The organism is Streptomyces sp. NPDC089799, assembly GCF_040684755.1.
Lineage (GTDB): Bacteria > Actinomycetota > Actinomycetes > Streptomycetales > Streptomycetaceae > Streptomyces.
The window spans coordinates 56,410-171,325 of record NZ_JBFBGR010000007.1; the positions used below are offsets into that span (position 1 = coordinate 56,410).

Genomic DNA, 114,916 nt, shown 5'->3' on the forward strand with positions numbered 1-114,916 from the left:
GTTCCACTGCATCGCGATCTCGGCGGAGAGCAGACGCTCCTTGTCCTCGGCCTCGATGTCGATGACGGTCGGGTTGATCAGCTCGCCCTTGCGCGAGTTGAGGTACTTCACGAAGTCGACGATGCCGCCCTCGTAGTGGTACGTCACCGTGCGGGCGGCCGACTCGGCGGAGGCCTCGGCGTCCGGGTCGTCGGCGCCGACCGTGGCCTTGGCCGAGTCGCGCTCGTCGGTGAGCGTGATCGTCAGGCCCTTGTTGAGGAAGGCCATCTCCTGGAAGCGGCGCGAGAGCGTCTCGAAGGAGTACTCGGTCGTCTCGAAGATGTCCGGGTCGGACCAGAAGGTGACCGAGGTGCCGGTCTCCTCGGTCGCCTCGTGCTGCGCGAGGGGCGCGGTCGGCGCACCCATCTTGTAGTCCTGCGTCCAGCGGTGGCCATCGGTCTTGATCTCCACCGAGACCTTGGTGGAGAGGGCGTTGACGACGGAGACGCCGACGCCGTGCAGACCGCCGGAGACCGCGTAGCCGCCGCCGCCGAACTTGCCGCCCGCGTGCAGGACCGTCAGCACGACCTCGACGGCCGGCTTGCCCTCGGACTCGACGATGCCGACGGGGATGCCGCGCCCGTTGTCGACGACGCGCACGCCGCCGTCGGGGAGGATCGTCACGTCGATGGTGTCCGCGTGCCCGGCCAGGGCCTCGTCGACCGAGTTGTCGACGACCTCCTGCACCATGTGGTGCAGGCCGCGCTCACCGGTCGAGCCGATGTACATACCCGGGCGCTTGCGCACCGCATCCAGGCCCTCGAGGACCTGAATGTTGCTGGCGGTGTACTGGTTGTTCTCGTTGGAGTTGCCGGAATCGGCCACGAAGCGCCCTTTCTGGCACAGCACAGGCCGTTCTCCGGGCCAGCAGGCATGCAAGCAGGAGCGGCTGCGTTGATCTGCGTTGTCAGCGGTCAGTCGGCGGTCCCGCACGAACGGGATCGCCTACTTACCACCAGTCTACCGGTAGCGCTGACAACGATGGGGGTTTGCCGGTACCTGAGTCCGCATGTGCCGCCCTGAACCTCCCTCTCCCGACTCCCCATATTCAGGCCGGGGCTCAAAGTGGCTCACGCGGGCGTGCAGAGCTTCGGCCTGTCAACCTCCGGCCACCGTGAGGGACGCCACCCGCGTGGCCGGAACCCGACGGTGCCCGGGACCGTCGGCGGGAGCGGCCGGGACCCTGTGCGGCGAGGGCCCGGACGCGGGCCGGAAGGCGGGCCGGAGGGCACCGGAGCCCTTGTGGGACACGGGCCGCGGCCCGTCCTGGTTCAGTGCCGACGCGTCCGGTGGCGGTGCGGTCCGCTGCCGAAGCGGTCCCCGTGGGGCCTTGGGCCGTGGTCAGTACCGGTCGTCGCCGGTGCCCGTGCTGCCGGGCGCCCGCAGCGGCCCGTAGCGGCGCGGCCGGCCCCCCGGCCCCTGCACCTGGATCAGGCGTACGGTGCCCTGCCCGAGCTCCTTGTTCAGCGTGGCCACCAGCTGCGGGGCCAGCAGCTTCAGCTGCGCCGCCCAGGCCGAGGAGTCGCAGCGCACGCTCAGCTCGCGGTCCTCGTACTTCTCCGGCTCGCAGTGCGCGGCGATCTCCGGGCCGACGATCTCCGCCCAGCGCTCCATCACCCCGGCCACCGCGATGGGCATCTCCCACCCGCGCTCGGTCCGCAGCCGGTCCAGCGCCGCCATCAGCGGCATCGGGTCCCGCCCGTCCGCGCGGGCGCCGGACCGCAGCCGGGGCTGGCTCTGGCGCTTCTTTCCGCCCGGGCCCTGGCCGCGGGCGCGGGCCTGCTCGCGGGCGGCCGCCAGGGCCTGGCGGGCCAGGTCCACCCCGGAGGGTTCGGGGGTCCGCCGCGGGCCCTCCGGCCCGGGTGCCGGGCTCCGGCCGGTGCCGGCGCCGGTGCTCTCGCCCCGGCCACTGCCGGAGCCGCTGCCGTGGCCGCTGCCTTGGCCGGTGCCGTTCACAGCCGGGTCACCTCGCCGCCGGACACCGCGAACCGGGTGCCCGTCAGCACGTCCGGGACGTCGTCGTCCACCGCTGCGGTGACCAGCACCTGCTCGCCGCCGGCCACCAGCTCGGCCAGCCGCTCCCGCCGCCGGGCGTCCAGCTCGGCGAACACGTCGTCCAGGATCAGCACCGGCTCGGTCCCCTCCGACCGCAGCAGCTCGTAGGAGGCCAGCCGCAGCGCGAGGGCGTAGGACCAGGATTCGCCGTGGCTGGCGTACCCCTTCGCCGGCAGGTCGCCCAGCTTGAGCAGCAGCTCGTCCCGGTGCGGGCCGACCAGGGTGACGCCCCGCTCGATCTCCTGCTTCCGGGCCGCGCCGAGCGCCTCCAGCAGCACCGTGCACAGCTGCTCGCGGGTGCTGTGGACGGCCAGGTCCGACTCCTCGGCGGCCGAGCTCCGGTAGACCAGGCCCAGGGGGCCGCCGCCGGGCGCCAGCTGCTCGTAGGCCTTGTCCGCGAGCGGGCGCAGGGTGCCGATCAGGTCCAGCCGCTGCGCCAGCAGCTCCGCCCCGGCGCGGGCCAGGTGCTGGTCCCACACGTCGAGGGTGGACAGGTCCATGGACCGGCCGCCGTGCCGGCGGGCCATCGCCGCCGACTTCAGCAGGGTGTTCCGCTGCTTGAGCACCCGCTCGTAGTCGGACCGGACCGCCGCCATCCGGGGCGACCGGGCGGTGATCAGTTCGTCCAGGAACCGCCGACGCTCCCCCGGGTCGCCCTTCACCAGCGCCAGGTCCTCGGGGGCGAACAGCACCGTCCGTACGATGCCCAGCACGTCCCGCGGCCTGACCTGCGAGGACCGGTTGATCCGGGCCCGGTTCGCGCGGCCGGGGTTGAGCTCCAGCTCGACCAGCTGCTGGCGGTCGCCCTGCCGGACCGCCGCCCGGATCACGGCCCGGTCGGCGCCCATCCGGACGAGCGGGGCGTCGGAGGCGACCCGGTGGCTGCCGAGGGTGGCCAGATAGCCCACCGCCTCGACCAGGTTCGTCTTGCCCTGGCCGTTGGGGCCCACGAAAGCGGTGACGCCCGGGTCGAGGGGGACCTCGGCCCGGGCGTACGAGCGGAAGTCGGCCAGCGACAGGTGCGAGACATGCATGGCGACGCCGACCTCCCCCGGCTACCTCTGGTACTGCAGGTGTTGCAGATGGTGCAGGTACTTCTGGTGCTGCTGGTACTGCTGAGTCGTTACTTCTTCTCCACCGCGTGGCCGCCGAACTGGTTGCGCAGCGCGGCGATCATCTTCATCTGCGGGGAGTCGTCCTGGCGGGACGCGAACCGCGCGAAGAGCGAGGCGGTGATCGCGGGCAGCGGCACCGCGTTGTCGATCGCCGCCTCCACCGTCCAGCGGCCCTCGCCGGAGTCCTGCGCGAAGCCCTTGAGCCCGGCCAGGTGCTCGTCCTCGTCCAGCGCGTTGACCGCCAGGTCCAGCAGCCAGGAGCGGATCACCGTGCCCTGCTGCCAGGAACGGAACACCTCGCGGACGTCGGTGACCGAGTCCACCTTCTCCAGCAGCTCCCAGCCCTCGGCGTAGGCCTGCATCATGGCGTACTCGATGCCGTTGTGGACCATCTTCGCGAAGTGGCCGGCGCCGACCTTGCCGGCGTGCACCGCGCCGTACTCGCCCTCGGGCTTGAGGGCGTCGAAGACCGGCTGCACCGCGGCGACGTGCTCCTTCTCGCCGCCGTACATGAGCGCGTAGCCGTTCTCCAGGCCCCAGACGCCGCCGGAGACACCGCAGTCGACGAATCCGATGCCCTTGGCGGCCAGCTCCGCGGCGTGCTTCTCGTCGTCGGTCCAGCGGGAGTTGCCGCCGTCGACCACGATGTCACCGGGGGACAGCAGCTCCGACAGCTCGTCGACGGTGGACTGGGTGGCCGCTCCGGCGGGGACCATCACCCACACCACCCGCGGGCCCTTCAGCTTGCCCACGAGCTCTTCCAGGCTGTGGACATCGGCGAGGTCAGGGTTGCGGTCGTATCCGATGACGGTGTGGCCTGCGCGGCGGATGCGCTCGCGCATGTTGCCGCCCATCTTGCCGAGACCGACGAGACCGAGCTCCATCAGGTTGTTTCCTTAAGTGTGTGCGGTTCCGTACCCGCGTCCGAGCCTACGCCCGGACGCGGACGCACACCTGTGGGGTCAGCCGGACAGCCGCACCGGCATGATCAGGTACTTGTACGACTCGTCCGCTTCGGCGTCGACCGCCGGGCGGCCGCTCAGCAGGGCCGGCTTGGTCGAGGTCGTGAAGGACAGCTGGGCCGCGGGGGAGCCGATCGCGTTCAGGCCCTCCAGCAGGAAGGTCGGGTTGAAGGCGATCGAGATGTCGTCGCCGTCCAGCTGGGCGTCGACCCTTTCCACAGCCTGTGCGTCGTCGGACGAACCGGCCTCCAGGATCAGCACGCCCTGCTCGAAGCTGAGGCGGACCGGGGTGTTGCGCTCGGCCACCAGGGCGACGCGCTTGACGGCCTCGATGAACGGGGCGGTCTCGATCACCGCGACGGAGTTGAACTCGGTCGGGAAGAGCGTCCGGTACTTGGGGAGGTCGCCCTCCAGCAGCCGGGTGGTGGTGCGGCGGCCGGCGCCCTCGAAGCCGATCAGGCCCTCGCCCGCACCGGAGCCGGACAGCGCCAGGGTGACCGAGTCACCGCTGCCCAGCGAGTTGGCGATCTCGGCCAGGGTCTTGGCGGGCACCAGGGCCACGGCGGAGGCGTCCGGGTTCTCCGGCTTCCACAGGAACTCGCGGACGGCGAAGCGGTAGCGGTCGGTGGAGGCCAGCGTGACCCGGTCGCCCTCGATCTCGATGCGCACACCCGTGAGCACCGGCAGCGTGTCGTCGCGGCCGGCGGCGGTGACCACCTGCTTGGCGGCGGCGGCGAAGACCTCGCCGGGGACGGTGCCGGTGGCGGTGGGCATCTGCGGCAGCGACGGGTACTCCTCCACGGGCAGGGTGTGGAGGGTGAAGCGGGAGGAGCCGCAGACCACGGTCACCCGTACACCGTCTGTGGAAATCTCCACCGGCCGGTTGGGGAGGGCGCGGCAGATGTCGGCGAGGAGCCGGCCGGAGACCAGGACCGTGCCGTCCTCCTCGACGTCCGCCTCGATGGAGACGCGCGCCGAGACCTCGTAGTCGAATCCGGAGAGGCTGAGCGTGCCGTCCTCCGCCTTCAGCAGCAGGCCCGCGAGAACGGGCACCGGCGGCCGGGCCGGGAGGCTACGGGCCGCCCACGCCACCGCCTCCGCGAGTACATCGCGCTCCACCCGGATCTTCACCGGAAACCGCCTCCTGCTGTTGCTGGCCTTCGTCGTCGGCTCGATGCCGGAGACCAGTCTGACGCACGGCACCGACAGTCGGTGCTGCTGCCCGTCAAATCGGGAGCGCGGCGTCGGGAGAGCCGATCACCGAGTTGTGCACAGGACCTGCTTGAAAACCGAATCCGAGCTAACTGTCTATGGGAGTAGTAGTAGGGCCTGTGGAAACGGTGGATAACCCGATCTGCGCAGGTCAGCAACTGTTTTTTATCCACCGGGCCTGTGGGCGAAGCCGGTGGACAACTGGGGGTATCTGTGGAGAACAGAAAGTTCTGCACAGGCCGTCCACAGAGGAGGCCCACTGATCCACAGCTGTGTCCCCAGTTTTCCCCCAGTACTCCACAGCCCAAACGTCCTCATCGGTGTGACGCCTTTCACTCGACCCGGTGACAGGGGTCGTCCCGTTGCCGAACAGTGGACAAGGATGTGGACGGCAGCGGCGATCCTGTGCACAGAGGTCGTGAACCTGTGGATTGCCTGGGGATAGCGCTTGGGACCGTCCTGTGGACAACGAGTTCGTCCACAGCCTGTGGATTGTCGAAGCCCACAATTCCACAGGGCTCTGACCTCGCCTGATGGTCTTTCAACAGGGTGTCCTGTGGACAGAATGTGGGCAACCGGGAGAGTCCCCAGACTGTGGACGGCACAAAGTCCCTGAATCTGTGGATAAGTTGGCCCCAAGGGGGCGTATTCGAACAGGTGAGAGGCGCGCGGTCGGGCAAGTGCGCCCCCGGTGTGGACCGTTCACGCCCCTGCGGATGGCCGATGGCGCCTCCGGATACGCCGAAGGGGCGCCTCCGGAGGGATCCGGAGGCGCCCCTGGGGGACGGATGCACAGCCCTGTGGAGAGCTCGGTGCGTCAGCGCGGGAGGGTGGAAGAGCGGCTGCGTCAGCCGTTCTTGATGCGGTTGGTGAGCTCGGTGACCTGGTTGTAGATGGATCGCCGCTCGGCCATCAGGGCACGGATCTTGCGGTCGGCGTGCATGACCGTGGTGTGGTCGCGGCCGCCGAACTGGGCACCGATCTTGGGCAGCGACAGGTCGGTCAGCTCACGGCACAGGTACATGGCGATCTGCCGGGCCGTCACCAGCACCCGGCTGCGCGAGGAACCGCACAGGTCCTCCACGTTGAGACCGAAGTAGTCGGCGGTGGCGGCCATGATGTCGGTGGCGGTGATTTCCGGTGCGGTGTCCTCGCCGCCGCCCGGGATCAGGTTCTTCAGCACGTCCTCGGTCAGCCCCACGTCCACCGGCTGCCGGTTCAGGCTCGCGAAGGCGGTGACGCGGATCAGCGCGCCCTCCAGCTCGCGGATGTTCCGCGAGATCCGCGAGGCGATGAACTCCAGCACCTCCGGAGGGGCGTTGAGCTGTTCCTGGACCGCCTTCTTGCGGAGGATCGCGATCCGGGTCTCCAGCTCGGGCGGCTGGACGTCGGTGATCAGACCCCACTCGAAGCGGTTCCGCAGCCGGTCCTCCAGGGTCACCAGCTGCTTGGGCGGCCGGTCGGAGGACAGCACGATCTGCTTGTTGGCGTTGTGGAGCGTGTTGAAGGTGTGGAAGAACTCCTCCTGCGTCGACTCCTTGCTCGCCAGGAACTGGATGTCGTCGACCAGCAGGATGTCCATCTCGCGGTAGCGCTTGCGGAACGCGTCGCCCTTGCCGTCGCGGATGGAGTTGATGAACTCGTTGGTGAACTCCTCGGAGCTCACGTAGCGCACCCGGGTGCCCGGGTAGAGGCTCCGGGCGTAGTGCCCGATCGCGTGCAGCAGGTGCGTCTTGCCCAGGCCCGACTCGCCGTAGATGAACAGCGGGTTGTACGCCTTGGCCGGGGCCTCGGCGACGGCGACCGCGGCCGCGTGCGCGAAGCGGTTCGAGGCACCGATGACGAAGGTGTCGAACAGGTACTTCGGGTTCAGCCGGGCGGTCGGCTCCAGCGGGCCGGAGGAGGACCCGCCGGACGGGGCCGGCGGGGGCGCGGCCGGTCCGGTCCGGCCCGGAGCCGGCAGCTGCGGCTTCTGGTCGTACCCGCCCGGCTCGTACCCGCCCTTGTCGTACCCACCCTGGTCGTACGGAGGCGGCTCGTACGACGGCTCGTACCCGTTGTCCGGCTGCTGGAGGTAGCCGGGCTGCGGGGAGGCGTACGGGTCGCGCTCGGGGTACCCGCCGAGGCGGGGCTGCTGCCAGCCGGGCCAGGCGCCGGGCTCGGGCCGCGGCTGCTGGTAGTCCGGGTAGGCGGGCCGCGCGGTGGGATGCTGGTCGCCGTAGGGCTCGCGCTGGTCGCCGTACGGCTCGCGCTGCTGGTTCGCCTGCGGGGCCGGCGGCGCGGAGTCGCCGGCGGAGTCGTCGACGGTGATCGCGATCCGGATCGGGCGGCCGCACTCCCGGCTCAGTGCGTCACTGATGAGGGGGGCCAGCCGGCCCTCCAGGACGCGCTTGCCCCATTCGTTGGGCACGGCGAGGAGAGCGGTGTCGGCGACCAGCGCGAGCGGCTGGCAGCGCTCGACCCACTGCTTGTCCTTGGGCTCGATGCCGCTCTGACCTTCCCCGAGGAGCGTCTCCAGCACTCGTGGCCACACTGCGGCAAGATCGGCAGGTACGTCAGCCACAGAGCACGCTCTCTCACAGGTCCCACGAATGTGTGGTTCTTCGGGACGGTCGGGACAAAAAAAACCGGGATCAGGCAACGGTAGTCAGCGTGACGGGTAGGGTTCAAGTCGTTGTCCACAGGCTGTGCACAGCTGGGCCCTGCGGACGGCCTGCGCCGGCTCGGTTTGACCGGATGGCGCAGCCCCGCGTACCGTAACGAGGTCGAGTTGTCGATGGCTGCTGCCGCCTGCCTACCGATGGGCGCAGATCACTCCGTGTGATCGTTCAGCGGTGTCCACTCGGGCGATCACGCGAAGTTCCTCGTGGGCGCACGGTGACAGCCAACGGTGACAGCCAGGCGGTGTACCGCCAGCCCGATTCATTCTCTGGAGCCCCCGAGTGAGCAAGCGCACCTTCCAGCCGAACAACCGTCGTCGCGCCAAGACCCACGGCTTCCGCCTGCGGATGCGTACCCGTGCCGGCCGCGCCATCCTCGCGAACCGCCGCAGCAAGGGCCGCGCCGCCCTTTCCGCGTAACTGACGCGCAGGTCGTGACGTCGTGCTGTCTCCCGATCATCGGCTGAGGCGGCGCGAGGACTTCGCGAACGCGGTACGCCGGGGGCGCCGGGCAGGACGCCCGCTCCTCGTCGTTCACCTACGTACCAGCGGTGCAACGGACCCGCACGAGCCGGGGGAGAGTGCTTCCCCGACGCGTGCGGGTTTCGTCGTCAGCAAGGCCGTGGGCGGTGCAGTGGTGCGCAACAAGGTCAAGCGCAGACTGCGTCACCTGATGCGGGACCGGCTGTCCGCGCTGCCCACCGGTAGCCTGGTGGTGGTACGGGCGCTGCCCGGATCGGGTGACGCCGGCGCCGACGAACTGGCCCGGGACCTGGATGCTGCCCTGGCGCGGCTGCTGGGAGGCGTGGCTCGATGAAGTACCCGCTGCTCGCATTGATCAAGCTGTACCAGTGGACGATCAGTCCGCTGCTCGGGCCGGTGTGCCGCTACTACCCCTCGTGCTCGCACTACGGGTACACGGCCATCGACCGGCATGGTGCGGTGAAGGGAACGGCCCTGACCGCCTGGCGGATCCTGCGGTGCAATCCGTGGTCCCCCGGCGGCGTGGACCATGTCCCACCTCGTAAACGCCCGCGTTGGCACGAGCAGCTGCGCAGTGCGTTGCGTCGACCTCGCAATGCTCAAGGAGCCTGATTAGTGGACACGATCGCCGGTCTGTTCAGTTTCATCACCACACCCGTCTCGTGGGTCATCGTCCAGTTCCACTCGCTGTACGGTGCGCTCTTCGGGCCGGACAGTGGGTGGGCCTGGGGCCTGTCCATCGTGTCCCTGGTGATCCTCATCCGTATCTGCCTGATCCCGCTGTTCGTGAAGCAGATCAAGGCGACGCGTGGCATGCAGGCGCTCCAGCCGAAGATGAAGGCGATCCAGGAGCGCTACAAGAACGACAAGCAGCGTCAGTCCGAAGAGATGATGAAGCTGTACAAGGAGACGGGTACCAACCCGCTCTCCTCGTGCCTTCCCATCCTGGCGCAGTCGCCGTTCTTCTTCGCGCTGTACCACGTGCTGGCGAACATCGCCAACGGCAAGACCATCGGCGTTCTCGACCAGCAGCTGGTCGACAGCGCCCGCTCGGCACAGATCTTCGGCGCGCCGATCGCCGCCAAGTTCATGGACAGCCCGGCGAAGGTCGAGGCGCTGGGCGCCACGCTGACCGACGTCCGGATCGTGACCGCGGTCATGATCGTCATGATGTCGCTGTCGCAGTTCTACACCCAGCGTCAGCTGATGCAGAAGAACGTGGACCTCACGGTCAAGACGCCGTTCATGCAGCAGCAGAAGATGCTGATGTACATCTTCCCCGTGATCTTCGCGGTCATGGGCATCAACTTCCCCGTCGGTGTCCTCGTCTACTGGCTGACCACCAACGTCTGGACCATGGGCCAGCAGATGTACGTGATCAACCAGAACCCGACGCCGGGCAGCAAGGCCCAGGACCAGTTCCTGACGCGCCTGCTGAAGAGCGTCAGCTCGCACGGTGAGGTCAAGGGCCGGGGCAAGAAGAAGATCGTCGCCGCGATCGTGGCCAAGGGCCCGGACCGCAACGACAACGAGCGCAAGTTCATCGCGGCGCTCACCAAGCAGGGTCTGGCCGCGCAGGCGGACGGCTCCGTGATCAAGAGCGTAGAGGCGACGGTGGACGCGGACGCGGCGAGCGGTGGTGCGGCCAAGCGGCAGCAGCCCAAGCGCCAGTCGAAGTCCCAGCGCCAGACGCCCGGCAAGCCCTCGACCAAGAAGTAAGAAGGAGTCACCCCGTGACGGAAGGCACCACCGCCGCCGCTGCCGAGGCCGGCGACACCCTCACCCGCCTCGAGCAGGAGGGCGAGATCGCGGCCGACTACCTCGAGGGGCTGCTGGACATCGCCGACCTGGACGGCGACATCGACATGGACGTCGAGGCCGACCGCGCCTCGGTGTCGATCGTCAGCGACTCGTCCAGCCGCGACCTGCAGAAGCTCGTCGGCCGCGAGGGTGAGGTCCTGGAGGCGCTCCAGGAGCTGACCCGGCTCGCCGTGCACCGGGAGACCGGGGACCGCAGCCGCCTGATGCTGGACATCGCCGGCTTCCGGGCGAAGAAGCGCGAGGAGCTCGCGGCGCTCGGCGCCAAGACGGCCTCCGAGGTCAAGACCTCCGGTGAGCCGGTCAAGCTCGCGCCCATGACGCCCTTCGAGCGGAAGGTCGTCCACGACGCCGTGGCGGCCGCCGGTCTGCGCAGCGAGTCCGAGGGCGAGGAGCCGCAGCGCTACGTCGTCGTGCTCCCCGCCTGATCGATTGCATATCGTTGCTCGGCCCCGTCTGTGTCGCAGACGGGGCCGAACTTTGTCAGCCTGATAACTCAGAGTGCGGTACGGAAGGACGGTTCCCGTGACGGAGGCAGCAGCGGAGCTTCCCCCGGCGCCCGAACAGGCGCGAGCGGTGTTCGGCGAGCGTTTCCCGGAGGCTGTCCGGTACGCGGAGCTGCTGGCCGACGCCGGCGTGAAGCGCGGCCTGATCGGGCCCCGTGAGGTGCCCCGTCTGTGGGAGCGGCACCTGCTGAACTGTGCGGTGCTGGGCGAGGCGGTCCCCGAGGGAGTGACCGTCTGCGACGTGGGCTCGGGGGCCGGTCTGCCGGGCATCCCGCTGGCCCTGGTCCGCCCCGACCTGAAGATCACGCTCCTGGAGCCTCTGCTCCGGCGGACCACCTTCCTCCAGGAAGCGGTCGAGCTGCTGGGTCTGGACCATGTGACGGTGGTGCGCGGCCGGGCCGAGGAGATGCTGGGCAAGCTGCAGCCGGTGCACGTGGTCACCGCGCGGGCGGTGGCCCCGCTGGACCGGCTCGCCGGCTGGGGCGTTCCGCTGCTCCGCCCGTACGGGGAGATGCTGGCGCTCAAGGGCGACACCGCGGAGGAGGAGCTGGTGGCGGCCAAGGCGGCGCTGACCAAGCTCGGTGTGGTGAAGACCTCGGTGCTCCACGTCGGCGAGGGCGTGGTCGATCCGCTGTCCACCCTGGTCCGGGTGGAGGTCGGCGAGAGCCCCGGCGGTGTCCGCTTCGCGGCGAAGCGCGCCAAGGCGGCGCGGACCGGACGGGTCCGCCGCCGGCGCTGAATGTCCGGGTGGTCCCTGTTGGTCTGCCTTTCGGAGTGTCGTGGCGGGCGGGGGACCCCGTCCGTGCATCGTGTTTCACGTGAAACATCGCTCCCTGTTGCACGGAATCTTCAGCCGGATGTCCACAACGGTGGATTCATCCACAGGAGGACGGGCCCCGCTGGTTCGCGACCCCGGTGGCATGGCAGGCTCTGTTCAGCGCGAGCCTGATGCTGATGTCGAGGAGAGTGAATCCGTGCGGTCAGACGCCAACCTCGCGGGGCCGATGGCCGACCCGGTCCCCGGCCCCCGCACCGAGCCGGTGGGCGGCGATGTTTCTTCCCCGGCCCCGCCGGTCGTTGCCTCCGGTGAGGCGTCGCCTCCCCCGGTGGACAACGACACCCCGATCGGCCGGGCCGCCCAGCTGGCGGTGGAGGCCCTGGGCCGGGCCGGTGACGGGCTGCCCCGCCCGGAGCAGACCCGGGTCATCGTGGTCGCCAACCAGAAGGGCGGCGTGGGCAAGACCACGACGACCGTGAACCTGGCGGCCTCGCTGGCCCTGCACGGCGCCCGGGTCCTGGTCATCGACCTCGACCCCCAGGGGAACGCGTCCACTGCGCTGGGCATCGACCACCACGCCGAGGTGCCCTCCATCTACGACGTGCTGGTGGAGAGCCGGCCGCTGCTGGAGGTCGTCCAGCCGGTCGTGGACGTAGAGGGGCTCTTCTGCGCGCCCGCCACGATCGACCTGGCCGGTGCGGAGATCGAGCTGGTGTCCCTGGTGGCGCGGGAGAGCCGGCTGCAGCGGGCCATCCAGGCCTACGAGCAGCCGCTCGACTACATCCTCATCGACTGCCCGCCCTCGCTGGGTCTGCTCACCGTCAACGCCCTGGTGGCGGGTGCCGAGGTGCTGATCCCGATCCAGTGCGAGTACTACGCGCTGGAGGGCCTGGGACAGCTGCTGCGCAACGTCGACCTGGTGCGCTCACACCTGAACCCGGCCCTGCACGTGTCGACGATCCTGCTGACCATGTACGACGGGCGGACCCGGCTGGCCGCGCAGGTCGCGGAGGAGGTGCGCAGCCACTTCGGCAAGGAGGTGCTGCGCACGAGCATCCCGCGCTCGGTGCGCATCTCCGAGGCGCCGAGCTATGGCCAGACGGTTTTGACGTACGATCCGGGGTCCAGCGGTTCCCTCTCCTACCTGGAGGCGGCGCGAGAGATCGCGTACCGGGGCTCGAATCACATGCACAATGCGGCGGAGGGGATCCAGTGAGCGATCGACGTAGAGGTCTGGGGCGGGGGATCGCCGCACTGATCCCCGCGGCTTCGCCGGAACAGGACGGGCCGGTGGTCGGGGCGGGCTCGGTCTCCCCGACCGCGGTGCCGGTACTGCCGGCGGAGCGCGGTGTGGCGGCGGCCAAGCTGGCCGCGCTCCCGCAGGGCGAGGGTGCCGGTGTGCCCGGTGCCCTCGATGTTTCACGTGAAACGGGGCCGGCGGGCGCGGAGCCGCAGTTGAACACGGTGGCCGGTGCATCGTTCGCGGAGCTTCCGCTGGACTCCATCACGCCCAACCCGCGGCAGCCGCGTGAGGTGTTCGACGACGACGCGCTGGCCGAGCTGGTCACCTCGATCCAGGAGGTCGGTCTGCTGCAGCCCGTGGTGGTGCGGCAGGCCGGTCCGGAGCGCTACGAGCTCATCATGGGCGAGCGCCGCTGGCGGGCCTGCCGGGAGGCGGGCCTGGAGCGCATCCCGGCGGTCATCCGGGCGACGGAGGACGAGAAGCTCCTGCTGGACGCGCTGCTCGAAAACCTCCACCGGGCCCAGCTGAACCCGCTGGAGGAAGCGGCGGCCTACGACCAGCTCCTCCGGGACTTCGGCTGCACGCAGGAGCAGCTGGCGGACCGCATCGGGCGCTCGCGCCCGCAGGTGACGAACACCCTGCGGCTGCTGAACCTGGCGCCCAGGGTGCAGAACCGGGTTGCGGCGGGCGTCCTGCTGGCCGGGCACGCGCGGGCGCTGCTGCCGGTGAAGGACCTGGAGGAGCAGGAGCGGCTGGCCTCGCGGATCGTGGCGGAGGGCCTCTCGGTGCGGTCGGTCGAGGAGATCGTCTCCCTGATGGGTGCCGAGACGGCGGCGAGGTCGAAGTCGAAGGGTCCGCGGGCCGGTGCCCGGGTCGCTCCGGCGCTGAACGAGCTGGCGTCGCGGCTGTCGGACCGCTTCGAGACCCGGGTGAAGGTGGACCTGGGCCAGAAGAAGGGGAAGATCACCGTCGAGTTCGCATCGATGGAGGATCTGGAGCGGATCCTGGGGACGCTGGCACCGGGCGAGGGCCGGGTGCTGGAACAGGGGACCGCGGGGGAGTAGCCCCGGGCCGCCTGACGGGACATGAGGAAGGGCGGGCCGCACCGGTCGGGGACCGGTGCGGCCCGCCCTTCGTCCTTATACGATGCGTTCATGGGTCGTCGGCTCGTACCGCTCACGCTGGACAACCTCCGGGACCTGCCCGGGCGTTGCCGGTCCTGCGTGTTCTGGGAGCTGGACCCCGTCAGCGGTGAGGCCGCGGTGAAGGCGGGCACTCCGGAGTCGGAGAAGGAAGGCTGGATCTCGGCGGTGCTCCTGGAATGGGGCTCCTGCGGCCGTGTGGTCTATGTGGACGACGTCCCGGTCGGGTTCGTCCTCTACGCGCCGCCCGCCTATGTGCCCAGGTCCACGGCCTTCCCGACCAGCCCGGTGTCCCCCGACGCGGTCCAGCTGATCACCGGCGCGATCATCCCGGAGTACCAGGGGCAGGGGCTGGGCCGGGTGATGGTGCAGACGGTCGCCAAGGACCTGCTGCGGAGGGGCTTCCGGGCCATCGAGGCCTTCGGGGACGCGCGCTGGGAAGGGCCGGGGTGCCTGCTCCCGGCGGAGCACCTGCTGGCGGTGGGCTTCAAGACGGTGCGCCCGCACCCGGTGCATCCGCGGCTCCGGCTGGAACTGCGTTCCACGCTGTCCTGGAAGGAAGACGTGGAGCTCGCCCTGGACCGGCTGCTGGGCGGCGCCCGCAAGGAGCCGGTGCTGCGTCCGCTCTGAGCCCCGGCTCCGGGCCCGCCTTCGGACGCGTGTGCGCGAACGCGGGACGGGGCCGCACCTCGCCGGTGCGGCCCCGTCCCCTCGCCCGTGGGCGTCAGCCCTGCTTGACCTCGATGAACTCGTCCAGGTCGCGGAGGATGGCGGCCTTCGGCTTGGCGCCGACGATGGTCTTGGCGACCTCGCCGCCCTTGTAGACGTTCAGCGTCGGGATCGACATGACGCCGTACTTGGCGGCCGTGCCCGGGTTCTCGTCGATGTTGAGCTTGACGATCTCGATCTGGTCGCCGTGCTCGGCGGCGATGGCCTCCAGCGACGGGGCGATCTGACGGCACGGGCCGCACCAGGCCGCCCAGAAGTCCACGAGGACGGGCTTGTCGCTGCGCAGGACGACCTCGTCGAAGTCTGCGTCGGTCACGTTCTTCAGGGTGCCGGCCACAGCGGCCTCCTTCTTCTTTACTGCGGGGTGTGGGGTGGGGTGGTTCAGGGTCAGACAGCGGCCGCGGACTTCTCGGCGTCCGAGAGGGCGGCGAGGAAGCGCTCGGCGTCGAGAGCGGCGGAGCAGCCGGTACCGGCGGCGGTGATGGCCTGGCGGTAGGTGTGGTCCACCACGTCGCCGGCGCCGAAGACACCGGTGAGGTTGGTGCGGGTGGAGGGGGCGTCGACCTTCAGGTAGCCGTCCTCGTCGAGGTCCAGCTGGCCCTTGAAGAGCTCCGTGCGCGGGTCGTGGCCGACGGCGATGAACAGGCCGGTGACGGCCAGCTCGGAGGTCTCGCCGGTCTTGGTGTTGCGCAGGGTCAGACCGGAGAGCTTGGTGTCGCCGTGGATCTCGGCGACCTCGCTGTCCCAGGCGAACTTGATCTTCGGGTCGGCGAAGGCGCGGTCCTGCATCGCCTTGGAGGCGCGGAGGCTGTCGCGGCGGTGCACGATGGTCACGGACTTGGCGAAGCGCGAGAGGAAGGTGGCCTCCTCCATCGCGGTGTCGCCACCGCCGACCACGGCGATGTCCTGGTCCTTGAAGAAGAACCCGTCGCAGGTGGCGCACCAGGAGACACCGCGGCCGGAGAGGGCGTCCTCGCGCGGCAGGCCGAGCTTGCGGTGCTGGGAGCCGGTGGTCACGATGACGGCCTTGGCGCGGTGGACCGTGCCGGCGGTGTCGGTGACCGTCTTGATCTCGCCCGTGAGGTCGACGGAGACGATGTCGTCGGGGACCAGCTCGGCACCGAAGCGCTCCGCCTGCGCCCGCATGTTGTCCATGAGGTCCGGGCCCATGATGCCGTCGCGGAATCCGGGGAAGTTCTCCACCTCGGTGGTGTTCATCAGGGCGCCACCGGCGGTGACGGCGCCTTCGAAGACCAGGGGCTTGAGCGAAGCGCGTGCGGTGTACAGGGCGGCCGTGTAGCCGGCCGGCCCGGAGCCGATGATGATCACGTTACGGACGTCGCTCACGGGTACTTTCCTCGTCTCTGCGGACTTCGCTGATGCCTACCGGGGGCCGGTGCGGACTCTCACCCCACCCAACGGATCCTACGGCGCGTGCATTCCCGGGTTGTCCCCGTGACCGGACCGCGGGATTCAGGAGCGCGGGTAGGTGCCCTTCAGCAGCGGTGCACCCGTGGCCGTACCGGGGTTGTTCTCGCAGGTGGAGTCGAGGACATAGGCATCGACCCGGGCGGGGTCGCCGGGGTGCGGGAGGACCAGCAGATAGACCTCGGTCCCCTGGAAGGTCCCTCGTTCGGCCGCCAGCGGCGGCTCGGCGCGGCCGGTGCCCGCCCGGACGCACTGCGGCACCCCGGGCCCCCGGGACTGGGCCGAGCGGTCCTCCGGAGCGGTCAGCCCGGGGGTGGTGCCCTCCAGACCGAAGGTGGTCGCCTCCCCCGGTTCCTCGGCCTTCGGCTCCGGGGCCTTCGGCTGCTCGGCCTTCGGTGCTGCGGTGCCCAGGAGCTGCCGCACGCTCTCCGGCAGGCCCTGCTCGGTGAAGGTGCCCAAGGGGGCCGCGGCCTGGGCGGATCCCGCGGAGCGCGCGGTCTCCTTGGTCGCGGTGTCGTGGATGCTGTCCGAAGCGGGGAATCCGCCGGACAGGTAGATGCCGAGGACACAGACGGCCGCGGCGGCCAGCGTACCGAGGGCGGCCATCCGGCGACGGGCCCGCACCCGGGCCCGTCCGGGGCCGGTGCTGCCGCCGGCGTGCCCGGCGGGCGCGGTGCGCGGCACACGGGGGCCCGGGGTGGCGGCCGGCGTTTCACGTGAAACATCGGGCGCGGCGGCGTCGGCCGCCTCCGTGCCGCCGGCACCCGTGGTGTCCCCTCCGGCCCGCGTCTCCCGTGCTCCGGGCGCGGTCCGGTCCAGGAGGGCCTCGGCGGCGAGCGCGGCGTCGATGCGTCCTGCGATGTCGGCGGGCATCCGGGCCGGCCCCGGGAGGGTGCCGAGCAGGCCGCGGATCTCCTCCAGGGAGGCGCGTACGTCCTCGCAGAGGGGGCAGTCGGTCAGATGGCGGCGGACTTCCGCACTGCGGGACGGAGAGAGCAGACCTTCGGTGAGGTCGGAGATCTCCGAGACGTCAGGGTGCCGGATCGTGCCGGGCGCGCCCGTTGTGGGGCTCACGTTCGTCCACCTCCGCCCTTCACGGCATTCGGGTCCCTGGGTTCTGCTGCCGGTGGGACGGGAGTCCCCTGCGACCGGTTCCTTCCCCGCTCGGAGGCGGTGTTATCCACGGGACCGCTGCGCAGATGAGTGAGCATCGGGACGAGTTTCGCCCGGCCACGGGCACATCGGCTCTTCACGGTCCCGGTGGGTACGTCGAGGACCTGGGCCGCCTCGGCCACCGAGTAGCCCTGCATGTCGACGAGGACCAGGGCGGCCCGCTGCTCGGCGGGAAGGGTGGTCAGGGCGGCCAGCAGCTGCCGGTGGAGGTCCTGCCGCTCGGCGGGGGCCTCGGCGGACTCGTGGGGCTCCAGGAGCCGTTCCAGGCGGTCGGTGTCGTCCAGCGGCGCGGTCCGCCGGACGGCGGCCTTGCGGGCCCGGTCGAGGCAGGCGTTCACGGTGATCCGGTGCAGCCAGGTGGTGACGGCGGAGTCCCCGCGGAAGGTGTGGGCGGCCCGGTAGGCCGAGACCAGGGCGTCCTGGACGGCGTCGGCGGCCTCCTCGCGGTCACCGAGGGTGCGCAGCGCCACCGCCCACAGCCGGTCGCGGTGGCGGCGTACGAGTTCGCCGAAGGCGTCGGGGTCACCGGCGACGTGCCGGGCGAGCAGCTCCTTGTCGCCGGTCTCGCCGGTTGCCCCGTGGTCGCCGGGCTTCGCGTCGGTCATCACACCTCCCCTCCCGGGAGGGAGCGTACGGGGCGGGCGGGGCAAAGACGAGGGTCCGCCGTGCCGGTGGCGCGGCGGACCCGTGCAGAGCGTCCGTTCGGGTTGTCGGCCGGGCGTCAGAGGTCGGCGCCGAGGACCTTGATGTTGTTGATGCCGCCGCGGAATCCGCCCCCCGAGGGCGGCAGTTCGGTGATGTGGACCAAGAGGTACCTGGTCTTCACCGGGGTGTCGAGCGAGGTTTCGAGCGTCCCGTCAGCCTTGCCCAGCTTTCGGATCTCCTGCCGGAATCCGGCTGCCGACCTGGGCTGCGTACCGGTGTCGGCGTTGGCGGCGAGGACTTCCACCTTGTGGCCGGAGCCGTGGAAGTCGACCTCGACTCCGGTCACGTTCTTGACGCTGCCCAGGTCGACGATGATGCCGCTGCCGTCGTCGTAGGCGTCGAGGTTCCCGAAGTTCGGGTGGCTGAAGAAGATCTTGGTGATCCAGGCCGAGGACTGGTCACCATCGGCGGCCTTGAACGCGTCCTCGGGTTTGATCGGATCCCGACCGAACACGGTGGCGTCCTTGATGGCCAGCGGCTTCGACTCGATCTTCTCGGGGGCCTGGTTGCCGTTGTTCGCCGGCGGCTGCTCCTGGCTGGTGGTGGTGCCCTTGTCCAGGCGGTCCAGCAGGGTGTCGGCGAGCTGCCAGCTGCCGAGGCCGAGCGCGGCGATGAGCAGGGCGGCGACGCCCCACTTCAGGACCCGGCCGGTGCGGCTCTGCAGCGGCGGCGGAGGCGGCGGGGGCGCCTGCATGGCCGTCGTGGCCGTGCCGGGCCGGGGCGCGCCGTAGCTGCCCTGCTGGTAGGTGGTGTGCTGGTACTCGGGCGGAGCGGTGAACGCCGGCTCCGGGGGCCGGATGCGGGGCATCGCGGCGACCGCCTTGGCGAGCTCCTCGGGGGTGGTGCAGGCGGGCTCCTGCCGGGAGGCGGTGGCGCCGTCGTTGGCGAGGGCGCGCATGGCGAGCTCGCCCAGGCCGCGGTGCACTCCGGCGCGGACCTGGTCCGGCGGGATCAGGCCGACGCCCTTGGGCAGACCGGTCAGGCCGTACGCGTCGGTCTCGTAGGGCCAGCGCCGGGTCAGGGCGGCGTACAGCAGTGCGCCGATGGCCTCGGTGTCGGTGCGCTGCGGGGTGTCGCTGGTGATGCCGCGCAGGGCGGCGTTCACGGCGAGGCCGCGGATCCGGTACTGGCCGGTGGAGGTGCGCAGTATCGCGCCGGGGGTCAGGCGCAGATGGGACAGGCCCTCGCGGTGCGCGGCGGCCATGGCCTGGGAGACCTGGCTGACGAGCTGGTACGCGTCGTGGGGTTCCAGTGGGGCGACGGCGAGCAGGGCGGTCAGCTCGGTGGCGTCGGGCAGCCACTCGTGGACCACGTAGACGAGGTCGTTCTCCTCGACGGCGTCGAGGACCTGGACGAACCGGGGGTCGCCGAGCAGGGCCGAGGACCGGGCCGCGGCCAGGACCGAGCGCGCCCGGGGGTGGTCCGCGGGCAGCAGGTGGACGCCCACGGCGCGGCGCAGCTTCTCGTCCATCGCACGCCAGCTGCTGAATCCGTCCAGACGGGTGACGCACTCTTCGAGCCGGTACCGCCTGGCCAGCTTGTGGCCGCTGTGGAGTTCGGGCGCGGGAGTGGCCGCCGTTGTCTTGGGCTGCTTGGGTGACCCGTCCGAGCCGGTCACGGGCTCGTCCGCGGCGTGTCGGGCGCTCTGGGTTTCCGCCCCGTCGGCCGTGGCCTTGGCCGCCTGAGCGGCCGGCGGTTCGTCGCCGCCGTTGTCGGCCACGTCGACGGCAGCCGTGCTACGTTCCGCCACCGTCGTTCCTGCCTCCCCATCCGTTGCACGCTGTCGGCCAGTCTGCGAAGCCATGCCAATTGTGCCCACAGTCCGCCGCTATGCACGACACGCGTCGGGCGCCGATGGTTGCGCTCATCAGCGGCCCAGGCGTCCGCGCACCATCCCGACCATGGCGTTCAGCTCCTGGATCCGCATGCGCTTGGCGGCGGTGAGGAATACCGCCGCAAGGAGGATTCCGCCGACGGCCAGCGCGGTGAGGGAACCGAGCGCTCCGTTGCCCAGGAAATAGGTGATGCCCCAGGCCGCGGCACCGGCCACCAGGGCGGCCGGTACGCAGGCGCCGGCGAGCCGGGTGTAGGTGCGGATGACCTGGGCGCCGTCGAGGTCGCCGCCCAGCCGGTTCTTGAGGCGGCGCCAGGCGATGCCCACGCCGACGGTGTAGCCCAGGCCGTAGGCGGCCGCCATGCCGACGACGGCCCACCGGGCGGGCAGGACGAAGAAGGCGGCGGTGGAGACGGCGGCGTTGACGCCGGCCACGATCACCGTGTTGTAGAAGGGCGTCCTGGTGTCCTCGTAGGCGTAGAAGCCGCGGAGTACGACGTACTGGATGGAGTACGGGATGAGGCCGAGGCCGAAGGCCATCAGGACGTAGCCGATGTTCTGGGCGCCGGCGCCGGATCCGGCGTACAGCAGGGTGGCCATCGGCACGCCGAGCGCGAGGAAGGCGAAGGCGCAGGGGACGATCGCCACGGCCGAGGTGCGCAGGCCGTAGGAGATGTCGTCGCGGACCGCGGCGGCGTCACCGTCGTGCGCGGAGCGGGAGATCCGGGGCAGGACGGCGGTCATCACCGAGACGGTGATGATGGCCTGCGGCATCTGCCAGAGCAGCAGGGCGTAGTTGTACGCGGTGATGCCGGTGCCGGCGTGGCCCTGCTTCTCGGCCACCGAACCCGCCCAGGTGGCGAGCTGGGTGACGACGACCAGGCCGACCTGGTTGGCGAGGACGAAGAAGAAGGTCCACTTGGCCAGGCGGGCGGCCTTGCCCAGACCGTGGCCGCGCCAGTCGAACCGCAGCTTCGGGGTGAAACCGGCGTCCCGCAGGTAGGGGAGCATCGCGAGCGCCTGGACGGTGAGGCCCAGCAGGGTGCCCAGGCCCAGCAGGCGGACCCCGTCGGCGGTGACCGTGCCGGCGGTGACGTGCGAGCTGGTGAAGCCGCCGAAGGCCCAGATGAACGCGCCGAAGGTGGCGATGACCACGATGTTGTTGAGGACCGGGGTCCACATCATGGCGCCGAACCGGCCGCGGGCGTTGAGGATCTGACCGAGGACCACGTGCACGCCCATGAAGAACATGGTGGGCAGGCAGTACCGGGCGAAGGCGACCGCGACCTCCATCTGCTTCGGGTCGGAGGCGATCTTCGGGGACATCATGGTGATGAAGAGCGGCGCCGCCAGCACGCAGACCGTGGTCACGCCGGCGAGCAGGACCACCACCAGGGTCAGCAGCCGGTTGGCGTAGGCCTCTCCGCCGTCGTCGTCGTTCTTCATGGCCCGCACCAGCTGCGGGATGAAGACCGCGTTGAGGGCGCCGCCGCCGACCAGCACGTAGATCATCGTCGGCAGGGTGTTGGCGACCTGGTAGGTGTCGTTGAAGGTGCCGACGCCGATCGCGGCGGCGATCACCAGGGTGCGCAGGAAGCCGGTGATGCGGGACACGATCGTGCCGGCGGCCATCAGGGCGCTGGACTTCAGCAGGCTCGCGGCCTTGCCGGCCGGCTTGGCGGGGGCCGGGGCGGCCACCGGGGCCTCCTCGGCCGGCGGCCGGGGTGCCCCCTGCTGGTCCCGGTACAGGTGCGCGAAGGCGTCCGGCTCCCGCTGCTCGTCCACGGTGGCGCCGGAGACCAGGGAGTCCACGCCGACGAACTCGGTGGTGGCCGGCTGGTCGCCGTACGGCAGGTGCCGGGACGGACCGTCCGGCTCGGGCGGCGGGGTCTGGGCCCACACCCGCGGGTCGGGCGAGTACGGGGAGGCCGCCGGAGCCGCGTACAGCGGTCCCGGCTCCTGATAGGTGCCCGGTGGTGGTGGCGGGTGCGAGGCCCGGTCGTACAGGGCCTCGGTGACCGGGTCCTGGGCGGACAGGTCCTGTGCCCGGTACGGGTCGTAGGCGTACGCGTCCGTGACGTACGGGTCGCGGTCCGGTGCGGGGGCAGGCGGCGGCACCTGTCCCGGCGGGGTGCCCGGGGCAGTGCCCTGGGCGGGTGCGGGCCCGCCTGCGCCCTGCGCGCGGTCACCTTCGTACGGCGCGTTCATGAACCCCACCTCATCGTCCCCAGGCCGACCGGCCACGGCATCGCTCAACGGTCCACTTTCTCACCCGGGCCGGAGCCGCTGTTGCTTTGCGGTCCGGTGTCCGTGCTCTCGTCACTCGGCTGCGTGCTCTCCCCCGCGGCGGCGCGGGCCGCCACGCGCTTGCGGGCGGCGTACATCTTGATGCCCGCCAGGACGAGGAGGAGCACACCGCCGGCGATGACGAGCATCACGGTGGAGGTGATCTCCGTGGCCTCGACGGTGAACTTGCGTTCCTTGCCGTACGGCACGCCGTCCTTGGTGAACAGCTGGGCCGTGACCTCGACCGGACCGCTCGCGGTGGCGTTGGCCGTGAACTTCACCGACTGGCTGTGCCCGCCCTGGACGGACACCTCCTCGCTGGCGGCGCCGCCCTCCCCCTCGAACATGAGGCGGGTGGGGTTGGCCGACTTCAGCCTCAGGACCAGCCCCTGCACGTCCTGGACCAGCCCGTTGGACACGGTGACCGGGATGGTCGCGCTGTGCCCGGACAGGGTGGCGTCGGACTTGCGGACCAGGCGCACCTTGTCGGTCAGGCTGATCAGGTACTGCTGGACCGCGTCGCGGTACAGCCGGGCCTCCTGGGGGTGGCCCCGCCACGACGTGGACATCTCCCGGTTCGTGGTGTTCCCGAACGGGATGGTGACCCGGTCGGGTGCGCTGAGGATCACCTTGAAGTTGTCGAGCGTGTTCTGCGTGGTGCGGATCTTCTCGAACGCCGCCTGCGGCAGCTCGGTCTTGCGCAGCGCGTCCGGGTACTGGCCGGCGCCGGGCACCCGGGTGGTGGCGCCCGGGTCGGGCTTGGTCCTGGCCGCGGACTCCAGGTCCAGCGGCTGGGTCCAGCGTCCGGGCTGGAGCAGCTTGAGCGCAGCGGCCATGGTCTGGGCCTGGCTGGCGGTGGGCATCCGCTGCGGGGCGACGACGAAACTGCGCTGGCCGTCGGTGCGCTGCAGGTTCAGGGCGAGGCTCTGGGCGAGGAACTCCTGGGTCGCCAGGGTGGTGTTCCGGGTCGTGAGCATGTCGCCCTGGAAGGCGGTGGACAGCCGGGCGTCGGCGACGACCGCGGTGGCTCCGGCGCCGATCGGGCGGGCCGCCGAGGGCGTGTAGGGGAGGCTGCCGGTCTCCTTGAGGCTGTCGCTGCGGGTCAGCACGTTGTGCGCGCCGGCCGAGGTGGCCACGTTCACGATGGACGGGTCGATGGCCCCGTCGACGGGCCAGGCGAAGTCGGTGGACGGGGTGATGTGCAGCACGGTCTCGACGGCCTGGGCGGCCTTGTCGGTGGCCGGCCGCAGCTGCCCGAGGCTTCCGGACACGTCCTTGCCCCGGTGGGCGAGCGAGGCGAGGTCGGGGTCGGCGAAGGGCAGGGCGACCACCTTCTTGCCCTGCACCGCCTGCTCCAGGGAGTTCAGCCATTCCTCGGCGACCGCCCTGCGCTTGCCCGGGAGGGTCTTCCCGTCGGGGGTGCGCACCCGGTAGCCCTTGGTCATCGCGTCGACCGTGTACAGCAGGTCGGGGTCGATCACCCAGGTGACCGGGAGGTCCTTGCCGAGGGAGACCATCTGCCCCAGCCGCCCGTCGGGCTGGAGCTCGTCGGCGAGGTCGTCGTCGAGGAACACCGGGGTCTGGGTCTCGTCGGGGAGGGTCTCCGCGGTCAGGTGCGTGGTGGAGACCAGCGGCCATACGAAGGCCAGCTGGGACCGCTTGGCGGCGGGCTCCGGCTGCCACGGGAGGAAGGTCCGTTCGATGCCCAGGACCTGCTCGTAGGAGCGGCCGCCGGTCTGTCCGGACAGGGACACGGCCAGCGGGTAGACGCCGTCCGCGTCGAGGTCGAGCTTGTTCACGGGAACCCGGAGCGTGAACTCCTGGGCTCCCTTCGCGGGCAGCGAGGCGATCTTCACGGAGTACGCCTGGTCGATCTCGGCGGGGTCGACGCCCTGCCGGAAGCGGGTCCGCTCGCTGACGTCGTCGATGGCGTCCCGGCTGCTCAGGGCGCCGCCCAGGCGCAGGCCCACGTGCGCGTTCCGGATCGCCTCGGTGCCGGTGTTGGTGACCCGGCCGCTGATCTCCAGGGTGTCGTTCTTCACCGGGGCGGCGGGGGCCATCGAGTCCAGCTGGACGTCGACCGCACCGTTCTCGGCGGCCCGTGCCTCCGGTGCCGGGGCGTAGACCAGGGCGGCCAGGACGGGGGTCCCCGCGAGCAGGACCATGGCGCGCCGCAGCCAGCGGCGCCGGGCAGGAGCGGGGACCGGCCCGTTGAAGTTCCCCGTGTCTGCCGCTTCGGCCACGCGCTCGCCCGTTCCTCGAAGTGTCAGTGGTCGTCGGTTGTGCGTCCACGCATGGTAACGAGGCCCGCCGGGCCCGAGTGCCGCGCACTGCTCCACATGATCGGGCCCCCGCGGAGGCGGTGCGGCCCCGGGGTCCGCTTTAAACGGAAGCTGCCGCCGGGCGGGGCACGTACCCTTTTCTGTTGTGCCGAACGCCAACGAAGACTCCCCCAGCACCCTGAGTGAGGTGCAGCACCGCGCGGTGAACGAACTGCTGCGGGTCGCCCCCGTCGCCGACGAGCTCGGCCGCCGTTTCCGGGAGGCGGGATTCCACCTCGCCCTGGTCGGCGGCTCCGTCCGCGACGCGCTGCTCGGGCGCCTCGGCAACGACCTCGACTTCACCACCGACGCCCGCCCCGAGGACGTCCTGAAGATCGTCAAGCCTTGGGCGGACACGGTCTGGGACGTCGGCATCGCCTTCGGCACCATCGGCTGCCAGAAGAGCGCCCGCGTCGGAGACGCGGTGCGGAGCTGGCAGATCGAGGTCACCACCTACCGGTCGGAGGCGTACGACCGGACCTCGCGCAAGCCCGAGGTGTCCTACGGCGACTCCATCGAGGAGGACCTGGTCCGGCGCGACTTCACGGTCAACGCCATGGCCCTCGCCCTTCCCGAGCAGCGGTTCATCGACCCGCACGGCGGCCTGGAGGACCTGGCGGCAGGAGTGCTGCGGACTCCGGGGACCCCCGAGGACTCCTTCTCCGACGACCCGCTGCGGATGCTGCGGGCCGCCCGGTTCGCGGCCCAGCTGGACTTCGAGGTGGCCGACGAGGTCGTCGCCGCCATGGAGGCGATGTCGGACCGGATCGACATCGTTTCCGCAGAGCGGGTCCAGGCGGAGCTCAACAAGCTGCTGCTCGCCGCGCACCCGCGGAAGGGCCTCGCCCTGCTCGTGGACAGCGGGCTGGCCGACCGGGTCCTGCCCGAGCTGCCGGCCCTCCGGCTGGAGCGGGACGAGCACCACCGGCACAAGGACGTCTACCACCACACGCTGATCGTGCTGGAGCAGGCGATCGACCTGGAGGAGGAGGGCCCGGACCTGGTGCTCCGGCTGGCCGCCCTGCTGCACGACATCGGCAAACCCCGCACCCGCCGCTTCGAGACCGACGGCCGGGTCTCCTTCCACCACCACGAGGTGGTGGGAGCGAAGATGACCAAGAAGCGCATGACCGCGCTGAAGTACTCGAACGACATGGTCCGGGACGTCTCCCGACTGGTGGAGCTGCACCTGCGGTTCCACGGCTACGGCGACGGGGACTGGACGGACTCCGCGGTGCGCCGCTACGTGCGCGACGCGGGCCCGCTGCTGGACCGGCTGCACAAGCTGACCCGCTCGGACTGCACCACGCGGAACAAGCGCAAGGCCAACACCCTCTCCCGGGCCTACGACGGCCTGGAGGAGCGGATCGCCCAGCTCCAGGAGCAGGAGGAGCTGGACTCGATCCGGCCCGACCTGGACGGCAACCAGATCATGGAGATCCTGGGGATCGGACCCGGCCCGGCGGTCGGCAGGGCGTACGCGCACCTGCTGGAGCTCCGGCTGGAGCACGGCCCGATGGGGCGGGACGCCGCGGTGACGGCCCTCAAGGAGTGGTGGGCCGCGCAGGGCTGAGGCCCGGCAGAGCCGAGACCCGTGCCGGCGTGGAACGCACGGCGTTTCACGTGAAACATCTGCCGTGTTTCACGTGAAACGTCGGCCCTCCCGGGCCAGCGCCGTCGCGATCGCGGCGTACAGCAGGGACACCGCCACGATCAGCACCACCGACTTCCCGTCGGGCGGCAGTACCAGCGCGGACACCGCCGCCGCTCCGACGAAGGCGACGTTGAAGAGCACGTCGTAGACGGAGAAGACCCGGCCCCGGAAGTCGTCCTCCACCCGGGACTGGACCTCGGTGTCGGTGGCGATCTTGGCCCCCTGGGTGGCGAGGCCCAGGACGAACGCCGCGGCGAGCATCGGCCCGGGCGTGAAGAACAGTCCCAGGGCGGGGACCAGCACCGCGGCGCCCCCCGCACAGGCCGTGATCCAGCCCCTGGTGCCCAGCCGGGCCGCCATCGGCGGTGTGACCACCGCGGCGGCGAAGAAGCCCGCACCGGAGACGCCGACCGCCAGTCCCAGCAGCGCCAGGCCGTCGGCCTCCTGCTCCGACCAGGCGTACCGGCACAGCATCAGCAGCATCACGAAGAGCGCGCCGTAGCAGAAGCGCATCAGGGTCATCGCGGCCAGCACCTGGGCGGCCTCCCTGCGCCGGGCCAGGTGCCGGAGTCCCTCCGCCATGCCCCGTACGGTCAGGGCGACGCCTTCGGGGACCGACGGGTACCTGTGCTCGGGATCGTGGTCGGGGCCGAGCAGACCGACGGCCAGCCGCAGCGAGGCCAGGGCCGCGGCCAGGTACAGGGCGGCACCGAGGAGGACCACCAGGCCGCCGGTGCCGGAGGAGAGCATGCGCACCAGGAAGGCGAGCCCTCCCCCGGCCGTGGCGGCCAGGGTGCCCGCGGTGGGCGACAGGGCGTTCGCGGTGACCAGCAGGCCGGGGCCGACCACCCGGGGCAGCGAGGCGGACAGCCCCGCCAGCACGAAGCGGTTCACGGCGGTGACCGACAGCGCGGAGGCGTAGAAGAGCCAGTCCGGCACCTGGGCCGCGATCAGCATCCCGGTGACGCAGGCCAGGAAGGCGCGGAGCAGATTGCCGTAGAGGAAGACCTGCCGGCGCCGCCAGCGGTCGAGCAGCACGCCGGCGAAGGGGCCGATCACGGAGTAGGGCAGCAGCAGGACCGCCATGGCGGAGGCGATGGCCGCCGGCGAGGTCTGCTTCTCCGGGGAGAAGACCACGTACGTGGCGAGGGCCACCTGGTAGACGCCGTCGGCCGCCTGGGAGAGGAGTCGTACGGCGAGCAGGTTCCGGAAGTCCCTCAGGCGCAGCAGCACGCGCAGATCCCGTACGACAGGCATGAGGGAAGGGTCACACACGCGGAGGGTCCCCGGACACATTGTCCGGGGACCCTCCGCGGAAGAGAGAGCGAAGACCAGGCGGTCCTCCCGCTCTTTAGCGCTCGACCTCGCCCTTGATGAACTTCTCGACGTTCTCGCGGGCCTCGTCGTCGAAGTACTGGACCGGCGGGGACTTCATGAAGTACGAGGAGGCGGAGAGGATCGGGCCGCCGATGCCGCGGTCCTTGGCGATCTTCGCGGCGCGCAGGGCGTCGATGATGACACCCGCCGAGTTCGGGGAGTCCCACACCTCGAGCTTGTACTCGAGGTTCAGCGGAACGTCACCGAAGGCGCGGCCCTCAAGGCGGACGTACGCCCACTTGCGGTCGTCGAGCCACGCGACGTAGTCGGACGGGCCGATGTGGACGTTCTTCTCGCCCAGCTCGCGGTCACGGATCTGCGAGGTGACGGCCTGGGTCTTGGAGATCTTCTTGGACTCCAGGCGCTCGCGCTCGAGCATGTTCTTGAAGTCCATGTTGCCGCCGACGTTCAGCTGCATGGTGCGCTCGAGGACGACACCGCGGTCCTCGAAGAGCTTCGCCATCACGCGGTGCGTGATGGTGGCGCCGACCTGCGACTTGATGTCGTCGCCGACGATCGGGACACCGGCCTCGGTGAACTTGTCCGCCCACTCCTTGGTGCCGGCGATGAAGACCGGGAGGGCGTTGACGAAGCCGACCTTGGCGTCGATGGCGCACTGCGCGTAGAACTTCGCAGCGTCCTCGGAACCGACCGGGAGGTAGCAGACGAGGACGTCGACCTGCTTGTCCTTGAGGATCTGGACGACGTCGACCGGGGCCTCGGCCGACTCCTCGATGGTGGCCCGGTAGTACTTGCCGAGACCGTCGAGGGTGTGGCCGCGCTGCACGGTCACGCCGGACTGCGGGACGTCGCAGATCTTGATGGTGTTGTTCTCGCTGGCGCCGATGGCGTCCGAGAGGTCGAGGCCGACCTTCTTCGCGTCCACGTCGAACGCGGCGACGAACTCGACGTCGCGCACGTGGTAGTCGCCGAACTGCACGTGCATCAGGCCGGGGACCTTGGACGCCGGGTCGGCGTCCTTGTAGTACTCGACACCCTGCACCAGCGAGGCGGCGCAGTTGCCCACGCCGACGATGGCTACGCGAACCGAACCCATTCGGTTGCTCCCTGTTCGTTCTCGGACGAGGACCTGCTGGGAAGCAGGGCCTCAGTGTGTGGTTTCGTCGGACGGACCGGGACTTCGCTGGTCCCGTCCCGCCCGCTCACTCTCGATGAGCTCGTTCAGCCAGCGCACTTCGCGCTCCACGGACTCCATACCGTGACGCTGCAGCTCGAGCGTGTAGTCGTCGAGGCGTTCCCGCCCGCGGGCGAGGGAGGCGCGCATCTTCTCCAGACGCTCCTCCAGCCGGCTGCGGCGCCCCTCCAGGACCCGCATCCGCACCTCGCGTTCGGTCTGGCCGAAGAAGGCGAAGCGGGCGGCGAAGGATTCGTCCTCCCAGGCCTCGGGCCCGGTGTGCGCGAGGAGCTCCTCGAAGTGCTGCTTCCCCGCGGGCGTCAACCGGTAGACGATCTTGGCCCGCCGCCCTGCGAGTGAAGCGGCGAGGGCGTCTTCCGGAGCATTGCCGGGTTCCTCGATCAACCAGCCGTTGGCGACCAGCGTCTTGAGGCAGGGGTAGAGCGTGCCGTAGCTGAACGCCCGGAACACCCCCAGCGAGGTGTTGAGCCGCTTCCGCAGCTCGTATCCGTGCATGGGGGACTCGCGGAGCAGGCCGAGCACGGCGAACTCGAGGATGCCGGAGCGTCTGCTCATCCGCCCACGTCCTCCCTCACCCCTGAGTTCGCAACTCTTTATGCCGAGCTGATGTATCGACTCGATACATCAGCACGATAGAACGGCCTGCGCCCGGCGACAAGTGGACACCCTGTGACCGGCGTCACATTGCCGGATCGGATCCAATTCACAGCAGGTCAGTTGCCTGTTTTGGGGTGAACCAGGGCACTGGGCGGGTTTTGCGCGTGCGTAGTCTGTCCGCCATGAGCGAGCACCGCCGCAAACCGCCGCAGCCCGAGGGCGGCGGCCGCGCAGCGTCCCGCCGGGCTGCGCAGCAGCGCCCCGGCCGAGGGTCCGTGCCCGGACGCAACGTCCCCACCACATCGCACAGTGGTCCGTACGGAAGCCCGTACGGTGATCAGCAGGGCCCCGGCGGCAGAGCCGAGGCCCGCCGGGCCGCACAGCGAGTCTCCGGCCGCGGCCGGGGCGGGGGCAACGGGACGGGCCGACCTGACAAGCGGCTGATCAACTACCCGCGGTCCGACAAGGACGGCTGGCAGCGGTTCATGCCCTCGTGGAAGCTGGTCGGCGGTACGGCGCTCGGATTCTTCGCGATCGTGACGGCCGGCGCCGGCATCGGTATCGCCATGGTGGGCACGCCGGACCCCAACAAGGCGGCCCAGGCTCAGAACAACGTCTACTACTGGGCCGACGGGACCCAGATGGCGGCGACGGGCGGCGAGACCAACCGGCAGATCGTCAAGATCGAAGAGATCCCGCTGTCGATGCGCAACGCGGTGATCTCCGCCGAGAACGCGTCCTTCGAGACCGACAAGGGCGTCGACCCCATGGGCGTGGGCCGAGCCGTGTTCAACATGGCCACCGGCGGCGACACCCAGGGCGGCTCGACCATCACCCAGCAGTACGTCAAGAACAACTTCCTCAGCTCCGAGCAGACCCTGAAGCGCAAGGTCACGGAGCTGTTCATCGCGATCAAGCTGGGTGTCAGCGAGGAGAAGGACACCGTCCTCGCCGGCTATCTGAACACCGCCTACTACGGCCGGGACGCGTACGGCATCCAGGCCGCCTCCCGCGCCTACTTCGGCAAGGACTGCGACGAGCTCACCCCGTCCGAGAGCGCCTTCCTGGCCCAGGTGCTGAAGGGCCCCAACCTCTACAACCCGGACGGCGGCATCGGCAGCCAGGCCACCCCCAAGCTGAACACCGAACGCGCCCAGAAGCGCTGGGCCTGGGTCCTGGACCGCGAGGCCGAGGTGGGCCGGATGAGCCCCCAGGAGCGCGACCAGGCCAAGGCGGCAGGCTTCCCCAAGCTGATCGACCCCGCGCAGGCCCGCTCGCTCGCCGGACAGACCGGCTACCTGGTCGAGACGGCCAAGCAGTACGTGATGAAGACCAAGGGCCTCACCCCGGAGCAGATGTCCCGCGGTGGCTACCGGATCACCACCACCTTCCAGAAGCCCAAGGTGGACGCGCTGGCCAAGGCCGTGGACGACACCCGCAAGGACTTCCTGGACCCGGTCAAGCGCCCCGAGCACGACACGAACGTGCAGTTCGGCGCGGCCTCGGTGGACGTGAAGACCGGTGCCATCGTCGCCCTGTACGGCGGCCCGGGCTGGGACCAGAAGTACTTCAACAACAACGCCAACACCACCGGCGTCCCGGTCGGCTCGACCTGGAAGCCCTACGTGCTGGCCGCGGCCATGGAGTACGGCACCCAGAACTCCGACGGCCGGGGCATCTCGGCCGACAGCAAGTACATGGCCAACGACCTCACCGTGATCAACAACCGGGAGGGCAAGCCGCTGCGGGACAGCAAGGGCAGGCCCTTCAGGCAGAAGAACGAGAGCCCCACCCAGTACGGCTACGTCACGCTCAACGAGTCGATGGAGAAGTCCATCAACGTGCCGTTCGCCCAGCTCGTCTTCGACGTCGGCCACGAGAAGGTGCGCAAGATGGCCGCGTCCACCGGCATCCTGCGCGACTCGATGAACCCGAACAACGACGCCTCCTTCGCGCTCGGCACCTCCACCCCCAGCGCCATCCGGATGGCCGACTCCTACGCGACCTTCGCCGCCTCCGGCACCCACCACGAGCCGTTCTCGGTGACCAAGGTGATCAAGGACGGTCAGACGCTGGACGGCTTCGAGGCACCCAAGGCGGAGCGGGCGATGGACAACGCCATCGCCGACAACGTCACCAAGGTGCTGGAGAACGTCGTCCAGAACGGCACCGGCACCAAGGCCAAGAAGCTGGGCCGGCCGGCCGCCGGCAAGACCGGTACCACCGACTACAACAAGTCGGCCTGGTTCGTCGGCTACACCCCCGAGCTCTCCACCGCCGTGACGCTCTTCCGGACCGACCCCAACGCCAAGGAGAAGACGCTCGAGTCGATGAACGGCGTCGGCGGCATCGACTCCATCCACGGTGGTGACATCCCGGCCGAGATCTGGACCGAGTACATGAAGGTCGCCCTCAAGGGCACCCCGGTGAAGGACTTCCCCGAGGCCGAGGACATCGGCGTGACCGCGGACTCCGCCGGAGCCCCCTCGCCGACGCCTTCGCCGAGCATCACCCCGTCGCCGTCGAAGTCCAAGGACCCCGAGCCCAGCCCCAGCCCGTCGAAGCCCTCCCCGTCCAAGGGCGGCAAGCCGTCCTGCAAGCCGTGGCAGTGGAGCTGCAACAACGACGGCGGCACCACCACCGGAACCGACACCGGCGGGATGACCGACGGGGGCACGGACCGCGGTCCCACCGGGGACCCGGACCCGAGCCCCACCTTCACGACCAAGAGGCCGGGCCGGAGCGACGGGGGCACCACCACCGGCAGCACCATCTGGGGTACCGGCACCACCGGCGGCGGCTGAGCCCCGTACGGCAGGATGAACGCATGACCAAGGTGCACGAGGACCACCCCGTACCGCCCACCCGGGAGGACGGTCTGGCCGCCGCAGGCAGCGAGCTCATCGGCGGCCCGCTCGGCCGCCACGCCCTGCGGGGAGGCCACTGGCTCACCCCGGTACGGGTCGTGGTCCTCGTCGCCCTCGGCATGTTCGCCCTGGGCATGGTGCAGAAGGTGCCGTGCTACGACTGGGCCTGGTTCAAGGGCGCGAGTTCCCAGTACACCCACGCCTGCTACTCCGACATCCCGCACCTGTTCGTCGTACGCGGCTTCGCCGACGGCCTCACGCCGTACTTCGACCGGCTGCCCGGCGACATGGAGTACCTGGAGTACCCGGTCCTCACCGGCCTCTTCATGGAGGTCGCCTCCTGGCTGACCCCGGGCGGCGGCTCCATGCAGCACCGCGAACAGATCTACTGGATGGTCAACGCCGGCATGCTGATGGCCTGCGCTGCCGTCATCGCCGTCTGCGTCGCCCGCACCCACCGCCGGCGCCCCTGGGACGCGCTGCTGTTCGCCCTGGCACCGGCCTACGCGCTCACCGCCACCATCAACTGGGACCTGCTGGCCATTGCCCTGACCGCGGCCGCGATGCTCATGTGGTCCCGCGGCCGGGCCCTCGGCTTCGGCATCCTCATCGGCCTGGCCACCGCCGCCAAGCTCTACCCCGTCCTGCTGCTCGGCCCGCTGTTCGTGCTGTGCTGGCGGGCCGGGAAGTGGCGGGCCTTCGGAACCGCCCTCCTGGGCGCCGCCGGCTCCTGGCTGCTGGTCAACCTGCCCGTGATGGCCGGGGCCTGGGAAGGCTGGACGAAGTTCTACACCTTCAGCCAGGAACGCCCCATCGACTTCGGCTCGGTATGGCTGCTGATTTCCCAGCGCTCCGGGAACCCCCTGGAGGACGCCAACACCTACGCCACCGTGCTGAACCTGGTGCTGTGCGCGGCCGTCGGGCTGCTCGCCCTGACCGCCCCCAGGCGGCCCCGGTTCGCCCAGCTCGCCTTCCTGGTGGTCGCCGTCTTCATCCTGACCAACAAGGTCTACTCGCCGCAGTACGTGCTGTGGCTGATCCCGCTCGCCGCCCTCGCCCGGCCGCGCTGGCGGGACTTCCTGATCTGGCAGGCCGGAGAGGTCGTCTACTTCCTCGGGATCTGGATGTACCTCGCCTACACCACCAGCGGGGACAAGCACCAGGGCCTGCCCGTGGAGGGCTACCAGCTGGCGATCGCCGCCCACCTGCTGTGCACCCTCTACCTGTGCGCGGTCGTCGTACGCGACATCCTGCGGCCCGAGCGGGACCCGGTGCGCCGCGACGGCTCGGACGACCCCTCGGGCGGGGTGCTGGACGGGGCCCCGGACGTGTTCGTGCTCGGAGACGCCGCGAGGGCGCCGCAGGAAGCGGCGCCCTCGGAAGGACAGCGGGTCGAGTGGGGCGTTCGCCCCTGAACCGGCGGGCGCCCCTGAACCAGGGGCGCCCCTGAACCGGCCCTAGCGGTCGACGGAGCGGTCGAACTGGGTGGTGGTGTGCCGCAGGTGCGCCACGAGCTCGTCGCCCACGTGCGGCTCCGTCGCGTCCGAGGGCACGAACAGGATGGAGACCTGCATGTGCGGGGGCTCCGCGAACCAGCGCTGCTTGCCCGCCCACACGAACGGAGAAAGGTTCCGGTTGACCGTGGCGAGGCCGGCCCGGGCCACGCCCTTGGCCCGCGGCATCACCCCGTGCATCGCCTTGGGAGCCTCCAGGCCCACGCCGTGCGAGGTTCCGCCCGCGACCACCACCAGCCAGCCGTCCGAGGCGGTCTTCTGCTGCCGGTAGCCGAAGCGGTCGCCCTTGGCCACCCGGGTCACGTCCAGGACGGTGCCCTTGTACTGGGTCGCCTCGTGGTCGCCCAGCCACAGCCGGGTGCCGATCCGGGCCCGGAAGCGGGTCTGCGGGAACTGCTGCTGGAGCCGTGCCAGCTCCTCGGCGCGCAGGTGGCTGACGAACATCGTGTGCAGCGGCAGCCGGGCCGCGCGCAGCCGGTCCATCCAGCCGATGACCTCCTCGACGGCGTCCGAGCCGTCGGGCCGGTCCAGCGGCAGGTGCAGGGCGAAGCCCTCCAGCCGGACGTTCTCTATGGCCGCCGGCACCAGGCCCAGGTCCTGCTCGGACACCCCGTGCCGCTTCATCGAGCTCATGCACTCGATGACCACCCGGACGCCGTGCAGACCGCGCAGGCCGTCCACCGAGGACACGGAGCGGATCACCCGGTCCGGCAGCGGCACCGGGTCCTCACCCAGCCGGAACGGGGTGAGGACCAGCAGGTCCCCGCTGAACATGTCCTTGATCTGCTCGGCCTCGTAGGTGGTGCCGACCGCCAGGATGTCGGCTCCCAGGCGGGTCGCCTCCTCGGCCAGCCGCTGGTGGCCGAAGCCGTAGCCGTTGCCCTTGCAGACCGGGATGATCCCCGGGAACTGGTCGAACACCTGCTTCTGATGCGCACGCCAGCGTGCGGTGTCGACGTAGAGCGTGAGCGCCATGCCCGCCCCGACCCTTTCTCTCGGCTTCGTTCGGCTTCTGTCGCGTCGGTCAGCGGCGCGACATGTAGATGTCGAGCGCCTTGTGCAGCATCTTGTTGAGCGGGAAGTCCCACTCACCGACGTACTCGACGGCCTCGCCGCCGGTGCCGACCTTGAACTGGATCAGACCGAACAGGTGGTCGTTCTCGTCCAGGGTGTCACTGATGCCCCGCAGGTCGTAGACGCTGGCGCCGAGCGCGTACGCGTCCCGCAGCATCCGCCACTGCATGGCGTTGGAGGGACGGACCTCGCGCTTGTGGTTGGCGGAGGCGCCGTACGAGTACCAGACGTGCTGGCCGACGGTGAGCATCGTGGCGGCGGCCAGCGGCTCCCCCTCGTGCGTGGCGATGTACAGCCGCATCCGGTTGGGGTCCTCGGAGTTGAGGGCCGTCCACTGGCGCTGGAAGTAGCTGAGCGGGCGCGGGCGGAACTTGTCCCGCTCGGCCGTGATCTCGTACAGGTGCTGCCAGGTGGGCAGGTCGTCGTAGCCGCCCTGGACCACCTCGACGCCGGCCTTCTCGGCCTTCTTGATGTTGCGGCGCCACAGCTGGTTGAAGCCCTTGAGGACATCGTCCAGGGAACGGTTCGCCAGCGGCACCTGGAAGACGTAGCGCGGCTGCACGTCGCCGAAGCCGGCGCCGCCGTCCTCGCCCTGCTGCCAGCCCATCCGGCGCAGCTTGTCCGACACCTCAAAAGCACGCGGCTCGATGTGCGAGGCCTCCACGTCCCGCAGGCGCTTGACCTCGGGGTCCTGGATGCCGGACTTGATGGCGGCCGCGTTCCAGCGGCGGATGACCACCGGCGGGCCCATCTTCACGGTGAACGCGCCCTGCTTCTTGAGGTGGGCCAGCATCGGCTGGAGCCACTCGTCGAGGTTCGGGGCGTACCAGTTGATGACCGGGCCCTCCGGCAGGTACGCGAGGTAGCGCTTCACCTTGGGCAGCTGGCGGTACAGGACCAGGGCCACACCGACGAGTTCACCGGAGCCGTCGAACCAGCCGAGGCTCTCGTTGCGCCATTCGTTCTTGACGTCGGCCCACGCCGGGACCTGGCAGTGACTCGCCGAGGGCAGGCTCTGGAGATAGGCCAGATGCTGCTCTCGGGTGATGGTCCTCAGGGACAGGCTCATGCGGGGCGCTCCTCCGGCGGCTTCGCTGGGTATGTCGCGAAGCCTACTGTGACGAGGGCGCCACCCATCCGGGGGACAAGCGGCGCCCGTCGCGGAGGTGCCCCGGCTAGCCCAGTAGGCCGCCGAACAGGCCGCCGTTCGCCATGCCGAGGTAGAAGCCGATGCCCGCGGCACCCAGGCCGACGATCATGCCGAAGCGTTCGCGGGTCGTCTCGGAGACGAACTGTCCGTAGGCCCCGGTCAGGATCCCGATCAGGCCGGCCCATGAGGTGAGCAGGTGCAGGCCGGGGAAGAACGCCGTGATGAACGCCACGGCTCCCAGGATCAGCGTGACCGCCAGGAGGGTGTCCTGCAGCGGATGGGACTTGCCGTCGGTGGACAGGAGGGAGATGGGGGTCTTCTGGCCTTGCGTTGCCTGTGCCATGGGTGGCACCTCCTGGCTGAAGCGGGCATAGCACCGAGCACACCCGATGCCTACAGATTGTGTTCCTCCTCCGCCGGATTTCAACCGGAAGGATGCGAGCAGGTACTCTGTACGGTCTGCACTGGTGTCTGCCGGCATCGACCGGCATCGAATGACACCGTGCGGCAAACGCATCACGACCCTCCTGCCACGGAACGACCGTGGCCGCTGAGTCCAAAGGAGGTGGGTTCCACATGCGTCACTACGAGGTGATGGTCATCCTCGACCCCGATCTGGAGGAGCGCGCTGTCTCCCCCCTGATCGAGAACTTCCTCTCCGTCGTCCGTGAGGGCAACGGAAAGGTGGAGAAGGTCGACACCTGGGGCCGTCGTCGTCTCGCTTACGAGATCAAGAAGAAGCCCGAGGGCATCTACTCGGTCATCGACCTGCAGGCCGAGCCTGCGGTCGTCAAGGAGCTCGACCGCCAGATGAACCTGAACGAGTCGGTCCTCCGGACCAAGGTCCTCCGCCCCGAGACCCACTGAACCCCTTCGGTTCAGAGGTAATCGGGTTCGAGTAGCACAAGCAGCCAGCAGCAATCCCCGCCGAGAGGTTCATCCATGGCAGGCGAGACCGTCATCACGGTCGTCGGCAATCTCGTCGACGACCCCGAGCTGCGCTTCACCCCCTCGGGTGCGGCGGTCGCGAAGTTCCGTGTCGCGTCCACTCCCCGTACCTTCGACCGCCAGACCAATGAGTGGAAGGACGGCGAGAGCCTGTTCCTGACCTGCTCGGTGTGGCGGCAGGCGGCGGAGAACGTCGCCGAGTCGCTTCAGCGCGGTATGCGCGTCGTCGTACAGGGCCGGCTCCGCCAGCGCTCGTACGAGGACCGCGAGGGTGTCAAGCGCACGGTCTTCGAGCTGGACGTCGAGGAAGTCGGCCCCAGCCTGCGCAACGCCACGGCCAAGGTCACCAAGACCTCGGGCCGCGGTGGCCAGGGTGGCTACGGCGGTGGCCAGCAGGGCGGCGGCGGTGGCGGTGGCAGCTGGGGTGGAAACTCCGGCGGCGGCCAGCAGGGCGGCGGAGCTCCCTCCGACGACCCCTGGGCCTCCAGCGCTCCGGCCGGCGGCCAGCAGGGTGGCGGCGGTGGCGGCTGGGGTGGAAACTCCGGCGGCTCCGGCGGCGGCTACTCGGACGAGCCGCCCTTCTAGGGCAGCCCGTACCCCCACTTCTTGATCACACAGGAGATACACCATGGCGAAGCCGCCTGTGCGCAAGCCTAAGAAGAAGGTCTGCGCGTTCTGCAAGGACAAGACCGCGTACGTGGACTACAAGGACACGAACATGCTGCGGAAGTTCATTTCCGACCGCGGCAAGATCCGTGCCCGCCGCGTCACCGGCAACTGCACGCAGCACCAGCGTGACGTCGCCACGGCCGTGAAGAACAGCCGTGAGATGGCGCTGCTGCCCTACACGTCCACCGCGCGCTAAGGAAAGGGTGACCGACTGATGAAGATCATCCTGACCCACGAGGTGTCCGGCCTCGGCGCCGCCGGTGACGTCGTCGACGTCAAGGACGGCTACGCTCGCAACTACCTGGTCCCGCGCGGTTTCGCGATCCGCTGGACCAAGGGTGGCGAGAAGGACGTGGCGCAGATCCGCCGCGCCCGCAAGATCCACGAGATCGCGACCATCGAGCAGGCCAACGAGGTCAAGGCCAAGCTCGAGGGCACGAAGGTCCGTCTGGCCACCCGCTCGGGTGACGCCGGCCGTCTCTTCGGCTCCGTGACCCCGGCCGACATCGCCGAGGCGATCGAGGCTTCCGGTGGTCCGAAGGTCGACAAGCGCCGCGTCGAGCTGGCGTCCCCGATCAAGACCCTGGGTTCGTACACGGTCTCCGTGCGTCTGCACGCCGAGGTTGCCGCGAGCGTCCCGGTCGAGGTCGTTGCCGCCTGAGTGCGCAGCAGAAGGGCCCGCACCCCTCGGGGTGCGGGCCCTTCCGCGTTCCGCCGCGTGTTTCACGTGAAACGGGCTGTTTCACGTGAAACACGCGGCTGCACGGTGCTGCCTGTGGCGCTGCGGTGCTCAGCGGGTGGCGCCGGTGACCAGCCAGCGGCCCGAGCGGGCCCGCAGCCGGAGCGTGGCCATCCGGGTCAGCATCATCAGGGTCATGGCCCACCACAGTGCGGTCAGGCCGCCGCCGAGCGCCGGGACGAGCAGGGCGGCCGGGGCGAACACGGCCAGGGTCACCACCATGGCCCCGGCCAGGTAGCGCCCGTCGCCCGCGCCCATCAGGACCCCGTCCAGGACGAAGACGATGCCGGCCACGGGCTGCGAGAGCGCCATCACCAGCAGCGCGGGCAGCAGGGCGTCCCGTACGGCCGGGTCGGAGGTGAAGAGCGGGATGAACAGCGGCCGGGTCAGGACCACCAGCAGGCCGAGCACCACGCCCGAGGCGATTCCCCACTGGACCGCGCGCCGGGCCACCGCCCGGGCGCCCTCGGCGTCCCCGGCGCCCAGGTAGCGCCCGATGATCGACTGGCCGGCGATGGCGATGGCGTCCAGGGCGAAGGCCAGCAGGCTCCACAGCGAGAGCAGGATCTGGTGGGCCGCGATGTCGGTGTCGCCCAGGTGGGCCGCGACGGCGGTGGCCAGCATCAGCATGCCGCGCAGCGAGAGGGTGCGTACCAGGAGGGGCGCACCGGCCTGGGCGCAGGCCCGGATGCCCTTGGCGTCGGGCCGCAGCGAGGCGGCGTGCCGGCGGGCGGCGCGGACGACCACGGTGAGGTAGACGGCTGCCATGCCCCACTGGGCGAGGACGGTGCCCCAGGCGGAGCCCGCGATGCCGAGTCCGGCGCCGTAGACGAGGCCGAGGTTCAGTACACCGTTGGCGGCGAACCCGCCGACGGCGACGTAGAGCGGTGTCCGGGTGTCCTGGAGGCCGCGCAGCACTCCGGTGGCCGCGAGGACCACCAGCATGGCGGGGATTCCCAGGGCGGATATCCGGAGGTAGGTGACGGCGTACGGGGCCGCCGTGGCGGAGGCGCCGAAGGCGTCGACCAGTGCGGGCGCGGTCGGCACCAGGACGGCGATCACGCCGGCGCCGAGGAGCAGGGCCAGCCAGATGCCGTCCATGCCCTGGCGGACGGCGGCCCGGAGGTCTCCGGCGCCGACGCGGCGGGAGACGGCGGCGGTGGTGGCGTAGGCGAGGAAGACGAAGAGGCTGACACCGGTGGTCAGCAGGGCGGCGGCGATGCCGAGGCCGGCCAGCTGGGGGGTGCCGAGGTGTCCCACGATGGCGCTGTCGGCCATGACGAAGAGGGGCTCGGCGACCAGTGAGCCGAGGGCCGGTACGGCCAGTGCGAGGATCTCGCGGTCGTGCCGCTTCGGGTCGGTTCCCGGGGCAGTCTTCGGTGCCGCCTCCGGCAGCGCGGGAGCCTGTGTCATGTGCTCAATCTAATCTTCCACAGGTAATGGATGCAACTGTGCTGTGATCCTTACTGGTGGGTCCGCTCGGGGCTTCCCGGGAGAGAGTTGCGGGGGATCTTGAGACAGTGGCGGATTAATTTCCCCCACCGTGGCCGTGGATGAAGAATTTGCAGGTCAGAGTGGGTAACGGGGTGGGTCGGGTGATTTTGTCCACAGTGCTGTCCCCCGGTCCGTACACAGGTCTGAGGGAGTTACCCACAGGATGGGGCCCGTCATCCACACCTCATCCACACACCCTGTGGATAACAAGATTGGCTGACGTCGTCCGCGGCCCTACCGTTGGACGTTGCCCGACGCGCCGAGAGCAGCTCCGGGTGTCCCACATGTCAGAGCCGTGCCGTAAGAAAGAGTGGCACGGCGAGGTCCGCTTGGCGGACGGGAGGAGGCGGCCCGGTGAGTAGCCCCGAGCCCATGGACGACCCCTGGGCCGACAGTGGTCCGGGCGACCGTCTGCCCGTCCGCCAGCGCCGTGGCGAGGGCCGCGGCCGCGGTGAGGAGCAGCACGACCGAGGAGGCGAGGGCGGCTCCTGGGACGGCGGTGGCGGCTTCGAGCGGGTGCCCCCGCAGGACCTCGACGCCGAGCAGTCCGTGCTCGGCGGCATGCTGTTGTCCAAGGACGCCATCGCCGACGTGGTCGAGGTCCTCAAGGGGGCCGACTTCTACCGCCCGTCGCACGAGACGATCTATCAGGCGATCCTGGACCTCTACGCCAAGGGCGAGCCGGCCGACCCGATCACGGTGGGCGCGGAACTGACCCGGCGCGGAGAGATCAGCAAGGTCGGCGGGGCCTCGTACCTGCACACCCTGGTGCAGTCCGTGCCGACCGCGGCGAACGCCGAGTACTACGCGGAGATCGTCCACGAGCGCGCCGTGCTGCGCCGCCTGGTCTCCGCCGGTACGAAGATCACGCAGATGGGGTACGCGGCCGACGGGGACGTCGACGAGATCGTCAACAAGGCCCAGGCCGAGATCTACGCGGTCACCGAGCAGCGGACCTCCGAGGACTACCTCCCGCTGGGCGACATCATGGAGGGCGCGCTCGACGAGATCGAGGCCATCGGTTCGCGCAGCGGCCAGATGTCCGGCGTCCCCACGGGCTTCACCGACCTGGACTCGCTGACCAACGGGCTGCACCCCGGCCAGATGATCGTCATCGCCGCCCGCCCCGCGATGGGCAAGTCCACCCTGGCCCTGGACTTCGCCCGGGCCTGCTCGATCAAGAACAACCTGCCCAGCGTGATCTTCTCCCTCGAAATGGGCCGCAACGAGATCGCGATGCGCCTGCTGTCCGCCGAGGCGCGGGTGGCGCTGCACCACATGCGCTCGGGCACGATGACGGACGACGACTGGACCCGGCTGGCCCGCCGCATGCCCGATGTGTCCGCCGCCCCGCTCTACATCGACGACTCCCCGAACCTGTCGATGATGGAGATCCGCGCCAAGTGCCGCCGGCTCAAGCAGCGCAGCGACCTCCAGCTGGTCGTCATCGACTACCTCCAGCTGATGCAGTCGGGTGGCGCGCGCCGGCCCGAGAGCCGCCAGCAGGAGGTCTCGGACATGTCGCGAAACCTGAAGCTGCTGGCGAAGGAGCTGGAGGTGCCGGTGATCGCGCTGTCCCAGCTGAACCGTGGCCCCGAGCAGCGTACGGACAAGAAGCCGATGGTCTCCGACCTGCGTGAGTCCGGATCCATCGAGCAGGACGCCGACATGGTGATCCTGCTGCACCGCGAGGACGCGTACGAGAAGGAGTCGCCGCGCGCCGGCGAGGCCGACCTGATCGTGGCCAAGCACCGTAACGGCCCCACGGCGACGATCACCGTGGCCTTCCAGGGCCATTATTCGCGGTTCGTGGACATGGCCAACACGTAGCATCCCGGGCATGACTGACATGCCCTCGGGCGAGGCCCTGCCGGATGAGGCCCTCCTCCCCTCCACCCGTCGCTCACTGCTGCACCGGATCGCGGTGGCCCAGTCCGAAGGGCGGTCGCCGTCGCTGGCGGCGGCCGTCGCGCGGGGCGGGGAGATCGTCTGGGAGGGCTCCCGGACGATGGTGGAGGGCCACGGGCCGGACGGCGCGGTGCAGTACCGGATCGGTTCGATCAGCAAGACGTTCACCGCGGTGCTGGTGATGCGGCTCCGCGACGAGGGCCTGCTGGACCTCGGGGATCCGCTGGAGAAGCACCTGCCGGGGACCGGCGTGGGCGAGGTGACCATCGGTCAGCTGCTGGCCCACACGGGCGGCCTGGCGGCGGAGACCCCCGGCGAGTGGTGGGAGCGGAGCTCCGCGGCGCTCCGGCCGGAACTCTCCGACGTCCTGGGCGAGGAGCCGTTCCGGCACGTTCCCGGCCGGCGCTTCCACTACTCCAACCCCGGTTACACGCTGCTGGGTTCGCTGGTCGAGGAGCTTCGCGGGCGCCCCTGGGAGGACGTCCTGCGGGCCGAGGTGCTGGACCCCCTGGGCCTGGGCCGGACCGGCGCGCAGCCGGTGGCACCGCACGCGGGCGGCTGGGCGGTGCACCCGTGGGCGGACGTGATGATGCCGGAGCCGGCGGAGGACCTGGGGCTGATGGCCGCGGCCGGCCAGCTGTGGTCGACCACCCGCGACCTGGCCCGGTTCGCGGTGTTCCTGGCCCGGGGCGACGACCGGGTGCTGGGTGCGGAGTCGGTACGGGAGATGCGTACGGCCGCCGCTCCGCCGGAGCCGGGCAGCGCCGACGCCGGGTACGGGCTGGGCCTGCAGCTGGCCGAGACGGAGGGGCGGCGACTGGCCGGGCACAGTGGCTCCCTGCCGGGGTTCGTGGCCGGGCTCTGGTTCAGCGAGGCGGACGACGTGGCCGCGGTGGTGCTCGCCAACTGCACCTCGGGCCTGCCGGCGGCCGGGGTGGCGATGGACCTGGTGCGGATCGTGGCCGAGGCGGAGCCGCGCATCCCGGAGCCCTGGCGGCCGCTGCGGGAGTCGGACCCGGTGGCGCTGGACGTGGTGGGGCCCTGGTACTGGGGGACCTCGCCGTTCGGCCTGCGGCTGACGGCCGACGGGCTGCTGGACATGGTCCCGCTGGGGGAGACGGGCCGCTCGGCACGGTTCCGGCCCGCCGGGGACGGCACCTGGACCGGGCTGACCGGCTACTACGCCGGTGAGACGCTGCGGGCCGTGCGCCGGGCGGACGGCACGGTGAGCCACCTCGACCTCGGCTCCTTCGTGTTCACCCGGCTCCCGTACGACCCCGGGGCCCCGGTGCCCGGCGGGGTGGACCCGCAGGGCTGGCGGGGCATCGGCTAGGCACCGGCCGGGCGGTACGGCGCGGCGGATCACGGCGGATCACGGAGGATCACGCAGGACCGCGGCGGAACGCGGCGGATCACGCAGGACCGCGGCGGACCGCAGCGCGGCGCGGCCGATCAGGGTGCGCTCAGCTCGCGTTCCAGCGGGGTGCGGAAGCGCGGGGTGACCCGTGCCTCCCCGATCCACTCGGCGAGGCGCGCGGCCTCGGCGGCGACGGCCCGTCCGGCCTCGGCGCCGGGGTCCCCGAGCAGCCGCCACACGATCCCGCCGTCCGGACGCTGGGCCCAGCCACCGGCGATCGCGCCGTTCCACCACACGGTGGGGCCGATGTTGCCCGCCCGGTCGAAGAGGGCCGGTCGGTGGGCAGGGTCCAGGTGGAAGGAGCGGTCGGCCCAGCCCATCGCACTGGGGTCCAGACCGGGCAGCAGGGCCGCCCAGGGTTCCGGCTCCGGCACGGGCCCGGCGTCCCCGGGGGCCACCAGGGCCGTGCTGCCGTCGTCCAGCAGGACCTCCTCGGGCCCGACGGCGGCCAGTGCCTTCCGGGTGTGGGTGAGGGTCCAGCCGGTCCACCACTTGAGGTCGGCCTCGGTGGCCGGCCCGTACGCGTGCAGCCAGCGACGGGCGAGCTCGGCACGGGCCCGGTCCTCGGGGACCTCGGGCCAGGGCGCGCAGTGGGTCCAGCGGAACTGGCTGGAGGTCCAGGTGCCGCGGGGCCGGTCCCGGCGGATCCGTCCGTCGGCGGCGAGCAGCCGGATCACCCGGGTGGCCACGCCCTGGGTGGTCTCCCACTTCGAACCCCGGCCGACCGTGATCTTCCGGGAGAGGGCGGGGACGGCCGCGGAGAGCTGGGACCCGGTGGACGGTCCCCCGGCGTCGAGGGCGGCCAGGGTGGCCTCCTCGGCCCCGGCCAGCCAGGCCGCGTCGAGGCCCTGGCCGTCGTCCTGGAGGTGCTTGAGCAGGGTGCGGCGTTCCTTCGCGGCGATGGCGAGCGCGGTGGAGGAGGCCACGCAGGGCGCCAGTCCGGCGGAGACGGCGAACAGCGTGTTCCGCATGCTCAGCATCCGCACCACGGCGTGCTCGTCGTAGAAGCTCTTCTCGATGGCTTCCACGCCGGTGTCGGCCAGCCGGGCCCGGGCGGACAGGTAGACGGTGGCGGCGTCCGTCGCGTGCAGGGCGACCACCGCGTCCGCCGCCTCGGCCACGGTGGTGCCGCGGAACGGGGGAGCGAGCAGGTGGCGGACGCCGAGCCGGTTCCGGCGCTCGGCGGTGGTGATCCTTCGGCGGCTGCTGCTCATCCCCGGATCGTACGGCGGTACCGCGGCGCCCGTCCCGGTCCTGTCGCCACCCGGTTCAGAGCTGCAGCTTGAAGCCGACGTGGGAGGCGGTGAACCCGAGCCGCTCGTAGAAGCGGTGGGCATCGGTGCGGGTTGCGTCGGAAGTGAGCTGCACCAGTTGGCAGTTCTCCCGGCGGGACTCCTCGACGGCCCAGGTGACGAGCCGGCCGCCGAGGCCGCTGCCGCGTTCGTCGGCGTGGATCCGCACGCCCTCGATGATCGAGCGGGTGGAGCCCTTGCGGGACAGGCCCGGGACCAGGGTCAGCTGGAGGGTGCCGACGACGCGGTCCCCGCGGACGGCGACGACGAGGCGCTGGTTCGGGTCGTCGGCGAGCCGCTTGAAGGCCTCGCGGTAGGGGGTCAGGTCCTCGGGGGATTCGCGGGTGGCGCCGAGGGGGTCGTCGGCCAGCAGGGCGACGACGGCGGCGAGGTCGGCCTCGCCGGCGGGCCGGACGGCCAGTTCGGCGGGTTCGGTCATGGGTTCGGTCATGGTGGTCCTTCCGTTCCTTCCTCAGCCCGCCGCGAGGGTCAGCGGAGCCCAGCGGCGGGTCCAGTCACCGGGCAGTCCGGGGATGTCCCTGGTCATGACGGAGTTGGAGGCGACGGACTCCAGGCCGTGTTCCTTCAGCCAGCCGATCAGCTCCTCGTGGCGCACGTCGACATCGGTGCGCAGCGGTCGGCCGGTGCTCATGCCCAGGGCAGTGATCAAGGACTGGGCGGTCTCGGTGTCCCGGGCGATCAGCGGCCCCACGACATGGGTGTCCATGTTGGGCCAGGCGGCCGCGTACCCGGTGAGGGAGTGCTCGGCGTCCTCGGCGACCAGCAGGTGGTCCGCGAAGGCGGGCAGCCGGGTGATCATGTGGGTGCGGTCGGTGCCGAAGACCTCGGTGTCCAGGCGCAGGATCCGCGGGAGGTCCCCGGCCACCGCGGGGCGGACCCGCGGCGTGCCGTGCTTCCCCGGAGTGCCCGTGACCCGGAAGGGCCCCACGAGCATGTCGGCGCGGCCGACGGCCTTGAATCCGAGCTCCTCGTACAGCGGCCGGCCGGACCGGGTGGCGTGCAGGGTGAGCGGGATGCCGCGGAGGACCTCGTCACAGACGTACGTCATCACCCGGCGGCCCAGGCCCCGGCGCTGGTACCGCTCGGCGACCAGCATCATCCCGATCGCGGCGAGATCCGGGCGCTCGGCGGAGCCTCCGTACCGGGTGACCACGCAGCACGCGGCCAGACCCCGGCCGTCGGGGGCGTCGATGCCGTAGCCGGTCCCGGCGGCGAGCAGCAGGCCCCACTTGTGTTCCTCGCGGGGCCAGCCGCGGTCCTCGGAGAGGTCGGCGCAGCGGGTGAGATCGTCCACGGTCAGCGGGCGGATCGGCAGGTCGGTGAGGTGTGATGGTGTCACCGGGCCAGACTGGATCATCGGCGCGGGGGCGTCCAGGGGATTTGACGTTTCACGTGAAACGTCGTGTTTCACGTGAAACATCGCTCTCCATGAGAAACATCGCCTTCCGCGGCAAACGTCGCGCTCCACGAGAAACGTCGCGCTCCACGAGAAGCACTTCACCTTCGAGCAGGAGGCGAGGGAAGCGCGCAGGGGGCACGCTAGCCTCGGTCCTCGTGACCCGACTCCACCTCTTCGACCTCGACGGCACCCTGATGCACGGCTCGGCGGCGCCGGTCGAACTCTCCCGGCAGCTGGGCCTGACCGCCGAGATCGCCGAGCTTGAGCGGGCGTTCAGCGCGCGGGAGATCGGCCCTCCGGAGTTCGCGGTGGGCGTGCACGCGCTGTGGGCCGACCTGACTCCCGACCATGTCCGGGCGGCCTTCACCGGGGCGCCCTGGCTGGCCGGCATCCGCGAGGTGTGGCAGGAGATCAGGGAGCGCGGCGAGTTCTGCGCGGTGGTCTCGCTGTCCCCGTCCTTCTTCGTGGAACTCCTGCTGGAGTGGGGCGCGCACGCCGCCCACGGCTCGGTCTTCCCGGAGGTCCCCTTCACCCGGCCCGTGGACCTCAACGGGATCCTGACCCCGAAGGGCAAGGTGGAGGTCGCGGACCGGTTGTGCGCGCGCTTCGGCCTGGGCAGGGCGGACTGCGTGGCCTACGGCGACTCGATGACCGACGCCGAGCTGTTCGGGGCGGTACCGGTCTCGGTGGCGGTCAACGCCCGGCCGCACATCGAGGCCCGCGCCACGCACCGGTACCGGGGGCTGGACCTGCGGGACGCATACCAGCTGGTGGCCGCGGCACGCCCGGGAGGTGAGGCATCTTAGGAGGAAAGTGGGGTTGCAGCGCGGAACTTTCCCAAAGTACCCACGGGCCGTTCCACCCGGCTGGCATGCTGCGCAGCCATGGAGCCCTCCACCGATGCCGTGCTCATCCGCCGCACCCTCGCGGAGATAGCACCCGTCGCCGACAAGGTGACCTCCTATTTCTACGCGCTGGTCTTCACCGGCCACCCAGAGGTGCGGTCGATGTTCCCGGCGGCCATGGACGTCCAGCGCGACCGGCTGCTGAAGGCGCTGCTGACCGCGGCCGAGCACATCGACGACCCGGCGGTGCTCGTCCCCTACCTGCGCCGGCTGGGCACCGGCCACCGCAAGTACGGCACTCAGCCCGCCCACTACCCGGTGGTCGGCGAGGCCCTGATCGGGGCACTCGGCCGCTACGCGGTGGAGACCTGGGGGCCGGAGGCCGAGGCCGCGTGGGTCCGGACATACACGACGATCTCCCAGATCATGATCGATGCCGCGTCCGAGGACGAACGTTCCTCCCCCGCCTGGTGGCACGCCGAGGTGGTCTCCCACGACCTGCGGACCTCCGACATCGCGGTGATCACGGTCCGCCCCGACCAGCCCTACACCTTCCTGGCCGGCCAGTACACGAGCGTGGAGACGCCGTGGTGGCCGCGGGTCTGGCGGCACTACTCCTTCGCCTCCGCGCCCCGCGCGGACGGACTGCTGTCCTTCCACGTCAAGGCGGTTCCGGCGGGCTGGGTCTCCAATGCGCTGGTCCGGCACGCCCGGCCCGGCGACGTCCTGCGGCTGGGGCCGCCGGCCGGTTCCATGGTGGTCGACCACAGCACGGACAACGGGATGCTGTGCCTGGGCGGCGGTACCGGCATCGCCCCGATCAAGGCCCTCATCGAGGACGTCGCCGAGCACGGCGAACGCCGCCCGGTGGAGGTGTTCTTCGGCGCGCGCAGCGACCACGGGCTCTACGACAAGGACACCCTGCTGGGGTTGCAGCGTTCCCATCCGTGGCTGTCGGTGCGGCCGGTGGTGGGCGAGGGGCTGGCCGGGCAGCTGCCGCAGGCGATCGGCGAGCACGGGCCGTGGAACTCGTACGACGCCTTCATCTCGGGTCCGCCCGGACTGATCCGGAGCGGTGTGGACGCCCTGAAGCGCATCGGGATCCCAGCAGAAAGGATCCGGTACGACGCCGTCGAGGAACTGGTGGGGGCGGACGCCTGACAGCGTCCGCCCGGCATCCGGAGCGGAACGGCCCGAGGCCGGGAACGGCTTCGCGCCCGGGGCCGGGAGCAGCCGGCCGCCGGGACACCGGGACCGGCCGCCGTCCTCAGCCCAGGTCGGGGGCGTGCATCGCGCGGACGCCCTCGATGTTCCCGTCGAGGTAGTGCCGCAGGGACAGCGGGACCAGGTGCACGGCGGCGATCCCGACCCGGCTGAAGGGCACCCGGACGATCTCGTACTCGCCCTCCGGGTGGTCCACCTCCGGGCCGTGCCGCCGCTCCGGCTCCATCGACTCCAGGCGGCAGACGAAGAAGTGCTGGACCTTGCAGCCCGTCACCCCGCCGGCCGCGATGTGTTCGACGGTGTCGACGAAGCACGGCACCACGTCGGTCACCTTGGCGCCGAGTTCCTCGTCGAGCTCCCGGTGCAGCGCGTCGACCACCGTCGCGTCGGACGGCTCCACCCCACCACCGGGCGTCAGCCAGTACGGGTCGACGCCGGGCTTGGTGCGTTTGATCAGGATCAGGTCATCACCGTCGAGCAGGATGGCGCGTGCGGTGCGTTTGACCACGGGACGTTCGGTCATGGGAGAAGAGTGGCCCGCTATTCCGGTTCCGAAACGCCTCGGGCCGGGTCCGCCGTCTCCGGCCGGTCCCGGCCCGCCGCGTCCAGGGCCCGCAGCACGTCCGCGACCAGGTCCGCGGTGTCCTCGGCACCCGCGGAGAAGCGGATGAAGCCCTCCGGGACCGCGTCCCCGCCCCACCGGCCGCGCCGCTCGGCCGTGGACCGTACGCCGCCGAAGCTGGTGGCGTCCTCGACCAGCGTCAGCGCCCGCAGGAACCGGTCGGCCCGCGCCCGGTCGGACAGGGTGAAGGACACCACCGACCCGGGCCCGCGCATCTGCCGGCCGGCCGTCTTGTACGAGGGGTCGCCGGGCAGTCCCGGATAGCGCAGCCCGGACACGTCGGGGCGGCCCTCCAGGGCCTCGGCGACGGCCAGGGCATTGGCCCACTGGCGGTGCGTGCGCAGCTGCAGCGTGGCGAGGGAGCGGTGGGCCAGCCATGCCTCCATCGGCCCCGGGATCGCCCCGATGATCTTCCGCCACTGCCGGACCCGGGCGGCGAGCTCCGCGTCCCGGCAGCTGACGTAGCCGAGCAGCAGGTCGCCGTGGCCGGTCAGCCCCTTGGTGCCGCTGGCCACGGCGAAGTCCGCGCCCAGCTCCAGGGGGCGCTGGCCGAGCGGGGTGGCCAGGGTGTTGTCGACGGCCACCAGGGTGCCGGCGGCGTGTGCGGCCTCGGCCAGCCGCCGGATGTCGCACACCTCCAGCCCGGGGTTGGAGGGGCTCTCGATCCACAGCAGCCGGGCCCCGTCGAGGACCTCCAGCTGGGCGTCGCCGGCGGTGGGCGCGGTGCGGACGTGGACGCCGTAGGCCTCCAGCTGCGCCGCGACGAGGGGCAGGGCCTGGTAGCCGTCGTCGGGCAGGACGACGGTGTCGCCGGCCCGGACCTGGGAGAGCAGGACGGCGGAGACGGCGGCCATGCCGGAGGCGAAGACCACGGTCTCCACCCCGTCCGCCCCGGGGGCCTCCAGTTCCCCGACGGCCCGTTCCAGCAGGGTCCAGGTGGGGTTGGTGTCGCGGGCGTAGGTGTACGGGCCCTCGACCTCGCCGGGCAGGTGGAAGTGCGAGGCGAACACCGGGCCCGGGAGGGTCGGCTGGTTCTTGACCGGCTCGGGGAGTCCGGCGCGGACGGCGCGGGTGCCGTCACCGATGGGGGCGGTGGTCACGAACGGAGCTCCTTCAGGGGCGGTTGCGCGGGCACGGGCGGGGCAGCGGGCACGGGCGGGGCAGCGGGCTCGGGCGGGGCCGGGGGAGCCGGCGGACGCGCAGGTACCGGCGGGCGTGACGCGGCCACGGCCGTTCGTACGGCGTCCAGCAGGCCAGGGCTCGCGGCCTCGACCAGCTCCAGGCACTCCTCGAAGCCGTCGAGCCCGCCGTAGTAGGGGTCGGGCACATCGGTGTCGCCGGCGGCGCCGGGGTCGTAGGAGCGCAGCAGCCGCACCTTGGCCGCGTCCTGCGGGGTGGGGGCGAGCCGGCGCAGGTCGCGCAGGTGGCCGGCGTCGAGGGCGATGACGAGGTCCAGGCCGGCGAACCAGGAGGCGCGGAACTGCCGGGCCGTGTGGTCGTGGGGGTAGCCGGCCGCTTCGAGGACGGCCAGGGTGCGCGGGTCGGCGCCGTCGCCCTCGTGCCAGCCGCCGGTCCCGGCGCTGTCGACGTGGACCAGGCCGTCCAGGCCGGCGTCGGCGACCCGGGCGCGGAAGACGGCCTCCGCCATGGGCGAGCGGCAGATGTTGCCGGTGCAGACGAAACAGATGCGGTACACGGGCCGTCAGCTCCGGTCGGGCAGGGCCAGGTTCACGGCCCAGGAGACGATGGAGATGATCAGACCGCCGACCAGGGCGGTCCAGAAGCCGTCGACGTGGAAGGCGATGTCCAGCTTGTCGGCGAGCCAGGAGGTCAGCAGCAGCATCAGGGCGTTCACCACCAGGGTGAACAGGCCGAGGGTGAGGACGAACAGCGGCAGCGACAGCAGCCTCACCACCGGCTTCACGATCAGGTTCACCAGTCCGAAGACCAGGGCGACCAGGATCAGGGCCAGGGCCTTGTCGCCGGTGCTGTCACCGGTCAGGGTGATTCCGGCGACCAGCCAGATGGCCACGGCCAGGGCCGCGGCGTTGGCGAGCGTCTTTACCAGGAAGTTCGTCATGCTTCCGATCGTTGCAGACAACCACCAGGAAGAAAGAGGCACGAGCAGCATGAAGGCGTTCCGGCTGGACGAACTGGAGGCCGAGCGGGCCGAGAACCAGGGCGCATACCTGCAGTTCCTGCGCGAGCGGAACATGTCGGTCGGCCTGTACGCGCTGGACGCCGGGCAGACCGATCCCCAGCAGCCGCACGGACAGGACGAGGTGTACTTCGTGGTCAGCGGCCGGGCCGCGATCACCGTCGGGGAGGAGACGGAGTCGGTGGCCCGGGGCAGCGTGGTCTACGTGCCCGCCGGGGTGCCGCACCGCTTCCACCACATCAGCGAGGACCTGAAGGTGCTGGTGGTGTTCTCCCCGCCGGAGGCCTGACCCGCAGGAACGCACGGCGGGCGGGGCCCGGGCCCCTAGGGGGCGGATCAGGGGACGGGTGGGGCTCGCGGGCCCCTTTTCCGCGGCCCTTCCTCCTAGCATCGATGACAGGAAGTCAACCGGGAGAACAGGAAGAGGTCGAGGTCATGGACGGCATCCGGCAGATATTCGCAGGCATGCCCTGGTGGGTGAAGTGGGTCGCCGTTCCGCTGCTGGCCCTGTTCGTCTTCGGCGGTGTGATCACCAGCATCCTGGCCACGCTGATCGGGTTCGTGTTCAAGGTGCTGCTGTTCGTCGCCCTGGTCGGTGGTCTGGTGTTCGTGGTCAAGCGCTTCGGCGGCGGGACGGCGAAGTCCTCGGAGTGGTGATTAACCCACCCGGGGGACAGAAAGCCAGGAACCCCTCATCGGCGAGCTATCGGCCGATACAGTGGCAATCCGTGCCGTCACCTGGCCGAGCCCGGTAAACCCGTTCTCACCTGTGGTCATTTCAAGCAGAAGCTGAGTGCGACCCCCAGGAGACGTGGCACACGCGGGGCGACCCCCGCAGGGCGGGCCGTCCGGACGCCCGCCGCCACGCCTGGGGGTGAGCCTTGTCTTCGGTCGACAACGCTGCGGTGCCGACGCTCATCGGGTCGGTGCAGCGGGCGCTGAGACTGCTCGAAGCCGCCGGTTCCCATAGCGGGGGAGCCCCGGCGAAACAGCTGGCGCGCGAGGCCGGGCTCCCGCTCCCCACGGCGTACCACCTGCTGCGTACGCTCACCCACGAGGGCTATCTGCGGCGGGAGAGCGGGGTCTTCGTCCTCGGCGACGCGGCCGGCAGGCTGGCGGGCGGCGGAATGCAGCAGAAACGTCGCAGCATGATCCTCGACTCCCTCGCGCACTTCCGCGAGGTGGTCGGCGCACCCGTCTACTTCGCGGTCTACCGCGAGGGCGAGATCGAGGTCGTCGGAGTCTCGGACACCCCGGGTCATCCCGCCTGCGAGGAGTGGGCGGACTTCCGGGCGACCGGTCACGCGCACGCCATCGGGCAGTGCCTGCTCGCCCAGCTCGACGAGAAGAGCCGCCGGGACCACTACGACCGGCACCCCGTCGAGGCGATCACCCCTTATACGGTCCGGGACATGTGGGCGCTGGAACAGCGAATCGCCGGCATGGAGCGGATGCAGCCAGTGATCGAACGGCAGGAATATGCCCTCGGCACGGTATGCGCGGCTATTCCGATCACTGCCGGTGACGCTGCCGCGACCATGGCCATTTCTCTCCCTGCCCATCAAGAGCAGAGATTGCCCTGTGTAGTGGATCGACTACGGAGTGAAGTAGGCGCGCTGTTGAGCACGCTCTCCTTCTCTATCAGTATCTGAAAACTCACTCCTTGTGATCTGCCAGTGCTTCCACCACCCTTGTCAAGAGGCCCTGGGGGGCCATTCCTGGCCACTTCCAATCACTGCGGGGTATGGAAATGCGCGAGTCGGTACAGGCAGAGGTCATGATGAGCTTCCTCGTTTCCGAGGAGCTCTCCTTCCGGATTCCGGTGGAACTCCGGTACGAGTCACGCGATCCCTTTGCGGTGCGCCTGACCTTCCACCTTCCCGGAGATGCGCCCGTGACCTGGGCGTTCGGCCGGGAGCTGCTCCTCGACGGCATCAACAAGCCGTCCGGTGACGGCGATGTGCACATCGCCCCCACCGACCCGGACGAGCTGTCCGACGTCCACATCCGGCTCCAGGTCGGCGGTGACCGGGCCCTGTTCCGGGCCGGCGCGGCACCCCTGGTGGCCTTCCTCGACCGGACGGACCGTCTGGTGCCGCTCGGTCAGGAGCGCACTCTCGGTGACTTCGAGGGGCACCTGGACGAGGCGCTGGGCAAGATCCTCGCCGAAGCGCAGCAGAACCAGCGGAACGCGGGCTGACGCACCGCTCGAAGACGCACCGCTCCGAGACGCACTGCGGGTTGACGCACTGCGGACCGGCGTACCGTTCCTTCCTCTTCATCCGCCTCGCCCGCGCCTGCCCGCCTCAGCGCTTGCGACGGCGGCCGCGCCCGCCGCGGGCCCGCCCGGAAGGGCCCGCCCCGGCGGGCGCCCGCGGTCCCGGGCGGTCGGCGGAGACCACCAGGGCCGCCAGCACCGTGGTCACCGGAACCGAGGCCACCAGCCCGATCGACCCCACCAGGGTCCGTACGATCTCCTCCGCCACCAGTTCGCTGTTGGCCACCGACCCCATGCTGCTGTTCGCGATCGAGAACAGCAGCATCAGGGGCAGTGCGGCACCCGCGTAGGCCAGGACCAGGGTGTTGACCACGGACGCGATGTGGTCCCGGCCGATCCGGATGGCCGCCCGGTAGAGGGCGCGCGGCCCCATGTCCGGGTCCGCCTGGTGCAGTTCCCAGACCGCCGAGGTCTGGGTGACCGTCACGTCGTCGAGGACGCCCAGCGATCCGATGATCACGCCGGCGAGCAGCAGGCCGCTCATGTCGATGTCCGGGTACAGGCCGTGGATCAGCCCGGTGTTGTCGTCGGTGTTGCCGCTCAGGAACGCCCAGTCGATGAGCACCGAGCCGAGCAGCCCGATCAGCAGCAGTGAGACCAGCGTGCCGAGCACCGCGACCGAGGTGCGGGCGGTGACCCCGTGGCACATGTACAGCGCGATCAGCATGATCGCGCTGGCTCCGATGACCGCCACGAGCAGCGGGTTCGACCCCTGGAGAATGGCCGGCAGGATGAACAGGGTGAGCACGCCGAAGCTGACCACCAGGGCGACCAGGGCGAGCAGTCCGCGCATCCGCCCGACGACGACCACCGCGATCGCGAAGACCGCGGCCAGCATCAGCATCGGGAACTTCCGGTTCACGTCGATGACCGAGTACTGCAGGTCGCGCGGGGCGTCCGGGGCGTAGGCGACCACGACCTCCTGCCCGTCCTCCAGCTGCCGCGGGGCGCCGGGCTGGACGATCTCCACGAAGGTGCGGCCCTTGTCGGGGCCGCTGCCGACCTCGACGGTGGCCTTCTTGCAGGTGGGGTTCCGCCCGGCCCGGGCCTTGGCCCCTCCGGGGGCCGAGGCGTCGCCGGTGGGCGGCGCCTGCGTCGCGACATTCACCGATTTGCAGTCCACGATTTGCAAATCGGTGACCTTGGCCTGTTGGGTCTGGCGGTCGAAGCCGACCCCGGTGCGCTCGTGATCGGGGGCGCCGCCCGGCCACAGCGCCACCAGGCCGACGAGCACGGCGGTGGCGAACGGGATCAGGATGGCGGAGATGACCCTGCGCAGGTGCCGTGAGACCGGGGCGGCCGGCCCGTGGCCGTGACTGTGGCCGTGCCCGTGCCCGTGCCCATGGCCGTGCCCGCTTGCCCGAGCACGGTCGCGCTCGTGATCGGGATCGTGACCGTTCCCGTGATCATGCTCGTGACCTGGGCCGCGGCCATGGCCGTCCATGGACCGGCCGGACTCGTTCGGGGGCTGAACCGATGTCGTCACGGGCCGATCATCGCAAGAGATACGGGGGCCCACTGTTCAGCACGCCACAGGTGACGCTAGCGTGGGGGGACCTTTGCACAACGCGGGAGCTCGGAGCACCGGGCTGAGAGGACGCTGATCACCGTACGCGCACCGAACGGGGCGTACGGGAAGAGGCTGCGTCGACCGCCGAACCTGTTACCGGGTAATGCCGGCGTAGGGAGATAGGTCTCATGACCATTCAGGACGACGCACGCACGCCTGCCGCCGACCAGAACGGGCGTACGCCCGGCTGGCACAAGGGCTACGTCGAGGGCTCCCGCCCCGACCTCCGGGTGCCGGTCCGCCAGGTCCACCTCACCACGGGCCGGGACGTCACGCTGTACGACACCTCCGGTCCGTACACCGACCCGCAGATCGACACCGACGTCCGTCGCGGTCTCGCCCCGCTGCGCGAGAACTGGATCATCAGCCGCGGAGACACCGAGGAGTACGCCGGCCGCCCGGTCCGGCCCGAGGACGACGGCATCAAGCACACCTCGCCGCGCGGTGGCCTCAAGAACCTCGACGCGGTCTTCCCCGGCCGCCCGCGGCTGCCCCGGCGCGGCCGTGACGGTGCCGCCGTCACGCAGCTCGCGTACGCCCGCCGCGGCGAGATCACCCCGGAGATGGAGTTCGTCGCGATCCGCGAGAACGTCTCCGCCGAGGTCGTCCGCGAGGAGATCGCGGCCGGCCGCGCGGTGCTGCCGGCGAACGTGAACCACCCGGAGATCGAGCCGATGATCATCGGCAAGAAGTTCCTGGTGAAGGTCAACGCCAACATCGGCAACTCCGCCGTCACCTCCTCCATCGAGGAGGAGGTGGAGAAGATGACCTGGGCCACCCGCTGGGGCGCCGACACGGTCATGGACCTCTCCACCGGCCGGAACATCCACACCACCCGCGAGTGGGTGCTCCGCAACTCCCCCGTCCCGATCGGCACCGTCCCCCTCTACCAGGCCCTGGAGAAGGTCGACGGCAAGGCCGAGGAGCTGACCTGGGAGATCTACAAGGACACGGTCATCGAGCAGGCCGAGCAGGGCGTGGACTACATGACCGTCCACGCCGGCGTGCTGCTGCCGTACGTGCCGCTGACCGCCCGCCGCAAGACCGGCATCGTCTCCCGCGGCGGCTCGATCATGGCCGCCTGGTGCCTGGCGCACCACAAGGAGAACTTCCTCTACACCAACTTCGAGGAGCTCTGCGAGATCCTCGCGACGTACGACGTCACCTACTCGCTCGGTGACGGCCTGCGCCCCGGCTCCATCGCGGACGCCAACGACGCGGCGCAGTTCGCCGAGCTGAAGACGCTGGGCGAGCTGAACACCATCGCCAAGCGCCACAACGTGCAGACCATGATCGAGGGCCCGGGCCACGTCCCGATGCACAAGATCAAGGAGAACATCGACCTCCAGCAGGAGATCTGCGAGGAGGCGCCGTTCTACACGCTCGGCCCGCTGACCACGGACGTCGCCCCGGCGTACGACCACATCACCTCGGGCATCGGTGCCGCGATGATCGCCTGGTGGGGCACCGCGATGCTCTGCTACGTCACGCCGAAGGAGCACCTGGGCCTGCCGAACCGCGACGACGTGAAGACCGGTGTCATCACGTACAAGATCGCGGCCCACGCGGCGGACCTGGCGAAGGGCCACCCGGGCGCGCAGGAGTGGGACGACGCCCTCTCCGACGCGCGCTTCGAGTTCCGCTGGGAGGACCAGTTCAACCTGGCCCTCGACCCGGACACGGCCCGTGAGTTCCACGACGAGACCCTCCCGGCGGAGCCGGCCAAGACGGCGCACTTCTGCTCCATGTGCGGCCCGAAGTTCTGCTCCATGAAGATCTCCCAGGACATCCGCCGCGAGCACGGCGGCGACCTGAAGGCCGAGGAGATCCAGGCGGGCATGGCCGAGAAGTCGGCCGAGTTCGCCGCCGCGGGGAACCGGGTCTACCTCCCGATGGCGGAGTAACCACCCGCCGCGCCGGACGGGCCCGCGACCTCATGGGGGGAGTCGCGGGCCCGTTTGCCGTGCCCGTCTCCCTCGTCCGTCTCCCTCGCCTGCCTCCCGAGCCCGTCCCCTTTGCCCGCCTCCTTTGCCCGTCCACGTCGTCCGGTCCGGTGCCCGGAGCCGGGCGGGAAAAAGGGCTTGTGCTGGAGTGCGCTCCAGCTCTTAGGGTCCGGCGCTATGACGATGCGATACAGGGATCTCGGGCGGACCGGGATGGAAGTCAGCGCGTACTGCCTGGGCACGATGATGTTCGGGGCGGTCGGCAACCCCGACCACGACGAGTGCGTACGGATCATCCACGCGGCGCTCGACGCCGGCATCAACTTCGTGGACACCGCGGACATGTACTCGGCGGGCGAGTCCGAGACGATCGTGGGGAAGGCGCTCAAGGGGAGCCGCCGCGACGATGTGGTGCTGGCCACCAAGGGGCACTTCCCGATGGGGGAGGGCCGCAACCGGAGCGGGAACTCGCGGCGGTGGATCGTACGGGCCGTCGAGGACAGCCTGACCCGGCTGGGGACGGACCGGATCGACCTCTACCAGATCCACCGGCCCGATCCCCGGACCGATGTCGAGGAGACCCTCGGAGTGCTCGGGGACCTGGTGCGGGAAGGGAAGATCCGCTCCTTCGGCTGCTCCACCTTCCCCGCCGAGGAGATCGCGGAGTCCCACCACGTCGCCGAGCGGCGGGCGCTGCAGCGCTTCCGGACCGAGCAGCCGCCGTACTCGATCCTCGCCCGCGGCATCGAGGCGAACGTGCTGCCGGTCTGCCGGCGGTACGGGATGGGGGTGCTGACCTGGAGCCCGCTGGCTTCCGGCTTCCTCAGCGGGAAGTACCTGCCGGGCCGGGACCTCGACCTGAGCAGCGGGCGGGCGGCCCTGACCCCGGCCCGGTTCGACCCGGCGGTCCCGGGCAACGGGGCCAAGCTGGAGGCCGCCGGGCGGCTCAAGGAGGTGGCGGACGGCATCGGGCGTACGCTCCCGGAGCTCGCGGTGGCCTTCCCCCTCGCGCACCCCGCCGTCACCTCGGTGATCATCGGCCCGCGGACCATGGAGCAGCTGGAGGACCTGCTGAAGGGCGCGTCCCTGCAGCTCGACGACGAGACCCTGGACCGCATCGACGGGATCGTGCCGCCGGGCACCGACCTCTACCGGGCGGACGGCGTGTGGCGGCCCACCGCCCTGACCGAACTCGCGCAGCGGCGGCGCCCCGTCGGGGAGCGGTAGGCGGGGGCGTCCGGTGGGGCGTCCGGCCGGGCCGGCCCTCGGCGCACGGCCCTCGGCGCACGGCCCTCGGCGCACGGCCCTCGGCGCACGGCCCTCGGTACCCGGTGCCCGGCACCCGGAGTCCCCTCCGGGTGCCGGGGCGCGCCGGTGGCGGGACCGGCTAGGCGACGACCTGGTAGTCCGCGCCCAGCTTCTGCCGGGCGTAGTCGCGGTTCGCCTCGATCCGCTCGCGCTGCTCCTTCGGGAGCGCGTCCCCGTTCAGCAGCCGCTCACAGCACTCCAGCGACTCCTGGTACGCGCCGGTCCAGTAGGCGGCCACGGCGAGTTCGTCGAGCGCGCGCCACTCGTGCCAGGAGAACTCGACGAACAGGATGTCCTCGGGGCGGGGGAGGGCGGCGGCCTGCTTGGCGAACAGGTACGCCAGCGGCCAGCGCTTCTCCAGGCGGCAGATGCGGGCGAGGTCGCCGAGCGCCTCGGCGCGGGTGGGCCGGGTCTCGTGCGCGCGCAGGTAGCGGTCCAGCACCTCGGGCCAGGGCCGGTCGAGGTCCACCGCGAGCCGGGCGGCGTAGAGCCGGGCGCAGTACGTCTCCTCGATCCAGCCGGGCATGGCCGCCCGGTGGTCGTAGGCGGCGAGGGACTTCTCCGGCTCGCTCGCGTCGCGCCAGCTCTGGGCCAGGTAGAAGGCGTAGCGGGCGTTGTCGGGTTCCTTGCGGAGCCCCTCGGTGAGCACCTCCGCGTCACGCAGGTACTTGGTGCGCTGGCCCTCCCGCATGCGGGCCCCGTTGCCGATGGTGCGGATGTTGGCGCCTTCGAGTACGCCGGCGTCGTACCGCCGGCCGCAGTCGATGTACTCGTGGAGCACGCCGACGTACCGCCAGGGCAGCTTGGTGGAGACCAGGGCCGGACGCCAGTGGACCATCGGGCCGTGCTTCAGGGCGACCCGGTACGCGTCCTCCGTGAGGTGCGGCATGGTGAAGCCGGGCTCGGTCTCCACGATGTCGTCGCCGTCGATGAAGAAGAGGTAGTCGGCACTGTCGCGGGCGAGTTCGATCGCCTCGGTGCGGCTGCCGTCGAAGCCCTTCCACTCCCGCTCGTACAGGGTGCCGGGGATGCCGAGGTCCTCGAAGGTCTCGCGGATGACGTCCTGGGTGCCGTCCGTCGAACCCGTGTCCACGATCACCCAGGTGTCGATCAGCGGACGGACCGTTTCGAGGCACTCCCTGATGGTCGGCGCCTCGTTCTTGACGATCATGTTCAGGCAGACTGTCGGTTTGGTCGGTTTGACGGATTTCACGCGCTTCACGTGGGTCACGGGTCCCATCCGCTGTAGTGGGCCGCCCGTCCGGCGGGCGACCAGGCCGGCGTCGGATCAGTGCTCCGTGACCCTAGTGACCGCCGTGCGGCGTTGCGCACGGCTCGCCGGGGCGGGGCGGTGCCGGTCACCGGGTTGGCACCCGGATGGAGGCCCGTGCACTGCTCCGATCCGATGACCTGTCGGGCGCGGCGGCCCGGCGGGGGGCTCCCGCGTCCTCAGGATGACCGCGGAAGTGAAAAGCGCACTTTCCGACAATCACCCTGATTCGGTCCCGGTCGATTCGTGTGCTGATCCGCATGGGATCCGTGTGCTGATCCGCGTGCTGATCCGTATGCGGCCGGGCCTCCGAACCGCTGCAAGGAGCGCTGTATGAGTCCTGAGGTTTCCGAGGCGAAGACGACCAGAACGTCCCTCGGTCCGCTGCCCGCGAGGGCCCGCCTGCGGACCGGCGGAACCATCGCCTCGCTGGCCCTGGTGCTGTCCGGGGTCGTCTCCCCCGCCGTGGCCTACGCGAACGGTGCACCGGCCGCCTACCCCTCGGTGGAAGCGGTCGCGGCCGACGGCCACGACGACGAGTGCGAGCCGCGGAAGCACCGCCCGGGAGAGAAGCCCAACGACGGCCGCACCGTGAAGGGGGGCGGCGGGGAGAAGGTCAAGTGCATCGTCGGCCCGACCGGTCCGACGGGCCCCACCGGGCCGCAGGGTCCGACCGGCGACACGGGTGCCACGGGCGACACCGGCCCGACGGGTCCCACCGGTCCCACCGGCCCCACGGGCCCCGGCGGTGAGGGCTCCACCGGTCCTACGGGTCCCACCGGCCCCACGGGTCCCACCGGTGCCACGGGTGCGACCGGTGCCACGGGCGCCAGTGAGTGCGTCGACATCGACAGCTACGCGCCCTCGAACAGCGAGGACTTCCACGCGGCGCTCGTCGGCGGTGTCGCCTACGCCGGCCGGGCGGCCCCGCCCGGTGGTTCCCCCGTCTGGCAGAACATCAGCGACGCCGACGACAACCCGGGCTTCCCGCCCAACGCCTGCGCCATCTCCATCGACGCGCAGGGCAACGACGCGTACATCAAGGTCCTGACCACCGACGGACGGGTGTTCCAGACCCACGGCGACGTCGAGGGAGAGACCTTCGTCTGGAACGAGCAGTGGTTCGAGCTGCTGCCGCCTCCGAATCCGAACATCGGCCTGCGGGCCAAGGGCGTCGCCCGCCACGACCCCTTCGGGGCCGTCCAGTGGAAGGGTGACCTCGCCCTCTCCGCGCCGGTGAACACGCACTGACCGGTCCGCGTCTCCACCAAGGCCGATCCGGATCCGATCCGGGTCGCCGCTACTCCGGCTCGGGTTCCGGGCCGCCGAAATCCGGACTCGTGAAGTCCGGACGCGTATAGCCGGGCCGGGACCCCTGCGACGGAGGTCCCGGACTGGTGAACCCGGGCCGGGTGTATCCCAGATCGGGGATGCGCCCGGCCGCCGGCGTGGGGGGCACGGGATAGCCCGGCGCCCCGGCCGGATCCGCCAGCGCGTCCCGCAGGAACGGCACGATGCCCCGTTCCAGCAGCGCGTGCAGCCAGGCCTCGCGGGCCCGCTGCACCTCGTCCGGCACCGCCTCCGCCACGTCCGCGCCGACCTCGGTGGCCCGGTTGCGGACGGCCGTCACCAGCAGCGCGATCGCCGCGTACAGGAGCGCCGCCGCGGTCAGCGCGCCGAACAGCCAGCCGGTGGTCAGGATGGTGTCGGCGAAGGCCGGCTCGGGCTCGATCAGCTTCAGTATCCAGCCCACCAGCAGGAAGATCACCATGGCGGTGAGCGCCAGCACGGGGGCGAGCACCGCGACGACGGCGCTGATCCCGGCCCCGGTACGGGCCTCCCCGGAGTCGTCCTCCCCGTCCGGTTCCGCCGGTGCCGCCGTCGCGGCGGCGGTCGCGGCCGCGACGGCCTCCCGCAGCTCGCCGCGCATCTTCACGTAGTGGTCGTACTCCGCCGAGGCCGCGGTCGTCAGCAGCACGCTCGCGTTGAGCGCCATGGTGCGCAGCTGTTCGGCGTTGAGCCGTTCGCCGAGGGTGGAGAGCTCCGGCCGGTCCCGCGCGGTGCGCAGCGCCTCGTCGAGCAGACGGTCGAACTCCGGGCGGTCTTCGGTCAGCAGGTGCCCAGCGTTGGTCATGTGCATCCCCCGATGCTCCGCACGGACCGGTCACCCGCGTGGACACCGGCGTGGACACCGGGCGGCCGGCACAAACGGAGGAGAGCCTGCTACGGACAGGAGCGATGGTAGAGGGCCCGCACCGCCCGCTGACAGGGGAACGCAGGAAAAACCGGCGGCCGGCCGGTCCGGCCGGCCGCGCGTCAGTCGTTCAGGGGCAGTTGCACGACCAGCAGTTTCCCGGCCATGGTGACGCCGCCGTCCATCGCGATGGCCAGTCCGTCCGCATACACGTGCGGGCCGTCCACCTCCGGGCCGCGGCCCTCGTCGCCGTCCTCGGTGCCGACCTCGCCGAGCAGGTACGGGATGGGGCTGTGGCCGTGCACCACGCGTCCGCCGCCGTAGGTGCCGAGCAGCTCGCGCACGGCGTCCGGGCCGGTTTCCTGGTCGCGGAAGGCGAACCGCTTGGTGAACTTGCGGAACAGGTCCCAGGTCTCGTCGGCGTCGTGCAGGTTGAGCAGCTCGTGGAGCTTGTCGTTGACGTCCTCGATGGAGTCGCCGTAGTCGAGGTAGGCGGTGGTGTCGGAGTGGAGCAGCAGGTGCCCATCCACCAGGGCCGCCGCGTCCAGCCGGGACATCCACTGCAGGTGGACGTCCTCCAGGCGCTCCATGTCGGTGCGCTGGCCGCCGTTGAGCAGCCAGGCGGCCTGGAAGGTGGCGGTGCCGGCGCCGGAGGACACCGGGGTGTCGCCGAAGCGCTTGGCGCCGATCAGCAGGAGTTCGTGATTGCCCATCAGGGCCTTGCAGTAGCCGCCGGACGCGGCCGCCTCGGCGGACAGCCGCATGACCAGGTCGATCACGCCGATGCCGTCGGGGCCGCGGTCGGTGAAGTCGCCGAGGAACCAGAGCCGGGCGGTGCCGGCGGACCAGTGGCCCTCGGCGTCGATCAGGCCCTGGGCGCGCAGTTCGGTGACCAGCTCGTCGAGGTAGCCGTGGACGTCGCCGACCACGTAGAGCGGGCCGGGCCCGGAGCCGGGGCCGCCCTGGTCCTGCTCCTGCGGGACGTACGTGACCTGGACGGTGTCGCCCGGACCGCCGGTGGCTCCGCGGCCGATCACCGGGAGGTCGCGGCGGGTGGGCGTGTAGCCGTCGTCGGAGTCGCCGTAGGGGCCGTCGTACCCCGGCTCGTACGGCGGCGGGTACGCGGGCTGCTGCGGGACCGGCTGCGGCGGTACGGCGGGCGCGGGCGGGGCGGCCGGCGGCGGGGGCACGGGCGCGCTCTCGTCGTAGTACGCCGGGTACTCGCCGTAGACAGGAGCCTCGCCGGGGGTATTGAGGGCTGGCACCCGGAAGTCCCGCAGCGTGTCCGTACGCATCGCGGGTCCCTGACCGGCCCCCTGAGTCATCGACCCCTCCACCACCGTCGCGCTGCCGTACACCTGCGGACCCTCTTTGCCCTGTGGGCGGAGGGTCCGTGATGTCGTGCGCCCATCATAGGAATGCGGATCGCGCTCTGTGACGCACCAGGGGTGGTGAATCCTGGGCGGAACCGGACCTTCCGGCTGCCTATCTCCCGATCTGTCCCGAATTGACGCAGTCCCGGTATGTCAGTCCCGAGCCGGAGAGCGGGGCGGACTGACCGTGGTGCGGGGCTTCCTGCGCTGCGAGGAGGTCCTGACGATCAGTTCGGTCGGGACGACCTGTTCCACCGGCCGGCCGGCGTCCACCCCCTCGATGGCGTCGATGAGCAGCTGGACCACCGCCGTCCCGATCCGGCGCGGTTTGAGGGAGAGGGTGGTGATCGGCGGCTCGGTGTTGGCGTAGACGGTGGACTCGCTGCAGCACACGAGCAGCAGGTCGTCCGGAACCCGCAGGCCGTAGCGGCGGGCGGCGGCGAGCAGGTCCGTGCCGTTGGGGTCGAAGAGTCCGTAGACGGCGTCCGGGCGGTCGGGTCGGGCGAGCAGCCGGTCGGCCGCCACGGCTCCGGCGCACGGGTCGTGGGCCGGGTAGGACTCGTAGACGGGATCCTGGCCCACCCGGTCGCACCAGTTGAGGTAGGCGGTGGTGGAGAGCCGGGTGTAGGTGTCGGTGGTGGTGCCGGTGAGCAGCCCGATGCGGCGGGCGCCGGCGGCGGCGAGGTGGTCGAGCAGGTTGAGGACGGCGGCCTCGTGGTCGTTGTCGACCCAGGCGGTGACCGGGAGCGAGCCGGCCGGGCGGCCGTCGGAGACCACCGGCAGGCCCTGCCGGACCAGTTCGGTGACGACCGGATCGTGGTCGGAGGGGTCGATGACCACGGTGCCGTCCAGGGCCACGTTGGACCAGACGTCGTGGCGCGAGGTGGCCGGGAGGATCACCAGGGCGTATCCGCGGGCGAGCGCGGCGGAGGTGGCTGCCCTGGCCATCTCGGCGAAGTAGGCGAATTCGGTGAAGGTGAAAGGTTCATCCCCGTACGTCGTCACGGTCAGGCCGATCAGGCCGGACTTTCCGGTACGGAGGGTGCGGGCGGCGGCGGAGGGGCGGTAGCCCAGCCGGTCGGCGACCTCGCGGACGTGGCGGCGGGTGGCGTCCGGGAGCCGGCCCTTGCCATTGAGCGCGTCGGAGACGGTCGTGATCGAGACGCCCGCCGCGGCGGCCACGTCCCTGATGCCGGCCCGGCCCTGCCGGCCGGCGGCCCGCCGGGTGGTCTCGGTCCGGCTCACCTGATGCTTCCCTGGTGCTGTCATGGCGAGCCGATAGTAGGGCTCGGCGGGGTGCTTGGTCCGTATGCATATGCACGCGTTGACAGGCACGTTTCTGCACGGTTCGCCACCACCAATGACCTTGGAAATGAAGGCACTTAGGGGGGATGGAGGGAGGGGTTGCCTGTCGATGGGTACGAGCATGCCAAATCGGATTGATCTCGGACCGGTCTCAACTCACTCTGACGAGGGACGCGCGCCACGGCGCAGGCCACCGGCGCGTGCATATATGTGCGCGCTCCCCCTCTTTCCCGGCGCCCGCCGTTCTCGCCAGGGCGGAATCCTCATAAGGTGAGCAGTATTGAGTTGTACGGGAAGGTCGAGGAGGACCTGCGGTGAGCGAGAAGAGCCCGAAGCTGCGCGCCGAGCTGGACGGGATCCCCACCTACAAGCCGGGCAGGCCCGCGGCTGCCGGCGGTCCGGTCGCCTACAAGCTGTCCTCCAACGAGAACCCCTATCCGCCGCTGCCGGGGGTGCTGGAGAGCGCCGTGGCGGCGGCCGGGAACTTCAACCGCTATCCGGACATGGCCTGCACCGGGCTGGTCACGGAGCTCGCCGACCGGTTCGGCGTCCCGGTGGAGCACATCGCCACCGGCACCGGCTCGGTGGGCGTGGCCCAGTCGCTGATCCAGTCGACGGCCGGCCCGGGTGACGAGGTGATCTACGCCTGGCGGTCCTTCGAGGCGTACCCGATCATCACCCAGATCGCCGGGGCGAAGTCGGTGCAGGTCCCGCTGACCCCGGGCGACGTGCACGACCTGGACGCGATGGCGGACGCGATCACCGACCGAACCCGGCTGATCTTCGTCTGCAACCCCAACAACCCCACCGGCACCGTGGTGCGGCGGGCGGAGCTGGAGCGCTTCCTGGACCGGGTGCCCTCCGACGTGCTGGTGGTGCTGGACGAGGCGTACAAGGAGTTCATCCGGGACGCGGAGGTGCCGGACGGCATCGAGCTGTACCGGGAGCGCCCGAACGTCGCCGTGCTGCGGACGTTCTCCAAGGCGTACGGCCTTGCCGGCCTGCGGGTCGGCTTCGCGGTGGCGCACGAGCCGGTGGCCGCGGCGCTGCGCAAGACGGCGGTGCCCTTCGGCGTGAGCCAGCTGGCGCAGGACGCGGCGGTGGCCTCGCTGCGGGCCGAGGACGAGCTGCTGGGCCGGGTCGGCTCCCTGGTGTGCGAGCGCAACCGGGTGTACGAGGGCCTGCTCGCGCAGGGGTGGACGGTGGTTCCCGAGACGCAGGCGAACTTCGTCTGGATGCGGCTGGGGGAGCGGACGGCCGAGTTCGCGGCGGCCTGCGAGAAGGCCGGTGTGGTGGTCCGGCCCTTCGCGGGCGAGGGCCTGCGGGTCACGATCGGTGAGACCGAGGCGAACGACCTCTTCCTGCACACGGCAGGGGCGTTCTTCAAGGAGCTGTAGGGCTCCGGTGCTGTGGGGCTCGGGGCCCGTCGGGCTCCGGGCCCGTGCGGCTCAGGGCCCGTGCGGCTCAGGGCCTGTGGGGCTCCGGGCCGTCAGGCCAGTTCCACGCGGATGGGGTCGCCGTCGCGGACGGTGGCCAGCACGCGGGGGTCGGGGTCGTCGAGCGAGCCGAGCACGTTGCACGGGCTCGCCAGGCGGCTCTCGCCCCCGCGGGAGATGGGAGTGGGGCCGTAGGGGAGGGCGAGCGCGTCCCCCTCGGTCCAGAAGGCGACGGTGCCCGGTTCGACGACCTGCCGGGCGTCGTGCTCCAGGGCGGCCGAGACGCCGGTGTCGAAGTAGACCTCCTCGCCCCAGGTGTTCGCGGTCGCGGAGATCGGGAGCGCCGCGGCCAGGGCCTTGGCGGTCGGGGTGTCGTCGAGGGTGGCGGTCGTGTGGCCGGCGGGCCAGGAGATTCGGATCTGCATGAGCCGAATTCAACAATATGTTGAATTCCTTGGCTAGGGGTGTACCCCCCGGATGAATGATCGAAGGACGCATGCGTCATAATTGCTTGTGAATGTGAACGCGTTCACAAGCGTGTCCTGCTTCCTCCCCTTTTGGGGTGGAACCCGCCAGGCAGACTGCCCGCTTGACCACGGCGACGTAAGGAGAAGACGACGTGGACCTGGCTTTGGCGCCGGAGACACTGGCGCGCTGGCAGTTCGGCATCACCACCGTCTACCACTTCCTCTTCGTCCCCCTCACGATCTCGCTCGCCGCGCTGACCGCCGGCCTGCAGACCGCGTGGGTGCGGACCGAGAACGAGAAGTACCTCAGGGCCACCAAGTTCTGGGGCAAGCTCTTTCTGATCAACATCGCGATGGGTGTCGTCACCGGCATCGTCCAGGAGTTCCAGTTCGGCATGAACTGGTCCGACTACTCGCGCTTCGTGGGTGATGTCTTCGGGGCCCCGCTGGCCTTCGAAGCCCTGATCGCCTTCTTCTTCGAATCGACCTTCATAGGTCTGTGGATCTTCGGCTGGGACAAGCTCCCCAAGAAGATCCACCTCGGCTGCATCTGGATGGTCTCGATCGGAACCGTCCTGTCCGCCTACTTCATCCTGGCGGCGAACTCCTGGATGCAGCACCCGGTCGGCTACCGCATCAACGAGGCCACCGGCCGCGCCGAGCTGACGGACTTCTGGGCCGTCCTCACCCAGAACACCGCCCTCACCCAGTTCTTCCACACCATCACGGCCGCGTTCCTGGTCGGTGGCGCGTTCATGGTCGGCATCTCAGCCTTTCACCTGCTCCGCAAGAAGCACGTCCGGGTGATGCGGACCTCCCTGCGGGTCGGCCTGGTCACCCTGGTCATCGCCGGCGCCGGCACCGCCATCAGCGGTGACCTGCTCGGCAAGGTGATGTACGAGCAGCAGCCGATGAAGATGGCCGCCGCCGAGGCCCTCTGGGACGGCGAGGCGCCCGCCCCCTTCTCCGTCTTCGCGTACGGAGACGTCGACGAGGGCCACAACAAGGTGGCCGTCGAGATCCCCGGCCTGCTGTCCTTCCTGGCCAAGGACGACTTCAGCTCGTTCGTGCCCGGCATCAACGACGTCAACAAGGCCGAGCAGGAGAAGTTCGGCCCCGGCGACTACCGGCCCAACATCCCGGTCGCCTACTGGGGCTTCCGCTGGATGGTCGGCTTCGGCATGGCCTCGCTCGGCATCGGCACGCTCGGTCTCTGGCTGACCCGCAGGAAGTTCCTGCTCCCGGAAGCCCTGCGCACCGGTGAGGACGAGGTCCCGAACCTGGTCCCCTTCCGCACCAAGACGCTCAGCCCCAAGCTCACCCGGTGGTACTGGACCCTCGCGCTCTGGACCATGGGCTTCCCGCTGATCGCCAGCTCCTGGGGCTGGATCTTCACCGAGATGGGCCGCCAGCCCTGGGTGGTCTACGGGGTCCTGCGCACCAGGGACGCGGTCTCCCCCGGGGTCTCCACGGCCGAGGTGCTCACCTCGATGATCGTCTTCACCGCCCTCTACGCCGTGCTGGCCGTGATCGAGGTCCGGCTGCTGGCCAAGTACGTCAAGGCCGGGCCGCCCGAGCTCACCGAGTCCGACCTCAACCCGCCGACCCGGATCGGCGGCGACCCCAAGAACGCCGACCGGCCGATGGCCTTCTCGTACTGAGGCTGGGGAGACCACACCATGCAACTCCACGACGTCTGGTTCGTACTCATCGCGGTCCTGTGGACCGGCTACTTCTTCCTGGAAGGGTTCGACTTCGGGATCGGAGTCCTGACCAAGCTGCTGGCCCGGGACCGCGCCGAGAAGCGCGTGCTCATCAACACCATCGGTCCGGTCTGGGACGGCAACGAGGTCTGGCTGCTCACCGCCGCCGGTGCCACCTTCGCGGCCTTCCCCGACTGGTACGCCACCCTCTTCTCCGGCTTCTACCTGCCGCTGCTGCTGGTCCTGGTCTGCCTGATCCTCCGGGGCGTGGCCTTCGAGTACCGGGTCAAGCGGCCCGAGGACCGGTGGCAGACCAACTGGGAGCACGTGATCTTCTGGACCTCGCTGATCCCGGCCTTCCTGTGGGGCGTGGCCTTCGCCAACATGGTGCGGGGCCTGAAGATCGACGCGCAGAAGGAGTACGTCGGCACCCTCCTGGACCTGCTGAACGTCTACTCGGTCCTGGGCGGCCTGGTCACCCTCGGCCTGTTCACCTTCCACGGCGCGGTGTTCGCCTCGCTGAAGACCGTCGGTGACATCCGCGACCGCGCGCGGGCGCTGGCCACCCGGCTGGGTGCGGTCACCGCCGTGCTGGCCGTGGCCTTCCTGGGCTGGACCCAGGTGTCCAAGGGGGACACGGGCAGCCTGGTCGCCCTGGTCGTCGCCGTGCTGGCGCTGGCCGGTGCCCTGGGTGCGAACCTCGCCGGGCGGGAGGGCTGGTCGTTCGCCCTGTCCGGGGTCACCATCGCCGCGGCCGTGGCCATGCTGTTCCTGACGCTGTTCCCGAACGTCATGCCCTCCTCGCTGGACGAGGCGTGGAACCTGACGGTCACCAACTCGGCGTCCAGCCCCTACACGCTGAAGATCATGACCTGGTGCGCCGCGATCGCGACCCCGCTGGTCCTGCTCTACCAGGGGTGGACGTACTGGGTGTTCCGCAAGCGGATCGGCACCCAGCACATCGCCGAGGCCCACTGACCGCCGAAGCCCACTGACCGCAGAGGCCGACGGGCGGGGCCGATGACCGCCGGGCCCGTCGGCCGCCGAGCCCCCGGCTCCTCACAGGGAGGCAATGTTTCACGTGAAACCGATCGACCCGCGTCTGCTCCGGTACGCCCGCTCCACCCGCCTGTTCCTCGGCGCGGTGGTGGCCCTCGGCCTGGCCGGGGCGGGGCTGGTCGTCGGCCAGGCGATGCTCATCGCCGAGATCGTGGTCGGGGCCTTCGAGAAGGGACTCGACGCCGACGCGCTCCGGACGCCACTGCTGCTGCTCGCGGCGGTGGCGCTGGGGCGCGCCCTGGTGTCCTGGCTGACCGAGCTGGCGGCGCACCGGGCCAGTGCGGCGGTCAAGTCGGAGCTGCGCGGGCGGCTGCTGGCGCACGCTTCCGGCCTGGGGCCGGGATGGCTGAGCGGCCAGCGGACGGGCTCCCTGGTGGCGGTGGCCACCCGGGGCGTGGACGCCCTCGACGACTATTTCTCCCGCTACCTGCCCCAGTTGGGTCTGGCCGTGGTGGTCCCGGCGGCGGTGCTGGCCAGGGTCGTCACCGAGGACTGGGTGTCCGCGGCGATCATCGTGGGCACCCTGCCGCTGATCCCGCTGTTCATGGTCCTGATCGGCTGGGCCACGCAGGCCCGGATGGACCGGCAGTGGCGGCTGCTGTCCCGGTTGTCGGGGCACTTCCTCGACGTGGTCGCCGGGCTGCCGACGCTGAAGGTGTTCGGCCGGGCCAAGGCGCAGGCGGAGTCGATCCGGGCGATCACCTCCGACTACCGCCGGGCCACCCTGCGGACCCTGCGGATCGCCTTCCTCTCCTCCTTCGCGCTGGAGCTGCTGGCCACCCTGTCGGTGGCGCTGGTGGCCGTCACCATCGGCATGCGGCTGGTCCACGGCGACCTCGACCTCTACACCGGCCTGGTGATCCTGGTGCTGGCGCCGGAGGCGTACCTGCCGCTGCGGCAGGTGGGGGCGCAGTACCACGCGGCCGCCGAAGGACTGGCGGCGGCGGAGGAGATCTTCGAGGTGCTCCAGACCCCGCTGCCGGCCCGGGACGGGCGGGCAGCGGTCCCCGCCGGGCCGGTGGCACTGGACTTCGATGAGGTCGAGGTCCGGTACGAGGGGCGGGCCGACGCCTCGCCCGGACCGGTCTCGCTGCAGGTGGCGCCGGGCGAGTGCGTGGCCCTCACCGGGCCCAGCGGGGCGGGGAAGTCCACGCTGCTGTCGGTGCTGCTGGGATTCACCGCCCCGACCGGGGGACGGGTGCGGGCCGGCGGTGCCGACCTGGCCGAGCTGTCGGCGCAGGGACTGGAGGAGTGGCGGTCACGGATCGCATGGGTGCCGCAGCGGCCGCACCTGTTCGCGGGGACGGTCGCGGAGAACGTCCGGCTCGCCCGGCCGGAGGCTTCCGCCGCGGAGGTCGAGGCCGCCCTGCGGGACGCGGGCGCCTGGGAGTTCGTGGCCTCGCTGCCGCGGGGTGCGGAGACGGCGCTCGGCGAGGGCGGCGTGGGCCTCTCCGCGGGGCAGCGGCAGCGCCTCGCCCTGGCCCGGGCGTTCCTGGCGGACCGGCCGGTGCTCCTCCTGGACGAGCCGACGGCCGCGCTGGACGGGGAGACCGAGGCGGCCGTGGTGGACGCGGTCCGGCGGCTGGCGGCGGGCCGCACGGTCCTGCTGGTGGTGCACCGGCCGGCGCTGCTCGCGGTGGCGGACCGGGTGGTCGGCGTACTGCCGGAGTCCGGCGGGGCGGGGGCCGGTGGCGGGGAGCCCGCCCCGGCGGGCCTCTCCCCCGCACCGCTCTTTCCCGCAGGTGCGGAGGACGGCTCCGCCGCGGACGGGGCGAAGGCCGGGACCCCTGCCGGGACCCCCGCCGGGGCGGACGCCCCGGAAGCGGGCGGGCTGCCGCCGGAGGTGGACTCCTGGGCCGGCTCGGGCCGGCGGGCCGGGGACCCGCTGGGGCGGGTCCGGCGGGCCGCGCGGGCCTCGCGCGGCCGCTTCGGCCTCGGGCTGCTGCTCGGAGCGCTCGCCGTCGGCAGCAGCGTCGGCCTGATGGCGGTGTCCGGATGGCTGATCTCGCGGGCCTCCGAACAGCCCCCGGTGCTCTACCTGATGATGGCCGTCACCGCGACCCGCGCCTTCGGCATCGGCCGTGCCGTGTTCCGGTACGCCGAGCGGCTCGTCTCGCACGATGCCGTGCTCCGCATGCTCGCCGAGCTCCGCGTCTCGGTGTACCGACGGCTGGAGCGCATCGCCCCCGCAGGGCTGCGTGAACAGCGCCGCGGTGATCTGCTGACCCGGCTGGTGGCCGACGCCGACGCGCTCCAGGACTACTGGCTCCGCTGGCTGCTCCCGGCCGGCACCGCCCTCCTCGTCGGCACCGGCTCGGTGGCGTTCACCGCCTGGCTGCTGCCCGGGGCCGGTGCGGTGCTCGCCGCCGGACTGCTGCTGGCCGGGGTCGGCGTACCGCTGGTCAGCGCCGCCGTGGCGCGCCGCGCCGAGCGGCAGCTCGCCCCGGCCCGCGGCGAACTCGCCACCGAGGTGGCCGAACTGCTGTCCGGCACCGCCGAGCTGACGGTCGCCGGAGCGCTCGCCGGGCGCAGGGCCGCCGCCGCGGACCGCGACCGTACGCTCACCGCCATTGCCGCCCGGGGCGCGGCCGCCGCCGGGCTCGGCAGCGGTCTGTCCGCCCTGCTCTGCGGGCTGACCGTGGTGGGCGCAGCCGCGGTGGGCGCCTCGGCCGTGACCGGCGGACGGCTGTCCGGCGTGGCCATGGCCGTGGTCGTGCTCACCCCGCTCGCCGCCTTCGAGGCGGTCAGCGGTCTGCCGCTGGCGGTGCAGTACCGGCAGCGCGTCCGGCGCAGCGCCGAGCGGGTCCACGAGGTGCTGGACGCGCCGGTCCCGGTCGCCGAGCCGGAGCGGCCCGGCCCGGTCCCGGCGTCGCCGTTCCCGCTGCGGCTGGCCGGGATCACCGCCCGGTACCCCGGCCGGGAGCGGGACGCGCTGGCCGCCGTCGACCTGACCCTGGAGGCGGGCCGGCGGATCGCGGTCGTCGGACCCTCGGGCTCCGGCAAGACCACCCTGGCCCAGGTGCTGCTGCGCTTCCTGGAGCCGGGCGGGGGCTCGTACACCCTCGGCGGGACCGACGCCCGGTCCCTGGAGAGCGACGAGGTGCGCCGGTTCGTCGGGCTGTGCGCCCAGGACGCGCACATCTTCGACAGCTCGGTCCGGGAGAACCTGAGGCTGGCCCGGCCCGGGGCGACCGAGCCGGAGCTGCGCGCGGCGCTGGCCGGGGCCCGGCTGCTGGACTGGGCGGATGCGCTGCCGGACGGCCTGGACACGCTGGTCGGGGAACACGGGGAGCGGATCTCCGGCGGGCAGCGGCAGCGCCTGGCGCTGGCCAGGGCCCTGCTGGCGGACTTCCCGGTGCTGGTCCTGGACGAGCCGGCCGAGCACCTGGACACCCGGACCGCGGACGCCCTGACGGCCGATCTGCTGGCCGCCACGACGGGCCGCACCACGGTGCTGATCACCCATCGGCTGGCCGGGCTGGACCAGGTCGACGAGGTGCTGGTGCTGGAGGCCGGGCGGGTCGTGCAGCGGGGGACGTACGGGGAACTCGCCGCGGCCGACGGGCCGCTGCGCGGGCTGCTGGAACGGGAACGGGAGACGGACCGGGCGGCGGTGCAGGCGTAGGGCCTGTCCGGCCCTGCGGTGGGGGCGCCGGCCGCTCCGGAGCGACGCGGGGCGTTCCGGTGCGGGCGATGCGGGCGATGCGGGCGATGCGGGTGGCGATGGGGAGGGCCGACTTTCCTCGGTAAAAGGGACTAATTAGGCTCAAGGTCATGTCAGTGCAGGAGCCGCGGGAGCCCGCCGACCCGCAGGAGTCAGCCGGCCCGGAGGAGTCGGGCGCCCCGGACGAGTCAGCCGCCCCGGACGAGTCAGCCGCCGACCCGCTGGAGGCCGCCACCCGGGCGACCCGGAGTCTGCAGGGGCTGTCCACCGAGCTCACCGCCCGGGTGCCGCAGCTGCTGGAGGCGATGCGCTCGGTCGGCACCGGTCTGGAACTGCACTCCACCCTGGACCGCATCTGCGAGACCGCGGCCGAGCTCGCGGACGCCCGCTACGCGGCGATCGGGGTGGTCGACACCGAGGGCCGCGGGCTCTCCGACTTCGTCACCCACGGCATCAGCGCCGAGCAGGCGCGCGCGATCGGGCACCGCCCGGACGGCAAACGCGGTCTGCTGGGGGCGCTGATCAGACATCCCGACCCGGTGGTCCTCGCCGACCTCACCAAGGACCCGCGCTCGGCCGGCTTCCCCGCCCACCACCCGCCGATGAAGACCTTCCTGGGCGTGCCCATCCGGGTGCAGGGGGAGAACTTCGGCAACCTCTACCTGGCCGAGAAGCGCGGCGGCGCCGCGTTCAACGACTACGACCTGCACATGGTCCGGGTGCTGGCCACCGAGGCCGGCATCGCCATCGGCAACGCCCGGCTCTACGAGGCAGCCACCCAGCGGGAGCGCTGGATCGACGGCTCGGTCGCCGTCACCACCGCGCTGCTCTCGGGCGGCGACGCCGACGACGCACTGGCGGTGGTGGCGGAGCAGGCCCGCCACCTGGCCGACTCGGCCGCCGGCATCGTGATGCTGCCGGCCGGAGAGGGCGGCATGGAGATCGTCGCGGTGTCCGCCGACGACCCCTCGTCCTCGCTGGGGGTGCTGGTCCCGGCCGAGAGCCCGGTGGTGCGGAAACTCCTCGCGGGCGAGCCGGTGTTCGCGGACGACGCGGCCACGGACCCGCGCCTGATCACCCGGCTGGCCGTCGAGTTCGGGCCGTGCATGCTGCTTCCGCTGCACAGCGGCGGCCGGGTGCTGGGCGCGCTGGTGACCCCCAGGGCCCGCGGACAGCGGCCGTTCACGGAGGCCGAGCGGACCCTGGCCACCCAGTTCGCGGCGCAGGCGGCGCTCGCCCTGATGATGGCGGAGGCACAGCGCGACCGGGAGCGGCTGGCGGTCTTCGAGGACCGCGACCGGATCGCCCGCGACCTGCACGACCTGGTGATCCAGCGGCTCTTCGCCACCGGGATGATGCTGGAGGGCGCGCAGCGCCGGTCGGTGGTGCCCGAGGTGGTGGACGGTGTCGGCAAGGCCGTGGACGAGCTGGACGTCACCATCCAGGAGATCCGTACGGCGATCTTCGCGCTGCAGCAGGGACCGGCCGAGGCGCCGTCCGGGTTCCGCACCCGGGTACTGCGCGAGATCAACATGGCGGCCGTACCGCTGGGGTTCAAGCCCGCGCACCGGTTTCTGGGCCCGGTGGACGCGGTGGTCGGGGAACTCGTCGGCAAGAACCTGATCGCGGCGTTGCGCGAAGCCCTGTCCAACGCCTTCCGGCACGCGGAAGCCTCCCGCATCGAGGTGGTGCTGGACTCCACCGGCACGCTGCCCGACGGGCGGCCCGCCGTACGGCTGGAGGTCGCCGACGACGGGGTGGGCATCCAGGAGGGCGGCCGCCGCAGCGGGTTGCGCAACCTGCGGCGGCGCGCCGAGTCGCTGGGCGGCTCCAGCTGGTACGGGCCGGGGATCGGGGAGGACGGCGGCGGCACCACCCTGGTGTGGGAGGCGCCGCTCTAGGCCGACCTTCGGATCAGGCCGTGTCCTTCGGATCGGGCCGAGTCCTTCGGATCCGGCCGTGTCCGTCGGATCGGGCCGGGCCTACTGCTGCGCCCGGTCGTCCTGCTGCTGCGTGTCCTGCTGCCGTGCGCGCTCGTCGAGGATGCGCTCGATGACCACCGCGACGCCGTCCTCGTTGTTCGCCACGGTCCGGCCGGAGGCCGCCGCGAGTACGTCGGGGTGGGCGTTGCCCATGGCGTACGAGGTGCCCGCCCAGGTCAGCATCTCCACGTCGTTGGGCATGTCGCCGAACGCCACCACCTCCTCGGGGGAGATCCCGCGCTCCGCGCAGCACATCGCGAGGGTGCTGGCCTTGGACACGCCCGGCCCGCTGATCTCCAGCAGTGCGGTGGGGCTGGAGCGGGTGATCGAGGCGTACCCGCCGGCCACGGACCGGGCGAGCTCCAGGAACGCGTCGGGCGACAGTTCCGCGTGGTGGGCGAGCAGCTTGATGACGGGGGCGGCGGCGGTGCCGGGCTCCTCGCGCAGCAGCTTCTCGGCGGTGGCCACGGTGGCGCCCGGGTCCTGGAAGAACGGCGGGTAGTCCGGTTCGTAGTGGATGCCGGTGGTCATCTCGACCGCGAAGGAGGTGCCGGGAGCGGCCTCCCGCAGTGCGCGCACCACCGAGAGCGCGGTCGTCCGGGCCAGTGGCCGGACCTCGATGATCCGGCCGTCGTCGTGCAGGTCGACGACCGCGGCGCCGTTCGCGCAGATGGCGAGGCCGTGGCCGTGGACGTGTGCGCTGACCACGTCCATCCAGCGGGCGGGGCGGCCGGTGACGAAGAACACTTCGATGCCGGCCTGCTCGGCCGCGGCGAGCGCCGCGACGGTCCGCTCCGATACGGACTTGTCGTCGCGCAGCAGCGTTCCGTCGAGGTCAGTGGCGATGAGCCGGGTCACGGGAGAGGGCGCGGACGTGCGTGCGGGCCCGTCCGGGCGCTGGGAAGCCGAGGTCACCCGACCATCTTCGCCGATGCCGTGCGTCCGGGAAGGGGCGCGGGCCGCCGTACGCTCGATGACATGAGTCTGCGTCTGAGCACGGTGATCCTCCCGGTACGTCGGTGGCACGAGGGAGGGCGGGACCAGTGGCTGCGCGCCGAGCGGCTCGGTTTCCACACCGCCTACACCTACGACCACCTGGCCTGGCGCAGTTTCCGCGACGGTCCCTGGTTCGGCGCGCTGCCGACCCTGACCGCGGCGGCCACCGCCACCGAGCGGCTGCGCCTGGGCACGCTGGTCACCTCGCCGAACTTCCGGCACCCGGTCACCCTGGCCAAGGAGCTGATCTCGCTGGACGACATCTCCGGCGGCCGGATCACCCTGGGCATCGGAGCGGGCGGCAACGGCTATGACGCGACGACGCTCGGCCAGGAGGGGTGGACCCCGCGTGAGCGGGCCGACCACTTCGCGGAGTTCGTGCCGCTGCTGGACCGGCTGCTGACGGAGGGCACGGTCACCGAGCGGGGCCGTTTCTACGCGGCCGAGGAGGCCCGGAACATCCCCGGCTGCGTGCAGCGGCCCAGGCTGCCGTTCGCGGTGGCCGCCACAGGTCCGCGCGGGCTGAAGCTGGCCGCCGCGCACGGCCAGGCGTGGGTCACCACCGGGGACCCGAAGCTGTACGAGGAGGGCACGCCGGAGCAGTCGGTGGCGGCGATCCGGGGCCAGCTGGAGAAGCTGGGCAAGGCGTGTGCCGACCTCGGCCGGGACGTGGCGGAGCTGGACAGGATCCTGCTGACCGGGTTCACGCCGGAGCAGAACTCGGTGCTCGCCTCGGTGGACGCCTTCGTGGACTTCGCGGGCCGGCACCGCGAGCTCGGCTTCACCGAGATCGTGATCCACTCCCCGATCCAGGACTCCCAGTTCGCGGCGGACGAGGCCGTGTTCGAGCGCATCGCGACCGAAGCGGTGGCACAGCTGGGCTGACACCGGCCGCAGCACGGCGTTGCCCCCGTACCCGTTCCGGGGTGCGGGGGCAACGCCGTTCCTGCCGGGGTCAGTCCTCCAGCAGCGCCTTCGCCGTCTCCTCCAGCTGGGGCAGCATCCAGTCCGGCGCCGCGTCCTCGGGCAGGGTGCCCAGGTCGGCGGCGAGTGCGCGGAGGCGGTCGGCTCCCTCCTGCGCGCGGCCGAGCTGTGACTCCGTCCACGCGGCCGCGTGCGCGCACTGGTAGCGCTGCCGGACGTGCTCCGGGCCGAGCCCGGCGTAGATCCCGCCGGCCCGGTCCCACAGCCGGACGGCCTCGTCCCGCAGCTCCCGGATCCCGTCCTCGGTCAGCGGCTCGCCCGTGCCCGCTCCCTCGCCCTCTCCCGCATCCTCGTCCTCGTCCTCGTAGGGGTAGGCGTACGCGTCCTCGAACGCGTCCACCCGCTGGTCGAGGATCTGCGCGAGCTGCTGCCAGGTCTGCGCCGTCTCGTAGCGCAGCTGTGGCTCGGTGGCGCCCTCCAGCAGGGCGGCCGCCTCGTCCATCCGGGCCCGGGCGCGGGCCACCGTTGCGTTCACCGTGCCCTCACGCAGGTACAGCCAGGCCAGCGACCGAAGGATCCGGACCACCGCCACGGGGGCGTCCCCCGCCGCCCGGTGCAGCTCCAGGGCCCGCTCGTAGGCGGCGACGGACTCCGTCACCAGCCCGGCGGCGGCCAGGGATTCGGCCGCCGAGTGGGCCAGCCCGGCCTGCGGGCGCGGGTCCTCCCACTCCTTCGCCGTCTCGGCGGCGAGCAGGAACTGCTCGGCGGCCGCCCGCGGATCGTGCAGTCCGTCCAGCAGTTCCCCGAGGAACCGGCGTGCGTGCACCGCCTCGCGCTCGCCGTGCTCCAGCAGGTCCGGCAGTGCGGACTGGAGTACCTCCGCGGCCTCCGCGGTGCGCTCCTGCCGTGCGTAGGCGTGGGTCAGCAGCAGCCGGGCCTTCGCCCCGCCGCCGCGCGTGCCGGAGGGTCCCGCCCGGTCGAACCAGTGGGCCCCGTCCAGGGCGTGCCGGGCCGCCTCCTCCGCGTCCCCGGTCCGCAGCAGTACGTCGGCCAGGTTCAGCCGTACGGCGCCCTGCCGCTCGGGCTCCGGAAGGTCCGCTGCGTGTGCCACGGCGGCCCGGGCCGCAACCACCGCTTCCTCCGGACGGCCCAGCGACACCAGTACGCCGGCCCGAGTGGCCAGGGGGTCCACCGCCAGCCACGGCCGGCCCGAGCCGGGGCCCCGCTCCGCCGCCGAGGCCAGCAGCGCGTCGGCCCGCTCGGCGTCTCCCTCGGCCAGGGCCAGCCGGGCCAGGGTCTCCTCGGCATCGGAGAGCAGGTCCGCGACCTGTGCGGCGGAGTTCCCGTCCACGGCGGACACGAAGGCGGCAAGGTCAGCGACCAGCCGGCCGTCCGGCCCGTCCGCGCCGCCGTGTTCGGCCCTCAGGTATGCCTCGATCCGGATGCGGGTCAGCTCGACCGAGGCCACCCGCCGGGTCCGCAGCGGGTCGTCGGGGCTCAGCGCACCGGCCGACTCGGCGGCCGCCGCGAGCAGCTCCCCTATCTCCTCGGCTCCGGAGCCGGACTGGACGGCCGTCGAGGCCATGCGGAGTTCCGCGAGCACCGCCCGGTCCTCCTGGCCGGCGGACCGGTGCGCGTCCCGGGCCTCGGCGATCAGCGCGGCGGCGGCCGGATCGTCGGCCTGCGCCGCGACCACGCCTCGGTACTCCAGCAGATCGGCGGCCAGCAGCGGGTCCACGGACTCCCCGTCCGCCCGGGCGAGCACCGCCGACCAGCGCAGATCGGCGGAGGGGTGGCCCTGGGCGCGGGCCTCCCGCGCAGCGGCCACCAGCGCGGTGAACGCGGCGGGCCCCTCACCGGCTGCTCCCCCGGCCGCCGTTTCACGTGAAACATCACCGCGGACCACGGGTGCGTATGTGGGTGCGGGTGCAGGTGCGGAGGTGGAGGCAGGGGCGGGCTCCGGCAGCGGGCCGCTGCGGACGCCCAGCGGAAGCGCCTCCAGCAGCGGGCCCTGGGCGATCCGCTGCTCGAAGCGCTCCGAGGCGCGGGAGTTGCCGTTGCGTGCGTCGAAGCGGTGCGCGATGTCCAGCGCGTCGGCGTACAGGAGCCCGTACAGCTCCCGGACCGTGTGCGGGACCCCCTCGAACGGGACGGCCGGGCTGTCGCCGAAGCCGAGTCCGGTCAGCCGGCGCAGCAGCACGAGCACGCCGCCGTAGAAGGTCATCCGTGCGTCCAGGTCGGCCAGCGGGCGCAGGTGTGCCGAGTGCTCCGCGAGGATCTCCAGCCCGCGCGACTCGTTGCCGGTGAGCGCGCAGAACTCGATGTGCTGTCCGATGGCGCGGAGCAGGCTCTCGTTGCCCCGGGCCATCCGGTAGCCGCGCAGATGGTGCGCGCGGGCCTCGTCGAGCCGCCCCAGGCGGACCAGGGGCAGCAGCGAGCGGGCCAGCGTCCGGTGCGGCTCCTCCGCGCAGGAGCGGTCGCCCTCCAGGACCGGTTTCCAGACCTCGACGGCCTTGGCGTCGTCGCCCCGGTGGGACCAGAACCAGCCCTGCGTGTTGAGTTCGCAGGCGTGGCAGTCGCTCATGGTGTCGCGCTCGGCGGCCATGAAGGCCTCGGCGGCCCGCTCGGCGCGGGCGTCGTCGGCCATGGCCTCGGCGAGGAACAGCTCGGCCTCCCGCACCGGGCGGTCGCCGTATCCGGCGATCCGGTAGCGGCGCTCCATCTCGGCCAGCCAGCCCGCCCCGGACTCCAGGGAGATCTCGGGGGAACAGGAGAGGGCGGTGGCCACCCATTTGAACTGCCAGAACAGCGAGTGGGTCTCGTTCGGGCCGAACGCGGACGGGTCCCGGTCGTACTCCTGCAGCAGCCGGGCGAAGGGGACCAGGATCTTGGGTGCCTCGGCGCTGAACTCGTACGCCTCGATCTGGTTGTCCAGGGCCCGGCGGAGCAGGGCCTTGTCCCCCGTGGCCTCGGCGGCGGCGCTGATCGCCTCGGCGTGCGCGCTGCGCGCGGCGCCGTGCGGGGCCCGCTGGTTCTCGATCAGCTGCCGGCGGACCTCTTCGGGGGTCATGGTGCCGCTCACTGCTGGTCCTCCTGCTGGTCGGCGGAGCCGTGGCTGTGGGTCGCCCATTCCAGGAGCCCGAGGAAGGCCCGGTTGAGCAGGGTGGAGTCGGCCGGACGCAGCGGCCGCTGGGACATGAGGAGGGCCTGCCCGTAGAGGGATTCCACCGCGGTGGCGGTGAGGGCCTCGTCGGGCAGCTGGGCGATCCGGCGGACCATCGGGTTGTTGTGGTTGAGGACCAGCCGGGCGCGCGGGCCCGATCCGCGGAGCGCGCCGAGGATGCCGGACCACAGCGAGTCGGCGTTCTCCTCGGCGGTCGCGCGGTCCCGTTCCTGCCGGGCCTGGCGGTCGTCGAGGTAGAGGGCCGGCACGGACACCGGCTGGAAGGCGCGCAGCACCACGTCGCAGCTCTGGGCCTCCAGCCGGGTGCGTGCGGTGGCCAGGAAGGGGGCGAGGGCCAGCTCGGCGGAGGTCGGCACCTGGTCGAGCCGGTCCGTGACCGCTCCGGCGTCCAGCTCGGTGACCTTGATGCCCGGCCGTACGGCGGGCAGCAGGGCGAGGAGGTCGGCGTCGTAGGTGTAGCCCGCGTTGATCACGCCGAGGCCGTGGGCGGCCGCGATCGGGGCGATCTGGCGGAACTCCTCCACGGTGCGGGTGAAGTGGATGTCGCTGTGCGCGGCGGCGAACTCCTCCAGGCTCATCGAGCCGTCACTGGTCTCGAAGGGCAGCCAGGGCAGCATCAGGCCGAGCAGTTCGGCGTCGTGCCGGGCCAGCGACTTCACGCCGAGGTGGTGCACGTTCAGGAAGGCGGCGAGCCGGTCCGGTTCGGTCGCGGCGAGTTCGGCGAGCCAGCTCCGGATGCGGGCGCCCAGGGCTTCCCGTACGGCGGCGAGGGTCTCGTCGTCGTACAGGTTCTCCCGGGAGGCCGTGGGCCGGAGGGTGTCCGTGTCCAGCACGGCGCGGACGAAGAAGGCCCAGTCCGGCAGGAGGTTGTCCGCCTGGTCCGTGAGGAGCATGCCCTTGAGGTGGACCCGGTGTCCGGCGCGGTGCGCGGGGCTGGTCGGCTCGGGCAGGACGTACGCCACTCCGCGCACGCCGGCGACGGGCAGGTCGAGGTCGATGGTGTCGAGCGGGGTGAAGCCGAACTGTCCGGCGCAGTGCCCGGCGAGGGCGACGCGGCGGGCGGTGGGGGTGGGGAACTCCCGGTCCCAGACCGCCGGACGGTCCGTGATCACGCGGGGTGCGGCGCCGGTGCCGTCCTCGAAGGTGATCTCGTAGGGCAGCAGTGCGCCGAAGTCGCGGGCGAGCTGCTCGACCTTGGCGGGCACGGTCCACTCGGTGGCGCCGGGGCGGGCCTGCAGGTGGACGGTGGTGCCGGGCTCGGGGTGTGCCTCGTCGGGGAGTTCGCGGACGGTGTACGAACCGTCGTCGGTGGCGAGCCATTCGACGGGCGGGGCCTGCGGGTCGCGGGCGGAGCGCGTGACGACGCGGATGCGGCGGGCCACGACGAAGCAGGCCAGCAGACCGATGCCGAACTGGCCGAGGAATTCCTGCCGGGTGGTCTCCAGGCCGCTGATGTCCTCGGCGGTACCGCCGCGCTTGGAGCTGCGGCCGATGGTGGCGAGCAGGGAGTGGGCCTCGTCGGCGGTCAGCCCGATGCCGTTGTCCTCGATGGAGACCTGGTCTCCGGAGGCGGTCAGCCGGATGCGGGCCTCGGCGTCCGGTTCGTGGATGCGGCGTGCGGTGACGGCGTCCACGGCGTTCTGCAGGAGCTCGCGCACATAGACCCGGGGACTGGAGTAGAGGTGGTGGGAGAGGAGGTCGACCAGACCGCGCAGGTCTACCTGGAAGTTGTTCACGGACGTCATGAGCTGTCACCTCGTGGTGCGCACGGTGGGTGGGCGACCGCGAGGACCCCCCCTCACAGATCGTGGTGATCAGCGTAGGGGGAGGGTCGGACAATCTCTTCCGCAATTCCGGTCGTGCCGGTGGGTTCCGGCCGGGCCGAACGGCCGCTGGGGTGAGGGAATTTCAGTGGCGCGGTCCGGGGAGGCGGAGGAATTCTGGGGGTACCGCGTCCACCAGCCACACCCCGTTGGCGCTGATCCGGAAGACGTGCCCGGCGGCGTGCATGGCCGCGGCGTCGACGACCAGGACCACGGGTCGGCCGCGGCGGGCGCCCACCCGGGTGGCGGTCTCCCGGTCGGGGGAGAGGTGGACGTGGTGGCGGCGCATGGGGCGGAGCCCCTCGGCGCGGATGGCGTCCAGGGCGGCGGGCACGGTGCCGTGGTAGAGGAACGCGGGCGGTTCGGCTTCCGGGAGGCCGAGGTCCACGCCGGTCACGGTGTGGCCCTGGCTCGCGCGGATGCGGGTGCCCTCGACCGCGAAGCGCTGTTTGTCGTTGGAGGCGACGACGTGATCGAGTTCTACGCGGGTGAACCGGAATCCGTGGTCGGCGGCGGCGCGGAGAAGATCATCGATTTCCACCCAGCCCTGGGGATCGAGCACCAGTCCGATCCGTTCCGGCTGATGCCGCAAATGTTTCGAGACGTATTTGGATACTTTCACAGAGCGTTTCTCGTCCATGGCCACAGAGTGCCTGGTCGGAGGTGGTTCGGGCAGGGATTTTCACCCCTCGGGCAGATGTGGACGCCTTCTATCGCGATTCCAAGATACGGAATATATTTTCCGTAACCCTGCCCTGCGACGTCGGTCCGTGCCTGACCGCCGTCTGCACGCGTCTGCCTCAAGGGAGACTCCATGACCTCTGCCCCCGCCTCACTCGCGCGCCGAGTGGCCGCCGAATTGATCGGCACCGCAGCCCTGCTCATCGTGATCATCGGGTCCGGCATCCAGGCGGCATCGCTCAGTGCCGACAGAGCCGTGGCCCTGGTCGCCAACTCCGCCGCCTCCGCGATCGGTCTCGGCCTGCTCATCGTGCTGATCGGCCCGCTCTCCGGAGCCCACTTCAACCCCGTGGTCACCCTCACCTCGTGGTGGGCCCGGCGCACCGGGGACCAGGGCGGCCTCAGCGGCCGCGAGGCACTGCTCTACACCGCTGCGCAGACCGCGGGCGCGATCGGCGGGGCCGTGATCGCCGAGATCATGTTCGGCCGCACCCCCGGAGCCCTGGCCACCCAGGTCCGCGACGGCGGTCACCTGCTGATCGGCGAGATCATCGCCACCGCCGGCCTGATCCTCCTCATCCAGGGCCTGGACCGCGTCGGCCGCGCCCGCTTCATCCCCGCCGCGGTCGCCCTCTACATCGCGTCCGCGATCTGGTTCACCTCCTCCGGCTCCTTCGCGAACCCGTCCGCCACCGTCGGCCGCGCCTTCACCGACTCGTTCACCGGCATCGCCCCCGAGTCCCTGCCCGGATTCGTGGTCGCCCAGCTGCTCGGCGGGATCCTCGGCCTGGTCCTCGCCGCCGTGCTCTACGGGCGCCGCCCCGGCACCGCCGGCCGCACCAAGAAGCCCCGGCTCAACCAGGTCTACGAGACCGTTAGTTGAGCCGTCCACAGCTCGGGCGACTTGTCCACAGCCGATTCGGCAGGAAATGAACCCAAACAAGTGAGCCCCCTGTGGACGAGGGCTGCGACGTCAGCCGCCTCCCCGCCGCGCCAGATCATTCATCGTCCGGGCCTGGAGCTCCCGCTCCGTGGCGGCCCGGACGAACGCCGCCACATGCTCCGGTCCGACCAGCTCGGCGACCGCCCGCACCGTCTCGGCGGGCAGCGCCACCGGGGCCGGACCGGCCGGGTGCGGCGGCCCCGCCGCACCCAGATGCCGCTGCAGATGGCGCGTCGCGAACAGTCGCATCGCCCGCGCCAGCTCCGCGTCGACCGTCTGCTGGGCCAGTGGCCGCAGCCGGCGCACCAGCGTCGCCGCCTCCGCGGCATCCGCGTCCGACGGAGGGAGCCGGTCCAGGTACCGGGCGAACACGTGCTCCGTGGTGAACTCCAGGAACCGCGAGGCGATGTGCTCCACCTGCCCCCGCAGCTCCCGCAGATGACCCGTGATCGCGGGCAGCGGCACCCCCGCCGCGTACAGCTCGGCGGCGACCGCCAGCTCCTGCGGTGAGGGCACCAGGAACTCCTCCGGGGACCCCGGCACCCGCTCCAGCACGCCCAGTTCGCACGCCTCGTCGACCGCCCGGTCGTCCGGAGTGCCGCCGAACCGCTCGTTCAGCTCGTCCCGGGAGATCCGGGCCGCCTCCTCGTCCGTCCACGGCCCGTGCACCTCGGCCACCAGACCCAGCACCCCGCCCAGACCGCGCCCCGCGTCCCAGGCCTCCAGCAGCTCCTTGATGGAGGCCAGGGTGTAGCCGCGGTCCAGGAGGTCGGCGATCTGGCGCAGCCGCGCCAGATGCGTGTCCCGGTACACGTTGGAACGGCCGCGCCGCTCCGGCTTCGGCAGCAGCCCGCGGTCCTGGTACGCACGGATGGTGCGGACCGTCGCACCGCTGTGGTGCGCCAGATCCTCGATGCGGTACTCGGCTGGCACCTGTTCGGACAATCCCGGCTCCCTACGACATGGCCTGCGAGGGATGGTACGACCGCCGGATGGAGCGGGATACGGCCGTGCCGGTCCCACTCCGCGCCGGAACGGGAAGGCGCGCGCCGGCCGGGTGCCCGCTCACAGCTTCGGTTCCACCCTCGCCAGCCGGCGCAGCAGCCGCGGGGTGTACCTCGACATGAACAGCGCGCCCTTGGACTCGGGGGTCACCGGGACCACGGCCCGGTTGTGGACCACCGCGTCCAGGACCGCGTCGGCCACCTTCTCCGGCGGGAAGTTCCGCAGCCCGTACAGCCGCGCCGAACGCTGCTGCCGGCGCTTCTCCTCCGCCTCGTCCACCCCCGCGAACCGGGCGGTGGAGGTGATGTTGGTGTTGATGATGCCGGGGCAGATCGCCGACACCCCGATCGACCGGGAGGCCAGTTCCGCCCGCAGGCACTCGGACAGCATCAGCACCGCGGCCTTGGAGGTCGAATAGGCGGGCAGCGTCCGGGACGGCAGGTAGGCGGCCGCCGAGGCGGTGTTGACGATGTGCCCGCCCTGACCGCGGTCGGCCATCTGGCGGCCGAAGATCCGGCAGCCGTGGATGACCCCCCACAGATTGACGTCCAGGACCTTCTTCCAGTCCTCCGAGCTGGTCTCCAGGAAGCTCCCGGACAGGCCGATCCCGGCGTTGTTGACCAGGACGTCCACGATCCCGTACTCGGCGGCGACCTTCTCCGCCAGCTTCTCCATGGCCTGCTCGTCGCTGACGTCCACGCACTCGCCCCAGGCGGCGGGCGCCCCGATCAGCCGGGCCATCTCGGCCGTCCGGACGGCCCCTTCGCCGTCCCGGTCGACGGCCACCACCCGGGCACCGGCCTCGGCGAACGCGAAGGCGGTGGCCCGGCCGATCCCGCTGGCGGCGCCGGTCACCAGCACCAGCTGCCCGCCGAAGCGGTCGGCGTACCGGCCGGGGGCCCGCTGCTCCGGGGCCGGGCCGGGCGCCTCCTCCCGGGAGGTGACGAACTCGGTGATCCAGGCGGCCAGCTGGTCGGGCCGGCTCCGCGGCACCCAGTGCTTGGCCGGCAGGGTACGGCGCACCAGGTCCGGTGCCCACAGCTCCAGCTCGTCGTAGAGCCGCTCGGAGAGGAACGCGTCCCCGGTCGGGGTGATCAGCTGGACCGGCACGTGGGCGTACGCGTCCGGGCGCGGCCGGCGCATCCGGGGCCGGACGTTGTCCCGGTAGAGCCAGGCGCCGTGGGCCGCGTCCGAGGGCAGCGACGGCGTCGGGTAGTTCCCGGTCGGGACCCCCTCGGTCCGCTCCAGCAGCTTCGGCCAGCGCTTGCCCAGGGGTCCCCGCCAGGCCAGCTCCGGCAGGACCGGCGTGTGCAGCATGTACACGTACCAGGACTTGGCGCCCTGCCCGAGCAGCTGCGCCGCCCGGCGCGGGGTGGGCCGGGCCATCCGCTTCTTGATCCAGTGCCCGAAGTGGTCCAGCGAGGGACCGGAGATTGAGGTGAACGAGGCGATCCGGCCCTCGGTCCGCCGGACCGTGGCGAACTCCCAGCCCTGTACGGACCCCCAGTCGTGCCCCACCAGGTGCACCGGCCGGTCCGGGCTGACGGCGTCCGCGACGGCCAGGAAGTCGTCGGTCAGCTTCTCCAGGGTGAACCCGCCGCGCAGCGGCTGCGGGGCCGTCGACCCGCCGTGTCCCCGCACGTCGTAGAGCACCACGTGGAAGTGGTCCGCCAGCCGGTCGGCGACCTCCGACCAGACCTCCTTGCTGTCCGGATAGCCGTGCACCAGCACCACGGACGGCCGGTCGGGGTCACCGAGCTCCACGACGCTCAGCTCGATCCCGCCCGTGCTCACCCGGCGCTCGCGCACGTCCGTACGCCCCGTCCCGCTCATGCCACCTTCTCCTCGGTCTCGGCCCAGCGCCGCACGTGCGGCAGGTCGTCGTCCAGCCAGAACGCGCTCTCCTCGGGATCCCTGGAGTCGGTGACGACCAGGAGCTCCTCGAACTTCGCCCCGGTGCCCCGGAACCCCAGATGGGGCTCCACCGCCCACAGGCCGGGCTGCGGTGGATGGTCGGACCACTTGTGGGGGCTCCACAGCGGGGACCAGCCCTCGCGGTGCCCGTGCAGGAGGTCGCCCGCCAGGCCCTTCAGCGACTGGGTGCCGAAGCCGAACGCCGTCGGCGACCAGCGGCTCTCCCCGACCCGTCCGACCTTGTGCGCGATCACCCCGAACGGATAGGCGCGGTGCCGGTTCGCATAGCCCTGCCGGACCATCAGCCGGTCCACGTCCTCGTAGATCTCACGCAGCGTACGCCGCTCGCGGACCTCGGCGAGGATCAGGTCCCGGTGCGCCCGGAGGTCGTCCATCAGCCGGTCCTGGACCGGATTGAGCCCCAGGCTGCCCGAATAGCCGATGTCCGCCGCGTACCCGTTCAGGACCGGGGCCGCGTCCAGGACGAACGCCATGCCCGGCTCCAGCCGCCGGCCGGTCGGGAAGAACTGGAGCGGTATCCGGAAGCCCGTGAACGCCGTGCGGTCCCCGAACCAGGCGAACGGCAGGTGGAACCAGTCCCGCACCCCCCGCTCGCGCAGCCAGTCGCGCTGCATCCGCGCGGCCTCCCGCTCGGTGATCCCGGCCTTGAGCTGTGCCGCGACCGCCTCGGCGCACGCGTAGGCGAGCCGCTGCACTTCCCTGAACCCGCGAAGATCGTCCCCTGCCATGACCGCCGTCCGTCCCGTAGCCGTACGCGCCCGTAAGTTGACACTGATGAATGTGACAATGCCTGGAGATCACGTCAAGGGGTGTGCACGGACCCGTGCCGCTCCGGACCGCAGGACAGCTCTCCGGAGCCACCCGGCATCAGACTCCCGTAAGGGCGTGTAGTCCTGAAGGCGGATGCGCGGTCCCGCTCCAGGTCTGACGCCCCGGACCGGCCGCGCCACTACCGTCGGAGCCGTGACTGTCATCGCGACCGAAAGCCTGAGCAAGCGGTACCCCCGAGTGACCGCCCTCGACCGGCTCTCCCTGGACATCGGGCCCGGAGTAACCGGACTCGTGGGCGCCAACGGAGCCGGCAAGTCCACGCTGATCAAGATCCTGCTGGGACTCTCCCCCGCCACCGAGGGCCATGCCGCCGTACTCGGACTGGACGTCGCCACGCACGGCAGCGCCATCCGTGAACGCGTCGGCTACATGCCCGAGCACGACTGCCTGCCGCCCGACGTCTCGGCCACCGAGTTCGTCGTGCACATGGCACGCATGTCCGGGCTGCCGCCGACCGCCGCCCGCGAGCGGACCGCCGACACCCTGCGCCACGTCGGCCTCTACGAGGAGCGGTACCGCCCCATCGGCGGCTACTCCACCGGCATGAAGCAGCGCGTCAAACTCGCCCAGGCCCTGGTCCACGACCCCCAGCTGGTGCTCCTCGACGAGCCCACCAACGGACTGGACCCGGTCGGCCGCGACGAGATGCTCGGCCTGATCCGCCGCGTCCACACCGACTTCGGCATCTCCGTCCTGGTCACCTCGCACCTCCTGGGCGAACTCGAGCGGACCTGCGACCACGTGGTCGTCGTCGACGGCGGCAGGCTGCTGCGCTCCAGCTCCACCAGCGACTTCACACAGATCACCACCACCCTGGCGGTCGAGGTCACCGACTCCGACACCCACCCGGACGGCACCGCCGCCCTGCGCGAGGCGCTGACCCGGGCGGGCGTCGTGCCCCACGCGGGCGAGGAGCAGGGCCTGCCCGGAGCCGGCCACATCCTGCTGGTCGAGGCCACCGGCGAGCAGACGTACGACATCGTGCGCGACACCGTCGCCGCACTGGGCCTGGGCCTGGTCCGCATGGAGCAGCGCCGCCACCACATCGCGGAGGTCTTCCGCGAACCCGCCGCCCAGCAGCCCGCCGCCCCGCAGTACGACCCCCGGCAGCACACACAGAAGGGAGCCGGATCCGATGGCCGCTGACAGCTCCACCCAGATCCACAACATCGGCTACCGCTCCTACGACGGCCCCCGCCTCGGCCGCGGATACGCCCGCACGTCCCTGTACTCGCAGTCCCTGCGCGGCGCCTACGGACTGGGCCGCTCGGCCAAGTCCAAGGTCCTGCCGATGCTGCTCTTCGCGGTGATGTGCGTCCCCGCGCTGATCATCGTCGCGGTGGCCATCGCCGTCCCGGGCTCGACCGACCTGCCGATCAAGTACACGACGTACGCGCTGACCACCCAGGTCGTCATCGGGCTCTACCTGGCCTCCCAGGCACCCCAGTCGGTCTCCCGGGACCTGCGCTTCAAGACCGTGCCGCTGTACTTCTCGCGGCCCATCGAACGCGTTGACTACGTCCTCGCCAAGTACGCCGCGATGGCCAGCGCCCTGTTCGTCCTCACCGCCGTGCCACTGCTGATCATGTACATCGGCTCGCTGCTGGCCAAGTTCGACTTCGGTGACCAGACCAAGGGATTCGGGCAGGGACTGGTGTCGGTACTCGTGCTCTCCGTACTGTTCGCGGGCCTCGGCCTGGTGATGGCCGCGCTCACCCCGCGCCGGGGCTTCGGCGTCGCCGCCGTCATCGCGCTGCTGCTCATCCCCTACGGTGCGGTCTCCACCGTCCAGGCAGTGGCCATGGAAACGAGCAACAGCGGGGCCATCGAGTGGATGGGCCTGTTCTCCCCGATCACCCTGATCGACGGCTTCCAGACCGCCTTCCTCGGCGCCACCTCCGCCTTCCCCGGCGGTGAAGGCCCCTCGGCCGGCACGGGCGTCGTCTACCTGCTGGTGATCCTCGGCCTCATCGCCGGCTCCTACGCCGCGCTGATGGCCCGCTACCGGAAGGCCGGGCTGTGACAACCATCGACATCGACCACGCCTCCCGCTGGTTCGGGAACGTCGTAGCCGTCAACGACGTGACCATGCGCATCGGTCCCGGCGTCACCGGCCTCCTCGGCCCCAACGGCGCCGGCAAGTCCACCCTCATCAACATGATGGGCGGCTTCCTGGCCCCCTCGACCGGCACCGTCACCCTCGACGGCACCCCGATCTGGCGCAACGAGCGCATCTACGAGCACATCGGCGTCGTGCCCGAGCGCGAGGCCATGTACGACTTCCTCACCGGCCGCGAGTTCGTCGTAGCCAACGCCGAGCTGCACGGACTCGACGACGCCGCCGCCCGGCGGGCCCTGGCCACCGTGGAGATGGAGTACGCCCAGGACCGCAAGATCGCCACCTACTCCAAGGGCATGCGGCAGCGCGTGAAGATGGCGTCGGCCCTGGTCCACGACCCGTCCGTGCTCCTGCTGGACGAGCCGTTCAACGGCATGGACCCGCGGCAGCGCATGCAGCTGATGGACCTGCTGCGGCGGATGGGCGCCGAGGGCCGCACCGTGCTGTTCTCCTCCCACATCCTGGAGGAGGTCGAGCAGCTCGCCTCCCACATCGAGGTGATCGTCGCCGGCCGGCACGCCGCTTCCGGAGACTTCCGCAAGATCCGCCGGCTGATGACCGACCGCCCGCACCGCTACCTGATCCGCTCCTCCGACGACCGGGCGCTGGCCGCGGCCCTCATCGCCGACCCGTCCACCGCCGGCATCGAGGTCGACCACAAGGAGGGCGCCCTGCGCATCCAGGCGGTCGACTTCGGACGGTTCACCGAACTGCTGCCCAGGGTCGCCCGTGAACAGGGCATCCGGCTGCTGACGGTCTCCCCGTCCGACGAGTCCCTCGAGTCGGTCTTCTCCTACCTCGTAGCGGCCTGAAGGAGCTGGCACCGATGTACAACCCCACCGTCGCCCGGCTCACCTACCGGGCCCTCCTGGGCCGCCGCCGCGCGCTGATCCTCTTCGCGCTGCCGGCCCTGCTCCTCCTCATCTCGGTCGCCGTGCGCGCCCTCACGGGCGTGGACGACAAGGTCGCCGCCGACCTGCTCGGCGGGTTCGCCCTGGCCACGATGGTCCCGCTGATCGGGGTCATCGCGGGCACCGGGGCCATCGGCCCCGAGATCGACGACGGCTCGATCGTCTACCTGCTCGCCAAGCCGGTGAAGCGCCCGACGATCATCATGACCAAGCTGATCGTCGCGATCGCCGTGACCATGGCCTTCTCGGCCCTCCCCACCCTGATCGCCGGCTTCATCCTCAACGGCAACGGCCAGCAGATCGCCGTGGCCTACACCGTCGCCGCCCTCGTCGCCTCCGTCGCGTACAGCGCGCTGTTCCTGCTGCTGGGCACGATCAGCCGGCACGCGGTGGTCTTCGGCCTGGTCTACGCCCTGATCTGGGAGTCCCTCTTCGGCAGCCTGGTCGACGGCGCCAAGACCCTCAGCGTCCAGCAGTGGGCGCTGTCCCTGGCCGAGAAGGTGGCCGGACCGGGCTACGTGGACTCGGCCGTCGGCCTGCCCACGGCCTCGCTCCTGCTCGCGGGCGTCACCGTCGGCGCCACGGTCTACGCCGGCCAGAAGCTGCGACGGCTCACGATCGCCGGCGAGGAGTAGCCCCGGCGAGGAGTGGCCCCGGCGGGTTCCGCCGGCCCGAAGCAGAACGAAGCGGTGCCCCGCCCGGGCCACAATCCCGGCGGGGCACCGCTTCGCGCGTCATGATCGGATCATGATGCCGCCCACCGGGCCGGAGCCCTCCCGGCCGATCCGGTCCTGGATCCGCTCCACCCCCGGTACGCACATCTGGCTGCTGGTCATCGCCGTCACCAGCCTTGTCGTGGTCATCGCCCCCGACCGGATCGACCACGTGCTGCTGCACCGCAACAGCAGCAACCTCCACCAACTCGTCCGCTACCCCGTCCGAGCGCTGATCGGCAGTGCGTTCTGGATCGAGGACCCGGCCTCGCTCGCCCTGTACGCCGTCCTCTTCGAGCTCTTCCACGCGCCGGTCGAGCGCTGGCTGGGGACCGGCCGCTGGCTTGCGATCGTCGCGACCGCCCATGTGACCGCCACTCTGATCAGCCAGCGGCTGGTCCTGGCGGCCATCGCGCACCACCGTGCCCCGCGCAGCATGGCCCATGTGGTCGACATCGGCGTCAGCTACGGACTCGCGGCGTCCATCGGGGTGCTCACCTACCGGCTCCCGCACCCCTGGCGTTGGCCCTACCTGATCGGTGTCGTGGCCTTCTTCGGCATCCCGCTGGTCACCGGCGCCAACTTCACCGACCTGGGACACGCCATCGCCCTGTCCGTCGGCCTGCTTGCCTGGCCCCTCACCCGCAACCCCGTTTCACGTGAAACATAGCCGCGTGCTCAACCGCGTTGTTTCACCCCTCCGCCCGCGCCACCCCGTGCTCCCACGCCCATGAGGCGATCCCCACCCGGTTCCGGACGCCCAGCTTCGCCTGCACGTTCGCGATGTGCGTCTTGGCCGTGCCCGCGCTGATGAACAGCTCCGCGCCGATCTCCGCGTTCGTCAGCCCGCGCGCCACCAGCCGTACGATCTCCCGCTCGCGCTCGGTCAGGGGGTGGGCCGGGGCCGGCCGCGCCGCCCCGGCCCCGGGCCGCCCGGTCAGCGAGCTCAGCAGCCGCACCGTGATCTGCGGGCTGATCAGCGTGTCCCCCTGCACGGCGGCCCGTACGCCCTCGATCAGCAGGGCGGGCCCCGACCGCTTCAGCAGGAACCCGCACGCCCCGTTCCGCAGCGCCGTGTGCACGTACTCGTCGTGGTCGAAGGTGGTCACCACGAGCACCCGGGTGTCCGGGGCCAGCAGCCGGGTCACCTCCAGCCCGTCGAGCCCGGGCATCCGGATGTCGGCCAGCACCACGTCCGGCCGGAGCTCCCGGGCCAGCGCCACCGCGCGCTCCCCGTCCTCCGCCTCCCCCACCACCGTCATGTCCGGCTGTGAATCGAGGATCAGCCGGAAACCGCTGCGGATGTCGGCCTGGTCGTCGGCTATCAGAATGCGCGTCGTCACCCGGCCATGATCACCCCTGGGGTCCGCCCGCCGCCGGGAAAACGGCCCGGACCAGCCACCCGCCGTCCACCACCGGACCCGCCGACAGCGTTCCCCGCGCCGCCTCCACCCGCCCCCGGAGGCCCTCCAGTCCGGTCCCGCCGCCCCGGCGCCCCGCCCACCGGCTCCGACTTCCCCGGAGAGGCGTGGAGTTGGCCACGGACAGCTCGATTCCGTCCCCGTCCCGCCGCAGCCCGACCGTCACCACCGCAGCCCCGGGCGCGTGCCGCCGTACGTTGGTCAGCGCCTCCACCGCCACCCGGTACGCGGTGGTGTCGGCCTCCCGCGACAGCCCGGCCAGTGCCTCCGGATCCGCCTCCAGCGTCCCGCCCTCGAACCGCCCCACCAGCGCGGGGAGTTCGGCCAGCCCCGGGGCGGGCGCGGTCGGGCCGCCGCCCGCCGCCCGCAGCGCGTGCACCGTGCGGTCCATCGTCTCCAGGGCGTTCAGCCCCGCCGCCTCGATCCGCTCCAGGGTGGCCAGCGCCAGCGCCGGGTCCCGCTCCGCCACGAACCGTGCCGCCTGTGCCTGGACCACGATCGCGCTCACGTCGTGGGCGACGAAGTCGTGGAGGTCGCGGGCGAGTTCGAGCTGCTGCTCGCGCCGGGCCTCCCGTACGGCCCGCCGGGCCCGCCCCTCCTGGCGCCGCAGGTACGCGCCCGCCCCGGCCGCACCCGCCGCCGGCAGGGCCCAGAACAGGGCGGCCCCGGCCGACTCGGTCCACCCCGCGTCGTCCATCAGGGACACCGGCCAGTACGCCGTCGCCAGACCGCCCAGGATGCAGGCCGCCACGGCCCACGGCCGTGGCGACCGGCGGGCCGTGACCGCCTGGAGCGGGAGCAGCGCCAGCACGCCCAGCAGGGTCCACGCGGGCGGCGCCCCGAGCGCGCAGGCGGCCGACAGCGCGACGGCCCCCAGGGCCAGCGAAAGCGCCCACGCGGCGCGCGAAGTCGAGATCACCCGGCCGACCCTACGATCGGCGGCCGGGCCCGGCCATCTGCCGATCGGCAGATCTTCCCGGGCCCGGGCGCGCTCATCGGCGGATGGTTCGCGCGCGGGGCCCGGACGAGGCTGGAAGCCGTCAACCAGTGCCCGATGAAGAGGACTTGCCCGATGACCGCCGCCGCCGCCACTGCCACCGCAACCGCTCCCGTCGCCACCACCGGGCGGGCCACGGACCTGGTGCCGGGCGTGTCCGCCCGGCTCCACCGGATCGCCCGGCTCACTTCGCTGACCGTGCTGCCCAGTTGTGTGTGGCGGTTGCTGATCGCGCTGGGCATCCCCATGGGCTGGGGCCCCGGCAGCGATCTGCACCACTCCCACTACCCGGGCCCGGCGTCCCTGGTACTGCTCCTCGTCTGCGTCCTCCAGGAAGCCGCCGGCCTGCTCGCCCTCGGCCTGGTCCAGCGCTGGGGCGAGCAGGTGCCCCGATGGCTGCCCGTCCTGGGCGGACGCCGGATCCCTCCCGTGGTGGCGCTGGTTCCTGCCGCGCTCGGCGCCCTCGCGGTCACCGGGATCACGCTGCTGGGCGCCTGGGTGTGGAACGACACCAACGCCGCGAATCCGGACGCGCCCACCGGGTTCTTCGGTGGGCTGTTCGCGCTGGCCTACGCGCCCCTGCTGCTGTGGGGCCCGCTGCTGGGCGTCCTCACCGTCGCCTACCGGCGGCGCCGCCGGGCCCACGGCTGAGGCGCGGAAATTCGCTGGAACGCGGGCACCCGCAGGGGCACAGTGGATCTCGCGGGGAGCAACAAAGAAGGTCCGGGTCAGCCACTTCGAGCGCGCCTTGCGGCGCGGGCCGGCCCGGACCTTCCCCGAGTTCTCCTTACGCGGCGCCCAGCAGGCGCTCCAGCACCACCGCGATGCCGTCCTCCTCGTTGGAGGTCGTCACCTCGTCGGCGACGGCCTTCAGATCACGGTGGGCGTTGGCCATGGCCACACCGTGCGAGGCCCAGCCGAACATGGGGATGTCGTTGGGCATGTCCCCGAAGGCGATGGTCTCGGTCTTCTTCACGCCCAGCCGGCGGGCCGCCAGCGAGAGCCCGGTGGCCTTGCTCAGTCCCAGCGGCAGGATCTCCACTATGTTCGGACCGGCCACGACCACGTCGACCAGTGCCCCGACGACCTCCCTCGCCTTCTCGGCCAGGGTGTCGTCGTCCAGTCCGGGGTGCTGGACGTAGAGCTTGGTGAGCGGCGCCGCCCACAGCTCCGCCGTGTCCTCCAGGAACACGTAGGGCAGCGGCCCCTCCTGCACCCGGTATCCCGGCCCGACCAGCACGTCGCCGTCGAGGCCGTCCCGGCTCGCCGCCAGGAACACCGGACCGAGCTCCGCCTCTATCTTGGCCAGCGCCAGCCCGGCGAGCTGCCGGTCCAGCGTCAGCGAGGTGAGCAGCCGGTGCTCACCGGCGTGGTAGACCTGCGCCCCCTGCCCGCACACCGCCAGTCCCCGGTAGCCGAGGTCGTCGAGGATGTGACGGGTCCAGGGCACGGCACGACCGGTGACCACGATGTGCGCGGCACCCGCCGCGGTGGCCGCGGCGAGCGCCTCGCGCGTCCGCTCGGAGATCGACTCGTCGGCCCGCAGCAGCGTGCCGTCGAGGTCCGTCGCGATCAGGCGGTACGGGAAGCTCACTTGGTGATCGGCTCCAGCAGTTCCCGGCCGCCCAGGTAGGGACGGAGCACCGCGGGAACCCGCACGGACCCGTCGGCCTGCTGGTGGTTCTCCAGGATCGCCACGATGGTGCGCGGGACGGCGCACAGCGTGCCGTTCAGGGTGGACAGCGGCCGGATCTTCTTGCCGTCGCGGACCCGGACGGACAGGCGGCGGGCCTGGAAGCCGTCGCAGTTGGAGGCGGAGGTCAGCTCGCGGTACTTGCCCTGGGTGGGGATCCACGCCTCGCAGTCGAACTTGCGGGAGGCGGAGGAGCCCAGGTCACCGGTGGCGACGTCGATCACCTGGAACGGCAGCTCCAGGGAGTTCAGCCACTGCTTCTCCCAGTCGAGCAGGCGCAGGTGCTCGGCCTCGGCGTCCTCCGGCGCGACGTACGAGAACATCTCGACCTTGTCGAACTGGTGGACGCGGAAGATGCCGCGGGTGTCCTTGCCGTACGTGCCGGCCTCGCGGCGGAAGCACGGCGAGAAGCCGGCGTACCGCAGCGGCAGCTTGTCGGCCTCGATGATCTCGTCCATGTGGTACGCGGCGAGCGGGACCTCGGAGGTGCCGACCAGGTAGTAGTCGTCCTTCTCCAGGTGGTACACGTTCTCCGCGGCCTGGCCGAGGAAGCCCGTGCCCTCCATGGCGCGCGGGCGCACCAGGGCCGGGGTGAGCATCGGGGTGAAGCCCGCCTCGGTGGCCTGTGCGATGGCCGCGTTGACCAGCGCCAGCTCCAGCAGGGCGCCCACACCGGTGAGGTAGTAGAAGCGCGAGCCCGAGACCTTGGCGCCGCGCTCGACGTCGATGGCGCCCAGGGCCTCGCCGAGCTCCAGGTGGTCCTTGGGCTCGAAGCCCTCGGCGGCGAAGTCGCGGACGGTGCCGTGGGTCTCCAGGACGGCGAAGTCGTCCTCGCCGCCGACCGGCACGTCCGGGTGGACGATGTTGCCGAGCTGCAGCAGCAGGGCGCGGGCGGTCTCGTCCGCCTCGTTCTGCTCGGCCTCGGCGGCCTTCACGTCGGCCTTGAGCTGCTCGGCCTTCTTCAGCAGCTCGGCGCGCTCGTCCGGAGTGGCCTTGGGGATCAGCTTGCCCAGGGACTTCTGCTCGTTGCGCAGCTCGTCGAAGCGCACGCCCGCGGACCGGCGGCGCTCGTCGGCGGAGAGCAGGGAATCGACGAGGCCGACGTCCTCTCCACGGGCGCGCTGCGAGGCGCGGACACGGTCAGGGTCTTCACGGAGCAGCCGAAGGTCAATCACCCCTCCAGGCTACCGGTCGGGGCTTCCTCGGATCACACCGATATCACGCTGCGTGTCGCTATGTCCTAATTGCGGAGAATGGAAAACTGTTGCCGTGTGGCTGGATCCGGGCAGTCCGCAGAGGTCAATAAAAGCGGGCCCATTCCCTGAAATGGGGCACATCGCCGAGGTGGGTCGACGGCCTGAGCAGCTGACTTGTCCACAGGAATGAGGGAGAGCCACATCTTGTCCACAGGCCGAGCGCCATGTCTGTGGACAGGAATGGAGATCTTTGGTGGCTGCGGCCGACGGCAAGGGATTTGGGGTTCAAACCGCCCTCACACACTCATTCGGGTGGGAATGACTCGCTCCAAAGAGTTGATCCGTGATACGGCGGTGACGCCGTTCACCCTCCGCTCGCCCATGCGAAACCTGGACGCCCCGACCGATTTGTCGACCTTGCCGTCCTCAAGTGTCGACTAGTCCACAGGTCTCCCCAGCTGCCTGTGGATAACTCTGTGGACAACCCGGTGGACAACTCGGGTGGCTAGGGACGGCCGTCGAGGCAGCGCGTCAGCCAGTCCGAGGCGGCGGTGAAGTCGGAATCGGCGGTTCCCGGCCGGGCCTCACCCACGTCACTCTGCGCGACGCCGGCCCGGGGGTAGGAGCCCAGGAAGCGGATCTGCGGGCAGGTCCGCTTGAGCCCCATCAGGGCCTCGCCCATCCGCCGGTCGGAGACGTGCCCCTCCGCGTCGACCGCGAAGCAGTAGTTGCCGATGCCCTCGCCGGTCGGCCTGGACTGGATCAGCATCAGGTTCACCCCGCGGACCGCGAACTCCTGCAGGAGCTCCAGCAGCGCACCCGGGTGGTCGTCGTGCATCCACAGCACCACCGAGGTCTTGTCCGCGCCCGTCGGGGCCGACGGCCGGGCCGGCCGCCCGACCAGCACGAAGCGGGTCTCGGCGTTCTGCGCGTCGTGGATCTCGGTGACCAGCGCCTCCAGCCCGTAGGTGGCGGCGGCGAACTCCCCCGCGAAGGCCGCGTCGTACCGGCCCTCCTGCACCAGCCGGGCGCCGTCCGCGTTGGACGCGGCCGACTCCCACACGGCATCCGGGAGGTGGGCCCGCAGCCAGTTCCGCACCTGCGGCTGCGCCACCGGGTGCCCGGTGACCGTCTTGACGTCCGAGAGCTTGGTGCCGGGCCGCACCAGCAGCGCGAATGCGATCGGCAGCAGCACCTCGCGGTAGATCATCAGCGGCTCGCCGGAGGCCAGCTCGTCCAGGGTCGCGGTGACCCCGCCCTCCACCGAGTTCTCGATCGGTACCAGCGCCGCCGCGGCCTCCCCGTTCCGTACGGCGTCCAGGGCGGCCGGAACCGACACCATGGGCACGAGTTCCCGGGTGGCGGCTTCCGGCAGGGTGCGCAGGGCGGCTTCGGTGAAGGTGCCCTCGGGTCCGAGATAGGTGAATCGAGTGGCCGACATGCGATCAGCCTAATGCCGGGGGGCTGCCCGCCGGGGCGGCGTTCACCCTTCGAGCAGACGCTGTCCGACGTACTCCCCGGGCCCCGGACCGCCCGGCACCGCGTACAGGCCGCTCGCCTCGTGCACCAGGAACGCGGACAGCGCGTCGCCCCGGTCGAGCTTGCGCTGCACCGGTACGAAGCCCCGCAGCGGGTCGGCCTGCCAGCAGATGAAGAGCAGACCGGCGTCCGGGGCGCCGTCCGGGCCGATCCCGTCGTGGTACGAGAACGGGCGACGGAGCATCGCGGCCCCGCCGTTCTGTTCCGGAGCGGAGATCCGGGCGTGCGCATTGGACGGGATCACGGGCTTCCCGTCGGTTCCCCTCTTGTCCAGGTCGGGCTCGGTGGTCTCGCTGCCGCCGGTGAGCGGGGCGCCGTCGGCCTTCCGGCGGCCGATGACGAGTTCCTGCTCTGCCAGGGGCCGCTTCTCCCACTCGTCGAGCAGCATCCGGATGCGGCGTACGACGGCGTACGAGCCGCCGGCCATCCAGGCGTGCCCGGCCGGGCCGGGTCCGGCGTCGGGCACGAAGATCCGCTTGTCGAAGTCGGGCTCGGCCGGCTTCGGGTTGCCGGTGCCGTCGACCTGGCCCATCAGGTTGCGGGCGGTCATCGGGCTGCCGGTGGCCCCGGGGGACCGGTTGAAGCCGTTCATCTGCCAGCGGACCCGGGCGGCATCGCCCGCGTCCTTCTGCAGCGAACGCAGCGCGTGGAAGGCGACGAGCCCGTCGTTCGCGCCGATCTGGACCCACAGGTCGCCGCCGCCGCGGCGGGGGTCGAGCCGGTCCGCGGAGAAGTCGGGCAGCGGGTCCAGCGCGACCGGCCTGCGGTCCGTGAGTCCGGTGCGGTCGAAGAAGGAGTGGCCGAACCCGAAGGTGACGGTCAGCGAGCAGGGCCCCGCGTCCAGGGCGATACCGGTGTCGCCGGTCGGCGCGGGCTCGCCCGCCATCAGCTGGCGGGCGGTCTCGGACCAGCGGCGGAGCAGGGCGGCTGCCTCCTTGCGGCCCGCCCCGGGGGCCAGGTCGAAGGCCAGGAGGTGGCCCTTGGACTGCATCGGGGTGGTGATGCCGGCCTGGCGGGCGCCGTGGAAGGGGACCGAGGCGCTGCCCAGCGAGGCCAGCGTGCCGGGGGAGCCGGGCGCGCCGCCGCTGCCGGGTCCGTCGGCCAGCGCGGAGTGGGCGAGGGCGCCGGCGGTCCCGCCCAGGGCGAGGCCCGCGGCCCCGGCCGCGCCTACGGTGCCCAGCAGCCGCCTGCGGGAGATTTCGATGTCGGTGTTGCTCTCGGTCACGCGGGTCAGCCGATCTTGACGTTCTTCTGGACGGTCGTCTGGTCGATGTCGGAGGTGCGCACGGTCACGTCGATGCGCCACTCGCCGGGGAGCGGGAGCTGGAGGCCCTGGGAGGTCCAGTGTCCCGGGGCGAGGCGGTCGGGGGTGACCGGCAGCGGTCCGATGTCCTTGGCCGGGAGGGTGAAGGACACCTTGACCTCGGGGACGTCCAGCGGCCGGCCGTCGGCGCCGTCGACCCAGAGGTGGAGGGTGTTGGCCCCGGTCCGGCCCGGGTCGAGCTCGAAGCGCGCGGTGCCCTTGCCGTTCGGGCCGCCCGTGTCGAACGGCAGGCTGATCTTGACCGGGCGGTCCGGGACGGCGGTGCTCACCGGGCCGCCGCGGCCGGCGGCCTCCTGCTCGGCCGTGCGGCCGGGCTCGGTGGTGGTGAGCAGGGTGGTGACGGCGAGCAGCACCACGGCGACTGCGGCCTCGGCGAGCACGGACCGGCGCAGCCCGGCCCGCTCGGGGTCGGCTTCGCGCTGCCGCTGCTTGTCGGCCTTGGCCCGGGCGGCCTGCTGCCGGGCGAGCTGGGCGGCGCGCGCCGGGTCCGCGGGTGCTGTTTCACGTGAAACAGCACCCGCCTTCTCGGTTTCACGTGAAACACCGGCAGTCTCGGTCTCTCCCCCTGCCCCCAGGGACACATCGCCGGTCTCGGCGAGCCGGGCCGTCCACTTCCGGGACAGGGACGCGATCCCGGTCAGCACCACGACCAGGCCGATCTTGACGAGCAGGATCCGCCCGTACTCGGTACCGGTGAGCGCCGACCAGCTGCCGACCTGCCGCCACGACTGGTAGAGCCCGGTGGCGGTGAGGACGAGCACGCTGACGAAGGCGGTCCGGGAGAAGCGCCGGACCACCGCGCGCTCGATGCCGGGCACGGTGTGGAGGCTGACCAGCAGGGCGGTCAGTCCGCCGAGCCAGACGGCGACGGCCAGCAGGTGGAGGATGTCCACGGGCATGGCGATGCCCGGCTGGATGCCGGTGGAGGCGTGTTCGGCCAGGGCCCAGGTCGCGGCGATGCCGCCGGCGATGACGGTCCCGCCCGCGGCCAGCCCGAAGGTCAGGTCGCCGGTCTCCTTCGGGTCGGCCGCCTCACCCGCGCGCTCCTCCCGCTGCCGGCGGGCGTAGCTGCCGAACAGCACGGCGATGAACAGGGCCGCCGCCCCCAGCAGGAGCAGCCGGGAGACCAGGGAGGCGCCGGTCTTCGTGTCCAGCACGGCCTTGAGTCCGGCGAGGTCGAAGACGTCGGCGAACTTCCCGCTGCCGGTGTAGGGGTTGCGCAGCACCAGCAGGGCGAGGGTGGCCGCGGTGAGGGCCAGCCAGCCGCGGACGACCAGCTTCTGCAGCGGCCGCTCCTCGGCCCCGCGCGGCCGGCACAGCAGGATGAAGGCGGCGGAGCCCACCAGCACGGTGAAGCCCGCGTAGGCGACGTACCGGGCGATGTCGTAGACGGTGCCGACCGGTCCGCCGCCCGCCTGCCGGGTGGGCAGGGTGACGTTGGTCGCGGACGGGGCGCCCACGGAGAAGGTGAAGGCGCCGGAGATCGGATGGCTGTCGGCGGAGACCGCCTGCCAGGCCACGGTGTAGGTGCCGTTGGGGAGCCCGCTGTGCAGGCCGATGCCGTACCGGACGACGGATCCGCTGCACATGTCGCGGAGTTCACCGGTGTCGACGCGCCTGCCCTGGGGGTCCATGACGCGGATGGAGTCGTCGCCCATGGCGACCTGCTCCGAGAAGGAGAGGGAAACCTGGTTCGGGGCCGTGGCGACCACCGACCCGTCCCCGGGGTCGCTCGCGGTGAGTGCGGCGTGTGCCGTGGCCGGGGCGGCCGCGGTGAACAGCGCTGCCAGCAGGGCTGCGAGGACCAGCACCAGCCGCGGCAGGAGCGCCGGGGCGTACGTGCGGGCCGGGGAGGGGGCGGTGGCCGTCATGGCGTGTCAGTCCCTAGGGTCCGTCAGTGGGAGGCGTCGTTCTGCGGGTTGTACGTCCGTTCCTTCACTTCGAGTTCGACCTTCACCGGGTCGGCCTTCTCGAACCGGAGCTCGACGGCGACCTTGTCGCCGACCTTCGGCTTGTTCTTCAGGCCCATGAACATCACGTGGTTCCCGCCGCGTTCCAGCTTCAGCTCGCCCTTCGCGGGCACGTCCATCGTCTGGACCTGCTGCATCTTCTGGTTCTTGGTCTCGTGGACCTGGACGTCGCCGGAGAGCGGGCTGGTGACGCCGGTGAGCTTGTCCGCCGTCCCGGAGGCGTTCTCGATGACCATGAACCCGCCGGCCATCTGGTCGTTGACGGGTTCGGGCATGAAGGCGCCGCTGACCTTCATCTCGGGCTTCCCGGACTTCTCGCCGTCCGAGCCCGAGTCGGAGGAGCAGCCGGATATGGCGAGGGCGGCCGTCAGGGAGAGGGCGGCGGCGAGGGTGCGGGTGGTGCGGGCGTTCACGGGTTCTCTCCCTTGATGATCTTCGGCAGGTCCTTGGTGTAGTCGTCGACGGTCGCGTTCTCCCCGTAGAGGACGTAGCCCTCGTCGGACTTGGGGGAGAAGGCGATGACCTGTGCGCCGTGCATGGAGACGATGCTGCCGTCGGCTTCCTTCTTCGCCGGGTCGATGCCGATGCCCAGCTTGAAGGCGCCGGCCTGGATGGTCTTGAAGTCGCCGGTGAGGCCGACGAAGGACGGGTCCTGGGCCTTGAGCCACGTGCCGAGGGATTCGGGGGTGTCCCGCTCCGGGTCGGTGGTGACGAAGACGACCCGCAGGTTCTCCTGGTCGGCCTTGGGCAGGGCCTTCCTGGCGACCGCGATGTTGCTCATGGTCAGCGGGCAGACGTCCGGGCAGTTGGTGTACCCGAAGTAGATGAGCGTCGGCTTGCCCTTGGTCTGCTCGCGCAGGCTCCAGGGCTTGCCGGTGGTGTCGGTGAGGACCAGGTCCGGCTTCTGGAAGGGCCGGTCGAGGACCGTGGCCGCCTTGGTCTTGGCCGGTGCGTTGACGTCGGCGACGGACGATGCCTTCGATCCGCCGTCACCGCAGGCGGACAGGGTGAGTGCGGCCGCCACCGCCAGGGCGGCAGCCGTCACACGTGTGGTGCGCATGAAAGAGGTGTCCCTCTGATCGGGGATGTCGGAATTCCGGACGGACCGGGGGTCAGGAGGAGGTGCGGCGCCGGGAGGCGACGCCGAACGCGACCCCGCCCAGGCCGACGACGATGCCCGCGATGCCCAGGGCCCGCGCGGTGGTGTCGGAGCCCGACGGGGCGGCCTCGTCGTGCGCGTCCTGCTCGCCGGACTTGGCGCCGGACTTCGCGTCGGACTTGGCGGCGCCACCGTCGTGGCCGTCTCCCGAGGCCGGGGTCAGCTTGAGCACCGGGGCCGGGTTCTGCGGCTCCGCGGCGCCTTCCTTCGGCTCCTCGATCCAGCGCACGACCTCGTTGTTGTCGTAGGTCTGGATGGCCTTGAAGACGAGCGTGTCGGAGTCCTCCGGGAGCTTGCCGACGGAGACCGGGAACTGCTGGAACTTGCCCGGCTCGATCTTGCCGCCGGACCAGGTGATCTTGCTGACGGCCTCGGTGATCTGCTTCCCGTGCACCGTGAGCGGCTTGTCGAGCTTGGCCTTCTCGACGGTCACCGTCCAGCCCGGGACGTCCTGCGGCATGGCGGAGGACAGCGGGTGGTCGGCCGGGAAGCTGACCTCCAGCTTGTTGGTCGAGGCGTTGTCGCGCTCGTTCGGCACCTTGAAGTTGATGGTGGCGTAGCCGCCCTGGGCGGCCTCCCCGGCCGGCTGCACGCCGACGTGCGCGAAGGCGGTCCCGGAGAGGACGAGGAAGGAGCCGGCGGTGAGCGCGGCGGCGAAGGCGGTGCGGGAGCAGGCGCGAGCGATGTTCATGGCAGAGACTCCACGGATGCGGTGGTGACGGTGGCTCCGGGCGCGGGCGCGCGCGGAGTACGCGGCAGCCACTGCTTCCCCGCGCTCGGTGGTGAGTGGGGGCCAGGAGGGTGCCGCGTCAGGCAGCGAGGGCGTACGCCGCCGGCGGCCCGCGCCTGATCACCGTGTGCTGGAGTGCCTCCCGGCCCGGGCACGGCACCCGGTCGGGGGTCGCGCGCCGGGTCCGCCGGGGCGCCGGGTCCGTGCCGCAGAGCCCGCCGCCGAGCGCCCGTACGAGGCCCAGCGCGGCGCGCAGCGCCCGTACCGGACCGGCTTCGGCGGACCGCCGGGACAGCTCGACCAGCCGGAACAGCGCGGCGTCGCCCCGCCCCAGCAGCCAGCCCGCCACCAGCGCGGCCAGCAGGTGGCCGAGCAGCATGGGCAGGCTGAACAGGGCGGTCGCCGGTTCGGCCGCCGCGTGCACGGCCGGTGCCGCATGGGCGTGGGCGGCATGTGCGGCGTGCGCCGTCTGCCCGGCGAGCGCGGCCTGGGCGTCGGGGTCGATTCCGGCCGCTTCGAGCAGCTGCCGGGCCTCGGCAGGCCGGAGCGGGACGGAGTTTCCGCCGCACACCAGCTTGGCGGCGAGAGCCGCCAGGGAGGTGTCGGAGGGTGCCCCCATCGGCCCGGCACCGGTCCCGGCGGCCGAGACGGCCGCCGCGGCGTCGTGCTGGCCGAGGCCGAACAGGGCGTGCAGCCCGAGCTGTCCGCCGGCCAGTGCGGCGGCGATGCCGGGCAGCGAGCGGCGGCGTCCGGCGAGCGGCGCCGCGAGGGCGAACACCAGCAGGAATCCGGCGCCGATCGCCCACCAGGGGATGGTGGCGCAGGAGGCCAGGGCGTGCCCGGACGCGGACAGCACGACGCAGACCGCGGTGAACACCGCGGCCCGGGTGAGCCGGATCGAGGCTCCGGCGCGTGCCGTCGAAGGGGCAGTCATGGCCGAGCCATCATTGCACTGCGCTCCGGGTGTTCCCTATGGCAGGTCTGGAAGGAATCTGGAGGGCCGTTCGGGTCTGGGCCGAAAGAGGGCTCTGCCGGACGCCGGGGGCTTACCGGGCGGCCGTGGCGGCAATAGGTACGGGTATGAGCATCTGGTGGTCTCTCCACTTGAGGCGCGAGGCCGCGAGCGTGCCGCTCGCACGGCGGCTGCTGCTCGGGGCGATGGAGACCGCGGGGGTGGATCCGGACATCTCCTTCGATCTCTCTCTGGCGCTGAGCGAGGCGTGCGCGAACGCGGTGGAACACGGCGGCCGGACCGGGGGTGACGGACGCTCCGCGGAGTGCGGCGCGTACCGGGTCACCGCCTATCTGGACGGTGACCGGTGCCGGATCGAGGTGACCGACTCGGGTCCGGGCTTCCCCCCGCATGCCGTGGGGCCGCGCAGACCGGCCTGGCCCGGTGCGGTGTTCCGGGAGAGCGGGCGGGGCCTGTGCCTGATCGAGGAGCTCGCCGACCATGTGCGCTTCCGGAACCGGCCGGGCCGGGGCGCGGTGGTCAGCTTCGACAAGATGCTGAAGTTCCGCGACGGAGCGCTGCTGCACCTGTCGTGACCGGGCACGGGGACGCGCACGCCGGACCGGGGCGGGCACCGGGGACGCACGCCGGAGCCGGGGCTGGCACCGGGGACGCGCCGAGGGGCGGTGCCCGGTGCGGACACCGCCCCTCGGCGGTCATCGGTTCCCCGGCCGGCGCCCGACGGCGCCGACGGGTCAGCCCTGCAGGCCGGCCATCCAGGACTCGACCTCGCCGGACCGGCGCGGCAGCGCGGCCGACAGGTTCCGGTTGCCGTCCTCGGTGACGAGGATGTCGTCCTCGATCCGGACGCCGATCCCCCGGTACTCCTCGGGCACGGTCAGGTCGTCGGCCTGGAAGTAGAGGCCGGGCTCGACCGTGAGGCACATCCCGGGCTCCAGCGTGCCGTCCACGTACGCCTCGGTGCGCGCGGCGGCGCAGTCGTGGACGTCCATGCCGAGCATGTGGCCGGTGCCGTGGAGGGTCCAGCGGCGCTGCAGGCCCAGCTCCAGGACGCGCTCGACCGGGCCCTCCAGCAGGCCCCACTCGACCAGCTTCTCGGCCAGGACGTGCTGCGAGGCGTCGTGGAAGTCGCGGAACTTGGCGCCGGGCCTGACCGCCGCGATGCCCGCCTCCTGGGACTCGTACACCGCGTCGTAGATCTTGCGCTGGATCTCGGTGAACCGGCCGTTGACCGGCAGGGTGCGGGTCACGTCGGCGGTGTAGAGGGTGTGGGTCTCCACGCCGGCGTCGAGCAGCAGCAGGTCGCCGGAGCGGACCGGGCCGTCGTTGCGGACCCAGTGCAGCGTGCAGGCGTGCTCGCCGGAGGCGGCGATGGTGCCGTAGCCGACGTCGTTGCCCTCGACGCGGGCGCGCAGGAAGAAGGTGCCCTCGATGTAGCGCTCCGAGGTCGCCTGCGCCTTGTCGAGCACCTTCACGACGTCCTCGAAGCCGCGGACGGTGGAGTCCACGGCCTTCTGCAGCTCGCCGACCTCGAACTCGTCCTTCACGGCGCGTGCCTCGGAGAGGTAGACGCGCAGCTCGTCGTCGAGCTCCTTGGTGACCTTGTCGGTCAGGGCGGTCTCGATGACGGAGTCGTGGCCGCGGACGTTGCGGACCGGGCCGGTGGCCTCGGAGAGCTCCTCGGGGAGCTTGCGGACGTCCTTGGCCGGGATGCCGAGGAGCTGCTCGGCCTCGGCCAGCGAGTGGCGGCGGCCGACCCACAGCTCGCCCTGGCCGGACAGCCAGAACTCGCCGTTCTCGCGGTCGGAGCGGGGCAGGAGGTAGACCGTCGAGGTGTGGCCCCCGGTGGTGGGCTCCAGCACCAGGACACCGTTCTCGGTCTGGTCGCCGGTGAGGTACGCGTACTCGGTCGAGGCGCGGAAGGGGTACTCGGTGTCGTTCGACCGGGTCTTCAGCCGGCCGGCCGGGATGACCAGGCGCTCGCCGGGGAAGCGGGCGGACAGCGCGGCGCGGCGGGCGGCGGTCTGCCCGGCCTGCGCGATGGGGGCGAGGCCGTGGAGCTCGGTGTCGGCCCAGCCGGAGCGCATGCTTGCCGCGAGTTCGTCGCTGACGCCCGGGTAGAGGCCGTTCTTGCGCTGCTTGTGCGTCTTCTTGGGCTGCTCTTCTTCCGGGGTCTCCGGGGTGAGCTCGTCAGCCACGTCTTCTCCTCAGCTACGACCGCTACGTGAAGGGACCGGGTAGGAACCTCTTCCATCGTATGTGCGAGGGGCAAGCAGCCGACCGGGCTGTGATGAATCAGTCAATCGCTACCAAATCGGGCACTCGATGGGTCCGTCACCCGGCCCCCCGGTCGCCGCCCGGCTCACTCGAAGCGTGCGGCCAGCAGGACGACGTCCTCGTCGTCGGCGGCCGGGACGTCCTCCGGCAGCACCGTCCGCAGCACGTGCTCGCAGAGGGCGTCCGGGTCCTCGCGGAGTGCCCTCGGCGCGTTCGCGGCCGCCGCGTGCAGCCGCGCGTAGGCCCGGTCCATCGGGTCGCCGGTCCGCCGGAGCAGCCCGTCGGTGTAGAGAAGCACCGTTTCTCCGGCTGCGGGCTCGATCTCCACGCTCGGCGCCTCCCAGCAGGCGAGCATCCCCAGCGGGGCGGAGAGCGAGGTCTCCACGTACTCGGTGCGGCGCTCCCCGGTCAGCAGCGGCGGGGCGTGCCCGGCCCCGGCCAGGACGATCTTCCGCCGGGCGGGCTCGCAGTACGCGAACAGCGCCGTCGCGGCGCGGGCCGGCTCGGTGAGCCGGAGCAGCAGCTCCAGGTCGGACAGGACGGCGACCGGATCCTCGCCCTCCATCACGGCGTACGCGCGCAGGGACGCCCGGAGCCGGCCCATCGCGGCGACGGCACTCGGGCCGGAGCCGGTGACGGAGCCGACGGCCAGGCCCAGGGCTCCCTCGGGCAGCGGCAGGGCGTCGTACCAGTCGCCGCCGCCGGCCGGGCCGGTGCGGTGCCGGGCGGCCAGCTGTACGCCGGGGAGCCGGGGCAGCCGGCTGGGCAGCAGTTCCTCGGAGATGGTGGCGAGACGGGTGCGGATCCGCTCGACCTCCAGTACGCGGGCCAGGTGCTCGGCGGCGTGCCGGACGTAGAGGCCGACCAGGTCGCGCTGCCGGTCGCCCGGCTCGGCCGCTTCGTCGTAGAGCCAGACCGCCGCGCCCAGCCGGCCCGTGGACCCGGCCGCCAGCGGCAGCGCGTAGCTGGCGGCGTAGCCGAGGCGCGCGGCGACCTCGCGGTGGCGCGGATCGACGGGGGCCGGGTAGCCGCCGGATCCCGGTCCGGGTGCGCCGTCGGGCTCGGGGAGCACCTCGGAGCCGCCCCGGGCGTCCGGGAGGCCGTCGAGGATGCGGCCGTAGGAGGTGGCGCTGCGCGGCACGGTCTCGATGTGCCCGAGCTCGGCGTGGCCGAGGCCGAGGCCGATGGTGTGGACCGGGCCCAGTCCGTCGGCGGGTTCCAGGACCACCAGGCCGCGGCGGGCGCCGACCAGCGAGGCTCCGGCGCGCAGGAGTTCCCGGAGCGCGTCGTCGAGACCGGCGGTGCCCGCGAGGCGCTCGGTGAGCTCGTGGAGGGTGGTGAGGTCGGAGACCATGCCGGCCAGCCGGTCCTGGATGACCGAGCTCGCCGGGGGCCGCGGGGGCGCGGTGGGGGCCGTACGGGCGGACGCGGGGGCCGCAGTGTGAGGGGAGGCCGCAACTGCCGGATCGATTCCGGCCACTTTCGGCAGATGCGAGGCGCTCATGGCGTCCGCCTTTCCACCTGGTGCGATTCGCCATAAGGCATTGCAAACCCCCAGATCAATCTGCGCCGCCATCAATGGGTCCACATCTACACGCCCAGGTGGATCGATGTCCAGCATTGTCAAGCTGGGAATCCTGGTGTCTGTGGGGCGACAACTCGACGTCCGGCCAAGGCTTGAACTTGGCCGGAAATGGCCGGACCGGCGCCCTTTTTGAGGTCGACTGGACGGGCGTGGAAGTGACTCCGGGTACGTAGTCCGTGGTGGCCGGATCGGGTTGGCGGCGAGTCGGCGGGAGCGTCGGCCGGGAGCCGGGCCCGCTCCGGTGAGGGTGCGTTCCGCCCCCGCCGGACGTTTCATGGACCCGTAAGAAAACTGCACGAACCGTGTGAACTTGCTCCAAGCGGACAGTGACGCGAAACGTGTACGTGTGGTGAAACACCGCATGCATGGTGTGATGTGGCCCTCGGCGTTCAACGGAAAGGAACGAGCGCTCATGCGCGAGATCCTCGGAAGGCGTCTCCAGCGGCTCCGCAGTTCCTTGCAGTCCGTGCGTTTCCGTGCCGGCTCCCGCCCCCGCGGCGGCGACGGGAGCGAATCCCCCGACCCGCTCGACGCGGCGCTGCGCTGCGCCACCGACTGGCAGTGGCCGGTGCTGCCCGGTGTGGGCCGCTCGGGCACCGACGAGCGGCGGTGCGCCTGCCCCGACCCGGACTGTTCGGTACCGGGGGCGCACCCCTTCGACCCCGGCCTGCTCGCCGCCACCACCGACGCCCGCATGGTGCGCTGGTGGTGGACCAACCGGCCGGGCGCGCCGGTCGTCCTGGCCACCGGCGGACGCGGGCCCTGCGCGGTCAGCCTGCCCGCCGGTGCGGGTGCCCTGGCGCTGGCCCGGCTGGATGCGCTGCGGCTGCGGCCGGGCCCGGTGGTGGCGACGCCCTCCCGCTGGTCGCTGCTGGTCGCGCCCTACTCCCTGGAACGGCTGGGCGAACTGCTCTACGCCCAGGACCGGGTGCCCTCCTCGCTGCGGTTCCACGGCGAGGGCGGCTATCTGCTGCTGCCGCCGTCCGGGGTGGGAGCCGGCGGGCGGGTGCGCTGGGAGCGGGCGCCGCTGCCGGGAGGCGGGCGGCCCTGGCTGCCGGACGTGGCACAGGTCGTGGACGCGCTGGTGGAAGCCGCATCCCTCGAACGGGTGCCACCGGCGTGAGTTTCCAAGGGAATTGGGCGCGGGCATCTCCGTAGCCCTTTCCCGCGCCGCTATCTTCGCCGAATGAATCTCCGCCTGATCGCAATCGGTGCCGGTGTACTGATCGTCTTGTCGCTGCCGCTCGCGGGCGCGATTGCGGGACCGGACTTCCGCGGTCAGGGCGACGGAAAGAGCGGCGGACTGCTCACCACCTTCGGACTGGCGGACGATTCCGGCCGGTCGGAGGGTTCTCCGGGTGGGCGTACGGCCGATGGCGGCGGCGAGCGTACGGGTGCGGGCGGCGGTACGGGCAGCGCCGGTACGGGTCGGCCGGGAGGCCCGGGAGATCCGGGAGGTGCCGCGGGCGGTCGGGCCGGGTCCGCGGCGGCCGGCGGGGCCGACACGGCCGGGAGCACCGCCGGGCGGCCGGATCCGTCCGGTGGCCGGGACGGATCCCGGCCCGGGACCCCGCCCGGGTCCTCGTCAGGTTCTCCGGCGGGGTCCGGGTGGGGGTCGTCGTCCGGGTCCGGGGCGGCCGGCCGGTCAGGGTCTCCGGCGGCGGGCGTTCCGTCGGTCGATCGCCCCGGGCAGGCCGTCCAGCCCTCCATGGTCTCCCGCTGCGGTCCCGAACTCACCTCCCCCGACGGGCTGGAGGCGCAGACCTGCGTCCTGTCGTCCGAGGGGAACACCTGGGCGCGCAGCTACTACCGCAACACCAGCGGCCGTGCCCTGGACGCCGTCCTCACGCTGATGGGACCGGCCGGACGGACCGTACGGATCCACTGCGGCGTGGAGGCCGGGGACGAGCCCGGCCTGTGCGAAACACCGCGTGACCGGTCGGCGGGGCTCCCCGACGCGTACGCGGCGGTGGCGGAATTTGCAGTTCCGGATGATGAAGGGAAGCTGCTCCTGCGCTCCGGGAGCAACTCCCCGGCACCGGAAGAAAGTTGAAACCCGCAAGAAAAACAAGGGCCCGGTCGCTGGCGACGGGGGATGCACCAGCGACCGGGCTACAAGAACGGTAACAAGAGATCGCCTGTTCGCAAATTCGATCTCTGATATTCAGACACCGATTTGCAGACGATTAGCGGGAGTTGTGACCCCAGTCACCGGTCCTGCGAGTGGTCGTCCGTCAACTCAGCGTGACCTGACGGTTGGTGAGACCGCCGCGCGCCCGGCGCTCCTCCGCGGTCAGCGGGGCGTCGTCGGCCAGGGCCTTCGCCAGCCGCTCGGCGAGCGCCGCCGCCGGCTTCTCGACGTCCTTGGCCGAGACCCCGGTGGGCAGGTCCCAGACCGGCACCATCAGGCCGTGCGCACGGAACGAGCCGACCAGACGGGTGCCTTCGCCCAGCGAGGACTCGCCGGCGGCGTGCAGCCGGGCCAGCGCGTCGAGCAGCTTCTCCTCCGGGTGCGGCATGACCCAGCGCAGGTGGTTCTTGTCCGGGGTCTCGCACCAGTAGGCCGCGTCGACGCCGGTCAGCTTGACCGTCGGGATGGCGGCCGCGTTGGCGCGTTCCAGCGAGGCGGCCACCTCCGGGGAGGCGTTCTGGGCGCTCTCCGCATCCGGAATCCAGAATTCGAACCCGGTGTGCACTTCCGGCTCGAAAACGCCGTCGGGGTCCAGCAGATCCTGGAGCCGCGGGCCCTCGGCGGGCACCTTGCGGGCCGGGACCGGGTTGCCCGGCTCGGTGGCCAGGGCGCGCTCCAGGGTGTCGGCCATGTCGCGGGCGAGGTCTCCGGTGGAGCTCTCGTTCTGCAGGCCGAGCAGGACCGAGCCGTCCTCCCGGCGCAGCGCCGGCCAGGCCATCGGCAGTACGGTCGCCAGGGTGACCGAGGGGACCCCCTCGGGCAGCCCGCCCTTGAGGGTGAGCGGCACCGTGGCCGCGGGTACCAGCTCGCGCAGCGCCACCCAGTCGCACTCGCCGGGCAGTCCGGCGAACGGGCGCTGCACCAGCTCGGTGCCGGAGTGCGCGGCGGCCCGGCCGTGGCAGGCCTTGTAGCGGCGCCCGGAACCGCAGGGGCAGGGCTCGCGGGCACCCACCACGGGGATCTCCCCGTCCTTGAGCTGCGACGTGGCAGCGGTCTTCGCTGCGGGGCGCTTCTTGGCCATGGTCGGTGTCTCCCGGGTGCGGCGGTACGTGACGGCGCGAGCCTAGCCGCTCGAACCGCCCGCACCGCCGAACCGGAGGCCCTGCCGGAAGCACGGTCGGCGTGCACTCCCGGAACGGCCGCTCCGCAGGCCCGATATGGCGCCCTGACCGGATCTCACCTGACCGGTTCTCAGGCGAGGTCCAGATCGTCGAAGGGTGCCGTGAAGTCGATCGCCGGCGGCGCAACGCGCGTAGCGAAATCGTCGTGACGGGGCCCGGCGGCGACGATCACCCATACGGTGACCTCGCCCGCGGCTCCGTCGCGGACACCCCAGTCCATGGCGAGGGCGCTGATGATGTTCAGCCCCCGGCCGCCGCGCGCGGTGACCGAAGGCGTGGCCGGAACCGGGCGGGTGGGACCGCCCCCGTCCGTGACCTCGACCGTCAGCCGCCCCGCTCCGTCGACGCGCCACGCGGCGCGTATGTCTCCGTCCCCGATCTCCCGGGTGCCCAGTGGCCTGCCGTGCCGGCAGGCATTGCTGAGCAGCTCGGAAAGGATCAGCACGGCGTCGTCCACGACCGATTCGGACACCCCGCTGATGCGCAACTGCTCGCGCATCCGGTGCCTCGCCTCGCCCACGCCCGCAGGACCATGGGGTACGGCCATGCACGACGACGTGGGCACCTCCTGTGCCACCACCAACGCCACCCCCGGAACCTCCTTAGCCCCACGCCATGGTCTGGATGCCCCAATGGCCTGGACCGGAAACCGCCGGCCCGGCGCCCTCTGACGCATTCATGACCAACCGAAACGGAGCGGATGCGCCGGAGCACTCCCTGTAACGGAGGGAGAGGGAGTGACGGGTGGGACAAAGAGCGCGTCAGCGTCCGAGTTGGGACAGGACCTGTCGTGGCCGATTGGTGATGATCGCTTCCACACCCAGATCAGCGCAGAGCTGAACGTCTTCCGGCTCGTTCACCGTCCATACGTGCACCGCGTGTCCGGCGGCCTGGAGCCGCCTGACGAACCCGGGATGGTTCCGGACGATCCGTATCCCGGGGCCGGCGATCCGCACCCCGGCGGGCAGCCGCCCGTCCCGCATCCGCGGGGAGATGAACTGCATCAGGTAGACGGTCGGCACCGTCGGCGCGGCCGCGCGCACCCGGTGCAGGGACCGGGCGGAGAAGCTCATGACCCGGACGGGGTGCGGGCCCCCGGCCGGCGGGGCGTCCAGTCCGAACCGCTTGAGCAGGAAGAGCAGCCGTTCCTCCACCTGTCCGGCCCAGCGGGTCGGATGTTTCGTCTCGACGGCGAGCTCCACCGGGCGGCCGGCGTCCGCGATCAGCTCCAGCAGTCGTTCCAGGGTGAGCACGGAGGTGCGCTCGGGGTCCGTGTTCCAGTCGGGCGACTCCTCGCGGCCCTTCCAGGACCCGAAGTCGAGTGCCGCGAGATCGGCCAGTTCCAGGGCGGAGACGGCGCCGCGTCCGTTGGAGGTCCTGTTCACCCGGCGGTCGTGAACGAGCACGAGATGGCCGTCCGCGGTCAGGCGTACGTCGCATTCGAGCGCGTCCGCACCGTCCTCGATCGCCTTCCGGTAGGCGGCCAGGGTGTGCTCGGGGGCGTCCTCCGAGGCACCTCGGTGGGCGACGACCTGGATGGGACGCGGCGTTGCGTGGGTCACCGGGTCATGGTGCCACCCGAAAGGGCCAGCGTGCCGGGCCGGGCGGGGATGCACAGGTCCGGCTTACAGTGCTCTGACAGTCCATGGGAAAGGCTTTGCCCAGGAACTTGTACGGGTGGTCGAACGTTCGGTCGGACCGATGTCCGTGGACACTCGACATGAGCGAAGCCGTGTGCGACGAGGAGAGAGAGCGCTGTGAGCACCGAGAACGAGGGCACCGCGGCCCCGACACCTCCCGCGGCCCCGTCCGCACCTCCCGTGCCGGTGGATGCTCCCGTGCCCGCGAGTGACGACGCGCCCCGTGCGGCGGAGCCGAACCCGGCCGAGGGCGCGCCCGCCCCGGACGCGGCCGCCCCGGCGACCCCCGCAGCCCCGCCCGCCCAGGAGGCCGCCCCGGCCGCTCCGGGCGCGCCCGCACCGGGTGCCCCCGTCCCGGGCGAGGCCCCGACCCAGCAGCTGCCCCCGACGTACGGCGCGCCCGTACCGCCGACGGCCGGACAGGCTCAGCCCGGTCAGCCCGGTCAGCCCGGTCAGCCCGGTCCCGCCGCGGCCCCCGCGGGGCACGCCGCGGGCGGCTGGCCGCCGCCCCCGCCGGCCGTTCCGGCGTACGGCGTGCCCGGCGGCACCGGCCACGGCGGCTGGGGCGCACCGCCCGTCGGCGACGGCATGCCGCCGGCCAAGCCCAAGGGCCGCGGCGGCATGATCGCGGCCGTGCTGGTGGCGGCCCTGCTCGCCGGCGGTGTGGGCGGCGGCATCGGCTACTGGGCGGCCGAGCGCGGGGACACCGCGTCCGGCTCCACCACTGTCTCGGCCGGGACCACCCCGAAGGACCTCAAGCGCGACCCGGGGTCCGTGGCGGGCCTCGCCGAGCACGCGCTGCCCAGCGTGGTGACCATCCAGGCGCTGGGTGGCGACGGCGAGGGCGGTACCGGTACCGGCTTCATCTACGACCAGCAGGGCCACATCCTCACCAACAACCACGTGGTGGCCTCCGCCGCCGACGGCGGCAAGCTCTCCGCGACGTTCTCCAACGGCAAGAAGTACGAGGCCGAGGTCGTGGGCCGGGCCCAGGGCTACGACGTGGCGGTGCTCAAGCTGAAGAACCCGCCGTCCGGCCTGGCCCCGCTGGCGCTGGGCGACTCCGACCGGGTGGCCGTCGGCGACCCGACGATCGCGATCGGCGCCCCCTTCGGCCTGTCGAACACCGTCACGACCGGCATCGTCAGTGCCAAGCACCGCCCGGTGGCCTCCGGCGACGGCACGGGCAACAAGAGCTCGTACATGAGCGCGCTGCAGACCGACGCGTCGATCAACCCCGGAAACTCGGGCGGTCCGCTGCTCGACGGCCGGGGAGCCGTGATCGGCATCAACTCGGCGATCCAGTCCGCGAGCAACGGCAACTTCGGCGGCGGCCAGGCCGGCTCGATCGGCCTCGGCTTCGCCATCCCGATCAACCAGGCGAAGGCGGTCGCCGACCAGCTGATCAAGACGGGCAAGCCGGTCTACCCGGTGATCGAGGTCTCCGTCGACCTCCAGTCCAAGGCCGAGGGCGCCAAGATCTCGGAGTCGGGCGGCACCCCCGAGGAGCTGGTCAAGCCGAGCGGTCCGGCCGGCAAGGCGGGCCTCAAGCCGGGCGACGTGATCACCGAGCTGGGCGGCAAGCCGATCGACAGCGGCCCGACGCTGATCAGCGAGATCTGGACGCACAAGCCGGGCGAGACCCTGAAGCTCACCTACCTGCGGGACGGCAAGCCGAACACGGTGGAGATCACCCTCGGCTCGCGGATCGGCGACAAGTAGTCGGCAGCGGCACCGGCCGGTCCACCGGCTGATGGACCGGCTGATCGACCGGCTGATCGACCGGCCGATGGAACCGGCCGATGGACTGGCCGATCCACAGGGGGCCGTAGGCGCGATTGTGCCTACGGCCCCTCCCAACATCCGCTTATGCTTCAGACGTGTTCGATTCGCGGCACATACGGACATTCCACGAAGTGGTCGTCTCGGGGTCCTACTCGGCGGCCGCACGTGCCCTGGGGTACACCCAGCCCGCGATCACCCAGCAGATGAAGGCGCTCGAACGGGCCGTCGGCACCCCGCTGTTCACCCGGGTCGGCCGCAGGATGCAGCTCACCGAGGCGGGCGAGTCCCTGGCCCGGCACGCCGAGTCGATCCTGGGCTGCCTGTCCGACGCCCGGCAGCAGATGTCCGCGTACGCCCGGCTGCGCACCGGCCGGGTCCGGCTCTGCGGGTTCCCCAGCGCCAATGTCGCGCTGGTCCCCGAGGCGCTCAGCGAGCTGGCCAAGGACCACCCGGGCGTCCAGGTCGAACTGCTGGAGGGGGAGCCGCCGGAGTCGCTCCACCGGTTGCGGCGGGGTGAGTGTGACATCACCCTCGCGTTCACCTACCCCGGGCTGCACGAGGAGGTCCCGGAGGAAGTCACCGAGGTCAGGCTGATGGAGGACCAGCTGACCGTCCTGCTGCCCAACGGTCATCCGCTGGCGCGCCGCCGCGCGGTCAACCTGGCGGACCTCGCCGGGGAGCGGTGGATCGCGGGCTGCCCGCGCTGCCGGGCCAACCTGCTGCACGAGTGCGCGGAGCTGGGCTTCGTCCCGGACATCCGCTTCGCCACCGACGACAACCTGGTGGCCCAGAGCCTGGTCGCCCAGGGCCTGGGGGTGGCGATGATGCCCGCCCTGGTCCTGCCCTCGCTGGCGCTGAGCCGGGTCTGCGGGCGCGCCCTGCAGCCCGCGGCCCGCCGCCACATCTCCGCGTACGTCTACCGGGACCACCTGAGGATCCCCGCGACCTCCGTGGTGCTGGACAAGCTCCGGCAGGTGGCGGCGAACCGCGTGGGCTGCTGAACGCACCGCCCCGGCCGGCGGCCGCCACGGACCCGGAGACCGGCCGGACCGATCCCCCAACCCATAACGGGAGCTTGGGATTT

The 114,916-nt window shown here is 71.6% G+C and carries 99 protein-coding genes, 2 pseudogenes and 1 riboswitch (1 of these 102 cut by a window edge); of the genes and pseudogenes, 45 read left to right on the forward strand and 56 right to left on the reverse strand.

Translation table 11 applies throughout. The features are described from left to right. From gyrB to dnaA, 6 genes are all read right to left on the reverse strand, one after another. A protein-coding gene (gene gyrB / locus AB0O36_RS09185) for a DNA topoisomerase (ATP-hydrolyzing) subunit B (RefSeq protein ID WP_365106325.1) crosses the window boundary here: on the reverse strand, positions 1-888 show its start. The gene continues 1,143 nt to the left of window position 1, outside the view; only the first 888 of its 2,031 coding nucleotides appear in the window; it begins with the start codon at positions 886-888; its stop codon lies beyond the left edge, outside the window. Positions 889-1,380: 492 nt separating this feature from the next. After that, the gene (locus tag AB0O36_RS09190; RefSeq protein ID WP_365106899.1) at positions 1,381-1,860 is read right to left on the reverse strand and encodes a DUF721 domain-containing protein; all 480 of its coding nucleotides are present in this window, start codon (positions 1,858-1,860) and stop codon (positions 1,381-1,383) included. Positions 1,861-1,991: 131 nt separating this feature from the next. Beyond that, a complete protein-coding gene (gene recF / locus AB0O36_RS09195; protein ID WP_365106327.1) occupies positions 1,992-3,128 on the reverse strand; it encodes a DNA replication/repair protein RecF in 1,137 nt (378 codons plus the stop codon). Between the two features lie 89 nt (positions 3,129-3,217). Then, positions 3,218-4,093 (reverse strand): phosphogluconate dehydrogenase (NAD(+)-dependent, decarboxylating), encoded by an 876-nt coding sequence (gnd, locus tag AB0O36_RS09200; protein ID WP_365106330.1) that lies wholly within the window; start codon positions 4,091-4,093, stop codon positions 3,218-3,220. 78 nt (positions 4,094-4,171) lie between these two features. Continuing rightward, positions 4,172-5,302: a DNA polymerase III subunit beta gene (gene dnaN / locus AB0O36_RS09205; RefSeq protein ID WP_365106333.1), complete on the reverse strand. Its 1,131-nt coding sequence runs from the start codon at positions 5,300-5,302 to the stop codon at positions 4,172-4,174. A 928-nt stretch (positions 5,303-6,230) separates the two neighbouring features. Further along, positions 6,231-7,946: a chromosomal replication initiator protein DnaA gene (dnaA, locus tag AB0O36_RS09210; protein ID WP_365106335.1), complete on the reverse strand. Its 1,716-nt coding sequence runs from the start codon at positions 7,944-7,946 to the stop codon at positions 6,231-6,233. A gap of 379 nt (positions 7,947-8,325) precedes the next feature. Here dnaA and rpmH point away from each other — a divergent pair, with 379 nt between their 5' ends. From rpmH to AB0O36_RS09255, 9 genes and pseudogenes are all read left to right on the forward strand, one after another. Continuing rightward, positions 8,326-8,463 (forward strand): 50S ribosomal protein L34, encoded by a 138-nt coding sequence (gene rpmH, locus AB0O36_RS09215; RefSeq protein ID WP_018547628.1) that lies wholly within the window; start codon positions 8,326-8,328, stop codon positions 8,461-8,463. 22 nt (positions 8,464-8,485) lie between these two features. Beyond that, positions 8,486-8,860 (forward strand): ribonuclease P protein component, encoded by a 375-nt coding sequence (gene rnpA, locus AB0O36_RS09220; RefSeq protein ID WP_365106338.1) that lies wholly within the window; start codon positions 8,486-8,488, stop codon positions 8,858-8,860. Beyond that, a pseudogene (gene yidD, locus AB0O36_RS09225) lies at positions 8,857-9,111 on the forward strand (membrane protein insertion efficiency factor YidD); the annotation flags it as partial. The gene rnpA and the pseudogene yidD, both read left to right, overlap by 4 nt. Positions 9,112-9,141: 30 nt before the next feature. Further along, positions 9,142-10,245, forward strand: a complete 1,104-nt coding sequence (gene yidC / locus AB0O36_RS09230; protein WP_365106341.1) for a membrane protein insertase YidC — start codon at positions 9,142-9,144, stop codon at positions 10,243-10,245. Between the two features lie 14 nt (positions 10,246-10,259). Then, positions 10,260-10,772 carry a R3H domain-containing nucleic acid-binding protein gene (locus AB0O36_RS09235; RefSeq protein WP_365106344.1) on the forward strand — a complete coding sequence of 171 codons (513 nt, stop codon included), beginning with the start codon at positions 10,260-10,262 and terminating at the stop codon, positions 10,770-10,772. A 73-nt stretch (positions 10,773-10,845) separates the two neighbouring features. Next, the gene (gene rsmG, locus AB0O36_RS09240; protein ID WP_365106346.1) at positions 10,846-11,589 is read left to right on the forward strand and encodes a 16S rRNA (guanine(527)-N(7))-methyltransferase RsmG; all 744 of its coding nucleotides are present in this window, start codon (positions 10,846-10,848) and stop codon (positions 11,587-11,589) included. A 181-nt stretch (positions 11,590-11,770) separates the two neighbouring features. Next, positions 11,771-12,844 (forward strand): ParA family protein, encoded by a 1,074-nt coding sequence (locus AB0O36_RS09245; RefSeq protein ID WP_365106349.1) that lies wholly within the window; start codon positions 11,771-11,773, stop codon positions 12,842-12,844. Beyond that, complete coding sequence (locus AB0O36_RS09250; protein WP_365106352.1) at positions 12,841-13,935, forward strand: ParB/RepB/Spo0J family partition protein; 1,095 nt, start codon at positions 12,841-12,843, stop codon at positions 13,933-13,935. The genes AB0O36_RS09245 and AB0O36_RS09250 overlap by 4 nt, the downstream gene beginning before the upstream one ends. 90 nt (positions 13,936-14,025) lie before the next feature. Further along, positions 14,026-14,643, forward strand: a complete 618-nt coding sequence (locus AB0O36_RS09255) for a GNAT family N-acetyltransferase (protein WP_365106355.1) — start codon at positions 14,026-14,028, stop codon at positions 14,641-14,643. A gap of 94 nt (positions 14,644-14,737) precedes the next feature. Here the strand turns inward: AB0O36_RS09255 and trxA are convergent, their stop codons facing one another. The 7 genes from trxA to AB0O36_RS09290 all read right to left on the reverse strand — a co-directional run bounded on the left by trxA (position 14,738) and on the right by AB0O36_RS09290 (position 24,411). Then, entirely contained in the window at positions 14,738-15,079 is a 342-nt protein-coding gene (gene trxA, locus AB0O36_RS09260) for a thioredoxin (RefSeq protein ID WP_365106357.1), read from the reverse strand. A 50-nt stretch (positions 15,080-15,129) separates the two neighbouring features. Next, on the reverse strand, positions 15,130-16,089 hold the full coding sequence (gene trxB, locus AB0O36_RS09265; RefSeq protein ID WP_365106360.1) for a thioredoxin-disulfide reductase: 960 nt from the start codon (positions 16,087-16,089) through the stop codon (positions 15,130-15,132). Between the two features lie 126 nt (positions 16,090-16,215). Further along, positions 16,216-17,244 (reverse strand): hypothetical protein, encoded by a 1,029-nt coding sequence (locus AB0O36_RS09270; protein ID WP_365106362.1) that lies wholly within the window; start codon positions 17,242-17,244, stop codon positions 16,216-16,218. Then, complete coding sequence (gene sigM / locus AB0O36_RS09275) at positions 17,241-17,948, reverse strand: RNA polymerase sigma factor SigM (RefSeq protein ID WP_365106365.1); 708 nt, start codon at positions 17,946-17,948, stop codon at positions 17,241-17,243. Before sigM ends, AB0O36_RS09270 begins: the two co-directional genes overlap by 4 nt. Positions 17,949-18,064: 116 nt before the next feature. Continuing rightward, positions 18,065-19,798 (reverse strand): protein kinase family protein, encoded by a 1,734-nt coding sequence (locus tag AB0O36_RS09280; protein ID WP_365106368.1) that lies wholly within the window; start codon positions 19,796-19,798, stop codon positions 18,065-18,067. 117 nt (positions 19,799-19,915) lie between these two features. Continuing rightward, a complete protein-coding gene (gene murJ, locus AB0O36_RS09285; protein ID WP_365106371.1) occupies positions 19,916-22,090 on the reverse strand; it encodes a murein biosynthesis integral membrane protein MurJ in 2,175 nt (724 codons plus the stop codon). A 44-nt stretch (positions 22,091-22,134) separates the two neighbouring features. Beyond that, complete coding sequence (locus AB0O36_RS09290; protein WP_365106374.1) at positions 22,135-24,411, reverse strand: DUF6049 family protein; 2,277 nt, start codon at positions 24,409-24,411, stop codon at positions 22,135-22,137. A 184-nt stretch (positions 24,412-24,595) separates the two neighbouring features. Here AB0O36_RS09290 and AB0O36_RS09295 point away from each other — a divergent pair, with 184 nt between their 5' ends. Beyond that, positions 24,596-26,062 (forward strand): CCA tRNA nucleotidyltransferase, encoded by a 1,467-nt coding sequence (locus AB0O36_RS09295; protein ID WP_365106377.1) that lies wholly within the window; start codon positions 24,596-24,598, stop codon positions 26,060-26,062. A 69-nt stretch (positions 26,063-26,131) separates the two neighbouring features. Here the strand turns inward: AB0O36_RS09295 and AB0O36_RS09300 are convergent, their stop codons facing one another. From AB0O36_RS09300 to AB0O36_RS09310, 3 genes are all read right to left on the reverse strand, one after another. Continuing rightward, entirely contained in the window at positions 26,132-27,400 is a 1,269-nt protein-coding gene (locus AB0O36_RS09300) for an MFS transporter (RefSeq protein ID WP_365106379.1), read from the reverse strand. Positions 27,401-27,494: 94 nt separating this feature from the next. Continuing rightward, a complete protein-coding gene (locus AB0O36_RS09305) occupies positions 27,495-28,577 on the reverse strand; it encodes an inositol-3-phosphate synthase (protein WP_365106382.1) in 1,083 nt (360 codons plus the stop codon). Positions 28,578-28,628: 51 nt separating this feature from the next. Then, positions 28,629-29,231: a helix-turn-helix transcriptional regulator gene (locus AB0O36_RS09310; RefSeq protein ID WP_365106384.1), complete on the reverse strand. Its 603-nt coding sequence runs from the start codon at positions 29,229-29,231 to the stop codon at positions 28,629-28,631. A gap of 224 nt (positions 29,232-29,455) precedes the next feature. Here AB0O36_RS09310 and AB0O36_RS09315 point away from each other — a divergent pair, with 224 nt between their 5' ends. Then, on the forward strand, positions 29,456-32,077 hold the full coding sequence (locus AB0O36_RS09315; protein WP_365106387.1) for a transglycosylase domain-containing protein: 2,622 nt from the start codon (positions 29,456-29,458) through the stop codon (positions 32,075-32,077). A 23-nt stretch (positions 32,078-32,100) separates the two neighbouring features. Next, positions 32,101-33,555 carry a glycosyltransferase 87 family protein gene (locus tag AB0O36_RS09320; protein WP_365106390.1) on the forward strand — a complete coding sequence of 485 codons (1,455 nt, stop codon included), beginning with the start codon at positions 32,101-32,103 and terminating at the stop codon, positions 33,553-33,555. A gap of 42 nt (positions 33,556-33,597) precedes the next feature. On the opposite strand, the gene AB0O36_RS09325 is transcribed toward AB0O36_RS09320, so the two are convergent. The 3 genes from AB0O36_RS09325 to AB0O36_RS09335 form a co-directional block, all read right to left on the reverse strand. Next, positions 33,598-34,629: an alanine racemase gene (locus AB0O36_RS09325; RefSeq protein ID WP_365106392.1), complete on the reverse strand. Its 1,032-nt coding sequence runs from the start codon at positions 34,627-34,629 to the stop codon at positions 33,598-33,600. A 49-nt stretch (positions 34,630-34,678) separates the two neighbouring features. Next, positions 34,679-35,797, reverse strand: a complete 1,119-nt coding sequence (locus AB0O36_RS09330; protein ID WP_365106395.1) for a peptidoglycan bridge formation glycyltransferase FemA/FemB family protein — start codon at positions 35,795-35,797, stop codon at positions 34,679-34,681. A gap of 106 nt (positions 35,798-35,903) precedes the next feature. Next, positions 35,904-36,221: a hypothetical protein gene (locus AB0O36_RS09335; protein ID WP_365106398.1), complete on the reverse strand. Its 318-nt coding sequence runs from the start codon at positions 36,219-36,221 to the stop codon at positions 35,904-35,906. A 233-nt stretch (positions 36,222-36,454) separates the two neighbouring features. Here AB0O36_RS09335 and rpsF point away from each other — a divergent pair, with 233 nt between their 5' ends. The 4 genes from rpsF (at position 36,455) to rplI (ending at position 38,156) form a co-directional block, all read left to right on the forward strand. Further along, positions 36,455-36,745 carry a 30S ribosomal protein S6 gene (rpsF, locus tag AB0O36_RS09340; RefSeq protein WP_004950685.1) on the forward strand — a complete coding sequence of 97 codons (291 nt, stop codon included), beginning with the start codon at positions 36,455-36,457 and terminating at the stop codon, positions 36,743-36,745. A gap of 75 nt (positions 36,746-36,820) precedes the next feature. Next, positions 36,821-37,411 (forward strand): single-stranded DNA-binding protein, encoded by a 591-nt coding sequence (locus AB0O36_RS09345; protein WP_365106399.1) that lies wholly within the window; start codon positions 36,821-36,823, stop codon positions 37,409-37,411. A 43-nt stretch (positions 37,412-37,454) separates the two neighbouring features. Further along, on the forward strand, positions 37,455-37,691 hold the full coding sequence (rpsR, locus tag AB0O36_RS09350; protein WP_005315025.1) for a 30S ribosomal protein S18: 237 nt from the start codon (positions 37,455-37,457) through the stop codon (positions 37,689-37,691). Between the two features lie 18 nt (positions 37,692-37,709). Continuing rightward, positions 37,710-38,156, forward strand: coding sequence for a 50S ribosomal protein L9 (gene rplI / locus AB0O36_RS09355; protein ID WP_365106401.1), 447 nt, complete (start codon positions 37,710-37,712; stop codon positions 38,154-38,156). A 129-nt stretch (positions 38,157-38,285) separates the two neighbouring features. On the opposite strand, the gene AB0O36_RS09360 is transcribed toward rplI, so the two are convergent. Further along, complete coding sequence (locus AB0O36_RS09360) at positions 38,286-39,647, reverse strand: MATE family efflux transporter (protein WP_365106404.1); 1,362 nt, start codon at positions 39,645-39,647, stop codon at positions 38,286-38,288. Between the two features lie 435 nt (positions 39,648-40,082). On the opposite strand from AB0O36_RS09360, the gene dnaB reads away from it, so the two are divergent. Together dnaB and AB0O36_RS09370 are read left to right on the forward strand one after the other, a co-directional pair. Beyond that, positions 40,083-41,558 (forward strand): replicative DNA helicase, encoded by a 1,476-nt coding sequence (gene dnaB, locus AB0O36_RS09365; RefSeq protein ID WP_365106406.1) that lies wholly within the window; start codon positions 40,083-40,085, stop codon positions 41,556-41,558. A gap of 10 nt (positions 41,559-41,568) precedes the next feature. Next, entirely contained in the window at positions 41,569-42,969 is a 1,401-nt protein-coding gene (locus AB0O36_RS09370; RefSeq protein WP_365106407.1) for a serine hydrolase domain-containing protein, read from the forward strand. Between the two features lie 119 nt (positions 42,970-43,088). Here AB0O36_RS09370 and AB0O36_RS09375 read toward each other — a convergent pair whose 3' ends face one another. From AB0O36_RS09375 to AB0O36_RS09385, 3 genes are read right to left on the reverse strand one after another with little or no spacing between them, the layout of a single operon-like run. Beyond that, positions 43,089-44,267 (reverse strand): winged helix DNA-binding domain-containing protein, encoded by a 1,179-nt coding sequence (locus AB0O36_RS09375; RefSeq protein ID WP_365106410.1) that lies wholly within the window; start codon positions 44,265-44,267, stop codon positions 43,089-43,091. A gap of 55 nt (positions 44,268-44,322) precedes the next feature. Further along, entirely contained in the window at positions 44,323-44,784 is a 462-nt protein-coding gene (locus tag AB0O36_RS09380; protein WP_365106902.1) for a GNAT family N-acetyltransferase, read from the reverse strand. Positions 44,785-44,817: 33 nt separating this feature from the next. Beyond that, positions 44,818-45,705 (reverse strand): GNAT family N-acetyltransferase, encoded by an 888-nt coding sequence (locus AB0O36_RS09385; protein WP_365106412.1) that lies wholly within the window; start codon positions 45,703-45,705, stop codon positions 44,818-44,820. A gap of 215 nt (positions 45,706-45,920) precedes the next feature. On the opposite strand from AB0O36_RS09385, the gene AB0O36_RS09390 reads away from it, so the two are divergent. After that, positions 45,921-46,571 carry a haloacid dehalogenase-like hydrolase gene (locus AB0O36_RS09390; RefSeq protein WP_365106415.1) on the forward strand — a complete coding sequence of 217 codons (651 nt, stop codon included), beginning with the start codon at positions 45,921-45,923 and terminating at the stop codon, positions 46,569-46,571. A gap of 78 nt (positions 46,572-46,649) precedes the next feature. Next, a complete protein-coding gene (locus tag AB0O36_RS09395; RefSeq protein ID WP_365106418.1) occupies positions 46,650-47,771 on the forward strand; it encodes a globin domain-containing protein in 1,122 nt (373 codons plus the stop codon). 106 nt (positions 47,772-47,877) lie between these two features. On the opposite strand, the gene AB0O36_RS09400 is transcribed toward AB0O36_RS09395, so the two are convergent. The 4 genes from AB0O36_RS09400 to AB0O36_RS09415 are packed head-to-tail and all read right to left on the reverse strand — an operon-like array spanning position 47,878 to position 50,536. Then, positions 47,878-48,357: an NUDIX hydrolase gene (locus AB0O36_RS09400; RefSeq protein WP_365106421.1), complete on the reverse strand. Its 480-nt coding sequence runs from the start codon at positions 48,355-48,357 to the stop codon at positions 47,878-47,880. A 17-nt stretch (positions 48,358-48,374) separates the two neighbouring features. After that, positions 48,375-49,556 (reverse strand): cystathionine gamma-lyase, encoded by a 1,182-nt coding sequence (locus tag AB0O36_RS09405; RefSeq protein ID WP_365106424.1) that lies wholly within the window; start codon positions 49,554-49,556, stop codon positions 48,375-48,377. Beyond that, a complete protein-coding gene (locus tag AB0O36_RS09410; protein WP_365106425.1) occupies positions 49,553-50,152 on the reverse strand; it encodes a low molecular weight protein-tyrosine-phosphatase in 600 nt (199 codons plus the stop codon). The genes AB0O36_RS09405 and AB0O36_RS09410 overlap by 4 nt, the downstream gene beginning before the upstream one ends. Before the next feature lie 6 nt (positions 50,153-50,158). Beyond that, positions 50,159-50,536, reverse strand: coding sequence for a phage holin family protein (locus AB0O36_RS09415; RefSeq protein ID WP_365106428.1), 378 nt, complete (start codon positions 50,534-50,536; stop codon positions 50,159-50,161). Positions 50,537-50,585: 49 nt separating this feature from the next. Between AB0O36_RS09415 and AB0O36_RS09420 the strand changes: the two genes are divergently transcribed. The 4 genes from AB0O36_RS09420 (at position 50,586) to AB0O36_RS09435 (ending at position 52,814) form a co-directional block, all read left to right on the forward strand. Continuing rightward, complete coding sequence (locus AB0O36_RS09420) at positions 50,586-50,903, forward strand: cupin domain-containing protein (RefSeq protein WP_365106905.1); 318 nt, start codon at positions 50,586-50,588, stop codon at positions 50,901-50,903. 155 nt (positions 50,904-51,058) lie between these two features. Further along, on the forward strand, positions 51,059-51,271 hold the full coding sequence (locus AB0O36_RS09425; RefSeq protein ID WP_365106908.1) for a DUF5326 family protein: 213 nt from the start codon (positions 51,059-51,061) through the stop codon (positions 51,269-51,271). Between the two features lie 224 nt (positions 51,272-51,495). After that, entirely contained in the window at positions 51,496-52,266 is a 771-nt protein-coding gene (locus AB0O36_RS09430) for a helix-turn-helix domain-containing protein (RefSeq protein ID WP_365106431.1), read from the forward strand. A gap of 98 nt (positions 52,267-52,364) precedes the next feature. Beyond that, positions 52,365-52,814 (forward strand): SsgA family sporulation/cell division regulator, encoded by a 450-nt coding sequence (locus tag AB0O36_RS09435; RefSeq protein ID WP_365106434.1) that lies wholly within the window; start codon positions 52,365-52,367, stop codon positions 52,812-52,814. Between the two features lie 106 nt (positions 52,815-52,920). Here the strand turns inward: AB0O36_RS09435 and AB0O36_RS09440 are convergent, their stop codons facing one another. Next, positions 52,921-54,411 carry a YibE/F family protein gene (locus AB0O36_RS09440; protein WP_365106436.1) on the reverse strand — a complete coding sequence of 497 codons (1,491 nt, stop codon included), beginning with the start codon at positions 54,409-54,411 and terminating at the stop codon, positions 52,921-52,923. 39 nt (positions 54,412-54,450) lie between these two features. Further along, a riboswitch (TPP riboswitch) is annotated at positions 54,451-54,597 on the forward strand. Between AB0O36_RS09440 and thiC the strand changes: the two genes are divergently transcribed. Both thiC and AB0O36_RS09450 read left to right on the forward strand, forming a co-directional pair. After that, entirely contained in the window at positions 54,591-56,366 is a 1,776-nt protein-coding gene (thiC, locus tag AB0O36_RS09445) for a phosphomethylpyrimidine synthase ThiC (protein ID WP_365106438.1), read from the forward strand. Its footprint overlaps the riboswitch before it by 7 nt. A 222-nt stretch (positions 56,367-56,588) precedes the next feature. After that, complete coding sequence (locus tag AB0O36_RS09450) at positions 56,589-57,632, forward strand: aldo/keto reductase (protein WP_365106910.1); 1,044 nt, start codon at positions 56,589-56,591, stop codon at positions 57,630-57,632. 160 nt (positions 57,633-57,792) lie between these two features. On the opposite strand, the gene AB0O36_RS09455 is transcribed toward AB0O36_RS09450, so the two are convergent. Continuing rightward, positions 57,793-58,884, reverse strand: a complete 1,092-nt coding sequence (locus AB0O36_RS09455; protein WP_365106441.1) for a glycosyltransferase — start codon at positions 58,882-58,884, stop codon at positions 57,793-57,795. 432 nt (positions 58,885-59,316) lie between these two features. On the opposite strand from AB0O36_RS09455, the gene AB0O36_RS09460 reads away from it, so the two are divergent. Next, complete coding sequence (locus AB0O36_RS09460; protein WP_365106443.1) at positions 59,317-60,234, forward strand: hypothetical protein; 918 nt, start codon at positions 59,317-59,319, stop codon at positions 60,232-60,234. A 49-nt stretch (positions 60,235-60,283) separates the two neighbouring features. Here AB0O36_RS09460 and AB0O36_RS09465 read toward each other — a convergent pair whose 3' ends face one another. The 3 genes from AB0O36_RS09465 to AB0O36_RS09475 form a co-directional block, all read right to left on the reverse strand. After that, positions 60,284-61,123: a hypothetical protein gene (locus AB0O36_RS09465; protein WP_365106445.1), complete on the reverse strand. Its 840-nt coding sequence runs from the start codon at positions 61,121-61,123 to the stop codon at positions 60,284-60,286. 176 nt (positions 61,124-61,299) lie between these two features. Next, positions 61,300-62,517 (reverse strand): metallophosphoesterase, encoded by a 1,218-nt coding sequence (locus AB0O36_RS09470; RefSeq protein WP_365106913.1) that lies wholly within the window; start codon positions 62,515-62,517, stop codon positions 61,300-61,302. Positions 62,518-62,703: 186 nt separating this feature from the next. Then, entirely contained in the window at positions 62,704-63,819 is a 1,116-nt protein-coding gene (locus tag AB0O36_RS09475) for a LacI family DNA-binding transcriptional regulator (protein ID WP_365106448.1), read from the reverse strand. 350 nt (positions 63,820-64,169) lie between these two features. Between AB0O36_RS09475 and hisC the strand changes: the two genes are divergently transcribed. Next, complete coding sequence (hisC, locus tag AB0O36_RS09480; protein ID WP_365106450.1) at positions 64,170-65,252, forward strand: histidinol-phosphate transaminase; 1,083 nt, start codon at positions 64,170-64,172, stop codon at positions 65,250-65,252. A gap of 92 nt (positions 65,253-65,344) precedes the next feature. Here the strand turns inward: hisC and AB0O36_RS09485 are convergent, their stop codons facing one another. After that, positions 65,345-65,716, reverse strand: coding sequence for a cyclophilin-like fold protein (locus tag AB0O36_RS09485; RefSeq protein ID WP_365106453.1), 372 nt, complete (start codon positions 65,714-65,716; stop codon positions 65,345-65,347). Between the two features lie 194 nt (positions 65,717-65,910). Between AB0O36_RS09485 and AB0O36_RS09490 the strand changes: the two genes are divergently transcribed. The 4 genes from AB0O36_RS09490 (at position 65,911) to AB0O36_RS09505 (ending at position 74,085) form a co-directional block, all read left to right on the forward strand. Continuing rightward, the gene (locus tag AB0O36_RS09490; protein WP_365106456.1) at positions 65,911-67,419 is read left to right on the forward strand and encodes a cytochrome ubiquinol oxidase subunit I; all 1,509 of its coding nucleotides are present in this window, start codon (positions 65,911-65,913) and stop codon (positions 67,417-67,419) included. An 18-nt stretch (positions 67,420-67,437) separates the two neighbouring features. After that, on the forward strand, positions 67,438-68,439 hold the full coding sequence (gene cydB / locus AB0O36_RS09495; protein WP_365106459.1) for a cytochrome d ubiquinol oxidase subunit II: 1,002 nt from the start codon (positions 67,438-67,440) through the stop codon (positions 68,437-68,439). Between the two features lie 103 nt (positions 68,440-68,542). Next, positions 68,543-72,145, forward strand: coding sequence for a thiol reductant ABC exporter subunit CydD (gene cydD / locus AB0O36_RS09500; protein WP_365106462.1), 3,603 nt, complete (start codon positions 68,543-68,545; stop codon positions 72,143-72,145). Positions 72,146-72,294: 149 nt separating this feature from the next. Continuing rightward, positions 72,295-74,085, forward strand: a complete 1,791-nt coding sequence (locus AB0O36_RS09505) for a GAF domain-containing protein (RefSeq protein WP_365106465.1) — start codon at positions 72,295-72,297, stop codon at positions 74,083-74,085. 81 nt (positions 74,086-74,166) lie between these two features. On the opposite strand, the gene AB0O36_RS09510 is transcribed toward AB0O36_RS09505, so the two are convergent. After that, positions 74,167-75,081, reverse strand: a complete 915-nt coding sequence (locus AB0O36_RS09510; RefSeq protein WP_365106468.1) for a Cof-type HAD-IIB family hydrolase — start codon at positions 75,079-75,081, stop codon at positions 74,167-74,169. A gap of 63 nt (positions 75,082-75,144) precedes the next feature. Between AB0O36_RS09510 and AB0O36_RS09515 the strand changes: the two genes are divergently transcribed. Then, positions 75,145-76,047 carry an LLM class flavin-dependent oxidoreductase gene (locus tag AB0O36_RS09515; protein ID WP_365106470.1) on the forward strand — a complete coding sequence of 301 codons (903 nt, stop codon included), beginning with the start codon at positions 75,145-75,147 and terminating at the stop codon, positions 76,045-76,047. Positions 76,048-76,117: 70 nt separating this feature from the next. On the opposite strand, the gene AB0O36_RS09520 is transcribed toward AB0O36_RS09515, so the two are convergent. The 3 genes from AB0O36_RS09520 to AB0O36_RS09530 all read right to left on the reverse strand — a co-directional run bounded on the left by AB0O36_RS09520 (position 76,118) and on the right by AB0O36_RS09530 (position 81,733). Continuing rightward, complete coding sequence (locus AB0O36_RS09520) at positions 76,118-79,168, reverse strand: tetratricopeptide repeat protein (RefSeq protein WP_365106473.1); 3,051 nt, start codon at positions 79,166-79,168, stop codon at positions 76,118-76,120. Beyond that, positions 79,165-81,015, reverse strand: a complete 1,851-nt coding sequence (locus AB0O36_RS09525) for an HSP90 family protein (protein ID WP_365106476.1) — start codon at positions 81,013-81,015, stop codon at positions 79,165-79,167. Before AB0O36_RS09525 ends, AB0O36_RS09520 begins: the two co-directional genes overlap by 4 nt. 163 nt (positions 81,016-81,178) lie before the next feature. Next, complete coding sequence (locus tag AB0O36_RS09530; protein ID WP_365106479.1) at positions 81,179-81,733, reverse strand: RNA 2'-phosphotransferase; 555 nt, start codon at positions 81,731-81,733, stop codon at positions 81,179-81,181. 174 nt (positions 81,734-81,907) lie between these two features. On the opposite strand from AB0O36_RS09530, the gene AB0O36_RS09535 reads away from it, so the two are divergent. Continuing rightward, positions 81,908-82,657 carry an aquaporin gene (locus tag AB0O36_RS09535; protein ID WP_365106482.1) on the forward strand — a complete coding sequence of 250 codons (750 nt, stop codon included), beginning with the start codon at positions 81,908-81,910 and terminating at the stop codon, positions 82,655-82,657. A gap of 90 nt (positions 82,658-82,747) precedes the next feature. On the opposite strand, the gene AB0O36_RS09540 is transcribed toward AB0O36_RS09535, so the two are convergent. The 3 genes from AB0O36_RS09540 to AB0O36_RS09550 form a co-directional block, all read right to left on the reverse strand. Continuing rightward, on the reverse strand, positions 82,748-83,662 hold the full coding sequence (locus AB0O36_RS09540; protein ID WP_365106485.1) for a MerR family transcriptional regulator: 915 nt from the start codon (positions 83,660-83,662) through the stop codon (positions 82,748-82,750). A gap of 120 nt (positions 83,663-83,782) precedes the next feature. Continuing rightward, a complete protein-coding gene (locus AB0O36_RS09545; RefSeq protein ID WP_365106488.1) occupies positions 83,783-85,555 on the reverse strand; it encodes an SDR family oxidoreductase in 1,773 nt (590 codons plus the stop codon). Continuing rightward, complete coding sequence (locus AB0O36_RS09550; RefSeq protein ID WP_365106491.1) at positions 85,552-86,385, reverse strand: M24 family metallopeptidase; 834 nt, start codon at positions 86,383-86,385, stop codon at positions 85,552-85,554. Before AB0O36_RS09550 ends, AB0O36_RS09545 begins: the two co-directional genes overlap by 4 nt. Positions 86,386-86,560: 175 nt before the next feature. Between AB0O36_RS09550 and AB0O36_RS09555 the strand changes: the two genes are divergently transcribed. From AB0O36_RS09555 to AB0O36_RS09575, 5 genes are all read left to right on the forward strand, one after another. Further along, a complete protein-coding gene (locus AB0O36_RS09555) occupies positions 86,561-87,634 on the forward strand; it encodes an ABC transporter ATP-binding protein (RefSeq protein ID WP_365106494.1) in 1,074 nt (357 codons plus the stop codon). Further along, on the forward strand, positions 87,624-88,511 hold the full coding sequence (locus AB0O36_RS09560; RefSeq protein ID WP_365106496.1) for an ABC transporter permease subunit: 888 nt from the start codon (positions 87,624-87,626) through the stop codon (positions 88,509-88,511). The genes AB0O36_RS09555 and AB0O36_RS09560 overlap by 11 nt, the downstream gene beginning before the upstream one ends. Further along, positions 88,508-89,419 (forward strand): ABC transporter ATP-binding protein, encoded by a 912-nt coding sequence (locus AB0O36_RS09565; RefSeq protein WP_365106499.1) that lies wholly within the window; start codon positions 88,508-88,510, stop codon positions 89,417-89,419. Before AB0O36_RS09560 ends, AB0O36_RS09565 begins: the two co-directional genes overlap by 4 nt. A 14-nt stretch (positions 89,420-89,433) precedes the next feature. Then, on the forward strand, positions 89,434-90,153 hold the full coding sequence (locus AB0O36_RS09570; protein WP_365106502.1) for an ABC transporter permease: 720 nt from the start codon (positions 89,434-89,436) through the stop codon (positions 90,151-90,153). Between the two features lie 112 nt (positions 90,154-90,265). After that, a complete protein-coding gene (locus AB0O36_RS09575) occupies positions 90,266-90,901 on the forward strand; it encodes a rhomboid-like protein (protein ID WP_365106504.1) in 636 nt (211 codons plus the stop codon). A 22-nt stretch (positions 90,902-90,923) separates the two neighbouring features. Here AB0O36_RS09575 and AB0O36_RS09580 read toward each other — a convergent pair whose 3' ends face one another. Next, positions 90,924-91,574, reverse strand: a complete 651-nt coding sequence (locus tag AB0O36_RS09580) for a response regulator transcription factor (protein WP_365106506.1) — start codon at positions 91,572-91,574, stop codon at positions 90,924-90,926. Between the two features lie 10 nt (positions 91,575-91,584). Further along, complete coding sequence (locus AB0O36_RS09585; protein ID WP_365106509.1) at positions 91,585-92,571, reverse strand: histidine kinase; 987 nt, start codon at positions 92,569-92,571, stop codon at positions 91,585-91,587. Between the two features lie 153 nt (positions 92,572-92,724). Here AB0O36_RS09585 and AB0O36_RS09590 point away from each other — a divergent pair, with 153 nt between their 5' ends. Next, positions 92,725-93,300 (forward strand): hypothetical protein, encoded by a 576-nt coding sequence (locus AB0O36_RS09590; protein ID WP_365106512.1) that lies wholly within the window; start codon positions 92,725-92,727, stop codon positions 93,298-93,300. A 136-nt stretch (positions 93,301-93,436) separates the two neighbouring features. Here AB0O36_RS09590 and AB0O36_RS09595 read toward each other — a convergent pair whose 3' ends face one another. From AB0O36_RS09595 to AB0O36_RS09635, 9 genes are all read right to left on the reverse strand, one after another. Then, positions 93,437-94,243, reverse strand: a complete 807-nt coding sequence (locus AB0O36_RS09595; RefSeq protein ID WP_365106515.1) for an HAD family hydrolase — start codon at positions 94,241-94,243, stop codon at positions 93,437-93,439. Then, positions 94,240-95,517, reverse strand: coding sequence for a serine--tRNA ligase (gene serS / locus AB0O36_RS09600; protein WP_365106517.1), 1,278 nt, complete (start codon positions 95,515-95,517; stop codon positions 94,240-94,242). The genes AB0O36_RS09595 and serS overlap by 4 nt, the downstream gene beginning before the upstream one ends. A 526-nt stretch (positions 95,518-96,043) precedes the next feature. Then, complete coding sequence (gene pheA, locus AB0O36_RS09605) at positions 96,044-96,979, reverse strand: prephenate dehydratase (protein ID WP_365106520.1); 936 nt, start codon at positions 96,977-96,979, stop codon at positions 96,044-96,046. A gap of 42 nt (positions 96,980-97,021) precedes the next feature. Further along, positions 97,022-98,302, reverse strand: a complete 1,281-nt coding sequence (gene efeB, locus AB0O36_RS09610) for an iron uptake transporter deferrochelatase/peroxidase subunit (protein WP_365106523.1) — start codon at positions 98,300-98,302, stop codon at positions 97,022-97,024. A gap of 5 nt (positions 98,303-98,307) precedes the next feature. After that, positions 98,308-100,272, reverse strand: coding sequence for a copper resistance protein CopC (locus AB0O36_RS09615; protein WP_365106526.1), 1,965 nt, complete (start codon positions 100,270-100,272; stop codon positions 98,308-98,310). A 23-nt stretch (positions 100,273-100,295) separates the two neighbouring features. Continuing rightward, on the reverse strand, positions 100,296-100,784 hold the full coding sequence (locus AB0O36_RS09620; protein WP_365106529.1) for a copper chaperone PCu(A)C: 489 nt from the start codon (positions 100,782-100,784) through the stop codon (positions 100,296-100,298). Next, positions 100,781-101,431 (reverse strand): SCO family protein, encoded by a 651-nt coding sequence (locus AB0O36_RS09625; protein WP_365106532.1) that lies wholly within the window; start codon positions 101,429-101,431, stop codon positions 100,781-100,783. The genes AB0O36_RS09620 and AB0O36_RS09625 overlap by 4 nt, the downstream gene beginning before the upstream one ends. Positions 101,432-101,483: 52 nt before the next feature. Continuing rightward, complete coding sequence (locus AB0O36_RS09630; RefSeq protein ID WP_365106535.1) at positions 101,484-102,221, reverse strand: YcnI family protein; 738 nt, start codon at positions 102,219-102,221, stop codon at positions 101,484-101,486. Positions 102,222-102,339: 118 nt separating this feature from the next. Beyond that, positions 102,340-103,194: a hypothetical protein gene (locus AB0O36_RS09635; RefSeq protein ID WP_365106538.1), complete on the reverse strand. Its 855-nt coding sequence runs from the start codon at positions 103,192-103,194 to the stop codon at positions 102,340-102,342. A gap of 146 nt (positions 103,195-103,340) precedes the next feature. Here AB0O36_RS09635 and AB0O36_RS09640 point away from each other — a divergent pair, with 146 nt between their 5' ends. Further along, positions 103,341-103,808: an ATP-binding protein gene (locus AB0O36_RS09640; protein ID WP_365106540.1), complete on the forward strand. Its 468-nt coding sequence runs from the start codon at positions 103,341-103,343 to the stop codon at positions 103,806-103,808. A gap of 159 nt (positions 103,809-103,967) precedes the next feature. Here the strand turns inward: AB0O36_RS09640 and AB0O36_RS09645 are convergent, their stop codons facing one another. Continuing rightward, positions 103,968-105,431 carry an aminopeptidase P family protein gene (locus AB0O36_RS09645; protein WP_365106542.1) on the reverse strand — a complete coding sequence of 488 codons (1,464 nt, stop codon included), beginning with the start codon at positions 105,429-105,431 and terminating at the stop codon, positions 103,968-103,970. A 164-nt stretch (positions 105,432-105,595) separates the two neighbouring features. Beyond that, positions 105,596-107,131 (reverse strand): PP2C family protein-serine/threonine phosphatase, encoded by a 1,536-nt coding sequence (locus AB0O36_RS09650; RefSeq protein WP_365106545.1) that lies wholly within the window; start codon positions 107,129-107,131, stop codon positions 105,596-105,598. Between the two features lie 376 nt (positions 107,132-107,507). Here AB0O36_RS09650 and AB0O36_RS09655 point away from each other — a divergent pair, with 376 nt between their 5' ends. Further along, positions 107,508-108,218, forward strand: coding sequence for a bifunctional DNA primase/polymerase (locus tag AB0O36_RS09655; RefSeq protein WP_365106548.1), 711 nt, complete (start codon positions 107,508-107,510; stop codon positions 108,216-108,218). A gap of 591 nt (positions 108,219-108,809) precedes the next feature. After that, a pseudogene (locus AB0O36_RS09660) lies at positions 108,810-109,148 on the forward strand (hypothetical protein); the annotation flags it as partial. A 181-nt stretch (positions 109,149-109,329) separates the two neighbouring features. Here AB0O36_RS09660 and AB0O36_RS09665 read toward each other — a convergent pair. The 3 genes from AB0O36_RS09665 to AB0O36_RS09675 all read right to left on the reverse strand — a co-directional run bounded on the left by AB0O36_RS09665 (position 109,330) and on the right by AB0O36_RS09675 (position 111,969). Continuing rightward, positions 109,330-110,307 (reverse strand): DUF5926 family protein, encoded by a 978-nt coding sequence (locus AB0O36_RS09665; protein WP_365106551.1) that lies wholly within the window; start codon positions 110,305-110,307, stop codon positions 109,330-109,332. 170 nt (positions 110,308-110,477) lie between these two features. Continuing rightward, positions 110,478-111,083, reverse strand: a complete 606-nt coding sequence (locus tag AB0O36_RS09670; protein ID WP_365106554.1) for an ATP-binding protein — start codon at positions 111,081-111,083, stop codon at positions 110,478-110,480. A gap of 85 nt (positions 111,084-111,168) precedes the next feature. Then, the gene (locus AB0O36_RS09675) at positions 111,169-111,969 is read right to left on the reverse strand and encodes a glycerophosphodiester phosphodiesterase (protein ID WP_365106557.1); all 801 of its coding nucleotides are present in this window, start codon (positions 111,967-111,969) and stop codon (positions 111,169-111,171) included. Positions 111,970-112,164: 195 nt separating this feature from the next. Between AB0O36_RS09675 and AB0O36_RS09680 the strand changes: the two genes are divergently transcribed. Together AB0O36_RS09680 and AB0O36_RS09685 are read left to right on the forward strand one after the other, a co-directional pair. Next, on the forward strand, positions 112,165-113,769 hold the full coding sequence (locus AB0O36_RS09680; protein ID WP_365106559.1) for a trypsin-like peptidase domain-containing protein: 1,605 nt from the start codon (positions 112,165-112,167) through the stop codon (positions 113,767-113,769). Positions 113,770-113,927: 158 nt separating this feature from the next. Further along, positions 113,928-114,833 carry a LysR substrate-binding domain-containing protein gene (locus tag AB0O36_RS09685; protein ID WP_365106562.1) on the forward strand — a complete coding sequence of 302 codons (906 nt, stop codon included), beginning with the start codon at positions 113,928-113,930 and terminating at the stop codon, positions 114,831-114,833. Positions 114,834-114,916: the final 83 nt, after the last annotated feature.

Coding starts and splice junctions, on each gene's coding strand:
- recF (WP_365106327.1), bottom strand. CDS start 3,128: ATGCATGTCTCGCACCTGTCGCTGGCCGACTTCCGCTCGTACGCCCGG.
- gnd (WP_365106330.1), bottom strand. CDS start 4,093: ATGGAGCTCGGTCTCGTCGGTCTCGGCAAGATGGGCGGCAACATGCGC.
- AB0O36_RS09245 (WP_365106349.1), top strand. CDS start 11,771: ATGGCAGGCTCTGTTCAGCGCGAGCCTGATGCTGATGTCGAGGAGAGT.
- AB0O36_RS09255 (WP_365106355.1), top strand. CDS start 14,026: ATGGGTCGTCGGCTCGTACCGCTCACGCTGGACAACCTCCGGGACCTG.
- sigM (WP_365106365.1), bottom strand. CDS start 17,948: ATGACCGACGCGAAGCCCGGCGACCACGGGGCAACCGGCGAGACCGGC.
- murJ (WP_365106371.1), bottom strand. CDS start 22,090: ATGAACGCGCCGTACGAAGGTGACCGCGCGCAGGGCGCAGGCGGGCCC.
- AB0O36_RS09300 (WP_365106379.1), bottom strand. CDS start 27,400: ATGCCTGTCGTACGGGATCTGCGCGTGCTGCTGCGCCTGAGGGACTTC.
- AB0O36_RS09305 (WP_365106382.1), bottom strand. CDS start 28,577: ATGGGTTCGGTTCGCGTAGCCATCGTCGGCGTGGGCAACTGCGCCGCC.
- AB0O36_RS09310 (WP_365106384.1), bottom strand. CDS start 29,231: ATGAGCAGACGCTCCGGCATCCTCGAGTTCGCCGTGCTCGGCCTGCTC.
- AB0O36_RS09315 (WP_365106387.1), top strand. CDS start 29,456: ATGAGCGAGCACCGCCGCAAACCGCCGCAGCCCGAGGGCGGCGGCCGC.
- AB0O36_RS09320 (WP_365106390.1), top strand. CDS start 32,101: ATGACCAAGGTGCACGAGGACCACCCCGTACCGCCCACCCGGGAGGAC.
- AB0O36_RS09325 (WP_365106392.1), bottom strand. CDS start 34,629: ATGGCGCTCACGCTCTACGTCGACACCGCACGCTGGCGTGCGCATCAG.
- AB0O36_RS09330 (WP_365106395.1), bottom strand. CDS start 35,797: ATGAGCCTGTCCCTGAGGACCATCACCCGAGAGCAGCATCTGGCCTAT.
- AB0O36_RS09335 (WP_365106398.1), bottom strand. CDS start 36,221: ATGGCACAGGCAACGCAAGGCCAGAAGACCCCCATCTCCCTCCTGTCC.
- rpsF (WP_004950685.1), top strand. CDS start 36,455: ATGCGTCACTACGAGGTGATGGTCATCCTCGACCCCGATCTGGAGGAG.
- AB0O36_RS09345 (WP_365106399.1), top strand. CDS start 36,821: ATGGCAGGCGAGACCGTCATCACGGTCGTCGGCAATCTCGTCGACGAC.
- rpsR (WP_005315025.1), top strand. CDS start 37,455: ATGGCGAAGCCGCCTGTGCGCAAGCCTAAGAAGAAGGTCTGCGCGTTC.
- rplI (WP_365106401.1), top strand. CDS start 37,710: ATGAAGATCATCCTGACCCACGAGGTGTCCGGCCTCGGCGCCGCCGGT.
- AB0O36_RS09360 (WP_365106404.1), bottom strand. CDS start 39,647: ATGACACAGGCTCCCGCGCTGCCGGAGGCGGCACCGAAGACTGCCCCG.
- AB0O36_RS09370 (WP_365106407.1), top strand. CDS start 41,569: ATGACTGACATGCCCTCGGGCGAGGCCCTGCCGGATGAGGCCCTCCTC.
- AB0O36_RS09375 (WP_365106410.1), bottom strand. CDS start 44,267: ATGAGCAGCAGCCGCCGAAGGATCACCACCGCCGAGCGCCGGAACCGG.
- AB0O36_RS09380 (WP_365106902.1), bottom strand. CDS start 44,784: ATGACCGAACCCGCCGAACTGGCCGTCCGGCCCGCCGGCGAGGCCGAC.
- AB0O36_RS09395 (WP_365106418.1), top strand. CDS start 46,650: ATGGAGCCCTCCACCGATGCCGTGCTCATCCGCCGCACCCTCGCGGAG.
- AB0O36_RS09400 (WP_365106421.1), bottom strand. CDS start 48,357: ATGACCGAACGTCCCGTGGTCAAACGCACCGCACGCGCCATCCTGCTC.
- AB0O36_RS09415 (WP_365106428.1), bottom strand. CDS start 50,536: ATGACGAACTTCCTGGTAAAGACGCTCGCCAACGCCGCGGCCCTGGCC.
- AB0O36_RS09420 (WP_365106905.1), top strand. CDS start 50,586: ATGAAGGCGTTCCGGCTGGACGAACTGGAGGCCGAGCGGGCCGAGAAC.
- AB0O36_RS09435 (WP_365106434.1), top strand. CDS start 52,365: ATGCGCGAGTCGGTACAGGCAGAGGTCATGATGAGCTTCCTCGTTTCC.
- thiC (WP_365106438.1), top strand. CDS start 54,591: ATGACCATTCAGGACGACGCACGCACGCCTGCCGCCGACCAGAACGGG.
- AB0O36_RS09450 (WP_365106910.1), top strand. CDS start 56,589: ATGCGATACAGGGATCTCGGGCGGACCGGGATGGAAGTCAGCGCGTAC.
- AB0O36_RS09455 (WP_365106441.1), bottom strand. CDS start 58,884: ATGATCGTCAAGAACGAGGCGCCGACCATCAGGGAGTGCCTCGAAACG.
- AB0O36_RS09460 (WP_365106443.1), top strand. CDS start 59,317: ATGAGTCCTGAGGTTTCCGAGGCGAAGACGACCAGAACGTCCCTCGGT.
- AB0O36_RS09465 (WP_365106445.1), bottom strand. CDS start 61,123: ATGCACATGACCAACGCTGGGCACCTGCTGACCGAAGACCGCCCGGAG.
- AB0O36_RS09475 (WP_365106448.1), bottom strand. CDS start 63,819: ATGACAGCACCAGGGAAGCATCAGGTGAGCCGGACCGAGACCACCCGG.
- AB0O36_RS09485 (WP_365106453.1), bottom strand. CDS start 65,716: ATGCAGATCCGAATCTCCTGGCCCGCCGGCCACACGACCGCCACCCTC.
- cydB (WP_365106459.1), top strand. CDS start 67,438: ATGCAACTCCACGACGTCTGGTTCGTACTCATCGCGGTCCTGTGGACC.
- AB0O36_RS09505 (WP_365106465.1), top strand. CDS start 72,295: ATGTCAGTGCAGGAGCCGCGGGAGCCCGCCGACCCGCAGGAGTCAGCC.
- AB0O36_RS09515 (WP_365106470.1), top strand. CDS start 75,145: ATGAGTCTGCGTCTGAGCACGGTGATCCTCCCGGTACGTCGGTGGCAC.
- AB0O36_RS09525 (WP_365106476.1), bottom strand. CDS start 81,015: ATGACGTCCGTGAACAACTTCCAGGTAGACCTGCGCGGTCTGGTCGAC.
- AB0O36_RS09530 (WP_365106479.1), bottom strand. CDS start 81,733: ATGGACGAGAAACGCTCTGTGAAAGTATCCAAATACGTCTCGAAACAT.
- AB0O36_RS09535 (WP_365106482.1), top strand. CDS start 81,908: ATGACCTCTGCCCCCGCCTCACTCGCGCGCCGAGTGGCCGCCGAATTG.
- AB0O36_RS09545 (WP_365106488.1), bottom strand. CDS start 85,555: ATGAGCGGGACGGGGCGTACGGACGTGCGCGAGCGCCGGGTGAGCACG.
- AB0O36_RS09550 (WP_365106491.1), bottom strand. CDS start 86,385: ATGGCAGGGGACGATCTTCGCGGGTTCAGGGAAGTGCAGCGGCTCGCC.
- AB0O36_RS09555 (WP_365106494.1), top strand. CDS start 86,561: ATGCGCGGTCCCGCTCCAGGTCTGACGCCCCGGACCGGCCGCGCCACT.
- AB0O36_RS09560 (WP_365106496.1), top strand. CDS start 87,624: ATGGCCGCTGACAGCTCCACCCAGATCCACAACATCGGCTACCGCTCC.
- AB0O36_RS09570 (WP_365106502.1), top strand. CDS start 89,434: ATGTACAACCCCACCGTCGCCCGGCTCACCTACCGGGCCCTCCTGGGC.
- AB0O36_RS09575 (WP_365106504.1), top strand. CDS start 90,266: ATGATGCCGCCCACCGGGCCGGAGCCCTCCCGGCCGATCCGGTCCTGG.
- AB0O36_RS09590 (WP_365106512.1), top strand. CDS start 92,725: ATGACCGCCGCCGCCGCCACTGCCACCGCAACCGCTCCCGTCGCCACC.
- pheA (WP_365106520.1), bottom strand. CDS start 96,979: ATGTCGGCCACTCGATTCACCTATCTCGGACCCGAGGGCACCTTCACC.
- AB0O36_RS09615 (WP_365106526.1), bottom strand. CDS start 100,272: ATGACGGCCACCGCCCCCTCCCCGGCCCGCACGTACGCCCCGGCGCTC.
- AB0O36_RS09625 (WP_365106532.1), bottom strand. CDS start 101,431: ATGCGCACCACACGTGTGACGGCTGCCGCCCTGGCGGTGGCGGCCGCA.
- AB0O36_RS09630 (WP_365106535.1), bottom strand. CDS start 102,221: ATGAACATCGCTCGCGCCTGCTCCCGCACCGCCTTCGCCGCCGCGCTC.
- AB0O36_RS09635 (WP_365106538.1), bottom strand. CDS start 103,194: ATGACTGCCCCTTCGACGGCACGCGCCGGAGCCTCGATCCGGCTCACC.
- AB0O36_RS09640 (WP_365106540.1), top strand. CDS start 103,341: ATGAGCATCTGGTGGTCTCTCCACTTGAGGCGCGAGGCCGCGAGCGTG.
- AB0O36_RS09650 (WP_365106545.1), bottom strand. CDS start 107,131: ATGCTGGACATCGATCCACCTGGGCGTGTAGATGTGGACCCATTGATG.
- AB0O36_RS09655 (WP_365106548.1), top strand. CDS start 107,508: ATGCGCGAGATCCTCGGAAGGCGTCTCCAGCGGCTCCGCAGTTCCTTG.
- AB0O36_RS09665 (WP_365106551.1), bottom strand. CDS start 110,307: ATGGCCAAGAAGCGCCCCGCAGCGAAGACCGCTGCCACGTCGCAGCTC.
- AB0O36_RS09670 (WP_365106554.1), bottom strand. CDS start 111,083: ATGCGTCAGAGGGCGCCGGGCCGGCGGTTTCCGGTCCAGGCCATTGGG.